Consider the following 103,914-nt stretch of genomic DNA (forward strand, 5'->3'; position numbering starts at 1 on the left):
CGCGGCGTGCAACGGAGAACCGGATATGACCGATATCGAACAGAATCTCGATGCGCCCATGCGAACGGGAAAGACGGCCGTGGCTGACAGCTGGCGCTTTGGCCTGATCGCGCTGATTGCCTTCCTGACCCTTGTCGATCTGTTCGCCGCGCAGGCGGTACTGCCGTCGCTGGTGCAAAAGTTCGGGGTCAGCCGCGCCACAATGGGCTTTGCCGTCAATGCCAGCACATTCGGCATGGCTGTCGCCGGCCTGCTCGTCGCCTTCTTCGGCAGCAATCTCGATCGGCGCAACGGCATCTGGATCAGCCTGGCTATCCTCTCCGTTCCGACCACGCTCCTCGCATTCACCGACAACATCGCCGTCTTCGCGATGCTGAGGGTGTTGCAGGGACTTTGCATGTCGACCGCCTTTACCCTGACGGCCGCCTACCTGTCCGAGACCTTTTCGGCCAAGCAAGCCACGGGCGCACTGGCCGCCTATGTCACCGGCAACGTCGCCAGCAATCTCTTCGGCCGCATCCTGTCGGCCGCCGTCGCCGGTTTCGGCGGCCTGTCGGTGAACTTCCTGATGTTTGCCGCACTCAATCTTCTCGGCGCCGCACTCGTCTGGTTCACGCTCAGGAGCGCTACGAAAATGATGCGGGTGAATGACCGCGGTAGCCTGACCATGAGCATCTGGCGCGTGCATCTCGCCGACCCCGACCTGCGCCGCGTCTTTGCCATCGGCTTCCTGATCCTGTTCGTGTTCATCGGAACCTACACCTATGTGAATTTTCGCCTGGTCACGCTCGGCGTAGCGCCGATGGCACTCGGCCTCGTCTATCTCGTCTTCCTGCCGTCCATCCTAACCACGCCCTTCGCCGGCAGGCTTGCAGCCCGCATCGGCTCGACAGCGGGGATCGTGCTGACGCTGGCGATGGCGGTGATCGGGCTGCTCGCACTCATCAGCACCAGCCTGCCGGTCATCCTCGGCGGATTGGCGCTGGTGGCAGTCGGCACCTTCCTGGCGCAGGCCATGGCGACCGGCATTGTCGGCCGGCGCGCGATGAGCGACAGGGCCGGCGCCAGTGGCATCTACCTCGCTTCTTATTATAGCGGAGGCCTCATCGGCAGCCTGGTCCTGGGACAGGTCTATGACCGCCTCGGCTGGAATGCCTGTGTCTTCGTCCTGGTCGCCGCACTCGGCACCGCGATGCTGCTCGGCCGCTCGCTGGGCGCTGCCAGCCGCTAACCGCCGATACGTCACGATGCAAGCTGCGACACATCTTCCATGCAGCCCCACCCCAACCAAGGAGACAATGACATGCAAGGACTGATCAAAATGTGCGTCACAGCCATGCTGCTGACGGGAACCATCGCCATGACGCCGATCGCACCGGCCCAGGCCGGCACCAGCGACGGCGTCGTCATCCTCGACAGCCACTATTCCGTCGATGAGACGGTGCGCAAGATCAAGGCCAACGTCACGGCAAAGGGCATCAGGCTGTTCGACGATATCGACCAGGCCGCACTCGGCAATGCCGCCGGCAACAAAGTGCTGCCGTCGCGGCTGATTCTGTTCGGCAATCCTGCCCTCGGCACGACATTCATCACCGCCAACCCGACCGCCGGCCTCGACTGGCCTGTCCGGGTTCTCGTCTATCAGGCCAAGGATGGCGCGGTTCACGTCGCCTATACCGATTTCAGCTGGATCGCCCGCCGCCACGGCATCACCAACCGCGTGAAGGAGTTCAACATGGCGACCGACGTGATCCAAGCGGTCACCGCTCCCGTGACCCGGTGACCGCCAAACGGCGCTTCGGCTCTACATCGATGGGCGCGCTAAACGTGCCCACGCCTACGGCATCGAGTAGACGCTGATCTCGCTGCTGATGCCGCGCAATGCGGCACTGCGCTGCATCGGCGGCGATCCTGCTCAAAGGCCTTGGTATTGAGGCTATTTGATAGGCGGCGACACCAGTCTTGTTGAACCCAATCAATTCAATGCCCGATGATCTATTTCGAAACCGGCTGCTCGATCCGAAGATTTGCAAAACTGCATAGTGTAAAAATGCTGGGGATAATCTTGCTGGCACTTGAGGACAAGAGTATGTTCGCATTGGGATAGTGCAGCAGTGCGAAGGCAGCAGGATGTGCCTGCGGAAATCCATTGGGGGCAAACATGGCCCTGCCCAGCTATGCAATGAATCAAGCAAGCTTCCCGGAGATGTACGAGCAGTGGCTCGTAGGTCCTCTTTTCCAGCCGTGGGCGAACCTGACCCTCGATGAACTTCATCTGTCTCCAGGCGATCGTATTCTCGACATCGCCTGCGGAACAGGAATCGTGGCACGCCTTGCCAGGAAGCGGCTCGGGAGAGCCAACCATATCGTCGGCATCGATTTAAGCTCTGATATGCTTGCAGTCGCACGTGCCGCTGCACCGGACATTGACTGGCGCGAGGGAAATGTCGGTGCCCTGCCCCTCCACGACGGCGAGCAGTTCGATGTCGTCACCTGCCAGCAGGGCTTGCAGTTCTTTCCCGACAAAGCTGCGGCGGCAACGCAGATGCGGCGGGCGCTGGCGGATGGCGGTAGATTGGCAGTAAGCACCTGGTGCTCTGACGATGATATCCCCTTTTTTCGCAAACTGCGCGAGGTCGCGGAGCGCCGCCTGGGTCCGGTCGCCGATCTGCGGCACAGCTTCGGCAACGCAGCGTCACTTGAGGAGCTACTCCGGTTCGCTGGCTTCCACGACGTCCGGTCACGGGTGATGTCACGTACCATGAATTTCGAGGACGGCGCGCCCCTGCTACGATTGAACACGATGGCGCTGGTCGGGATGAGCGCCCGTGGCAAGGCAATGGGCGATCAGGAGCGCAAGCGCATCGTCGAGGACATCGTGAGCGAAAGTGGACCCGCGCTGCAATCCTTTGCTGAGGGATCGGGAATAGCGTTCGAGCTCAGCACCAATTTTGCAACCGCCAGAGCCTGACATGCCCCAGCACGTCAACGATCGCAGCGGGTGGCGCCGCCGGTGCGGCTATCGGCCACGAATGATACGATAGACAGCAGCATTGCCTTCGACGCCCCTGAGCGGCGCCTCGAACTCGACGACGCCGGCTTGCTCGTCGGCAGAGAGAATGTCGTCGCCTGCGATGAACGAAATCCTGGTTCTCCGGCGGGGCTTGCTCAATCACGATCACAAGTTAATCATAGGCGGAGTATATCCATCGCCGCGGAACCGGAGGCACGACGATTATTCCTGTACGGATAGCTGGCACAGGCCATGCGCTGCCTGAGACCCTGGTGCTGTCGACGGAACTCGACCGCCGGCTTGGCCTCGAGCCGGGCTATCTGGAAAAAGCGACGGGCGTGCGGAGCCGCCATATCTGCGGGCAAGAAGGCCAGATCGGACTCGCAGTCGCCGCATCACGGCGCGCGATGGAAGAGGCTGAGCTCGGCGCCGGCGACATTGATCTGGTGCTCGGGGCTTGCGGCATTCCCTATCAAACTCTGCCGACGACCGCCCCGCTGGTCATGCGTGAGCTCGGCATTGCCGATGGTGCCGCGGCGGCCCATGATGTCAATTCCACCTGTCTCAGTTTCCTGACGGCGTTCGAGCTCGCCGCGACCAAGATCGCCACCGGCCTTTGTCGGGCGGCACTGGTGTTTTCCTCCGAGATCGCCTCGCGGGCGCTGCCATGGCAGGAGCAGCCGGATATTGCTGCACTGTTCGGCGATGGCGCGGCAGCAGCCGTGCTGGTCGCCTCGCCGGACGGCCGGTCCGGCATCCGCGCCAGCCGCCTTGAGAGCTATCCCACGGCCTATGACGCCTGCGAGATCGGCGCCGGCGGCACACGTTTCGATTTTCACCGCCAGCCGGAGGATTTTGCCCGCCACGCCGTGTTTCGCATGGATGGCAAGGAACTGTTTCGCATCGCGCACCGGCATTTCCCACCCTTCGTCGAGAAAGTCCTCGCCGCTGCCGGATGGTCGCGCAACGATGTCGATCTCGTCGTGCCCCATCAGGCAAGCCCGCTGGCGCTCGAACACATGGTGCAGCATACCGGCATGCAGGAGAGCCGCGTGGTCAGCATTGCAGCTCGACTCGGAAACCAGATCGCCGCCTCCATTCCCACGGCGCTCGATATCGCCCGGCGCGACGGCCGGATCAGACCCGGCATGCGCCTGCTGTTGCTGGGGACCTCGGCCGGTGTTTCCTTCGGCGGCATGGCGATCGAGGTCTGATCGTGGCGCGTGTGCTTGTCACCGGGGCGACGGGATATCTGGGTGGTGCGCTCATACATCATCTCATGCAGCGTGGCTTCGATACGGTGGCAGCGGGCCGTGACGGCGAACGCTGCCGCCGCTTATCGGAGGCCGGCTTCGCAACCGTCTGCCTCGACCTTTCCCGCCGCCCGGATCCTGCGCAGGTGCGGCAGATCGGCGGCGTGGATGCGGTGGTGCATTGCGCCGCACTCTCAGCGCCCTTCGGGCGGCTTGCCGCCTTCCGCACCGCCAATGTCGACGGCACGAAGAATGCGCTCGATCTGGCGGAAACGCTTCGCGCGCGCCGCTTCGTCAACATTTCCTCTCCAACGGTCTATTTCGAGCTGCGCGACAAGACCGGGGTCACCGAGACCGAGCCGCTGCCGCCGCCCGTCAATGCCTATGCCAGGACAAAAGCGGAAGCCGAACGGCTGGTTCTTGCCCGGCGCGAACTCGGGCCGGTCAGTCTGCGCCCGCGCGGCATCTATGGCGCCGGCGAGAAGACACTGTTGCCGCGTCTCGTCGCTGCGGCCAGCCGGAGACCACTCCCCCTCCTGCGTGGCGGCGTGGCCGCCATTGATCTCACCCATGTCAGCGATGTGGTGGCGGCAATAGAAGCCGCGCTCGTTCCCGAGCCGGCGCTGGAGGGCGAGACCTTCAATATTTCCGGCGGCGAGGTGATCGCTGTGAAGGAGATCGTCGAGCGTGTCTGCACCGCCCTCTCCATGCCGGTGCGCTGGCAGAAAGTGCCGTTCTGGCCAGCGCTCATGGTTACTCGGCTGATGGAAGTTGCCAGCCTTGCCCTCCCCTTCTCCCGGGAGCCGCTGGTGACGCCCTATACGCTCGGGCTTTTCGCCTTCCGCCAAAGCCTCGATATCACCAAAGCCCGGAAAATGCTGCACTGGCAACCGGCGATTTCATTCGCGAAAGGCCTGGAAAAGACACTCGGCGGGGGCGACGCGTGGTGAACCCGGTCTTTGCCAACAGCGCCATCGTCGACACACCGGAATGGCTGGTCCTGAAGGGCGGCCGCCGGCAGAAGATCCGGCTCAAAGTCCGCTACGGCATTTTCCGCCATCCCGATGCCGGGCTGATGCTGATCGACACGGGCTATGGCCCACGCGTCAAGCACGAACCGCGCAGCATGGCTCTCAGGATCTATAGCAGCCTGCTAGGCGCCGAATTGCTGGACCGGGGGCAGCCGAAAGCCGCGCTCGGCCGCCTTGGCGCTCGACCGGAAGACGTCCGCGCCGTCATCGTCACCCATTTCCATGCCGACCATGTCGCATGTCTCGATCTCTTTCCGCAGGCGAAAATTTTCGCCAGGCGGGGCATCTTCGACCGCATCCAGGCCGGCGGAGGATGGCGGAACCTCGGCCACGGCATATTTCCCGAACTGCTGCCAGCCGATCTTTTCACGCGGATCATCGATGTCGGCACGTTTCCCCGGCAAGAGGCACCACTGGGTCTCGGCGTGGGTTATGATCTCCTGGGCGATGGCAGCATGCTCGCCGTGGATCTCCCCGGTCATGCGGAGGGGCATTTCGGCATCTGCTTCGCCAATTTGCCGGTTCCGCTTCTTTACGCGGTGGATGTGCAATGGCTGCTGGACGCCCTTCCGGTATCTCGAACGCCTGGGTTTCCGTCGAGCCTGATCGCCGACAACCGACATGATCTGGCCGAGAGCACCCGCCGCGTTCAAGCGTTCCGGGACAGGGGTGGCGACGTGCTGTTGTGCCACGATCCGGCCGACAGTCCCCATGATCTCCTGGAGACGCCTGCATGACGGGTCGCATCGAGATCGCCGCAGCCTTTGTCGACACGCTTTGGAACGGACGCCCCGGGCGGAGCCGTGCCGATTTCGAGCGCTGGCAGAAACGCCGCCTGCAACAGTGGCTGGAGCACGACCTGCCCGCCGTCGATTTCTACCGCGATGCGCCGCGGAGGATCGAGGACTTGCCGGTGATCGACAAGGCCGTGGTGATGACGAATTTCCACGCTTTCAATCAGGGCCGGATCACGGCCGAACAAGGCTGGCGCGCTTTTGAGACCACCGGAAGGCTCGACACTGTCGATATCGGCGCAAGCACGGGAACCAGCGGCAACCGGGCGCTCTATGCGATCACCGCCGCCGAACGGCATCGCTGGCTGGGCACGATCCTTGCCAAGACCGTGCCGCGTTTTCTCGTCCAGCCGGAACGCGTGGCCGTCATCCTGCCGCAGAGTTCCGCCCTTTATGACACTACCGGCCAGACACGCCGGCTGCAGGTGCGCTTCTTCGACCTCCGCCAGGGGATCGAGGCCTGGAGCGACGCGCTGGCGGCGTTCACGCCCACCACGGTTGTAGCCCCGCCCAGAGTGTTGCGTCATCTGGCAGAGAGTGCCGTGCCTATCGCGCCGCGGCGGCTGTATGCCGGGGCGGAGACGCTGGACCCAGTCGATCGCCAAGTGATCGAAGCACATTTCCGCCTGATGCTCGGCCAGATCTATATGGCGACCGAGGGCCTGTTCGCCGTCTCCTGCGCGCATAGCCGCCTGCATCTGGCCGAGGACGCCAATGTCTTCGAATTCGAACCAGTGGGTGATGGGCTGGTGGCCCCGCTGGTGACCGGCTTCCGCCGGAAATTCCAGATCATGGCGCGTTATCGCATGAACGATCTCTTGCGGCTGGCGGAGGCACCTTGCTCCTGCGGCTCGCCGCTCAGGGTCGTGGACGAGGTTGTCGGGCGGATGGACGATGTCTTTGTCTTTGACCAGCCGAATGGCGCCCCGGTGCTCGTCACCCCCGATGTGATGCGCAATGCGGTGCTGGATGCGGCGCGCGACATCATGGATTTCCGCATCCTGCGGGAAAGCCCGACAAAAATTGCTCTGGTTCTCGAGCCGAACCTGCCGGTTGCAAGCGCCGAGGCCGCGCGGGCGGCGCTCGCCGCACTCTTCAAGCGACGCGGCCTCTCTCCCGCCATGGAGGTCCGCCGCGAGACGATGGGCTTCGAGCCGGGCCGCAAGCTGAGGCGGGTCGAATGCCGGCTGCGGGACGAGGCCCGGCCATGACGCAGCCCCTTCCGCCATTGGGCCAGATCGGTCAGGTGCTGAACGCACCGGAAACGGTTGCGCGCTTCGTCACGCTGTTCAACGACTTTCCCGTTCCTGACCTGGTCGCCAATCTCGTGACCGAGATCAGCTCGATCGAGGTCGGAGGACGGCATTTTCCGCTTTCGGTGAACAGCCGCACGGATGCGCCAAACTGCTATATCTGCCGCCCCAGCAGCGCCTATATTGACTATGCGATCGACGAAACTCGCAATTTCGCCGCCGCGCCGCTGTTGCGGCGGGCCGTTCGGGCACTGATCCGCGCCTGTGCGCCGCTGCTGTCGCTAAGCGGGCTCGACCATCAGGTCCAGGTCAACAACTGGCTGCTTTCCACCAATCCCGTGCCCGACTTGGACGCGTCGACGGCGCGCGCAATCATCGACAGACTCCGCCATCACTATCCCGATCGGGCAATCGTGTTGCGTTCGCTCAACAGCAGGGCCGACGGCCGGTCGATCGAGAGCCTCAAAGCAGCAGGGTTTCGCATGCTGGCGGCGCGCCGGATCTATATCTTCTCGGGCCTCGACGCCTGCATACGTAGGACCGGCGACATGAAGAGCGACCAGGCGCTGATCCGCCGGACGCACTATCGTTTCGCCCCGGGCGACAGTTTCACCGAAACAGATTATGAGCGTTCGGCCGCACTCTACAAAATGCTCTATCTCGACAAATATACCCCGCTCAACCCGCAATATTCCGCCGCCTATATCCGCGAAATGCATAAGCGGAACCTGATCGAGCTGATCGGCTACCGCGATGCGGACGACCGCCTCGCCGCGGTTTCGGGCTTCTTTGAAAACGGGTTGACATTGACCCAGCCGCTGGTCGGCTATGACACCAGCCTGCCCATGCGCGACGGTCTCTATCGGCTGGTCATGGCCGAGGGGCAGAGGATCGCCATCGAGCGCAGGCTGTTCTTCAACATGAGCGCCGGCGCCGGCCAGTTCAAGCGCCTGCGCGGCGCCGAACCGGTGATCGAACATAGCGCTGTCTACGTCGATCACCTGCCTCGGCGGCAACGTCTGGCGGTGCGGCTGATGGAGAGCCTGTTGACCCGCATCGGCATTCCACTTCTGGAGGCATTTGATCTATGACCGACCTGGCCGAAAGCTGGCATGCCGTCGCCTTTGCCTCGGATATAGCGCGCAAGCCGAAGCGGATTCTGTTCTTCGGTCAACCGATCGTGTTGTTTCGCGCCGGGTCGCAGGTGGCTGCGCTGCACGACCGTTGTCCGCACCGGCTCGTCGAATTGTCGAAGGGCAAGGTGGTCGACGGCGAGATCGAGTGTCCCTATCACGGCTGGCGCTTCAACGCAGCCGGAACCTGCACGGCCATTCCAGGCCTGACCGATGCTGTGCCGAGCTATCACGTGCCGAGGCTGAAAACGTTCGAGAAGGATGGCGTGTTGTTCGTCTCGAAGGGCGAGTCGGACCACCCGCCCTATCTGCATTGCGCCGAAGGGCAAAACATCTTGATCCGGCTGGTGCGCAGCAGCACCGAGACGAAACTGGTCGATGCCGCTGAGAACATTCTCGACGCCACCCATACGCATTTCACCCACAAAGGCTTGCTGCGCGGGCTCTCAAGCAAGCGCCAGCTCGTGCGCGTCGATATGACCGGCGGTCCCGGCTGGGTCGAGGCGTCCTATACCGGCGAGGAGCGGCAGCATGGCTTGATCAGCCGCCTGCTGGAAGGCGAACGCGTCAAGACCATTGGCCGCTTCCGCTATCCCGGCATTGCCGAGCTCGAATATTGGGGTTCGGGCGGCTTGGTTCTGGCCACGACCTTCCACCTGCGGCAGGCGACCGACAGTCATGTCGAGGGCATCGGCTGCCTGATCGGTCCACGCAATAGCGTTTTCGACCATCTCAAATCCTATGCCTTCCGGCCGCTGTTCTGGGTCGCGCTGCAACAGGACCGGCGCGTGCTGAAATCGGCGAGCGACAATGCGGCGCTGTCGCCATCGGCAAGGCCTGTCGTCGGCCCGCTCGATTTCCTGCGCCGGGATATCGAGGCAATCATGGCCGGCGCCCTTCCCTCCGCCGCCGAGACGCCGCGCACCGCCTATATCGAACTCTGATCCGGCCCATCCCATTCGATGTCGCGGGTGGACGCCTGTTGCAAGGTGATCCGGTGGCGAAGAGCGAGTGCCGTGATTTCGGCGAGCGCCCGCCATTGCGCATGCCTGGGCGCCGTATCGCCTGGCCAATCCAGCAATTCGTCCGCGGCCTTCAGATCTCCTCGGAAACGGCCGAGAGCGCCGGTACGAATGGCGGCCGGAAGGCCATAGGCCCACATGGCGAGCCGCACGGTCTGCGGCCGTGTTACATCCCGCTCGACTGCGTCCCCATCCGTCAACGCCGCCACAAAACGTGCGGGGTCGTGGAAGAAATGCAATCCGCTCGTCGCACGCGGATTGCATTCAAGCGGCAGGACCGATCCATCCGGCAGGCGCATCAGATCGAAGGAGATCTGCCCTGACCATCCCGTTCCGGAAACGAAGCCGCTGATAAAATCGATTGCTCGTGCATCAACGACCGGCTCGAAGCAGATGCCGGCACCCGCGCCCGCCCGCCAGAGCGAGCGATAAAGCGACGCCGCGACCAGCTTGCCGCCGCGGGCCGCGGCATAGGCGCTGATCTCCTCGCCGGCGAGAAAATCCTGCGCCACCCACAGCATCCGCCGGCTGGGCGAAATGGCTTTCAATTTTTCCGGCGTCGGCCTGATCAGCACATGGCTGGCGAAACGCGACCAGACCGGCTTGAACACCAGCCGCGACGCATCCGCCTCGACCGCGCGAAGATCGTACCGGCTTTCGAGCAAGATCGTGTGCGGCGCGTCGAGACCCAGCTTCAGGCACAGCCGGTTGAACGCATATTTGTTGTGGACCTCGGTCAGCAAATCCATACTCGGCGCAAAAAGCTGCGGCTGGAGCCCCCGATCCCGCCACACCGCCGCAAGATAGAAAATTTCCTCGCATGTGGGCACAACCAGTGCCGGATTTTCCCGCGCGACCAGCGTCTCGATCGCGTCGCCGTAACGCTCCGGCTCAACGCGCGGCGGCGGCAGGCGAACATAGGAGGTGCAGGCCCGGCTCGCCGCCGACAGCGGGAAAGCCGGCGTATCGGCGAGAATGACACGCCAGCCGGCGCCGTCGAAGAGGCGTGCGAGGTGCAGGGCGACCGGGGCTCTGGCGCCGGTGATGAGTACGGTTCGGGTGCGTGCTCTTTGCATCAATCGACCGGTTTGCGTTTCAGCCTGTTCAACGCTGCTGCCCGATCCGACCGAGATGCGTGACGTTGAAGCTTTCCGGCGACTTCAGGCCATAGCCGAGCAGGCGATCGAATCCGGAATGCGCCAGCCAGAGAGCGCCAAGCGCTGCAACAAGCGGGCTCGGCAGGACGAGGCCAATCGCCAGCAAGGCCGCGCCGAAAGCATAGATATGGACCGCATTGTAGCAAAAGGCGCCCGCTCTCGGTCCAAGTAGATAGCCGAAGAAGCTGAGATCCGGCGCCAGGAAAATGGGAAGCACAGCCCACCATGGCATGACCTCTCGCCAGTGCCAGAACAGCGCGACGCCGATCACAAAGATGATCAGCCCTTCGACACGCTGCCACAAGACGGCTTCAATCATGACCTGCTCCCGATCTGGTGCCTGGGCGAAGGGACTGCAGGGTCCCCGTCCCGTTTCACCGCATGGCGGGAGATTTGCTGAAGATTTCCGCGGTTGCAACAGGCAAGCGAGGCCGGAAATCAAGGAACCTGTGTATCGCAAATTTTTTTCTCTCCCCCGGATTGACCTCCGACGAAAATCATTGTTTGATTAAATCAAATTGATTGACTAAATCAAATCAAACGCAAAGGGGAATGAAAATGGCTTTCAAAACAGCAGCTTATGGAAGAATGTCGCGCCGCGCCCTGCTTCTGCTCTCCACCAGCCTGGCAATCGCCCCTCTGTCTCAGGGTGTGTTCGCCGGCACGGCGAAAGCGGAAGCCGTACTGGCGATGCATATCGAGGAACAGACGAGCTGGGTGCGGAATTTCAACCCGTTCGATCTCGCCGGCCGGCGCCAGAGCACCATGGATTTCATCTATGAGCCGCTGGTGATCTTCAACGCCGATGACGGCGGCAAGCCGATCTGGCGGCTGGCGACCGGTTTCAAGTTCGCCGACGACCTGAAGTCGATAACCTATACCCTGCGCGACGGCGTCAAATGGTCCGACGGCAAGCCCTTCTCGTCTGCGGACGTGAAATACACGATCGACCTGATGCTCAAGAATCCTGCCGTCGACATCATCGGCGCCTCCGACACGATCGCATCGGTCGAGGCACCCTCGCCGACCGAGGTCAAGATCAACCTGAAAGACGTCGATACCCAGTTCCCCGAGTCGATTGCCGATCTCCCGGTGGTGCCGGAACATATCTGGAAGGACATCAAGGACCCGGTGGCGTTCAAGAACGAAAACCCCGTCGGCTCCGGACCGATGACCGAAATCCGCCGCTTCACCCCGCAAGTCTACGAACAGTGCCGAAATCCCAATTACTGGGATGCCAACGACCTGCATATCGATTGCCTGAAGCTGCCGCAGATCTCCGGCAACGACCAGATGCTGGCACTCCTGCCGGAAGGCACGATGGACTGGATCGGTTCCTTCCTGCCGCAGATCGACAAGACCTATGTCGGGCTCGACCCGGCGCATAACGGCTATTGGCAGCCGCCGGCCGAAACCGTTGCTTTCCAGATGAACCTGAAGAGCAAGAATGATGCCGACGCCAAGGCCTTCAACGACATCAACTTCCGCCACGCCTTCAGCCTGGCCATGGACCGCACTGCGATGGTCGATGTTGCCGGTTTCGGCTATCCGGTCGTCAACCTTCATGCGAGCGGCCTGCCGCCGCGCTTCGAAGCCTGGCGCAACAAGGCAGCCGAAGGCGACAAGGACCAATGGATGGGCTATGACGTCGACAAGGCCAACAAGATCCTCGACGATGCCGGCTATAAGAAGGGCGCGGACGGTTTCCGCACCACGCCGGACGGCCAGGCGATCGCTTTCACCATCATCATTCCGAACGGCTGGACGGACTGGATCGATATGGCCCAGATCGCCACCGAGGGTCTTCGTGCGTCTGGCTTGAATGTTTCCGTCGGCACGCCGGAATATGAACAGTGGCAGAAGCAGCTGGTCGACGGCAGTTTCGATGTCGCCCTGCAATCGCGCCCCGATGGGTCGACGCCGTTCCGCGGTTATTACCAGACCATGTCGTCGACATTTGCCGGACGCGTGCCGACCGCGCCGTCGCGCTATTCCAATCCGAAACTCGACGCCGTGTTCAAGGCGTTCCGCCAGGCGAAGACGGACGAGGAGCGCAAGAAACTTTTCAATGAGATCCAGGTGATCGTCGCCGACGATTTTCCGATGGTGCCGGTCTTCAACGGCCCGACCTGGTATCAGTATTCGAGCAAACGCTTTACCGGCTGGGTCACCAAGGACGATCCGGTAATGAACCCGGAAAACCATGACAACAACCGCATGCGCCTGATACATCTGCTGCGTCTGAAGCCTGTCCAATAAACACGGCTGAAGGAAGCAGAGGATGCATATTTCCTCCCGGCGCCTCGGCGTCTACGCAGTTGCATTGATCTTTGCGATCGTGATGAATTTCACACTTCCCCGGCTGATGCCGGGGACGCCTGTGGATGCGATGATCGCCCAGCTCGGGCCGCGGGCGACACCCGCCGCGATCGAAGCGATCAAGGCCAGGTTCGGTGCCGTCAACGAGCCGATCTACCTGCAATTCATCGACTACCTCAAGGGTCTGGCGACGCTCGATCTCGGCGTCTCGGTGAAATATTACCCCGAGACCGTTGTCGAGGTTCTGGGCCGTTCGACCGTGTGGACGATGTTCCTGGTGGTCACGGCGATCCTGTTCTCGCTGTTGGTCGGGGTGACGCTCGGCGCTGTTTCCGCCTGGCGGCGCGGCGGACGGTTCGACAGTTTCGTCTCGCCGTTCTCGGTTGTGATGATCGCCATTCCGCCTGTCATCGTCGCGCTCAGCACACTCTTCCTCTTCGGCGTGTCGCTGCGCTGGTTCCCGGTCGGCTATGCCTATGATCCGAATCTCGATCCGGGTTTCAATTTCACCTTCTTCGGTAGTGTCTTCTACCACGGGATCATGCCGGTGCTGACGCTGTCGCCCTATCTCATCGGCGAGTTCCAGACGACGATGCGCTCGTCGATGATCTCGGTGCTCGGCGAGGACTATGTCACCATGGGCCGGGCCAAGGGCCTGAAACCTGCAACTGTCATGTTCGGCTATGGCGCGCGCAATGCCATGCTGCCGGTGCTGACCAATCTGGCGCTGATGCTCGGCGCCGTGTTCGGCGGCTCGATCGTCACCGAAATCGTCTTCAACTATCCCGGTCTCGGCCTGACGCTGTTCACTGCCAGCGTCGCGCGCGACTATCCGGTCATCCAGGGACAATTGCTGCTGATGACTTTGGCAACACTCGGCGCCAACCTTTTGGTCGACATCATCTATGGTATTGTCGATCCGCGATTGCGGGAGAGCGGCGCATGAAGGCCCTGTTCAAGCTTGTTATCCAGCAGAAGAAGGCGCTGGCCGGGCTGATCATCATCGCCATGCTCTGCCTGACGGCCATCGCAGCACCGGTCATTGCACCCGGCAATCCGAGCGCGCGCGTCGGCCGCTCGCATCAGCCACCGACGGTCGAACATCTGTTCGGCACCACGAAAATGGGCCGCGACGTCTATACCCAGTTCGTCTGGGGCGCCCGCAGCTCGATTTCGATTGGGTTTGCCACGGGCATTGCCATCACAGTGCTCGGCACGATCATCGGGCTGACTGCCGGCTATGTCGGCGGCCGCACCGATGCGCTTCTCGATCTCGCCACCAATGCCGTGCTGGTCATACCCAATATACCGCTGCTCATAATGCTCGCTTCCTTTGCCGGCACGGTCGGGCCCTATCTGATCATGACGATCATCACGCTGACCTCATGGCCCTGGGGCGCACGCATGACGCGCTCGCAGACACTTGCCTTGCGCCATCGGGATTTCGTCACCGCAGCCCGCATGATCGGCGAACCCAGTTGGCGGATCATCTTCGTCGAACTGCTGCCGAACCTGCTGCCGCTGATCGGCATCAACCTCGTCGGCAGCATCATCTATGCGATCGTGGCGCAGACAACGCTCGAATATCTCGGTTTCGGCGACCCATTGCAGGTGAGTTGGGGCACGATGCTCTACAATGCCCAGAACTCGTCGGCGATCATCCTCGGCGCCTGGTGGGACATCGGCGCGCCGGCGATGGGCATCGCGCTGATCGGGCTCGGGCTGGCGCTGGTCAATTTCACCTTCGACGAGATCGCCAATCCGCAACTGCGCTCCGGCCCGGCATTGAGCCGGTGGCTGCGCCTCAACCGCACGCGCCATCGCAGCCTGGAGGCCGGCCAATGAGTGACGACCTCCTGCAAATCCGCAACCTCGACGTCGACTACCTGCTCGACAAGGGCGAATTCCGCGCGGTCAAGAACGTGTCGTTCAATATCGGCCGCGGCGAGCTCTTCGGCCTCGCCGGCGAATCCGGCTGCGGCAAAAGCACGATCGCTTATGCAATCACCCGGCTCTCCAAGCCGCCGGCCTGGATTGCCGGCGGCGAGATCATCCTCGACGGCCAGAACCTGTTGAGACTCCCTGAACGCGAGATGCAGAAAATCCGCTGGAAGCGCGTCGGCATGGTGTTCCAAAGCGCCATGAATTCGCTCAATCCGCTAATGCGGGTGGAGGCGCAGTTCCACGACGTGCTCAGCCAGCATACCGGCTGCTCGAAGAGCCAGTCGCGCCAACAGGCGGAAGCCATGTTCAAGCTGGTCGGCATTCCGCAAAGCCGCCTCTCCGACTATCCGCACCAGTTCAGCGGCGGCATGCGGCAACGCATCGTCATGGCAATCTGCTTGGCGCTCCGGCCCGAACTGATCATCATGGACGAACCGACCACAGCTCTCGACGTAGTCGTGCAGCGCGAAATCCTCGAACAGGTTCTCGATCTGCAGCGCACTTACGGCTTTTCGGTGCTGTTCATCACCCATGACCTGCACCTCATGGCGCAGCTCTGCCACCGGATCGGAGTCATGCTGAAGGGCGAACTGGTCGAGGTCGGCGATGTCCGACAGGTCAGCCAGGCGCCTGTACATGACTATACCCGCAAGCTCTGGAACGCCATTCCGCAACTGCCGGGCCGCAGCCAGCGAACGGAGGAGACCGCATGAACGTCAATCCTCACATCTCCCTCGCTTCCGTCGAGCCCGTCATCCAGCTCGAAGGTATCGAGCGCCGCTTCGGCCCGATCCAGGCACTGCGCGGCATCACGCTATCGCTCAATCCCGGCCGAGGACTGGCCCTGGTCGGTGAATCCGGCTGCGGCAAGACCACCTGCGCAAGGATCATCGCCCGCATGGACCAGCCGAGCGCCGGCAAACTCAGCTTCCGTGGCCGGGATTTCACCGCGATCGGCGCGGCCGCCGACGAGCGAACCTATCGCCGTAATGTACAGATGGTGTTCCAGGACCCGTTCTCGTCGCTCAATCCGGTGTTCTCGGTCGAGCATCACCTGTCGCGGCCGATCGTGCTGCACCGGCATACGGTGGGAAAGACGGCGATATCGAAGGCAGTGACGGAACTGCTTGATCATGTCGGGCTCGATGCGGATATCACCCGGTCGAAATTTCCGCACGAACTCTCCGGCGGCCAGCGGCAGCGCGTCAACATTGCCCGGGCGCTCGCCGTGCAGCCGAGCGTGCTGGTTGCCGACGAGCCGACATCAATGCTCGATGTGTCGATCCGCATGGGCGTGCTGGAACTTCTCGCCCGCATCAAGCGCGAAAAGAACCTGGCGCTGCTCTATATCACCCACGACATTGCCACGGCCGCACATGTCTCCGAGGAGATCGTGGTGATGTTTTCCGGCCAGATGGTCGAATGGGGCGACACGAATGCGGTGATCGGCAATGCCCGCCATCCCTACACACAGCTGCTGCTCTCCGCCGTGCCCGACGGCAGCCAGCCCTTCGTGACCGGCGGCAGCGCCCGTTTCCTCGAACAGGCGGAGCGGATTCGCAAACTGAGCGGCCCGACTTCGTCCGTGGTCGAGCAAGTTGGTGCAAACCATTTCGTCCGCTCCGTCGCGGCACCCAATTGAAGGATCAGACAGTGGATTATCTTGTCAACCTGACGCCGCTCAGTCCCGACGAGGCGCTTGCCACCCGGATGAAAGATGCCGGTGTGACGATAAGGCGCGCGCTTGCCCCGGAAGCCAAACTCATCACCGATTGGGTCGCCGCCAATTTCGGCAATGGCTGGGCCAGCGAAACCGCCGTGGCGCTCAGCCGGCTGCCGCCGACCTGCATGATCGCGACCCGCGACCAGAGACTTGTGGGTTTTGCCTGTCACGAATCCATCGCCCGCGGCTTCTTCGGACCAACCGGCGTCGATGAAGGGGCGCGAGGGCTCGGCATCGGCCATGCCCTGTTGCTCGCCTCGCTGCTCGACCTGAAATCCATGGGCTATGCCTATGCCATCATCGGCGATGTCGGTCCCTCGGCCTTCTATGAGAAGACGGTGGGCGCCATGCCGATCCCCAATTCCGCCCCCGGCATCTATGCCGGAATGCTCAAAGTCTAAGCTCCCACTGACAAAGAGAACATCCATGTCGATCATGCCCCAACCTGCCCTGCAGCTGGAGACCTCGTGGCGCCCCGCCTCGGAGAAAGCCACACAGGCCTATATCCTCAGCCTCAAAAATCTCTCCGCCAAACCGATTGCCAATTTCAAACTCTGCGTCAGCGGGCCGGCGCGCGTCGATCCCTCCGTCGAGATCGAAGGTGGCGCGATCGGCCGGCGCCTTTCCAACTTTACCGAATTCCTGCCGCCGGACAATTTCGAACTGGCCCCGGGCGACACCTGGACGATTGCGGTGCATGCGCTGAGCTGGCCCTTCCGCCACTGGACGGACGGCGCCACAAGCGCCTATGTCGCCCTGAGCGACGGCAGCGCCATCCCGATTTTCATTGCACCGACAAAGCTCGTCGGCGGCAATGCTGCGCTGAAACGCGGTGCCGAAATTTATCCCGTGCCGCATGCTCCACCGGTGGCAGTGTCGATCGTTCCGTGGCCCAGCAAGGTCGCTATCTCCGGTCGGCGCTCGCCACCGGCTGGCCTCGCCCTCAGTGCGAATGGTCCGCAGGCTGAGGCTGCGACGGATGCTTTTGCCGCACTGGTCGAGCAGCTTTTCGCGGTCGAAGGCATTGTCCGTCCCGTGGCAGAGGGTGGGCTGCCGGTCACGTTATCCATTGCCGAAGGCTTTGCGGACGAGGCGTATCACATCACATTTTCCGCAGACGCAGCTTCTGTCACCGCTGGCACGCAAACCGGCCTGCTCTATGGCCTCATCACCCTGGGCCAGATGCTGCGCGGGGCGCGGCTGCATCCGCAAGCCTTCATCTTCCCGGCCGAGGGCGAAATCCATGATGAGCCGGCCCTGGGCTGGCGCGGCCTGCATCTCGATGTGGCGCGGCAATTCTACGCCGCATCCGAGATCAAGCGATTGATCGCCATCCTGGCATGGAACAAGCTCAACCGCTTCCACTGGCACCTGTCGGATGACGAGGCTTGGCGGGTGGAGATCGACGCCTATCCGGCGCTGACCGAGATCGGCGCCTGGCGCGGACACGGACTGCAGATCCCGTCGCTTCTGGGATCGGGCGCGGCCCGCAGCGGTGGTTACTATACCAAGGCGGTCATCCGCGAGATCGTTACCGAGGCGAAAACGCTGGGTGTCGAGATCGTGCCGGAGATCGATGTCCCCGGTCATTGCTTTGCCATGCTGGAAGCCATTCCCGAGCTGCGCGATCCGGCGGAGAAAGGCAGCTACTATTCGGTTCAGGGTTTTCCAGACAATTGCCTCAATCCGGCGCGGGAAAAGACCTTTGAAGTGCTGGAAACCATTTTCCGCGAGCTGATCGAACTCTTCCCGTTCAAGACCATCCATGTCGGTGCCGACGAAGTGCCCCTTGGCGCGTGGTCCGGATCCCCGGAAGCGCTGGCGCTGCTGCGCCAGATCAGCGGCGATGCCATGGCCGATGCCCATGCCAAGCGGCTCAATGTCGTCACCAATACCCACGGTGCCGACGACATCAACGGTTCCGGCACAGCCGTTCTGCAGGCGCTGTTCCTCAAACGCCTCCAGACCTTCCTTGCTGAACAGGGCTGCATCACCGGTGGCTGGGAAGAGGCAGCACACGGCGATGTCATCGACAAGGAAAAGAGCTATCTCTGCGGCTGGCGCAGCGTCGAAATTTCGGCCGCACTTGCCGGAGAGGGCTATGACATGGTCGTCTGCCCCGGCCAGGTCTACTATCTCGACATGGCCAACAGCCCGGACTGGGACGAGCCCGGCGCCAGCTGGGCGGGATGGTCCGACCCGGAAAAACTCTACACCTTCGATCCGGTCGCCGGCTGGAGCGAGGCGCAAAAGAAGAAGCTCCGCGGCATCCAGGCCTGTATCTGGTCCGAACCGATGACGGATCGCGCTGTTTTCGACCGGCTGGTTTTCCCACGCCTGTCGGCGCTGGCGGAAAGCGCCTGGACGAGGCCGGAGAGGAAATCCTGGGAGCGCTTCAAAGCCGTCGCCGGGCTGATGCCGATCCTCTACGGCTATTCGTGACGCATGTCTCCCGAAAGTGGCCACCGGTTTCGGGACAAAGACATGCGCAAGAACAAAAAGTCAGCCGACCTTCTTCTGCAAGACGTCGAATTGCGGATTGGTCTCTGAAAACACCGGCAGGGCCGCGGCACCAAGGATCGCCGTATCCCTGCCGGTCGACGCGATGACGACGCGCGGGATGCTACGCTTCATTTCGGGATCGACCGGTGCGTAGAGCGGCTCCAACCGCGCGGCCAACCGCTTGAGCAGCGATGGCGGCATGGAGCCGCCGAGCACCACGGTCTGCGGATCGAATGCCAGTTCGAGGAAATCCACGGTCTGGCGCATCGGTTCGATCGCCGCATCCAGCCAGGCTTCGGTCGTCTCTCTACCCCCCTCGATGAGAGCCTCAAGTTCTTCGGCGCTGTGCTGCTCGGGATCCTTGATCCCAAGATGTTCGTAGGCAGACCCGAGCGAGATATAGCGGTCAAGGCAGCCGCGCTTGCCGCAAATGCAAGGACGACCATTCGGCACCACGATCATGTGGCCGATCTCGCCCGCATTGTTGCGGCTTCCCCTGTAGAGATGGCCGTCGAGAAACATGCCGGCGCCAATACCGCCGCCAAGAAACAGATAGACGAAGCTTTCGAGCCCTCGCGCCAGGCCATAGAGCCGCTCGCCGATGGCTGCAGCGGTCGCATCGTTCTCGACAAGGACCGGCACGCCGATGCGGCGGCGCAATTCAGGCGCCACCTCGAAATGTTGCCAACCGGGAAGTGCGAGCGGCGTCAGCGATGTGACACCTTCGGATGCATAGCGGCCCGGCATGGCAATGCCCGCGCCGAGAAGCCGGCTGCGGGCGAACCGAACGCTTCCCAGCAGTTCCTCGGTGATCTCGGCGAGCAAAGGAATGGCTTCAGCCGGCGGCAAACGGTCGATCTGCCGCTTGATCCGCGCCCGGACGACGCCGGAAAGGTCGGTCAGCACGCCCATGGCATGTTCGCGCTCAAGCTCCAGCCCAATCGAATAGGCGCCGTTCGGATTGATAGAATAGGGCGTGATCGGTTGCCCGCGCGTGGCTTTCTCCGGCTTGCCGGCCTTCAAGAGTTCCGAACCTTCCAGTTCCTCGACGATATTCGACACCGTCTGGTTGGTCAGCGCCGTCAGGCGCGCGATCGCAGCGCGCGACAGCGGACCATTCGTCCGGATCGCTTCGATCACGACACGCCGATTATGGGACTTCGCCTGTTCGAGATTGGTGCCCGAAATTGTCTTCATGCGATCGATTTCACAATGGATGAACACGACAATTCGTGCGCTTTCCCCTTATTGCATAAGGGCTTAATCAGCGATAGACGGCGGGTGGATTTCCCTTGGGCGCTGCTGCGGTTCTCCCGCATGGATGCCATTGTAGCTGACCTTGAGACCCGTCGCGGATATCCTATGCCACGGTCCTTTTTCAGCTCGGCACTATTTAGTTCCGAGTTCATATCCGCCGATATCTTCGCTCAGCGAAGTCAACCGATCCAAGACTGACGCCCGCCTGGCGTCTCGGTGAGCCTTGAATACCGCAACATCCGTTGCTCTCAAACGCCGGTGGCTACCAACTTTTTCCGCCGGGATTTCACCTGTGTCGATCAATCGGACGAGATACTGCCTAGACATGTTGAGAATATCCGCCGCAGCCTGTGTCGACAACATCTCCTCATCAGGCAGCACCGTCACGGTGCACCCTTCCGCGAGAAGCGCAGCCGCCTGATACATGGCATCCACCAATGCGTGCGGCACGTCCATGCGCTCCCCATTCGCATCGATGATCTGGATCATCCCCTGCGGCTTTTTCGAATTTGCCAGCAACAGTGATGCAACACGGGCGGCAGCCGATCTCTCCGGTGCCGGAACGGCGTTCAAGGTTTTGGTGAAGTTTTCGTCTGACGATGTGCGATGTGATACGGCCATGCGGGCAATATGATGCATAAACGCTATAAACGCAACCGATCTGTTCTTTCCCAGTCGGAAAACTCACATGAGTACTCATGCTGGTCGCCGTTCTTGACGCTAACGTCCTGTTTCCGATGCTGCTGCGCGATACGCTGCTGCGTGTAGCAGCGGCCGGTTGTTTCAGAGTTCATTGGTCGGCTCGTATTCTTGACGAAATGACCCGCAATCTGGTCAGAGACTACGGCATGGAACCATCCAGGGCGGAAGCCTTGCGCAACGTCATGGAAGAGGCATTTCCTGACGCGAATGCGGAAGGATGGGAAGAGATAGAGCCGACAATGCGAAATGATCCGAAGGACCGACATGTCGTTGCGGCAGCAGTTGCCGTCGACGCTACGGTCATTGTGACATCGAACATCCGCGATTTCGGCAGCCTTCCTGAGGGCATTGTTGCTTTGACCCCTGACGAATTTCTCACAGGAATCTTCATGAGAGATCCGGCGGCAGTTTTGAAGGCACTTGCTGTGCAGGCGGCATCCTATCGTCGTCCAACGTTGACGACGACCGAACTGCTCGAAAGATTGGCGCTTACGTCACCTGGTTTCGCAGAGCGGGCACGCAACGCTCTTGGCGACTGATGCCCCGGCTGCTCTTCCGCGCTGGCGCTCGCCGACATTTCCCCCCGTAAAGGCTCCGCTACAGGCACTCCCATCGCTTGACAGCCCTTTGGTCACTGCTATGTTTTTTGAACCAAATGGTAAAAAATGGGGAGCAAGACAATGACCAAAGACATTCTGATCTCTCGCCGTACCGTTGTTGCCTCGGGCATCGCATTGGGTCTCAGCGGTCTGGCACCCCTGGCTCGCGCGGCAGCGCCGATGAAGGTTGCCGGCATTCATGCCTCGCCGGTGGAAAATGCCTGGAATTCCTGTCTGCACAAGGCCTTGCAGGATGCCGCCAAGGAAGGCGTGATCGAATATGTGTTCTCGGAAGGCGTTTCCGGCACCGATTATCCGCGCGCCATGCGCGAATATGCCGAGCAGGGCAACAAGCTGATCATTGGCGAAGCCTATGCGGTCGAGAAGGAAGCGCGCCAGGTGGCGGTCGATTATCCCGACACCGCCTTCGTGCTGGGGTCGAGCGGCGATCAGGCTGGCAGTAATTTCGGCGTCTTCGGTACCTGGAACCATGACGGCGCCTATCTCGCCGGCATGCTGGCGGGCAAGATGACCAAGTCGAATGTCGTCGGCTCCGTCGGCGCCATGCCGATCCCCGAAGTTAACATGCTGATCAATGCCTTTGCCGAGGGCGTCAAGGCCGTCAATCCCAATGCCAAGCATCTCGTCGCCTTCATCGGCACCTTCTTTGATCCGCCGAAGGCGCGCGAAGCCGGGCTGGCGCAGATCGATGCCGGCGCCGATATCCTGTTCGGCGAACGCATCGGCACAGCAGACGCCGCCAAGGAGCGCAAGATCAAGGCGGTCGGCTCGCTGATCGACTATACGCCGCGCTATCCCGACACCGTGTTTGCCAATGCGCTCTGGGGCTTCCGGCCGATCCTCAACGCGGCCATCGCCGACGTCGCCGCCGGCAAGCCGGTTGGCAAGAACTACACCGCCTTCGGCCTGATGAAGGAAGGCGGCAGCGATATCGTTTATGTCAAGGGCGTGGCGCCGGCCGATGCCGAAGCGGCGATGGAAAAGGTCCGCGCCGACATCAAGTCGGGCAAATTCGAAGTGCCGCGCAACGCGGAACAGCCGAAGTAATCCGGCACGATCATGGCCGCGGATGCAATTGCGCTCACTGAGGCGATCAGGCATGGCCGCCTGACCGCGACGGAGGCCATGCGCGCCTCGCTCGCCAGCGCCGAAAGCCTTGCGGCGCTGGGCGCGATTGCGCATCTCGACGCGGGCCTCGGCCTGGCTTCCGCTCAGGCGTCCGAAGACGAGCGCAAGGCGAACCCCGATCCTGTCTCGGCCCGTCCCTTCGCCGGCGTTCCTACGCTGGCTAAGGATCTCGGCGGGCCGTTCGAGGGATTGCCCGTCACCGCCGGTTCGGCGCTGTTCAAGCGCGAGGGCAGTGCGGCCGATTCCGATCTTGCCGCACGGTTCCGCGCCGCCGGCTTCTGCCTGTTCGGGCTGACCACAAGTCCGGAATTCGGGCTGTCGCTGGCGAGCGAGCCGGCGATCGGGCCGGTCTGCCGCAATCCCCTCGATCCGGCACGCACGGCCGGCGGGTCGTCCGGTGGGGCCGCCGCAGCCGTCGCAGCCGGCATCGTCGCCATCGCCCATGCCACAGATGCGGGGGGCTCGATCCGGGTGCCCGCCGCCTGCTGCGGCCTGGTGGGGCTGAAGCCGAGCCGCGGCGCGATGCCGGCCGGGCCGGATTTCGGCAATCATCTCGGCGGCATTGCCAGCGAACTTGCCGTCTGCCGCTCGGTCAGGGATACGGCGGCGATATTCGCTGCCTTGCGCGGCAAGGCCAGGGGGCCGTTTCCCGATCCGGCCTTTGCCGAGTCGGTCGACGGCAGGCTGCGCATCGGCCTGCTCACCGACACCGGCAGCGAATACCCGACCACGCCTGAACGGCTGGCCGCCGTCGAGGCTGCGGCGCGGGCGCTGGAGGCGGGCGGCGCGGAGATCGCGCCACTCGCCTGGGCGGATTTCGAGGCGACCGTCCGGGCAAGCAACCGTGCCTTCGGCGACATCGTCGCCGTCAACCTGGCCGGATTCCTCGATGGGCTCGGCCTCGACATTGCTGGTACCGAGCCGATGACCCAGGCTTTTGTCCGGCGCGGCCGCGCCATGTCGGCCACGGCACTCTGGGCTTCGCTCAATGGCGGCGTGCTGGTCAGCCGCGATCTCTGGGCGATGTTCGATGCGCTCGACTGCATCACCATGCCGATGCTCGCCTCGGCGCCGCTGCCGATCGGCTCGTTCCCCCCCGATCACGGCGATACCGACCTGCATCTCAGGCGCATGGCGGCGTTTGCGCCGCTGGCGAGCCTTGCCAATATTTCCGGATTTCCCGCCCTGACCTTGCCGTTCGGCGCCGATGCCGATGGCCTGCCCCTGCCGGTACAGCTGATGGCGCCGATCGGGCATGAGGCGCTGCTGCTCGCGCTCGCCGCTAGGCTGGAAGCCGAGCAGCGCTGGCAGCATCCTTTTGCTGTTGTGGGACTTTCGGTATGACAACACCGGTTCTCGCCATCGAAGGGGTCAGCAAGCGGTTCGGCCAGACGCTCGCCAATGACGGCGTGTCGATGACGCTCGCCAAAGGCGAGATCGTGGCGCTGCTGGGCGAAAACGGCGCCGGCAAGACGACGCTGATGAGCATTCTCTTCGGCCATTACGTGCCCGATGCCGGCCGCATCCTGATCGACGGCGCGGAACTGCCGCCGGGCAAGCCGCGCGCCGCCATCCGCGCCGGCATCGGCATGGTGCATCAACATTTCTCGCTCGCGCCCAATCTCACCGTGCTCGAAAATGTCATGACTGGCACGGAAAAGCTCTGGTCCTGGCGCTCCGAAACCGGCGCGGCGCGGCGCAGGCTGATGGAGATCGCTACTCGCTTCGGCCTGAAAGTCGATCCGGATGCACGGCTCGGCGACCTCTCGGTCGGCGAGCAGCAGCGCGTCGAGATTCTGAAAGCGCTCTACAACGACGCCCGCGTACTGATCCTCGACGAGCCGACCGCCGTGCTCACCAATATCGAGGCCGAGCGGCTGTTTTCTACGCTCAAGCAAATGGCCCGACAGGGCCTGTCGCTGATCTTCATTTCCCACAAGCTCGACGAGGTCATGGCTGCCGCCGACCGCATCATCGTGCTGCGCGGCGGCAAGATGGTGGCCGAGCGCCCGGTGGCCGAGACCAGCAGGGCGGAACTGGCGGAACTGATGGTCGGCCATCGCGTCACCCGCCCGGTGCGCGAGGCCGCCACACCGGGCGCCGTGGCGCTGCAGGCCACGGATGTCACAGTCAGGATTGGCGGCGTCGAGCGGCTGAAATCCGTAAGTTTTGGATTACACGAAGGCGAGATCCTCGGCATTATCGGCGTTTCCGGCAATGGCCAGACTGCCCTTGCCCATCTGCTCTCGGGCACGCTGGCGCGAACGTCCGGCGACCTTCTGCTGTTCGGAAAGCCAGTCGGCAATCTCGGCGTCGATGATGTCGTCGAGGCCGGCATCGGCCGGGTGCCGGAGGACAGGACCGAAGAGGGCGCGATTGGCGAAATGGCGATCTGGGAAAATGCGGTGCTGGAGCGGATCGCCTCGGGAGCCTTTTCGCGCAACGGCCTGGTCAACCGCAAGGCCGGCATGGCCTTTGCCCAGGCGATCATCGACGGTTTCGACGTGCGCGGCGGCACGCCGCAGAGCCGCACGCGACTCCTCTCCGGCGGCAACATGCAGAAGCTGATCCTCGGCCGCAATCTGCACCAGCGGCCGCGCATCCTGGTTGCCGCCCAGCCGTCGCGCGGACTTGACGAGGGCGCGGTGGCCGCCGTGCATCAACGGCTGCTCGAAGCCCGCAAGCAGGGAACCGCCGTGCTCTTGATATCCGAAGACCTCGACGAAGTGATCGCGCTCGCCGACCGCATCCAGGCGATCGTCGCTGGCCGGCTGTCGCCGCCAATCGAGGCGGATAGTGCCGATGCACGAAAACTCGGCCTGATGATGGCCGGCGAATGGCATGACAATGGTGAGGTCCGCCATGCGGTTTGAGCGTCGCGAACACCGCCCGCTGTCGCTATTGCTGCTGACGCCGATGATCGCGGTCGTGGCAGCGCTGGCGCTGTCGGGCATCTTGATCGCGGTGGCCGGCGCGCCGGTGTTCGAAGCCTATTGGCGCATCTTCACCGGCGCCTTCGGCTCGCGGCTGTCGGCGACCGAAACGCTCACAAGGGCGACGCCGCTGATGCTGACCGGGCTTGCCGCCGCTGTCGCCTTCCGCGCGCGGCTGTGGAATATCGGCGCCGAGGGCCAGTTCTATCTCGGCGCAATTGCCGTGGCTGCGGCGAGTTCGCAAGTTCTCGGCGGCCTGCCGGGTGCGGTGCAGATCCCGCTGCTGCTGGTCATCGGCGCCGTCGCCGGCATGGTCCTGATCCTCATTCCTTTGTGGCTCCGGCTGCGCTTTTCGGTCGACGAGGTCGTCACCAGCCTGCTGCTCAATTTCATCGCCCTGCTCTTCGTCTCGATGCTGATCGACGGCGTGCTCAAGGACCCGCTCGCCTTCGGCTGGCCGCAATCGCAATCGGTCAGCGATCACGCCGTGCTGCCCAAGCTGGTCGCGCGCTCGCGCCTGCATATCGGATTCGTCATCGCCATCGTGCTTGCCGTCGTCGTGCATCTCATCCAGTCGCGAACGGTGTTCGGCATGCAGTCGCGCGCCGCCGGCCTTAACCCGAAAGGGGCGGTGTTTGCCGGCGTGCCGCTCGGCAAAACCCTGGTGAAGGTCGCCTGCCTTTCGGGTGGGCTCGCCGGGCTTGCCGGCGCCATCGAGGTGATGGGCGTCAAGGGCTATGTCACCACCGACCTGTCGCCCGGCTTCGGCTATTCCGGCATCGTCGTCGCCATGCTGGCCGATCTGCATCCGCTCGGCGTCGTGCTTGCGGCGCTGTTCACCGCCACCATGTTCGTCGGCGCCGACGGCATGAGCCGCAGCCTGGGCATCCCCACCTATATTGCCGACGTGACCGTGGCCTTGTCGCTGCTGACCATGCTGATCGCGCTGTTCTTCACCCAGTACAGGATCCGCCGATGAGCCAGCTGTTCGACATCGTCGCTTCCGCCGGGCTCTGGGCCGCGATCCTGCGCATCGCCACGCCGCTGATCTTCGGCACGCTGGGCGCACTGCTCTGCGAACGGGCCGGCGTGCTCAATCTCGGCATCGAGGGGATCATGACCTTCGGCGCGATGATCGGCTGGCTCGCCGTCTATCACGGCGCCGATCTCTGGACCGGCTTGCTGATCGCCGCCATTGCCGGCGGCATATTCGGCCTCTTGTATTCGGCGCTGACGGTGACACTCGGGCTGTCGCAGCATGTGTCGGGGCTGGGCGTGACGCTGTTTGCGTCGAGCTTCAGCTATTATCTCTTTCGGCTGATCGTGCCGGTAGCCGGTACGCCGCCGACGATCGTGCCCTTCCAGCCGATCGCCATACCCGGTCTGTCGACCCTGCCCTTCATCGGGCCGGCCTTCTTCACCCAGACCATGCCGACCTATCTGGCGATCCTCGTCGCTTTGCTGATGGCTTATCTGATCTTCCGCACCCCGGTCGGGCTCGCCATTCGCATGACGGGCGAAAATCCGCATGCCGCCGAAGCGCAGGGCGTCAATCCGATGCGGGTGCGCTATGGCGCCGTCATTGCCGGCAGTGCGCTGATGGGCATGGGCGGCGCCTTTCTGACGCTCTCGGCCTTCAACAGCTTCTTCCCTACCATGGTGCAGGGGCGCGGTTGGATCTGCATCGCACTCGTGGTCTTCGCCTCCTGGCGGCCGGGACGGGCGCTGTTCGGGGCGCTGCTGTTTGCCTTTTTCGACGCGTTCCAACTGCGTTTACAGACTGTGCTGAGCGGCGTCGTGCCCTATCAGATCTTCCTGATGACGCCCTATATCCTTTCCATTGTCGCCCTTGCCGTCATGGCCCGCCGCGCCCGCGTGCCGCAGGCCCTGATGCAGCCCTACCGGCGCGGCGAACGATGATCGTTTTCACCTAAGCGAGGCCCCCATGTTCGACCTGATCATCCGCAACGCCAATCTCCCCGATGGCCGCAAGGGCATCGACATCGCCATCGACAAGGGCCGGATCGCCGCGGTGGAAGCCGGGATCGCCGCCGAGGCGGGGGAAGAGATCGACGCCACCGGGAGGCTGGCGACGCCGCCGTTCATCGATCCGCATTTCCACATGGATGCGACGCTGTCGCTCGGCCTGCCGCGCATGAATGTGTCGGGCACGCTTCTCGAAGGCATCGCGCTGTGGGGCGAATTGCGGCCGATCGTGACCAAGGCGGAACTGGTCGAGCGGGCACTGCGCTATTGCGACCTGGCGGTGACGCAGGGGCTGCTCTTCATCCGCAGCCATGTCGACACGTCCGATCCCAGGCTAGTGACAGCCGAGGCGCTGCTCGAAGTCCGCGACAGGGTAAAGCCGTATATCGACCTGCAGCTGGTGGCCTTCCCTCAGGACGGCTATTATCGCGCCAAGGACGGTATCGCCTCGCTCAACCGCGCGCTCGACATGGGTGTCGACATTGTCGGCGGCATCCCGCATTTCGAGCGGACGATGGACGAGGGCCGCGCCTCCGTCGAGGCGCTCTGCCGCATCGCCGCCGATCGCGGCCTGCCGGTCGACATGCATTGCGACGAAACCGACGATCCGCTGTCGCGCCATATCGAGACGCTCGCCGCGGAGACCGTACGCTTCGGCCTAGAGGGTCGCGTCGTCGGCTCGCATCTGACCTCGATGCATTCGATGGACAATTACTATGTCTCGAAGCTGATCCCGCTGATGGCGGAAGCCAGGATCAACGTCATCCCCAACCCGCTGATCAACATCATGCTGCAAGGCCGTCACGACACATACCCCAAACGCCGCGGCATGACCCGCGTGCGCGAACTGATGGAGGCCGGTCTCAACGTCTCCTTCGGCCATGACTGCGTCATGGACCCCTGGTATTCGATGGGCTCCGGCGACATGCTTGAAGTTGGCCATATGGCAATTCACGTGGCGCAGATGGCCGGCATCGACGACAAGAAGAAAATTTTTGATGCGCTGACGGTCAATTCCGCCAAGACCATGGGCATCGACAATTACGGCCTGGAAAAGGGCTGCAACGGCGATGTGGTGATCCTGCAGGCGAGCGATACGCTGGAGGCCTTGCGGCTGAAGCCGAACCGGCTTGCGGTGATCCGGCGCGGCAAGGTGATTGCGCGCTCGGCGCCGCGGATCGGGGAATTGTTTCTGGATGGGCGGCCGGAGAGGATTGATGGGGGGCTGGATTATGTGCCGCGGTATTGAGGCTCTGTCATCGAGAAACGCATAGGCTAAAGTTTGGATCGCAATATCCGACGAAGATTGACGGCGTGTCGTGGCGGACCGAGAGCGGTCACCGAGACTGCTCTCAGTGCCTGTCACCAAATTTCCGCCAGTTGTAGTGGCCGCGATGATCCAACGTGGGTTCGCCACAAGTTCCATCGCGTTCTGGTCGTGGACGGTATTTTTCGTGATTGAGCGTCCAGGCCGATATCTCATGCAGTGCGTCAGAGAGGGTTGCGATAGATCGATAACGCAGCTCCCTGGTCATGCTTACATCGCTATGCCGACCACGAGAACAGGCCGTATGTGCGGCCCTGCATTAATATTGCATGTCAGCCCAGACAGAGAACTTTCTCGAAAAACAACCTTACCTTTAGTATTTCCTTGGACTTTTCTTTAGATTGATATTACAGTACATTGAATAGGCGCCCATTCAATCGCATGAGTTGAACCACGAGCCCGCATCGGAGTGACGATGCGGGAATATGGTTCTGTGCCAACGCGTTCATATCTGAAATTTTGTCTCTGATTTTTGTCATGGGAGGACAGAATGACCGACAGATCCGACGAGCGGCGTGAGCGTGCAAGAATGTTTGATCGTCCCAGCGCCGCCGATACCGGTGGTGGAGATGACCAGGAATCGGACTCTCGACAGGGCGGTCTGTTTGAATCCCTTCGGAAGATCGGCATGATCGCTCTTGAAGCGACCGGCGACTTGCCGCCGAACAGCGGAGGCCACATTCATGAGGGATCGGCTGATGATTGCCCCGTCTGTAACGGGCCCAAAGGTTTGCCGCGGCGCCTTCTCAACCAAGCCGCCCAAACCGCTCGCAAAATAAATCCTGTCAACGCCCCGGCCTATTGGCGCAAATCGGCCCATGATCTCGGCTTTCAACCCCAGCCGGAATACATCTCCGCGCTGACGTCCAAATATTGGGGGCCGCAGCCCCGGCGATTAACCGTCAGTTTCATGGAAACGACTGCGCCGGACCTGAGAAGGCGCATCGTTTCTCACATGAACGCCTGGACCCGCACCGGCTGCATTTCCTTCGTGGAAACCGGCGGCAACGGACAGGTCCGAATCTCACGAGGGCAAGGCGGCTACTGGTCCTATCTCGGCACCGACATCCTGCATATCCGGCGGAACCAGCAGACAATGAACCTTGAAGGGTTCACGATGAACACGCCGGAGTCGGAATACAGGCGGGTCGTGCGCCATGAAACCGGCCATACGCTCGGCTTCCCGCACGAGCATATGCGCCGGGATATTATCGCGCGGATAGACCGCAACAAGATCTATGACTATGCGCAACGGGCTTTTGGCTGGGACAGGCAGACCGTCGATGAGCAAATACTCACGCCGATCGAAGAACGGACCTTGCTTCAGGGCAGCACAAAAGCCGATCAATATTCAATCATGTGTTATCAATTGCCGGCGTCTGTTACTGTGGATGGCAAACCGATCGTTGGCGGAAGCGATATCGACAAGTCGGATTATGATTTCTGCGGCTTGATTTATCCGCGTTCCAGCAGCACACCATTGACGCCGTTCTCCGCCGAACCCGAAGATTGGCCCGAGGAAGAGGACGTATTGGTGGATGTCTGATTGCCGAGCCGATGAAGCGTCCAAGGGCACTTTTTGAAATCGCTTCCAGCGAGCAGCTTCCCGAAGAGGCGGTGCTGCAAGTGGGCGACGTGCTCCTTGTCAATGCCACAGGCATCACTACTCATGGCGGATCGAGCGTGGTCGAAATTGTCGGACCGCTGACTAGCGGTGTTCTGACCGCTTCGGAAACGCTTCTGCCGGCCGGCGCACCCAACCTTGTCGTCGTTGTCGCCCGACACGCGGGACAGGAGCAGCTCGACTTTGTATTCGGCACGCCATGGGGACCACACCACAGGCGAACCATAGACATCCGTGTCGAACCATCGAGCTGACTGCAAATGCGGCCGCGAAGCGGCGCTCCGGTTATCGCGCTTTGGGCTATATGATTGAGCAACGGGAGTCCGAATAGTCGCCGTGTCTACATGATAAACTTGCTTTTCCCGTCACCGCCCGGCTGACACAGAAAGACCATCCCGATCGAACAGATGTAGAGCAGCCTTGTCCAGGCCGAGTCCAACCGTATCACCGATGGCGAAGCGGGCATTGCCGGGCCGGCGGATCGTCACCAGCGTGCCGTCGCCGACCAGCGCATAGAGATAGGTGTCGGAGCCGAGGCGTTCGACAACGTCGACCTTTGCATCGATGTGTCCCTGCCCGGCTGCGCAGATCTCGATGTTTTCCGGGCGGATACCGAGGTTGACGGCGGTCTTCGGCGTGCCCGGCAGATCGATGTGGCCGGAGCCGGAGAAGCGCATGCCGCGCTCCACCGCCTGGCCGTCAAAGACATTCATCTTCGGCGAACCGAGAAACTGGGCGACGAAAAGGTTGGCCGGCTTTTCATAGAGATCGATCGGCGCGCCGACCTGCTGGATGGCGCCGTCCTTCAGCACCACGATCTTGTCGGCCAGCGTCATCGCTTCGACCTGGTCGTGGGTGACATAGATCATCGTCGCGCCCAGTCGCTGGTGCAGCTTGGCGATCTCGATGCGCATCTCTGCCCTGAGCGCTGCGTCGAGGTTGGAAAGCGGTTCGTCGAACAGGAAGGCGACGGGATCTCGGACGATAGCGCGGCCGATGGCGACGCGCTGGCGCTGACCGCCGGAAAGCTCCTTTGGTTTGCGATCCAGGTAGTTTTCCAGCCTGAGCGACGTCGCGGCTTCCCTGACGCGGCGATCGATCTCAGCGCGAGGCGTACGGGCTACTTCGAGACCGAAGGCCATGTTGGCCCGCACCGTCTTGTGAGGATAAAGCGCGTAGGACTGGAAGACCATGGAAAGCGCCCGGTCCGCCGGGCCGAGCTCGGTGACATCCTCGCCGTCGATCAGGATCTGGCCAGAGGTTGCCTCTTCCAGACCGGCGACAAGCCGAAGAAGCGTCGACTTGCCGCTGCCGGAAGGGCCGACGAAGACGACGAATTCGCCATCGCCGATCTGCAGGTCGAGGTCACGTATGATGTCGACTGCGCCGAAGGATTTCTTGATGTTCTTGAGTTTGATAACGGCCATATCTCTTTCCTCAGGCCTTGACGCCGCCGGCGCCGAGACCGCCTTGCCAGAAGCGCTGCATGACGATGAATGCGATGATCACGGGCACGATGCTGATCAGCGCGCCGGCGAGCACCAGTGTGAACAAAGCCGCCCCGCCGCCCGATCCGACCGTGGCTGTCGCATACCACTGCGCCAGGCCTACCGTGACCGGGAAATATTCGGCCGAACTCAGCACCACCAGCGGCAGGAAGTAATTGTTCCAGGTGGCGACGAAGGAGAGGATCAGCACAGTGGCGAAGCCGGGCATCAGCAGCCGCAGCGCCAACGAGAAGAAGATGTGGAATTCGCCAGCGCCATCGACGCGACCGGCATCGATCAACTCATTGGGAATGGCGTCATCGGCATAGACGCGCATCAGGAAGACGCCCGGCGGATAGACGAGCGACGGCAGGATCACCGCCCAGGGGGTGTTGACCATGCCAACCTTGGACATCAGCAGGAAGAGCGGCACGACCAATGCGGTCTGCGGGATCATCACCGCCCCGAGGATGATGGCAAAGACTAGCCGCTTGCCATGAAAATCATATTTCGCCAGCGCATAGCCGGCCATGGTGGCGAACAGCGCCGCTCCCAGCCCTGAGACCGTGGCGTAAACAATGGTGTTGAGCAGCCAGCGGGTGAAAATGCCGTCCTGGAACGTAAAGACGCGGCGAATATTCTCGAACAGACGAAAGTCGTCGGAGAACCACAGACCGAAGGTGGTGAACAGGTCGTTGTTGGATTTTGTCGCCGAGACCAGCACATAGAATAGCGGCAGCGCCGTGTAGAACCAGATCAGCGCGAGGATCGCGGACAGCATCCAGCGATTCCGGCGGAAAGTGGGCGAGCGCTTCGACTTGCCGACGATAGCCATCAGCCCCTCCCCCGGTTGACGACCAGCATGAAGGCGTAGGAGATCACGGCCGTCACCGCACCCAGCACGAAGGAGACGGCGGCTGAATAGTTGTATTGCTGGTTGGCGAAGGCGAGCGTGTAGGCATAATAGTTTGGCGTATAGGTGTTGTTGATCGATAGCGGCGCCAGATTGTGCAGCAGATAGGGCTCCGAGAAGAGCTGCAGCGAGCCAATGATCGAGAAGATGACGGTGACGACAATCATCGGTGCGATCAGCGGCAGCTTGATCTTGATCGCGTAGATGAAGCTGCCGGCGCCATCCATGGAGGCCGCCTCTTCGAGGTCCTGCGGGATCGCCTGCAGCGCGGCATAGAAGATGATCATCTGATAGCCGGTATATTCCCAGTTGGCGATATTGGCGATCGCGGCGAGAATGGTGCTGTCAGCGAGGAAATTCGGTGCGGGCAGGCTGAGCGCATGGGCGAGTTGGGTGAATGGACCGAAGGACGGACCGTAGAGATAGCCCCAGATCAGCGCCGCGATCACCGTCGGCACGGCATAGGGCAGGAACAGGCTGACGCGGAAGAAGCTCTTTGCATAGACCGTACCGCTGTCGAGGATCAGCGCAATCAACAGCGCCACCGCGATCATGCCGGGAATCTGGATCACCGCGAATTTCAGGAGAACGACGACGCCGGCCCAGAATTTTGGATCGCCAAGCGCGCGGATAAAATTGGCCGCGCCGACGAATTTGGTGCCGGCGACCAGCGTCGTCTTGTAGATGGCGAGATCGAACGCATAGGCCATCGGCGCGATCAGGAAGGCGATGAAAAGCAGCGCGAACGGTGCAAGGAAGAGATAAGGCGCCAGCCCCTTGCTCACCCGGTATCGCCGCTTGCGGCTCTTCAAACCGGCCATATTGTACTCCACAATCGTCGGCACGCGGACACGTGCCAAAAGAAGGGATGCGAGGCCCCACACCCCGCATCCCCGGCAGGGTCAGCCCTGGGAGACGGTATAACCCTGATCGCTGCAATAGGCACTCACGGTCTGCTGCAGCCGGTCGAAACCGTCGGCGAGCGAGCCCTTGCCGCCGATCGAGGCTGACAGCTCCTGCTGCACCTGGCCGGCAAGATAATCCTGGAACGGCGCATACTGGAACGAGGAGTCGACATGCTTGGCGCTTTCGACGAAGACTTCGTTGACTGCCTGGCCGCCATAGAGATCGTATTTGTGGCCCATCAGTTCGGGGTCGGCGACCAGTGCCTTCTGCACCGGGAAGAGGAACTGCTTGGTGTTCCACAGCTTGCCCGCCTCGGCATTGCTGCCAAGGAACATGGCAAGCTGCGTGGCTTCCTTCGGATGCTTCGAGGTCTTGAAGACTGAGAAGGTCGATCCGCCGAGATTGGCCGAAACATATTTGCTTGCATCCCATTGCGGCAAGGGTGCTGCGCGCCAATGACCATTGCTCTTCTTGGCAAATTGCGGAATGAACACCGCACCCCAGGCGCCGGTCATCCAAGAAGCATAGGTGCCCTCGTCGAGCCCCGTGAACCAATCTGTGGTCCAGACCGGCGTCTTGATGCCGACGGCCTTGGCGTCGATCAGGTCCTGCCAGTAGGCGGCCCATTTCTTGGCGACGGCGTCGTTGAGGTTGAGCTTGAGATCTGTGCCGTTGAGCGCGAACGGCTTCCAGCCAGCTTGCGCCAACAGCGCGATCACCCAGCCGCCATCGGCTGTGCCGCCGAAATTGGTGAGATAGGTGTCGGGCGAGGCCTTGGAGAGCACCTTGGAGCTGTCGGCGAATTCCGCCCAGGTCTTCGGCACGGCGATCTTGTGGTTATCCAGCACGTCTGCGCGATAGAGAATGCCCATCGGGCCGGAATCCCACGGAATGCCGTAGACGGCATTGCCATCCGAAACCGATGCCCAGGTCCAGTCGATGAACTTGTCCTTGACGTCATTGGCGCCGTATTGGCCCATGTCGAGCAGCGCCTGGAGCTGGCGGAAGCCAGGGATGTTGGTGAATTCGACCTGACTGACATCCGGCAGGCCGGTGCCGGCCTGGATGGCGTTGCGCAGCTTGACATATTCGTCCGGGCCCTGGCCGGCATTCTCCAGCTTGACCGAAATGTTCGGAAAGGCTTTGGTAAACAGGTCGATCTCGGACTGGGTGTTTGGCGTCCAGGCCCACATGGTGAGTTCCACCTTGTCCTCGGCAAGCGCGGATGAAGCAAGGCCCGGCATGGCGGCGGCCACGGCGCCAGCACCAGCGGCCTGCAGCAATTGGCGGCGGCTCAGCATCGCCTGGATGAATTCTTTTCTCATGTCATTGCTCATGATGTTCCTCCCGATCTCCCATGCAATACGGCATGCCGCCACATGCGACGGATGCGTCCGCTCTCGCAGTGGCCGCAATTCAGCATGCGCAATTTGCGTTGTCAATTGCGCAATTTCCGTTTTTATGCAAATTTTGCTGCGAAGATAGTTCGTCTTGCGAGGCGAAGAGCGGTTGATATCGCGGTTCGAGGGATGGATTTGGCGTGAGAATCCCGGATGATACCGGGTCTGGAGGACTGGTTTTGAGCAAGCTACGAAAATCGGACGCAAATCAGATTGCCATTGCCAAGGCGGCTGGGGTGTCGGTCAGCACGGTGTCGCGGGCGCTGTCGGATTCGCCGGGGATCAGCGACGAACGCCGCTCGCAAATCCGCAAACTGGCGGAGGATGCCGGCTATCTCGGCCGCAGCCGGCAAATGGTGGCGGCGCCGGCAAAGCATTTGCGCGCTTATGTCACCGGCAGCCTGGCGACCGGCGGGCTCGTTGCCTTCTATGAGGCTGTGATCGCCGGTTTGCGCGACAGCGCCCGCGACAATGGTTTTACCCTGGCAATCCGCATGGTCGACGAGTCGGTACTGGGACGCGAGCGCATGCTGCGCGATCAGGAAAGCGAAGAAGCGTCGACGACGATCTTCGTCGGCATCGATCCCTCACCGGGGCTGGCCGCGCACTTTCTCGACGGCCGGCATCACGCCGTGCTCATCAATGGCTACGATCCGGAAATGCGCTTCGATTGCGTGGCACCATCGAATTTCTTCGGCGCGGAATTGGCAACCAGGACGCTGCTTGCCGCCGGTCACCGGAAATTGCTTTATATTCATGACCATACGCGCTGGACGACAATCCAGAGGCGGCGGGGATTTTACGCGGCTCTGGAACTTCATAAAGATGTCACCAGCACTGCGATCGGCGCCGCCAACGGCATGGATAGCGAAATCCTCGCCGAGGTCGAGCGACGAAGGAAGGGCGAATCGGACTGGACGGCCGTGTTCTGCGCCAACGACATGGTCGCGTTCCGGCTGATGAACGCGCTGGAAGCAGTTGGTATCAACGTGCCCGGCGAAGTTTCGCTGATCGGCTTCGACGACCTGCCCTATGCGGCGCTGATGCATCCGCGCCTGACCACGATGCGGGTCGATTGCGCCGAGATGGCGCGACAGGCGATCGCCCTTGCACAGCGCCGCATTGCCGAGCCGGATGCAACCCCGCTGCAGATAGAATGCGGTGTCAGCCTGCAGTCCGGCGAGACGATAGCGCAAATTGCGTAAAATTTGAAAATATGCGCAAATCACTTGCATGATTTGCGTCAACGTGCAATCTCAGGAGCAAGCGGCCTGGCCGCCTTCGCATAGCGCGGCGTCACATCTCCGCGCCCAGGAGATTGCATGCCTCAGGATCCCCGCACTGCCGCACAGGCCGGCGCCGCCCCGGCGCTCACCTTTGCCTTCGGCCCGTTCGGCGCTGACAGCCTGTTTTCAAACGAAGACATGCAGCGGCTTGGTGACAGCTGCCGGATCGCCTCTGGTGCCCCGTTGCAGGATTTCTCCGGCGATGCGGCGAGAACCGTGCTGTCGAAGACGGAAATTCTCGTTACCGGCTGGGGCTGCCCGCCGATCGACGACGCCGTGCTCAGCGCCGCGCCGAACCTGAAGCTGATCGCCCATGCTGCCGGATCGGTGAAGCATCTGGTTTCGTCCGCCGTTTTCGCACGTGGTGTGCTGGTCTCCAATGCCGCCGATGCCAACGCCGTTCCGGTCGCCGAATTCACGCTTGCCGCGATCCTGCTGGCTAACAAGCAGGTGTTCAGATTCCAGCGAGATTATCTCCGGGAACGTGCGCCGGTAGCCCTTCACGCTTCCTTCGACGGCAATGCCGGCAACTGGCGCAAGCGGGTCGGCATTATCGGCGCTTCGCGCATCGGCCGCCGCGTCATCGAACTGCTCAAACCTCATGATATCGATGTTGTACTTCACGATCCGATGATCAACCCGGTCGAAGCCTGGGGCATGGGCGTCGAGCTCGCCTCGCTGGAAGTGCTGATGGAGACATGCGACACCGTTTCGGTCCATGCACCCCTGCTGCCTTCGACCCACAACATGATCGATGCGGCGATGCTGGCGCGGATGGGGGATGGCGCGACGCTGATCAACACGGCACGCGGCGGGCTGATCGATCACGCAGCGCTGGAAGCCGAACTGGTGAGCGGCCGCCTCTGGGCAATCCTCGATGTCACGGAGCCCGAGACGCTGCCGGACGATTCGCCGCTTTACCGGCTCGACAACGTGCTGCTCACGCCGCATATCGCCGGCGCCATCGGCAATGAGCGTCTGAGACTTGGCCGACTGATCGCCGATGAAATCGGGCGCTATCTCAACCGCGAGCCGCTGCGCCACAGCGTCAACGCCGAGAGCCTGAAGCACCAGGCGTAAGGGGCGGCAGATGCGCAAAGCGGTCATCGTCTGGGGCGGCTGGCAGGGACACGAGCCGGAGCAATGTGCCGAGATTGTCGGCGAAATGCTGCGTCAGGACGGTTTCGCGGTCGAGATCACCGACGATCTCGGCATCTTCGGTTCCCCTGCCTTGTCCCAGGCCGACCTGCTGGTGCCGATCATCACCGGCGAGAGTATCGAACAGAAGCACGCCGAAGCCTTGGTCGAAGCGGTGCGCGGCGGGTTGGGCCTGGCGGGCCATCATGGTTCGATTGCCACGACCTTCAAGGAAAGCGGCCCGTTCCGCTATGTCTCCGGCGTCACCTGGGTTGCCCATCCCGGCGACATCATCGATTTCCGCGTCAATATCATCCAGCAGGATGACCCGCTGACGGCCGGCATTCCGGATTTCGACTGGCGCTCGGAACAATATTACCTGCATTGCGATCCCAGCATCGACGTGCTTGCCACCACGACCTTTTCCGGAGAATTCGATCCGGCTGTCAGCAATGTCACCATGCCCGTGATCTTCAAGCGCTATTTCGGCGCCGGCCGCATCTTCTATTCCGCCCTCGGCCATGTCGCGTCCGAGTTCGACCATCCCTATATGCCGCTCATCCTTCGCCGGGGCCTCGCCTGGGCCGCCCGCCAATAGATCCGAGAACCGATCATGACCACGCAATTCCGCTTCATCGCCCCTCGCCTCGACGACCCGCGCCTGCTGCAGGAGCGCCGCTATTCCATGCTGATCGGCGGCAAAAGCCTGCCTGCCCTTTCCGGCGAGGTCCTCACGCGCGAAAGCCCGGCTCATCCCGGCCATGTGGTCGGCATCATTCCCAAGGGCTCTCGCGCCGACGCCGAAGCGGCGATCGCCGCTGCCCGCGCCGCCTTCGATAGCGGCCCCTGGCCGCGCATGACCGGCGCCGACCGTGCAAGGATCATCTATCGCGTCGGCGAGGCGATCGAAGCCAATCTCGAGGAATTGGCAACCATCGAGGCATTGGAAGTCGGCAAAGCGATCAACCAGGCGCGCAATGAAATGCGCTTTTCCGCCTCGCTCTGGCGCTATGCCGCCGGCCATGCGCAGGGCCTGGAGGGCGACACACATAATGATCTCGGCGTGGGCGCGATCGGCCTCACGTTCCGTGAGCCGGCCGGCGTCGTCGGCGTGATCACGCCGTGGAATTTTCCGCTTCTGATCGGCTCCGAGCGCATTGCCTGGGCGATCGGCGCCGGCTGCACGGTGATCATAAAACCCTCGGAATTCACCTCCGGCTCGACCATCCGCATGGCGGAACTGGCACGCGAGGCAGGCCTGCCGGACGGCGTGTTCAACGTTATCACCGGCTATGGTGCCGATGCCGGCCAGGTGTTTGCCGAACATCCTGATGTCGATGTGGTCAATTTCACCGGTTCGCAGCGCGTCGGCCGGATCATCGGCAGCCTTGCCGGGCAGAACATCAAGCGCGTCGGGCTGGAGCTTGGCGGCAAGGGGCCGCAAGTGGTGTTTGCCGATGCCGATCTCGATGCGGCGGCCGCCAAGATCGTCGGTGGCGCCTTCCATTGCTCCGGCCAGGCGTGCATTGCCGGCAGCCGGCTGATCGTGCATGACAGCGTCGCCGACAGGCTCCTGGAAAAGATCGAGGCGCTGGCCGTCAAGGTCGTCCACGGCGACCCGCTCGATGACCGCACCGATGTCGGCGCACTGGTCCATCAGGCGCATCTCGACAAGGTCGCGGGCTATGTGGCGGCCGGCAAGGCGGACGGCGCGGAGATCTACACCGGCGGCGGCGTCTTGGGCGAATCCGGCGCCTTCTATGCCCCGACCATCTTTACTGCCGTGAAGCCTGGCATGTCGATCGCCCGCGATGAGATCTTCGGGCCGGTGCTGACCACCTTTCGTTTCACCGATGCCGAGGAAGCAATCCGGCTCGCCAACGACACGCCTTTCGGGCTTTCAGCCTGTGTCTGGTCGACCAACCTCGCCACCGCGATACAGGCGATCCGCCGCATCAAGGCCGGCCGCACCTGGATCAATTCTATGGGCGATGGCAGCGCACAAATGCCGATCGGTGGCTACAAGTCGAGCGGTGTCGGCCGCGAACTCGGCAAGCACGGTTTCGATGAATATTCAGAAATCAAGAGCGTGCATGTGACGCTGAGCGGTGGGTTGCTGTAGCGGCCGCGACCCCGCCGGCGCCCAGCGCGATGGCGCGAATTCCCAGCCGATAAACCGGGGATTCATCGTGTGTGCGCAACGAGCTTAATATGGTCCTGCTTCGGCAGGCTTGTTCCTGCCGCTGTCGTCCCCGGCCGAGAGAGCTCTCAGAACGGCTTCAGGCTCACGTTCCATGATCCGAAGCAATGTTCGCGCGGCACCCGAAGGTTGACGCTTGCCCTGTTCCCATTTCTTGTAGCCAGACGGGCTGGTGCCGAGAACAGCGGCCATTTCATCTTGTGTCAGATCAAGCTTCTGGCGAATCGCCTTCGCATCAACCGAACCGATATCAACGGAGTGGATGCCAAAACCAGGAGCGTTCTTTCCCTGCGCGTGCGCCAAGGCTTCCGACATTGCCTGGATCAGGTCAGCGCCAAATTTTGTCATCTCGCTCATGCCTTGCTCCTGTATGTCGCCTTAATCGCTTTGGCAAAAGCCGCAACGGCCTTTGCTTCGTCAGGGTTCAGGTTTGTCTTCTCGTTCTTGCCGTAGGCAAGCAGCGCATAGATAGGCGCCTCGTCACTGTACCAATAGTAAATCACGCGCGCCCCACCACGCTTTCCTTTGCCTTTCGCCGCAAACCGAATTTTCCGGACTCCACCAGTGCCGGGGATTTCGTCTCCGACCTGGGGATTCGTCGCAAGGAAATCGATCATTTCCTTATGCTCTTCCTCGGTGAACAGCTCAGCTGCCTGTCTCACGAACATTGGTGTCTCGGCGACGGTCTGCATCTCGATCCTATAACCCAATGGGCTATAAATATGACTTGACGATATCGTGTGTCAATGGTCCGATGTGCGGCGACAACCAATCAACGAGATCAACATCTCAGTTCGTCCCTCCTGGGAGATATGCGGCTGCTTTGGCCTGCCAAGCAGTCACATATTCGAACCATCAAAGGCCGGCAGATCGCCCTGGTAACGGTTGAGGCCGATATCCTGTAGCGTCGCACGGCGATGGATTTCAGCCATGATCGGTTCGAATATGCTGTTTGCCCGTTCGAGTTCGGCATGTTCGGCGAGGTGGGCAGGCACCAGTTCGGCAATCTCGGCGAACACCTCGTTCTCGTTGACAGTGGTCAACCGCCCGTTCTGCATGACGATCCTGCCCGCGACCATGACCGTCTCCACCGAAGAGCCGTTTTCGGCAAAGACCAGTTGCCGGGCGGCATCGTTGAACGGCATGAAGGCATAGGAGTTGAGGTTGAGGATCAGCAGGTCGGCGGCCTTGCCGACCTCTAGCGAGCCGGTCACCTGCTCCAGCATGGCGCTCCGGGCGCCGCCGATCGTCGCCATGCGCAGAATCTCCCCGGCCTTCACCCATCTGGAATAATCCGGCCCGGAGACGCTATGGATCAGGCCGGCGACGCGCATCACGTCGAAGATCCGCGACGTGTCGTTCGAGCAGACGCCGTCCGTGCCGAGGCCGATGGTGACGCCGGCATCGAGCAGGCGGCGGATCGGAGAAATGCCGGCGCCGAGTTTTTGGTTGGAGACGGCATTGTGGGCGATCGACATGCCAGCCGCGCCCATCAGCGCCATATCCTCGTCGCTCACCCAGACGGAATGGGCAAATGTGGTGTTACGCTTCAGCAGCCCGAGATCATGCATATAAGCGACCAGGGTCTTGCCATAGAGCTCGTGTCCAGTGACGGCCTGGGTCTTCGTCTCCAACACGTGGGTGTGGTAGGGCACGCCCTTGTCGACGGCCAGATCCATGCAGGCCAGCATGAGGTCTCGCGTGCAGCGCTGCGGCGCGGAGGGTGCGATCATGAAGTTCAGCCGCCCGGCACGGCCGTGCAGGCTCGAAAAGGCCGATTTGCAATAATCGATATAGGCTCCGGCCGAGATCGGCGGACCGAAATCGAGTTTATCCTGCAAGTCCTGCGGCATGATTTCGCGCGCGTAGGGCAGCGCATCGAGGGCATGGATATTCATCACTGCGCTCGAGACATTGGCGCGAATGCCGGCATCCTCGTAAGCCTGGAAGACGATGCCCAGCCGATCGAGGTCATGGGCCGGCGGATCGAAGAAATCGTCGCAGAACGTAGTGACGCCGCTCCGCAGTGACTCCATCGCCAGGAGCAGGCTGCGGAGATAGAGAAGCCGCTGGCCGATCGCGCCGTTCATCAGCAGCGGATAGGCATAGAGCAGCCAGATTTCCAGCGGCATGCCCTGGTAGCGCCCGCGGAAGAAGGTCTCGCTCGAATGGGTATGGGAATTGATCAGGCCGGGCATGACCAGCTTGCCGCGGCCGTCGATCACTTGAACGTCCGGCTCGGCTTGAAGACTAGGGCCAATCGCCTTGATCGCGCTGCCTTCGATCAGGATATCGCCGTCGAACGGGTCGGTGCCGTGCAACTCGTCGATGGCAAGGATTTTCGCGCCGCGGATCAGGGTCTGGCTCATGACAAGTTCCCCAGCGACCGGATCAGCAGATCATAATAAGCGATCGGATCGCCATCCCAGACATAGAAGACATTTCGCGGACGGTCGGTGATCTGCCACCAGTCGGCGACCGTCATGCCTGATGTCAGGGTACCATTGAGCTCGACCGAGACGTTGATCTGCCGTCCCTTGAAAATTTCCGGCGCCAGCATGAATGCCGGCACGCATGGGCCATGGAGTGGCGCGCCTTCCCAGCCGTATTTCTTGAGGTCGAAGGCTTCGGAAAATTCCAGCATTTCGGCCGTGGCGATGCCGGAACGGTTGCCGAGTGCCCGCATTGCCCCAAGACGTTCAGGCGTCGAGCGCATCTGATGCGTGACGTCGAGCGGCAGCAGTGTCGTCTTGATCCCGGATTTCAGCACGATGTCAGCAGCTTCCGGGTCGACATAGCAGTTGAATTCGGCCGAAGGCGTGATGTTGCCGACCTCGAAATAGGCGCCGAGCATGGCGACGATCTCGACAATCTTTTCGGCGATATCCGGCGCCTTCCTGAGCGCCATAGCCAGATTGGTGAGCGGCGAAAGCGAGCAGATGGTGATCTCGCCCGGATGGGTGCGGACAGTGTCGACGATGAAATCGACGCCGTGCGTATCCTGCATCCGGATCTTCGGTTCCGGCAGATCGGGACCGTCGAGGCCGGTCGGGCCATGGACGTGCTCGGCCATGACCAGCGGCCGGACGATCGGGTGTGGGCAGCCGGCAAAGACCGGGATATCCGGCCGGCCGGCCAGTTCCATCAGCTTCAGGCAGTTGGCGATCGTATAGTCGAGGCTGATATTGCCAGCGGTCGCCACCAGGCCAAGCACATCGAAAGCCTGGCGCTGGCCGAGGATCATCAGGATGGCCGCCGCCTGGTCCTGGCCGGGATCGGTGAGGATGATCAGTTTGCGGGTCATGCCGCCGCCTCGATCTTGCCGGGCGCGCCGCCTTGGAGCCAGGCATAGAGTTCCCAGGTCTCGCCGTCGGGGCCGTAGAAGTAGGCGCCATGCGCGTTCCAGGCGTAATCAGCCGGCGGCCGGATGAATTCGACGCCATCCGCCTTCAATTGCTCATAGGTCTTGTCGAGCTCGGCGATGCTGCCCAGCCTGACCGCGATCAGCACGGCCGATGCCGAGCCAGGCTTCACCCGGACGTCGGCGTGGTGCTGGATATGATCGCGCTCCCAGAGTGCCAGCGTCAGGCCGGCGCCGGTGAAATCGGCGAAACCCGGGGCGCGATGCTTCAGTTCAAAACCCAGCTTTTCCGTGTAGAAGCGGATCGATTTCTCGATGTCGGTGACGAGGATGCAGACGTCCTGGATCGGATGTGCCTGGGCGAATTTCATCGTGTTTCTTCCCTGTTCATTGGTCTCTGAGTTCGGCAAAACCGGCCGCCGCCTTGGCGCCGCCGCGCAGCTTGCCGGAAAGCCAGACGCCGAAAATGGTGGCGAGATAAGGTAGCGCCTGCAGAAGGTCATGCGGGACCTTGTCGCCGAAGCTCAGCTGGGCGCGGATGCCGATGGCGCCGACCACGGCGAAGAACAATGCCGCGAAGGTCGAGCCGATCGGATGCGCCGCGCCGAAGATGACGGCCGCAAAGGCCATGAAGCCGCGGCCCGAGGTCATGCCCTGGGCGAAGAATTGCAGGCTGCCGGCCGCCAGCTCCGCTCCGCCGATGGCACAGAGGACACCGCCGATGGAAAGCGCCACCAGCCGCATGCGCGACGGGTTGGCGCCGACCGAGCGCGCCGCGAAGGGATGTTCGCCGCAGGCGGCGAGCTGCAGGCCGAAGCGCGTGCGCCGAAGCAGCAGCCAGAGGCCGAAGACGACGAAAGGCATGGCGAGCACGAAAATCGACAGCACGCCATAATCGCCAAAAGCCGGGCCGAGCCTTGGAACGCCGAAGGGCGCAGAGACGGTTGCCTGGCTGCCGAAAATCGATTCCACCGCCAGCGCCGTGCCGCCGATGCCCAGTCCCGTCAGGCCGAGGCCCGCGATGATCGGATTGGCCTTCAGCCTGTCGATGACGAACCAGAGCAGCGCGGAGGCCAGAATGCACAGCACAATGGCGATCAGCATGGCCAGCCAGAAGGAATTGGTCAGCATGATCCCGAGGATGGTGGCACAGGAGCCGATGATCATGATGCCTTCGAGGCCGAGATTCCAGACACCGGCCCGCTGGGCGATCATGCCGGCGAGCGTGACATAGACGAGGGGCGTGCCGGAGCGGAGGATGGCGATGATGACATCGTTCATGACGGACGCCTTCCGATATTGAAGAGCTTGTCGAGGAAACCGGCGCGGGCGGTGATGAACAGCGCAATGGCCGCATTGATGATGTCGATCGCCGCCGCCGGCAAGCCGGCCATGATCGGCAGGTAAAGCGCGGCGGAGGCGAGCCCCCCGAAGAACAGCGATACCACCGCCGTGCCGACGATCGACAGGTTGGCGACCAGCGCGATCAGGATGGCGGTAAAGCCATGTGTCGGCAGGAAGCCGGAGGCGATGCGGCCGTTCGGCCCCATCAGTTCGACTGTGCCGGCCAACCCGGCGAGCGCGCCGGAGATCAGGAACGAGGCCAGCCCCAGCTGCCAGAGTTTCGCCCCCTGCCACTGCACCATGGTGCCGTTGCGGCCGGCCAGGCTCGCCAGCACGCCGAAGGCGGTGCGATTGACGAGCAGCCACATAACCACGCCGACGACCACGGCGATGGCGATGATGGTCGGCGAGACGCCGAGCGAATTGGAAATGCGGTAGGCCGCGTCGAGCGGCCGACTGGACGCCTGCTGGCCGGAGCCAGACGGATCCTTGAGCGGTCCCGAAGTGACGTAGATCAGCAGCAATCCGGCGAGGAAATTGCCCATCAGCGTGGTGATCACCTCGTCGGTGCCGGAGCGCAGCCGCAGCAGCCCGGGCCACAGCGCCCAGACTGCGCCGCCGGCCATGCCTGCAATGAAGCAGATCGGAATGACCAGCGCTGCCGGCCCGCCCTTCAGCCATTCGGCGGCGAAGGCGGCGCAGATGGCGCCGACATAGAACTGGCCTTGTGCACCGATATTGAAAAAACCGGCGCGGAACGAGATCGAGACACCGGCGGCGGTGATGAACAGCGGCAGCGCCCATCTGAGGCTCTGCTGCACGGCACCCGGATGCAGGAAGGCGCCATCGGCGACAGAGGTGAGCATCAGCCAGGCATTGTAGCCGGCGAACTGGAAGACCACGGCGCAGAGCACCAGGGCGAAGACGACGAAGACCAGGCTGCGCAGGACGGTGAGGATACGATCTCTCATCAATGGGCTCCCATGCCTGCCGGAACCGATGTCGTTGGGCCAGCGCCACTCGCATGCCCTGCGCCGGTCATGGCGGCGCCGACCGCCTGGATGTCGTAAGGCGCGGAGAATTCTCCGGCAGTCCTGCCGGACAGCATGACGACGACACGATCGGAAATGTCGAACAGCTCGTCGAGATCCGAGGAGATCAACAGGATCGCGGCACCCCGGTCACGCGCGGCGCGGAGCGATTGCCAGACGAAAGCTGTGGCGCCGATATCCAGTCCGCGCGTCGGCTGGGCGGCGATGATCACCTTGGCGTCAGGGTCGATCTCGCGCGCGAGGATGACTTTCTGGGCATTGCCGCCCGACAGCGACCCCGCTTTCTGCAGCGGCGAATGGTAACGCACGTCCCAGTTCTTCAGCGCCTTGTCGCAGAGCCTGTGGATGGCGGACGGGTTGACGAGGCGAAGCAGCGGTCCTTGCAGCAGCTCGCGGGCGCTCCAGTTCTCCCAGAGCGAACTGGTCAGGCTCAGCCCTTCGACATTGCGCTCGAACGGAATGATCCGGAGCCCCAGGCCGCGACGGACGGTCAGCGGTTCGCCGCCGATGTCCCTTCCGGCAAGTGCGATGCTGCCCGCCGAGAGGTCGGCGAGGTTGGCGATGGCGCGCACCAGCGTCTTCTGGCCATTGCCCTCGACCCCGGCAATGCCGAGGATTTCACCGGGCCGAAGCGTCAGGTCGATGCCGTCGAGGCTGGTGCCTTCGCTGTCGGGCCTGGTCGAAACGCCCGACAGGGCCAGCACCGGAGCCGAGGCCGTCGAGCTGTGTGCCTTGGGCGTCTCGTGCGTTACAGCCGCCGCGCCGGTCAGCGCCTGCCGATCTTCCGCCGCCAAGCTGCGTGCGGCATCGCCGACGATCAGATTTGCCAGGCGTTCGGCGGTGATGTCGGCGCAGGCGAGCGGACCGTCAACCAGCTTGCCACCGCGCAGCACCGTCACCGTATCGGCAATGCCGAGCACTTCACGAATCTTGTGCAGGATGAGGATGACGGTCACGCCGCGCTGCTTCAGCCGGCGGACACGGGCGAACAACATTTCGATGCCTGAGGGCGACAGGACCGCGGTGGGCTCATCGAGGATCAGCACCTTGGCATCGGTGACCAGTGCCCGGGCGATCTCGATGCCCTGCTGGGTTTCGATCGGCAGGTCGCGAATGCGCTTCGACAGGTCGACATGCACGTCAAGACTTTCGAGGTGAGGCCGCCAGCGCTTGATCAGTCCATTGCGCGTAAAAAGCCCGCCTTTGCCGGTGGCACCGAATTCCATCGCCTCGGCCACCGTGAACGACGGCGGCAGGGCAAAACTCTGATGGACGAGTTCGACGCCGGCGGAACGGCTTTCGCCAACGTCGCCGGTGCGGATCTCGCGGCCGCCGATCTCGACTGCACCCTCTGCCGGCCGCACCAGACCGGACGCGACGCGGGCAAAGGTGGTCTTGCCGGCACCGTTCTGGCCGACGACGGCATGGATAAGCCCCGGCTCGAAGGCGACGGACACATCTGAAAGCGCCACCACTTCGCCATAGCGGACAGTGACGTTCCGGCAGGTGAGCGCGGACGCAAGAGAATTGGACATGGTCTATCCCGATACGAGATCAAGAGGTTCGCGACCCCAACAGGGCTAGTGTGACGGGGTCGCGAACCAGCGGCAATCCCTTTCGAGGAGGGATTGTCAGCCCAAAAATGCAGGCATCAGAGCGTGGTGTTGAACGGCACCTTGATCGAACCGTCGAGAATGCCCTTCTTGGCCTTCTCGATATCCGCCCAGACTTCCTTTTCCTTGGCACTCAGATCTGCCGGCCCCTGTTCGGCAAAGACCGGCGAAGCGATGAAATCGATGACGCCGGTGCCGAGGCCGGTCGGCTGATGGCCGCCCTTCCAATCCGCCGCGAGCGCCTTGGTCACTTCGTTATAGAGTGACTGGCCGAAATCGAGCTGCACCAGCGCGATCACCGTCTTCGGGCCGAGTTTATATTGGGCGGGCGAGATGGCCGAGACCATCCGGCCTTCCTTCTCGTTGGCCGCGGCAATGATGCCGCCGTCGGTGGCCGCCGAGTCGGTCTGGATATAGTCGATGCCGTCATTGTACATCTGGGTGGCGATTTCCTGGCCCTTGGCCGGGTCCTGGAACGAGCCGGCAAAGGCGGAAGTCACCGTCGCCTTCGGATTGACCGACTGCGCGCCGGCCTTGAGCGCATTGAAGTCGGCATTCAGCGGCGGGATGGAGATGCCGCCGATATAGCCGATCTTGCCCGATTTGGAGACCTTGGCGGCAAACATGCCCGACAGGTAGCAGCCGAGATAGTAATCATAGGACACGGTGACGACATTCGGGATGGTCGGATTGAAGGGGTCGCCGAACAGCTGGATCCACTTGGTGTTCGGATAGGACGGCGCCAGCGCCTTGATCGGCTCGGCGACTTCGTTGAAGGTCGAGACGATGACCGCAGCGCCGGCATCGGCGAGCGTCCGGAACACGGTCTCATAGGTCGCTGGGTCCTGTGCATAGACTGCGCGGTACTGGAAACCCTTCTCGCCGGCGAGCTTCTTCAATTTCTCGATCATCGAGTCGACAGGGCCGTTGTCGCCGGCGGCCTGAGTGTGGACGAGCGCCACCAGTCCGCCATCGGCGCGGGCGAGTTCGGGCAGCAGGCTGCCGGCGAGGCCGAGCGCCGCTGCACCGGCGCTGACCTGCAGGAAGCTGCGGCGGTCTATCGATGTGGTCATGAAAGTCCCAGTCTTGTTGTCAGTCATGGTCATGTTCCCTTGTTGATATTGCCTGACTTGATTTCGGTTGTTCGGCCGGTGGTGCCGGCCAGTTTACTCTCCGGGTTGGGTCGTGACGGCGGGAGAGGAAGGCGCCGGATTCATGATCATCACCTCCTGTTTCTGGATCGCATCGAGCGACCAGACTTCGGCGATGAATTTCTGCCAGTCGGGATCGGCATACATGGCCTGCCGCCGCCGCTCGCGATCGGCAAGGCTGTCATAGGCCCACATCAGCACGGTCGTATGCAGCGTGCCGAGCTCGGAGACATAAAGGCCGACATAGGTGTTGAGGTGCCTTTTCTGCACCGGCAAACCCTCGGCTTCGTATTTCTTCATCCATTTGTCGACCGTGCCTGGCTTGAACGTATACATGCGGTGTTCGAGGATCATCGGTCCGCTCCTGTGCTCGCGAGAATGAATTCGGCGCATTTCTCACCGATCATGATCGAGGGGGCGTTGGTATTGCCGCTTGAAATGATCGGCATGATCGAGGCATCGGCGACGCGCAGGCCACCTATGCCGTGCACCCTGAGCCTGGTGTCAACCACGGCCAACGGATCATTGCCCATCTTGGCGGTGCCGACGGGATGGAAGGTGGTCATGGCGGTGGCACGCAGCCATTTGGTCAGGTCGGCATCGCTTTCAGCCTCCGGGCCGGGCGCGAGCTCGCGGCCGCGATATTTGTCGAATGCCTTTTGGTTGATGACGTTACGGGTCAGCCGGATGCCGTCGATCATGGTGCGGATATCGAAATCGGCCTGGAGATAATTGGCCTGGATTTTCGGCGTATCGGCTGGATTCGCCGACCTCAGCACTATCTCGCCACGGCTTTGCGGATTGACTGGGCCGACGCGCAGGGTAAACCCATGATCGGCTTCGACCGGCCGCTTGCTGAACGGATTGGGGAAATGCAGGTTGGCGGTCTTTTCCAGCGCCGGCATGAAATGCAGCTGGATATCAGGCGCGACCAACGCCTCGTTGGAACGGATGAAGGCGCCGGCCTCGTAAGGGAAAGTGGTGGTGATGCCCTCGCCGAACAGCATGCCCTGCGCCACGGCCGGGATCAGCCTGTCGGCGCGCAGATCGCCGAACAGCGTGATCGGCTCGCGACACTCCCAGCTCATGACGCAATCGACATGGTCCTGCAGGTTCTTGCCGACGCCGGCAAGATCGTGCAGCGGCGCAACACCGACCTTCCTGAGTTCATCCGCCGGGCCGATGCCGGAAAGCAGCAGCGCCTTGGGCGTATTGACGACGCCTGCAGAGAGGATGATCTCGCGGTCGGCATAGGCAGCAGCCCTGGCGCCGTCCTTGTGGTATTCGATACCGACCGCACGGCCTTTCTCGATAATCACGTGGCTGGTCTCAGCCTCGGTCAGCACCGTCAGGTTTGGCCGGCCTAATACCGGGCGTAGAAAGGCCCAGGAGGTCGACCAGCGTTTGCCCTTCCTGATCGTGAAATCATAACGACCAAAGCCTTCCTGGCTGGCGCCGTTGAAATCATCATTGAGTGGATAGCCGGCTTCTCGCCCCGCCTCGCAGAAGATGTCCATCAGCAGATTGGAGCCACGGGCGCGGCAGACCGTGAGTTCTCCATCCGGGCTATGAAATTCGCCGTTGCGCTGGACATGCGCCTCGGAGCGTCGGAAGGCCGGCAGCACTTCATCGTAGGACCAGCCGGGCAGGCCCATCTGCGACCAGCGGTCATAGTCGTGGCGGTTGCCGCGCACATAGATCATGCCGTTGATCGTCGATGTGCCGCCCAGCACTTTGCCGCGCGGCCAATAGAGCGAACGGCCGTTGAGATAGGGTTCCGGCTCGGTGTGGTAGTGCCAGTTGTAGATGCCGGAATGGAAAAGCTTGCCCATCAGCATCGGTAGGCGGAAGAGCGGATTGCGATCCTTGCCGCCGGCTTCCAGCAGCAGCACTCTGTTCGCCGGATCCTTTGACAGCCGATTGGCCAACACGCAACCGGCGGAGCCGGCGCCGACGATGATGAAATCGTAGTGGTTTGCCGCAGCCATGGCCGTCACCATGCGATGGGTTTTGCACCCATCGTCTCCAGATAGCTGTTGCAGAGAATGAACGGGTTCGGGCGGGTCAGAACCGCCTCGGCAAAAGCTGGATGCTCGCGCAGCAGACAGCCGATCTGTCCGGAAAGCCCTTCCGAGAGATCGAAGTGCCGGAGAATATCCTGTGCCGCCTTGCCGAAGCCGATGAAGACCACCGGTTCGCCGCGAGCCATCAGCGTCTGGACCACCCTGAACATCAATGGCCGCCAGAACGCCAGATGACCGCGTGACTGGTGCGGATCGATATCGACCTTGAAGCGCGACAGAGTGAGCGATGCGTTGAGCAGCAATGCGCCTTGGCGCACCCAGCGGTCGGCAATGGCGTCGGTCTCCTCGAAACCGGATGCCGGATCGGTGAGATAGGCGCGGGTCGCCGGCCAGTCGTCGAAGCTGCGGGCGTAATCGTCGACGCCCGTGCGGGCCGCGACGATCAGCTGCATAAAGGCGCGTACGCTCTTGGAAAACATCTTGTCGAGCTCATGCCAGCCGGCGAGATTGCCGGCCTCGAAGGCCCGGCCGGTGGCAAAGCCCGGTTCCGGATAGGGGTCCTGGCCAAGGATCACGCAGCGCACATCATCCGGCCTGATGCCATCGAAAGCCCGTAGTGCATGGGCTCCCGTCGGCTGGCCGGGAAAATGCCGGCCACGCCGCACCGGAAAGATCGGCTCCCAGGCCTCGAATTGAAGATCGGCGTCGATGCGGTCGAAGTGGTCGCCGATGGGACCGAGTGCCGTACGCCAGGCCGCCGGCAGATCGGCTTCCCAACCGCCCAGCGTCTCCGCCATCGCTTCCCTCAACCGCATCGGCATCATGCCGTCCCCACTTTGTCGTTGAAAGAAAACTAGACAAAAGCTGACCAAAGTGTCAACTTCCTAAAATCAAAAAAGTGACCATTTGGTCAAATTTTTTCGACCAGATCGTCAGGTTTACTGATGGGTCAGCAAGGCTTGCATTCCCGGCGAAAAGGCGACACATGGATTTCACCCGCGTGCGGCCTGCAAGAGACCGGGAGCAAAGGGAGGGACGGGGATAGGCATGGCAAAAACGGCGAGAGACCCGGAAGAGCGGATTCGCGAGCGAAACAGACGTATCATCCTCAAGGCCGGGATCGAGGTTTTCTCACGCAAGGGTTTCGATGGCACGCGCATTGCCGAGATCGCCGAGAAATCCGGCCTGCCGAAGGCCAATGTCTATTACTATTTCTCGTCCAAGGAAGAGATCTATACCGCCATCATCGCCCATCTGATCAAGAGCTGGGACGAGGCACTGAAGCCGATCACGGCAGACAGCGAGCCGGCCGAGGCGTTCCGGAACTATGTCTATGCCAAGCTCGAATACACGCGGAGGAACGCCGCCGAGTCGCGCCTGTTCGCCAGCGAAATCATCCACGGCGCGCGCTTCCTCAAGAAGAAGGACCGCGAGCACATGCGGCTGATCACCGACGAGCGCGTCGAGGTGGTCGATGGCTGGATCGCGGCCGGCAAGATGGTACCGGTCGATCCGCGCCACCTGTTCATCACGCTCTGGGCCGCGACACAGTTTTATGCCGATTTCGAGCCACTGGCGAGCGACGCATTGCATGGAAATCGGTTGCGGGCCGCAGACTACGAGAAGGCGGCCGAGACGATCACGTCGACCATCCTCAACGGCATCCTGGCGAGACCGGAGAAGAGTATCTCGTAAAGTCGCACCTATCTGCTCATTCCGCCATTGGCAGAAAAGACCGACGAATAGCCGCCTCAGCCCGGCTCCATTGCCCGGCATTCAGCCAATGCGTCGACGATCCGGATGGCGTCGTCGCCAAGCGGCCGATCCTCTTCCAGCCTCTCTGCAAGACGACGAACGAAACCATAGGTCTCCGACGTGATCCTGCCGCAGCGATGCCCGGGCCTGAGATCAACACCCTGCGCGGCAGCCAGCATTTCACAGGCGATCAACTGCCGCCAGAAGCCCAGCATGTCGGCACATTTCTCGACCACGAGCGCCGATTGCGTCGCATGATCCTCCACGCCTTCCGAAACCGAGAGAAAATCGAGCATGACCGGATTGGCCTTGTGTCGCACCCGGGCTAGCAGCGCGGTCACCGTCTTCTGCATCGGCACGAAGCCAGCGGACGGACCCCCGACCGGTGAGAGATAACGCGGCAGGCCATTGCGGCCTGAACCGGTCAGCTGGATGAAGCGGGCCGCACAGGCCGCTGCCGTCTGGGCAATCGCCAGGCTCAGGGCCTCGAAGGCCAGCGACAGCGACGGTGTGTGGAAATTCCCCGTCGACAGCACCCGCTCTTCCTCGATGATCACCAGCGGATTATCTGCGGCGGAATTGAGCTCAATCTCGATGGCGGCGCGGGCGTTTTGCAATGCTGCGGCCAGTGCCCCATGGATCGGCGCGACGCAACGCAGGCTGAGCGGGTCCTGGATGGCCACTTTGGCCTCGAACAATGAGGAGCCGTGGAGCTGCCGCAAGATCGCCGCAGCCTCATCTTCCTGTCCTGCGGCGGCGCGCGCCTGCTGGATCGCCGGCGTGAGGATCAAGGGGTTGCCGCCCAGTGCCTCGAAGGTCAACGCTGCGGCCTTTCGCTGGGCGTCGAGCAAGGCAAGCGCATCCTGAACGACGAGCGCGCCCTGCCCCGCCGAAATGGCCGAGGCGTTCAACAAGGAAATGCCGTCCTTCGGCTGTAGGACGACCGGCGTGAGCCCGGCGCGCCTCAGCGCCTCGCCGGCATCGAGGATTTCGCCCCGATAGTCCGCCCTGCCCTCGCCGATCAGGCAGCGAGCCATGGCTGACAGCATCACCAGATCACCCGCACCGATCGAGCCAATCGACGGCAGAAGCGGATGCACGCCGGCATTGAGCAGGGCGAGCAGGGCCGAAAACACCGGCGGCGAAATGCCGGAGCCGCCGACGGAAAGCATAGCCAGCCGCGCGGCCAGGACCGCACGTGTGGCATCACGCGGCAGTGGCTCGCCGACGGCGACACCCCGTCCGCGCACCAACTGCCGTTGAAAGGCCTGATGATCGCCCTCGACGGCCGTCTTGAGATTGGCACCCAGGCCGGTATTCATGCCGTAGATCTGCTGGCCGGACGTAGCGGCAGCCTCAAGAATTTTCCGGGCTTTGGACAACCGTTCGAAAACATTCGGATCGGCTTCGACCAACACGTCATCCCGGGCAATCGCCGCGATGTCGGCGATGGTGATGCCCTTCCCGGTGAGTGTTACCGACTTCATGCGAAACGCAGCCTCTGGCCAAGCCCCGACGCCTTTGCCTTTTCGAGCAAGGCATAGCCGAGTGCGATATCACTCAGCGACAGCCCGCGATGCCACAGCAGGATGGTTTCCTCGTCGCTCTGACGTCCGGGCTTCAGGCCTGCGACCACCTGCCCGAGTTCGGCATGCAATGTTTGTTCGGACAGCTTGCCGGCTTCGACATGGGCGCGCAGCGAACCGAACTTGCCGCCCTTGCACTGGCCCCAATCGTCAACCACCATCTTGCTCATGATGTCGGTCAGCGACAGTTCCACCGCGCTCATCGTGCCGTAAGGGACGACGAAGGCGCCGGGCTTGATCCATTCGGTCTTCATCATCGGCGTCGGCTCAGACAGGCGCGAGGCCTCGACGACGATATCGGTGCCTTCAATGCAATCGCGCCAGTTGTCCGTCACTGTGATTTTCTTGCCGAGATCGGCTGCGAGCTTGGCGCCGAAGGCATCGCGGCTTTCCGGCCGGCGTGAATGGACGCGGATCTCGTCGAAATCGAAGAGATGGTCGAGCAGCCGGACGTTCCAATAGGCCGTGCCGCGCGCGCCGATATGGCCCAGCACTTTGGAATCCTTGCGCGCTAGATATTTTGCACCGATGGCGGTTACGGCACCTGTCCGCATGTCGGTGATCACGGTGGCATCGAGAATGGCCCGAGGTACGCCGGTGCGCGGATCGAAGAGATTGAGCACGCCGAATTCCGAGGGGTAGTCGAGCTTGTAATTGTCGACGAAGTCGCCGACGATTTTCACGCCCGCAAGGTTGAGCGGCGCCACATAGCCGCGCAGCACGTTGAAATGGCCGTGGAATTCCGGATTGGGCTCCAGATGGACGCGCGGCTCGATGACCGTTTCGCCCTTGCCCTGCGCACCGAGCGACGTCTCGATCGCCGCAAGGATCTCGTCATTGGAGACATCGAGCGCTTCGATGTCGAAAGCATTGAGATAGTCGATATAGATCGGGTTCATGCCAGTCTCGCAATTTCTGTCTGTTTCTATCGCCGTTTCGGCGCGCCGGCGCCAAGATTTTCGCGCAATGTCTTGCCTTCGTAGTCTTCGCGGAACAGGCCACGGCGCTGCAATTCCGGGATGACCATGGTGACGAAGTCTTCGAGCCCAGACGGGAAGAGTGGCGCCATGACGTTGAAACCGTCCGCAGCACCAACCGAAAACCGTTCTTCCATGGCATCGGCAATCTGCGACGGCGTGCCGATCACCTGCCAATGGCCGCGGGCGCCGGCAAAACTGCGCGCCAGATCGCGGATCGACAGGTTTTCGCGCCGGCCGAGGTCAACAATGAGTTTCTGCCTGCTTTGCATCGCCTGCGTCTCGGGAATGTCGGGCAGCGGTCCGTCGATCGGATAGGACGAGAGGTCGCCGATGCTGAGATAGCTGGCAAGCAGGGCCACGCCGACAGCATCGGGGATGAGCTCCTGCAATGCCCGGTACTTGGCCCTGGCGTCCGCTTCCGTCTCCGCTACGATCGGCGAAATCCCCGGCATGATGCGGATTTCGTCGGGCGCGCGGCCATACTTGGCCATGCGCGCCTTCACGTCCGCATAATAAGCCTGCGCCTCGGCAATGGTCTGGGAGGCGGCGAAGACGACGTCTGCCGTGCGGGCCGCCAGTTCCTTGCCGACATCGGAGGCGCCGGCCTGCACCATGATCGGCCGGCCCTGGGGCGAACGCGGGCTTTCAAGAATACCGTCGACCTGGAAATGCTTGCCATGGTGATGGACGGGATGGATTTTTGCTTCATCGGCGAACGTCTCGCTGAGGAGATAGGCGTCATCATCAACACCATCCCAGAGCGCCAATGCCGCATCGGCAAATTCTTCGGCCCGTTCATAGCGCTCGGAATGCGGCCGGAGGCCGGAACTGGCGAAATTTTCCGCTTCGAGTTCGCTGGCCGAGGTCACGAGATTCCAGCCGGCGCGGCCGCCGCTCAACCGGTCGAGCGAGGCGAAGGCGCGGGCCAGACCATATGGCTCGTTATAGGTCGTCGATGCCGTGGCGACCAAGCCGATGTGCGATGTGTTGACGGCGAGCGCCGCTAGCAGGCTGAGCGGTTCGAACATGGTCGATCGTGCTGCCTGGCTTGCCATTTCGGGATTGCGCTCGCGGATCGCGGCGGCGTCCTCGATGAAGATCATGTCGAACTTGCCACGTTCGGCGATGCGGGTGAGCGCGATGAAATGGGCGATATCGCTGCCAGCCGGCGCATAGGCATCCGGATGACGCCAAGCGGAAATGTGATGCCCGCCCGCCATCAGGAAGGCGCCCAGCCTCATCTTGCGGTCGCTCACGATGCAGGCTCCGTCATGACTGCGGGATGGAGTGGATAGGGCAGACCGAGGCGCTCGCGCAAAGTCGCGCCAGCCGCTGTTTTCGCCATGAACCCTCGGCGACGCAGTTCCGGCACCACCGCCTCGACGAAACCGGCGAAGGCCGCTGACGTCTGAGGCATGAGCACGAAGCCATGAACCTTGTTCTGCTCAAAGTCCTGCTGGAGCCGGTCAGCGATCTCGGTCTGCGTACCGGTGAAATCCGAAACGGTGCGGAAAATTTGTGGTGTGTTCTGAAACGCAGGGATTTCCGCGCCGGCATCCACGAAAATGACTTCGGCCATGTCCGCAACCGCGGATCCGGCACTTGCTGCAAGAACCGGCTGGCCCTGCGGCGAGCGGTTGACATTCAGCGGACCGCGAACCGAGAAATGTATGCCTATGTGGTTCTGCACATGCATTTTCCGCGGCACGAAGAAGCGGCCATCGGCCTTGTCATAGATGAAGGCATCATCTTCCCAGCTGTCCCAGAGCGCACGCACCACGTCGACATATTCGCGGTTGCGCGCTTCATCGCTGCTGGCAACGACTGTCCACCCCGTTCGCCCCTTGCTGATCGCGTCGAGCGAGGCAAGGCGACGGGCGAGATTATAGGGCTCGTGCTGATATGTCGCGGCCGTGGCGAGAAAGCCGATCGTCTTTGCTCTCGTCGAGAGGGCCGACACCAGCGTCGTGGGCTCGAAGGGCGTCGCCAGCGGCGAGAGCGTGTCGGTCGGTCGCTGTGCGTTCCGATCGGCCAGCCAGACGAAATCGAAGCCTGCCCGCTCCGCTTCCAGCACCTGTGCCAGCAGGCCATCGAAACCGAGCGCTTCACGACCCGCCTGTGACCAGGCTGCTGGATCATGACCGAATGGCGTCAGCGAAAGTCCAAGATGCATCATCGCAAATCCTCGCTGCGCTATTTCAGGGAGATGGCAGCGGGTGTCAACCGGCGCACGAGATCGTGATCCGGTCGCAAAGGCGATGATCAGATTCGCCTGTCGAACACCGACGGCGGCGCCTTGAGGCGATAGAGCGTTGTCGGACGGCGGGCCAGCGTGGTCTGGCGTTTTTCGCCGACGACCTCCTCGAGGAGGTCGAGATCATTCATTTTGCGGCGGAACGCACTCTGGTCGAGCTTCTCGCCAAGCACCGTCTCGTAAGTGGCCTGCAGTTCTGACATCGTGAAGACGTCCGGCAGCAGCCGGGCGACCATGGTGGAATAGGCGCCCTTGCCCCGCAGCCTTTCGCATGCCGCAGCCACGATCATCCCATGATCGAACGGCAGGTCGCCGGGCGCCAAGGCCGGGCGCAATGCCAAAGTCTTGTCGGCACCTGACATCAGCAGATGATGCGGCACCAGCGCGAAATAGGCGATCGAAACGGACCAGCCGCGGGGATCGCGATCCACAGCTGCAAAGGTCCGGAGCTGCTCGAAATACAGGCCCTCGAGCCCGGTCTTGGCCTTGAGGATGCGCCTGACAGCGGCCTCGGCATCGATATCTACGTCAGTGTGGACATAGCCGCCAACGACCGCCAAGCGGCCGCGGAAAGGATCGGCCACACGCTCCAGCAGGGCGACATTCAACTGGCCCTCGAAGATTGTCATCAGCACGATATCGACGGTGACGATCGGTCGCTCGAATTCGACTTGCATGTCTCACCCCTGGATTTGCTTTTGCATAGCACGGAAAAAAATTCGAACAACTTGCAAGTAGCAACTTGCAAAATGCATTTTGCAAGTTTATATTGATCTCATCAGACGAGGACAGCGGTCCACCGCCGAAGTCCTCACAAACGCACCAGACATGAAGGAGAAAACCATGGGAATGGGACGTTTCAACACCAGTGATTGGACCAGTTACAACCGCGAGCATGTCGACGGCCGCAGCCGTGCCGAGGTTTTTGGCGCGACCGGCATGGATCCGCGCTACGATCCGGCCTTGTTTGCCATGCGCGAGAGCCGCGACAGCGACCTCAACCCGAAATCGACGCCGATCATCCTCGCCTCTGATGTCACGGGATCGATGGGCATGATCGCCCATGAACTGATGCGCAGCGGCCTGATCACGCTGACCTCGGAAATCTACGAGCGCAAGCCGGTGCCGGACCCGCACATCATGGTGGCCGCCGTCGGCGACGCCAATACCGACCGGGCGCCGCTCCAGGCCACCCAGTTCGAGGCAGACATCTCGCTCGCCAACCAGATTCGCGGTCTCTGGCTCGAAGGCGGCGGCGGCGGCAATCACGGCGAAAGCTACAGCGCGGCCCACCTGCTGGCGGCGCTGAAGACCTCGACCGATAGTTTCGAGCGGCGCGGGCGCAAGGGCTATCTGTTCACCATCGGCGACGAGCCGATCCATAACGGCCTGTCGCGGCAGCAGATTGCGCGGATATTTGGTATCGAGGCGCCGCGCGGGCTCAATGCCGAAAAATGCCTGCAGGCAGCGCAGCGGACCTACGAGGTGTTCCACATCGTCATCCGCGAAGGCTACGCGGCCACCGGCATGGATACGGTCCTGCGCAGCTGGAAGCCGCTGCTGCCGGAACGCACGCTGATCCTCGATGATTATACCCGCATCGCCGAACTCGTGGTCTCGACCCTCGAAATCAACGAGGGACGTGATCCGGATGACGTCGCCGCCAGCTGGGGCGGCCCCGCCGCTGCCGTCGTCGCCAAAGCCGTTGCCGGCATGCGCCCCAAGGGCATTGCCCGCTTCTTCCGCTGAACTGGACCATGTGCCGGAGCCCAATGCTCCGGCCTCTAGGGAGATCATCATGACTTCGATCCGTGCAAAAGCCGTCATCGGCGCCGGCTATGGTGATGAAGGCAAGGGCCTGATCACCGATTTGCTTGCAGCGACCACATCAGACAGCGTCGTCGTGCGCAGCAATGGCGGCGCACAGGCCGGCCACACCGTCGTCGCGCCCGATGGCAGGCGCCATGTCTTCCATCATGTCGGATCAGGGACGCTGGCCGGCGCGCCGACCCATCTCAGCGCTCATTTCGTCGCCCATCCAATGATGCTGGCGGCGGAATGGGAGGCTCTGCTAGTGCTCGGCGCCCAGCCTGCCGTCAGCAGCGATCCGCGCGTGCCGATCACCACGCCGTTCGACATGATGATCAACCAGGCGGTGGAACTGGCGCGCGGCGGCGGCAAGCATGGCAGTTGCGGACTGGGATTCGGCGAGACGATCGAGCGCAACCTCCGTCCGGATTTTTCGCTTACCACACAGGATCTGTTCCGGCCTGGCCTGGCGGCACGACTGCATCGCATCTGGTCGGACTGGGTGCCGCAGCGGCTCGCACGGCTCGGCATCGGCAGTTTGCCGGCGAGCATCGTCCACGCGCTTGAAATCGACGCGGTCATCGCTCGCTTCATCGGGGATTGCCAAGCCTATCTGGACCACGTGACGCTCTGGCCCGACAGGCGGATTGCGGAGAAAGGCCAGGTCATTTTCGAGGCGGCGCAAGGGCTGATGCTCGATCAGGATTTCGGCGCATTTCCGCATGTCACGCGATCCAATACCGGGCTCGCCAACATGCTTGCCATCGCCGGTGAAGCCGAGATCCACGCGATCGATGCGATCTATGCCACCCGCTGCTATGCTACACGGCACGGAGCCGGCCCGCTCGCCCATGAAACCGAGAGCCTCGATGGCATCGCCGTGGAAGACCTGACCAATGCGCCGAATGCCTGGCAGGGCACGCTACGGCTTGCACCGCTGGATACGGCAATTCTGCGCGGCGCTATCGCTTACGACCTCAGCCGGGCGGCTCGGGTTGCGACGGCAATCAACGCCGGTATCGCCGTCACCTGTCTCGATCAGGCCAAGTCGTCCTTCACCGTGCGCGAGGGTACAACCATGCTCAGCCTGACCCCTGAAGAAGCCGGTTCGCGCATCGCCCGGCAAACAGGCCTGCCGCTGTTCGGCGAGAGCTGGAGCGCCCATCGCACCGGCTTCAGGCTCTGCACGGCCCAAAGCCTGGCAGCTTAGGAGCTGATGCAGGAAGTCTGATCTGCTGGAAAATATGGCGGCGCGAATCTCGGCACGCCCTACATCACCCAGGCTGCGCTCCGGCGTCCGCCGGATCGTTTCCGGTCCTGCGTCCAATGAAAGGCCCCGTTGTCGCCCCTGGATCAAAATCCGCTCCTACCCCCCACTGCCTTAAACCGCTGTTCACCCTGCGCTTTCGATTTCACTACACGGGGCGGGAACCAAAGTTGGTCTCGTCCGTTTTAGGCTGCGGGTAGATGTGCGCTGTCGCCGTTTAGCCCGCCTTGTCGAGGGAACGACGGGGCCGCCGGGTGGAATCGAGGGGGAATTCAATGGATGCCAATACGCAACTGCCCGAGGAACAGATTCCGTCATCCCGCAAAAAAGCCACGCTGAAGGACAAGGACCTGGATCTCGCAGCGCTTCTCGGCGCCCTGCAGGCGATGCGGCGTGGCGATTTCACCGTTCGGCTGCCCGGCGACCAGACGGGAATAGCCGGCAAGATTGCCGACTGTTTCAACGACATCGTCGAAGAAAATGAGCGCATTGCCGACCAGCTCGACTATGTCGGACGGATGGCCGGCCGCGAAGGCAAGATCAATACCCGCGTCCGTTTCGGTCTCTCCGGCGGCTCCTGGGCGGAAATGGAGCAGTCCGTCAATACCCTGGTCGCCGACCTTAGCTGGCCGACCACGCAGGTCACCCGCACCATCGCCGCAGTCGCCAAGGGCGACCTGCTGCAGACCGTGCCACTCGATATCGACGGCCGGCCGCTGCAGGGCGAGTTCCTCCGCGCCGCCTCGATCATCAACACCATGATCAAGCAGTTGAGCGTCTTCACCTCGGAAGTCACCCGCGTCGCCCGCGAGGTCGGCACTGACGGCAAATTGGGCGGTCAGGCGCAGGTCAGCGAGGTCACCGGCGTCTGGCGCGACCTCACGGAGAGCGTCAACTCGATGGCGTCCAACCTGACGGCCCAGGTCCGCAACATTGCCGAAGTCACCATCGCGGTCGCCAACGGCGACCTGTCGAAGAAAATCACCGTCGACGTGCGCGGCGAAATCCTGCAGCTCAAGGAAGCCATCAATACCATGGTCGACCAGTTGCGCTCCTTCGCTTCGGAAGTGACGCGCGTGGCACGCGAAGTCGGCACCGAAGGCAAGCTCGGCGGCCAGGCGCTGGTGCCCGGCGTCGCCGGCACCTGGAAGGACCTGACGGACTCGGTCAACGCCATGTGCGGCAACCTGACCGCCCAGGTGCGCAACATCGCCCAGGTCACCACGGCCGTGGCGCGCGGCGACCTGTCGCGCAAGATCACCGTCGACGTGTCAGGCGAAATCCTGGAGCTCAAGGAAACCATCAACACCATGGTGGACCAGCTCAACGGCTTCGCCGGCGAAGTGACGCGTGTCGCCCGCGAAGTCGGTACCGAAGGCCGGCTCGGCGGCCAAGCGCAGGTGCCAGGCGTTGCCGGTACCTGGAAGGATTTGACCGACAACGTCAATTCCATGGCGTCCAACCTCACGGCGCAGGTGCGCAACATCGCCGAAGTCTCGACCGCCATCGCCAATGGCGACCTGTCCAAGAAGATCACGGTGACGGTGTCGGGCGAAATCCTGGAGCTGAAAGAGACCATCAACACCATGGTCGACCAGCTCAACGGCTTCGCCGGCGAAGTCACGCGCGTCGCCCGCGAAGTCGGTACCGAAGGCCGGCTGGGCGGACAGGCGCAAGTGCCGGGCGTGGCCGGCACCTGGAAGGACTTGACCGACAACGTCAATTCCATGGCGTCCAATCTGACCGCCCAGGTGCGCAACATCGCCGAGGTGTCGACCGCCATCGCCAGTGGCGACCTGTCCAAGAAGATCACCGTCGACGTCAAAGGCGAAATTCTGCAACTCAAGCAGACCATCAATACCATGGTCGACCAGCTCAACGCCTTCGCCTCGGAAGTGACGCGCGTTGCCCGCGAAGTCGGCACGGAAGGTCGGCTCGGTGGCCAGGCGAACGTGCGCGGCGTGGCCGGCACCTGGAAGGACCTGACCGACTCGGTCAATTCCATGGCGTCCAACTTGACCGGCCAGGTGCGCAATATCGCCGAAGTGGCGACTGCCGTGGCGCAGGGCGACCTTTCCAAGAAGATCACGGTGACGGTTTCGGGAGAAATACTGGAGCTGAAAGAGACCATCAACACCATGGTCGACCAGCTCAACGGCTTCGCCGGCGAAGTGACGCGCGTTGCCCGGGAAGTCGGCACCGAGGGACGGCTGGGTGGACAGGCAAACGTGCTCGGCGTCGCCGGCACCTGGAAGGACCTGACCGACTCGGTCAATTCCATGGCCGGCAATTTGACCGCTCAGGTGCGCAACATTGCCGAAGTGTCGACGGCCATCGCCAATGGCGACCTGTCGCGCAAGATCACCGTCGACGTGCGTGGCGAAATCCTGCAGCTCAAGGAAACGCTCAACACCATGGTCGACCAGCTGAACCGCTTCGCTTCGGAAGTGACGCGCGTCGCCCGTGAAGTCGGCACCGAAGGCAAGCTCGGCGGTCAGGCGCAGGTGCCAGGCGTGGCCGGCACCTGGAAGGACCTGACCGAAAACGTCAATTCCATGGCCTCCAACCTCACCGGCCAGGTGCGCAACATTGCCGAAGTCACCACCGCCGTGGCGCGCGGCGACCTGTCGCGAAAAATCACCGTCGACGTGAAGGGCGAAATCCTCGAACTGAAGAACACCATCAACACCATGGTGGACCAGCTCAACGCCTTTGCCGGCGAAGTCACGCGCGTGGCCCGCGAAGTCGGCACCGAAGGCAAACTCGGCGGCCAGGCACAGGTGTCCGGTGTCGCCGGGACCTGGAAGGATTTGACCGACTCGGTCAACTCGATGGCCGGCAATCTGACGGCCCAGGTGCGCAACATTGCCGAAGTGGCAACGGCAATCGCCAACGGCGACCTGTCGCGCAAGATTACCGTCGACGTACGCGGCGAAATCCTGCTGCTCAAGGATACGCTCAACACCATGGTCGACCAGTTGCGGTCATTCGCCGGTGAAGTCACGCGCGTCGCCCGCGAAGTCGGCACAGACGGCCGGTTGGGTGGTCAGGCCGTCGTGCCTGGTGTCGCCGGTACCTGGAAGGACCTGACCGACAACGTCAACTTGCTCGCCGCCAACCTGACCACGCAAGTGCGCAACATCGCCGAAGTCACCACCGCCGTGGCGCGCGGCGACCTGTCGCGAAAAATCACCGTCGACGTGAAGGGCGAAATCCTCGAGCTGAAAAACACCATCAACACCATGGTCGACCAGCTCAACGCCTTTGCCGGTGAAGTGACACGCGTCGCCCGCGAAGTCGGTACCGAAGGCAAACTCGGCGGCCAGGCGCAGGTGCCGGGCGTCGCCGGCACCTGGAAGGACCTGACTGACACCGTCAACGTCATGGCCGCCAACCTCACTGAACAGGTGCGCGGCATCGTCAAGGTCGTCACCGCTGTCGCCAACGGCGACCTCAAGCAGAACCTGACCGTCGCCTCCAAGGGCGAGGTCGCCGCACTGGCCGAAACCATCAACAACATGACCAACACGCTTGCCACCTTCGCCGATCAGGTGACCTCGGTGGCACGCGAAGTCGGCGTCGAAGGCCGCCTCGGCGGCCAGGCCAATGTGCCGGGCACTGCCGGCACCTGGAAAGACCTGACCGGCAACGTCAACCTGCTTGCCGCCAACCTGACCACCCAGGTGCGCGCCATCGCCGAAGTGGCGACCGCCGTCACCAAGGGCGACCTGACGCGGTCGATCCAGGTCGAGGCGCGCGGCGAAGTCGCCGAGCTCAAGGACAATATCAACACCATGATCGGCAATCTCCGTCTGACGACGGAGCGTAACACCGAGCAGGATTGGCTGAAGACCAACCTCGCCCGCTTCACCAACATGCTGCAGGGCCAGCGGCATCTCGCCACCGTTGGCCGCATGCTGCTCTCCGAACTCGCCCCGCTCGTCGGCGGCCAGCATGGCGTCATCTATCAGGTCGAGACCGAAGGCGATCAATCCAGTCTCAGATTGCTCTCCGCTTATGCAGCCGATGGCGCGCAGGGCCATCGGGAGCGGCTGCAGATGGGCCAGGGCCTGATCGGCCAATGTGCCCAGGACGGGCGTCGCATCCTGATCACCGAATTGCCCCGCGATGTCGCCTCCGTCAGCTCCGGCGTGTTCAAGGTCAAGCCGAGGAGCGCCATCGTACTGCCAGTGCTGTTCGAGGGCCAGGTCAAGGCCGTGATCGAACTCGCCTCGACCGGCTCCTTCACCGAATGGCAGCTGTCCTTCCTCGATCAGTTGACCGCCTCGATCGGCATCGTGCTCAACTCGATCGAGGCGACGATGCAGACGGAAGGCCTGCTCAAGCAGTCGCAGCAGCTGGCAACGGAACTGCAATCGCAACAGCGCGAACTGCAGCAGACCAATGACCAGCTCGAACAGAAGGCGCAGCAGCTCGCCGAACGCAATGTCGAAGTCGAAGCCAAGAACCAGGAGATCGAGCAGGCGCGCCGGGCGCTCGAAGAGAAGGCGACCGAACTGGCGCTGACCTCGAAATACAAGTCGGAATTCCTGGCGAACATGTCGCACGAGCTGCGCACGCCGCTGAACTCGATCCTCATCCTCGGCCAGCAGCTGGGTGAGAACCCGGACGGCAACCTGTCCGGAAAGCAGGTCGAATTCGCCCGAACCATCCATGGCGCCGGCACGGATCTTCTCAACCTGATCAGCGACATCCTCGACCTGTCGAAGATCGAATCCGGCACTGTCTCGGTCGAAGCCGAGGAGATCTTCTTCACCAATCTCGTCGACGTGTTGACGCGGCCGTTCCGCCACGAAGCTGAAAACCGCAGCCTGTCCTTCGAGGTCGAGCTATCATCCGATCTCGATCGCAGCCTCATCACCGACTCCAAGCGCCTGCAACAGGTGCTGAAGAACCTGCTGTCCAACGCCTTCAAGTTCACCCAGCAGGGCGGCGTCAGGTTGCAGGTGGCGCCGGTCAAGGGCGGCTGGAGTTCCGACAATTTCTCGCTCAACCACGCGCCGGCGGTGATCTCGTTTGAAGTCACCGATAGCGGCATCGGCATTCCGCCGGAAAAGCAGAGGATCATTTTCGAGGCTTTCCAGCAGGCGGACGCGTCGACCAGCCGCAAATATGGCGGCACCGGCCTCGGCCTGGCGATCAGCCGCGAGCTTGCCAATCTGCTGGGCGGCGAAATCCAGCTGCGTAGCACACCGGGCGTGGGCAGCACGTTCACCCTCTACGTTCCACAAACCTATGTCGGCAAGGTATCGACGCCGGGCCGCCCGGCCGTTGGTGAGGCCAAGCCGGTGCAGCTCGCGCGTCCGGCCATGCTGTTGAGCGACACCGCTCCGGAACAGATGCCGGATGACCGCAACGTCATCAAGGCCGGCGACGCGGTCCTGCTCGTCATCGAGGACGACCAGCATTATGCCTCGGTGCTTGCCGACCTAGCGCGCGACAACGGCTTCAAGGTGCTGATCGCAACGCGCGGCGCCGACGCGCTCGAGCTTGCCAATCAATATGCGCCGACGGCCGTGACGCTCGACATCTTCCTGCCGGACATGCTGGGCTGGACTGTGCTCAGCCAATTGAAGCAGAACCCGCTGACGCGACATATTCCGGTGCAGATCGTCAGTCTCGACGAAGACCGCCAACATGGCCTGGCGCGCGGCGCCTTCGGCTTCATGACCAAGCCCACGACCAGCGAGGGCCTAGACAAGGCGCTCGGCAAGCTCAAGGAATTCGCCAAGCCGCGGCGCAAGCGCCTGCTCGTCGTCGAAGACGATGAGCGCGAACGGCTGGGCGTCGGCGAATTGCTCGGCTTCGACGACATCGACATCATCAATGTCGGCACCGGTGCGGATGCCCTGCAATCCCTGCGCGAAGATTCGCCAGATTGCATAGTGCTCGACCTCAAGCTGCCGGATATGTCGGGCTTCGAAGTGCTGGAGCGCATCCGGGATGACGCCTCGATCAGCGAGGTGCCGGTTGTCGTGTTCACCGGCCGCGAGCTCTCGCCCGACGAGGACGCCCAGTTGCACAGCATGGCCCGCAGCGTCGTCGTCAAGGGCGTGGAATCGCCCGAGCGGCTTCTGGATGAGACGGCACTGTTCCTGCACCGCGTCGTCTCGGAAATGCCGCCGGCCAAGCAGAAGATGCTGGAGAAGCTACACAGTTCCGACGAGGATCTGGTCGGCCGTACTGTGCTTCTCGTCGACGACGATGCGCGCAATATCTTTGCGCTCAGCAGCGTGCTTGAACGACGCGGCATGAACGTGCTGACAGCCACCAACGGCAATGATGCGATCGCCATCATCAAGAGCGAACGCGATATCGCCATTGTTCTGATGGATATCATGATGCCGGGCATGGACGGTTATGAGACGATGCAGGCCATCCGCTCCGATCCCGCCTTCCGACGATTGCCGATCGTGGCGCTGACGGCCAAGGCGATGAAGGGCGACCGCGAGAAATGCCTTGAAGCCGGCGCATCGGACTATCTCGCCAAGCCGGTCAACACCGAACAATTGCTGACTGCTTTGCGCATGTGGCTGCATCGCTGAGGTCTGACAATGGAGCCAGTCAATATCCTACTCGTCGACGATCAGCCCTCGAAGCTCTTGAGCTACGAGGTCATCCTCCAGGAACTGGGAGAAAACCTGATCAAGGCGCGTTCGGGCCGCGAAGCGTTGGAAAAGCTGCTCAAGAACGAAGTGGCCGTCATCCTCGTCGATGTCTGCATGCCCGAGCAGGACGGTTTCGAACTCGTCGCCATGATCCGGGAACACCCCCGTTTCCAGAAGACCGCGATCATCTTCGTCTCCGCCGTGATGATGACCGAGCCGGACCGGCTGCGCGGCTACGAGGCCGGCGCGGTGGATTATGTCTCGGTGCCGATCGTGCCGGAAGTTCTCCGCGCCAAGGTCAAGGTCTTCGCCGAACTCTACCGCAAGACGCGCGAACTCGAGCGGCTGAACGCTGAACTCGAACAGCGCGTCCTCGAGCGCACCGCCGCTCTTGAAGCGTCTTCCGCCCAGCTCGTCGCGCTCAACGAACAACTCGAACAGCGCATCGAGGAGCGCACGCGCGAGCGGGAAGAGGCTTTGGCGCAGCTTTTCGAGGCACAAAAACTTGATACGATCGGCCAGCTCACCGGCGGCGTTGCACACGATTTCAACAATCTGCTGATGGCCGCTCTCGGCAGTCTCAATCTGCTGAAGAAACACCTCACCGGCGATGATCGCGCCCGAAGACTGCTCGACAATGCAATCCAGGCGGCCGAGCGCGGCTCGGCGCTGACCCAGCGCCTGCTTGCCTTTGCCCGCCGGCAGGAGTTGAAGCCGGAAGCCGTCAACGTCGAACGGCTCGTCGGCAATATCGAAGAATTGCTGCGCCGTGCGGTCGGTCCCGCCATCCGGCTGGAAAAGGTGCTCGGCTCGCCCCTGTCGCCCATTCTTGTGGATGCCAATCAGCTTGAACTTGCGCTGTTGAACCTGCTGGTCAATGCGCGTGATGCCATGTCGGACGGCGGCATGGTGACGATAAAGGCGACGGAGCAGGCTGTGGACGTCCGGGAAGGACCGACCGGGCTCGCACCGGGACGCTACGTCAAACTCATCGTTTCCGACACCGGGATCGGCATGGATGACGAGACGCGGGCACGGGCGACCGAGCCCTTCTTCACCACCAAGGGCATAGGCAAGGGAACGGGACTGGGGCTCTCGATGGTGCATGGCCTCGCGGCGCAGTCGGGCGGCATGCTGGAACTGGAAAGCGCGGTTGGCCAAGGCACGCATGTCTCGCTCTGGCTGCCGGTCGCCGGCACGATGCCGGTGCAGAAACCGCCGGCTTCGGCGCCGGAAATGACGCCGCAGCCGAACGGCCGCAGGCATCTGCGCGTGCTCGTCGTCGATGACGATTTCCTCGTCTCGATGGGCACCGTCGCCATGCTCGAAGATCTCGGCCATCAGGTCGACGAGGCCAATTCCGGCCAGCAGGCGCTCAATCTTCTTGCCTCCGACAAGCGCTTCGATGTTGTCCTCACCGACCACGCCATGCCGGGAATGACCGGCATCCAGCTCGCCGAGGCGATCGCCGCTCGCCATCGCGGCCTGCCGGTAATCCTGGCATCGGGCTATGCCGAACTGCCGAGCGGCGAGCCGGCGATCAAGCTTGCCCGGCTCACCAAGCCGTTCACGCAGCAGCAATTGGACAATGCGCTGGCGATGATCGTGCCGGCTGCCGAGGGCGTTGCATAGTGGTTATGCCGGCTCTCGCAATGCCGCCGCTTAGGGTTGAATTCATTTCACCTGGACGAGATAGGGCGGGCAGACGGCGTCCGGCAATGGGCCAAGCCTTTGCAGAATTTCGAGATTCGGCCCCACGGACCGCCGCAGGTGGACTTCTAGGATGGAGGCGGCCAAATCGACGTTTTCTGCCATCAAAGCCTCATAGATCATGGTGTGTTCCGTGACCATCCTGCCCAATTCATCGCGGTTCTGATGATTGGCAAAGGTCGAATGGGTCGCGATCAGGATACGCAGACTGCGCCTGACCGTATTGAGCAGGATGACGTTGGGGCAAAGCTCCAAGGTGTGGATGTGGAGGTCGGTTTCCAGCAGCTCCAGTTCCGGCGGCCGTATGGTTTGCTGTTGAGCCCCCCGGATCCGCGTCAGCCGTGCCTCGATGTCCTCGCGCCGCGTGCGTGGAAAAGCCTGTTTCAGGGCCTGTGGCTCCAGCAGCCAGCGAATTTCGTAATGCTGTTCGAACTCATGTTCCCGTAGCGGCCCGGCATACCATCGGTTATTGTTGTCCTGTTCGATGATGCCGGCGCGTTCGAGCTGGGTCAGAACCTCATGCGCGATGGTGCGGCTAACATCATAATGCGCAGCAAGCGCAGTCTCGTTCAGCATGAAACGGCCATAGGCGAGGCACACGGCCACGGTGTGCTCGACTTCAACATAGATCTGTTCGCGACGGTTGACCGCGGGGGACGTAATTTCCGGAGGCAGGCTCAGCCCCGCACCGACCAGATCGACGCGGAGCGGCTCCCCATGCGGGACAATGTAGCCGCGCCCCTCGAACGTATTGATCATGCCTTCGTCGTGCAGTCGCGCCAGCGCGATACCGGCAGGGACACGACTGACATTGAAGGCGCGTGCGACATTTGCCTGGCCGAGAACAAGGCCGGCCGGCAAGGCCTTTCGATCCAGATGATCACGCAGCACGCCGTAAATCGTCGCATAGGCCGGTTCAGGCCTATTGCCGATCGAGCTCATTGCATTCGAGGAAGTGTTCATATCGTTCTATTGGCGCCAAAGTTGGTTACACCATTCGGCGACACGACCGATCAATTGGCGCGCGGCCGGCGTGAACCGATCCATCATCATGAAGCCGTGCACGGTCCCCCGCCGCTCGGCATAGGTAACGTCATTGCCTGCGCCGATCAGCCTCTGCGCATAGGCACGCCCCTCGTCGCGCAACGGATCATGATCGGCCGTGACGAGCAGTGTCGGCGGCAGGTGCGCCAGATCCTGCATCAGCAGCGGAGAAAGTTCAGGGTCGGTCGCAGCCACGCCGCCCGACATATAGTGCCGGGCGAACCAGTCAAGTGTCTCCCGGCTAAGGGAATAACCGGCGGCGAATTTCTCGCGGCTTTCGGTGGCATGGGCAAGGTCGGTGGCGGGATAGATGAGCACTTGGCCAAACAACGGTCGGCACAGATTGCGGGCGCGGACCGAAAGCGTTGCCGCGATACTGGCGCCGGCGCTGTCGCCCATGACGATGAATTGGCTGCAATCCCATCCGTTTTCGGCAGCATGCTTATCCAACCAGTCGAGCGCCGCTTGCGCGTCCTCGAGCGAAGCGGGAAACGGAGCCTCCGGTGCCTTGCGATATTCGACCGAGAGAATATTGGCGCCGGTCGCAAGCGTCATCGCACGCAGCATGCCGTCATGCGTTTCCAGGCTGCCGACGACCCAACCTCCGCCGTGAAAATAAAGAATTGTGTTTTTCGCGCGCAATGTACGATAGAGCCGCAGGGAGATGCGAGCGCCACCGCTTGGAATATGGAAGGTCTCGATTGTATCGAGATCGTCTTTCCGGCCCCATTGGCTGCCGATGCGGATTTCCGACGAGGCGCGGGCCTCTTCCGGCGTCTGCTGCTCGACAGGCGTCGCGTTGAGCGCGTCGGCAGCCTCGAGCATGCGCCGCAACTCCGGCAAAAGTCGTGATCGGTCGACCTTCGATGATCGTGCCGGCTTGTCGTGCATGCGCTCCTCCCGAAGGGTCCTGATCTGCCGACTTCAGGACGCTTGTCCTGTTAGATGCGACAGTCGCCAAAATGTCAATAATTAAATATTGCACGCGATATTCGTTCGTGTTACCGATTGTTCCAGCGCGGATCGCGGGAGGAATGCGAGGGCGCTCGAAGGAGGAAAACCATGACATTCAACCTATCGCGCGGCCTCGCCGCAGCCCTGCTCGCTTGCTCGGTCGCATCCGCGCCACTCACCGCCGCTTTCGCATCCAGCAACAAGATCGCGCTCGTCCCCGGTGGCCCGCATCCCTATTTCGCGCCCTGGGAACAGGCCGCAAAGGATGCTCAGAAGGATTTCGGCATCGCCTCAGTGGAATATAAGGTGCCGGCCGAATGGAAGCTCGAGCGCCAGACCGAACTGCTCGAAAGCCTGGCAGCGCAGGGCGACAACGGCTTCGGCATCTTCCCGGGTGACGCCGTTGGCATCAACTCGACCGTCGCCGAATTCAAGAGCAACAATATCCCGTCCGTGGCGCTCGGCGGCTGCGCGACCGACCCGACTGATATGGGCTTCTGCATGGCGACAGACGTGTCCGCCTCTGCCTATATGGGCACCAAGGCGCTGATCCAGGCCATGGGCGGCAAAGGCGCTATCGTTCACATGGCCGGCCTGCTGATCGACCCCAACACGCAGCTCCGCGTCAAGGCGGTCGAGAAGGCGGTTGCCGAAACCAATGGCGCCGTGACGCTACTACAGACCATCGGCGATACCGACGAGCAGGAAAAGGGCGACCAGAAGGTCAATGCGCTGCTGGCATCCTCGAAGGACAAGATCGGCGGCATCATCGCTACCGGCTATGTTTCCTCGGTCGTGACCGCGACGGCGCTCAAGAATCTCGGCGACAAGCGCATCAAGATGATCGGCATCGACGACGACAAGATCGTGCTCGACGGCATCAAGGACGGCTTCGTTTCCGGCACCATGGCGCAGAATCCCTATGGTCAGGCCTATATCGGCGCTTTCGCGCTCGACCAACTGGCTTCGGGCTGCACCTTGAAAGCGGATGCCCCCTGGATCAAGACGCCGCAAACCGCTCATTTCATCGACTCCGGCACGCTGCTGATCTCGACGCAGAACCTGACCAGCTACAAGGATGACCTGAAGGCTTTGACGAAGAAGCTGGCTGGGTCGTTCAAGGATACTTATCTGGCCTGCAAGTGATGGCGTGACATTGGCGGAGGCCGGGTGGCGGCCTCCGCATTCCGATTGCCGCTGAGGCTTTCGGCATGGCGGTGTTCATGCCGCCTTACCCTATGCGTGCATGACGCAGGGCGCCAACGACAATGACTTGCCAAACACTCAAGATCGTCCTCCAATGACATCCATGGATCAAGCCTCATCGCCCAGACGGACGGTGCCAGCCACCGTCACCGAACTCTTCACGCGCGGTTCGAACCAGTTCGGCCTGTTCGTGATCCTGGTGATCCTATGGGTCGTTTTCTCATCTCTGGCGCCGGGTTTTCTGTCGCGCTTCAGCCTGAATTCGCTCGGTCGCTCTGTGGCAATCGACGTTGTCGTCGGCTTTGCCCAGATGGTGGTACTGGCGACTGGCGGGATGAATCTGTCGGTCGGCGCCATCGGCGTCTGCGCCGTGATGATATCAGGCTATCTCTTGCAGATCCTTGGCCTGCCGATCATCGTGACGCTGCCGCTGGTGCTGGTTTTCGGTGGCGTGCTCGGCTGGCTGAACGGCTTTGCCATCACCCGGACCGGTGTCAACAGCTTCGTCGTCACGCTGGCGACGGCAAGCCTGTTCATGGGCGGCATGCTGATCTTCTCGCAAGGCGTGCCGCTCAACGGCCTGCCGCCGGAACTCGGCGCCTTCGCCAAGTCCGGCATCGGACGCCTGCCTTCGCTGGCAGTCGTGGCGCTCGTCATCGGTGCTGCGCTTTACGTCTTCTTTCAGCATACGGTGCTCGGCCGGCAGGTTCTGGCCGTCGGCGCCAATGCCCGGACGGCCCAGATGTCCGGCGTGCCGGTCGACCGCATTATCGTCTTCACCCATACGCTGTCCGGCGTCTTGGCCGCCGCCGCCGCCATCATGCTGACCGCCAAGAATTCGGCCGCCCTTCCTGCCGCGGCCGGTGACGACTGGCTGCTGCCGTCCTTCCTCGCACCGGTTATAGGCGGCACGGCGCTGGCCGGCGGCATGGTCTCCGTGATCGGCACCATACTCGGTGCGCTGCTGGTCTCGACCATCCGCAGCGGGCTTCTGGTGCTGCAGATCGGCAATTTCTGGCTCCAGTTGTTCCTCGGCATCTTCCTCCTGGCAGCGATCCTGATCGAACGCTATCGCTCCATCCTCGCCGCACGCGAACAGACGAGGCGCGCATGACCGGATTTCTTTCCGCCGCTATCCGCCTGCAATGGTCCGGCATCCTCGTCGCTGTCATCCTCGGCGGCATTGCCCTCTCCTTCGCCAATCCGCAGTTCATGACCGAATTCAATTGGTTCGTCATGCTGCGTTCGATCTGCGTATCGCTGCTGGTCGCCTTCAGCCAGATGGTCATGCTCGGCGTCGGCCAGATGAACCTCTCGGTCGGTGCACTGGGCGGTCTCGTCGCCATCACCGTGGGCGGGCTGATGGATGCCTGGCATGTGCCGACCATTCCCGCCGTATTGATCGCACTCGCCGCCGGCGGCGTTGCCGGCCTGATCAACGGATGGCTGACGGTGCGCACCGGCATCAACGGGTTTATTGTGACGCTGGCGACCGGTTCGGCTTTCGCCGGCATCAATACCGGCATCACCAAGGCCGTCCCCTTCTATAACCTGCCAGCGGAATTCGTCGCCTTCGGCAATGGCCGTTTCGGGCTTTTCCCCTTTCTGTTGATCGTGCCGCTGATCGTCACGGTAATCCTCATCGTGTTCTTCGCCCGCACGCGCCAGGGCCGCTTCCTGCTCGCGGTTGGCGGCAATGCCCATGCCGCCCAGCTATCCGGCATTTCCGTCGAGCGTGCGATCATGACGGCGCACCTGATCTCCGGCCTGTCGGCGGCCGCGGCCGGTGTGCTTGCCGTCGCCCAGCTCGGTTCGGCACAACCGACCATCGGCTCCGACTGGCTGGTCATCTCCTTTGCCGCGCCGATCATCGGCGGCGCCAGCCTGGCCGGCGGCTCGATCTCGATCCTCGGCACGGTGATCGCCGTGCTGCTTGTCGGTCTCATCCAGAATGCGATGGTGCTGCTCGCGGTCGATCCCTACTGGGTGACCTTCCTGCTCGGCGCGTTGATCCTCGCCGCCGTCTGGATCAATCGCTACCGTGCCGTCCGCATTGGAGAAGACTGAGATGGTCCTGGTCCTGGAAAACATCAGCAAGTCCTTCCCCGGCGTGCGGGCGCTCAGCGACGCCGCGCTGACGCTCGACAAAGGCGAGATTCACGCGCTGATGGGTGAAAATGGCGCCGGCAAGTCGACGCTGATCAAGGTCATTACCGGCGTCCACAAGCAGGATTCCGGCACGATGCAGCTCGACGGTCAGGAGATTTCGCTGTCCAGCCCACGCGAGGCGATCCGTCTTGGCATCACCGCCGTGCATCAGGAACGCAATCTGATCCCGCGCTTCTCGGTCGCCGAGAATATCGTGCTGGAACAATTGCCGACGAAGAACGGCCTCGTCGATTTCCGCCGCGCCAACGAAGAGGCGCGCCAGCATCTCAGCAAGATCGGCCTCGACATCGATCCTTCGATCGAAGTGCGGCGTCTGTCCGTCGCCCAGATGCAGATGGTCGAGATTGCCAAGGCGCTGAGCCACGAGGCCAAGGTGCTGCTGCTCGACGAGCCGACCGCCTCGCTGACTTCTGGGGAGGCTCAGACGCTGTTCCGGCTGGTGCGCCAGCTCCGCGACCAGGGCACGGCCATCCTCTTCGTCAGCCACAAACTGGAAGAGGTTCTGTCGCTCTGCGACCGCGTCACAGTGTTGCGCGACGGCCAGACGACGCTCAAGGGCGCTGCGATCGCTGGCATGACCCGCCATACGCTGATCGAGGCGATGATCGGCCGCGGCGAGCGCATGGTCGATGCCCGTTCCGGTAAACCCGACATGGGTCAGCCCAAGCTTGAAGTCCGCAATCTTTCCACCGCCGCCGGCCACGCCAATATCGGCTTCAAGCTGCAGAAGGGCGAGATTCTCGGCCTCTATGGCCTGGTCGGAGCCGGACGCACAGAACTTGCCCGGGCGCTGATCGGCAAGGACAAGATCACCGGCGGTGAAATACTGATCGATGGCGGGCCCATCCGCATCCGCTCGGTCGAGGACGCGATCAAGCGCCACCGCATCGGCTATGCCAGCGAAGACCGCAAATATGAAGGCGTCATCCTCTCCCATCCGATCCGGCCGAATATCGCCATCACCGTCTGGAGCCGCATCGCCAAATCGCTCGGCCTGCTAACCGCGCGCGACGAGACCCGGATCGCCTCACCACTCGCCAAGCAGCTTGAAATCCGCACGCCGAGCCTCGAGCAGCTGGTCGGCAATCTCTCGGGCGGCAATCAGCAGAAAGTGTCACTGGCCAAATGGCTGGCCGCCAATGTCGATATCCTGATCATCGACGAGCCAACCGTCGGCATCGACATCAAGGCCAAGGCCTATATCCACGAGCTGATCAATGCGCTCGCCGACAAAGGCATGTCGATCCTGCTGATTTCCAGCGATATGCCGGAAATGGTGGCGCTCGCCGACCGCATCTTGGTGATGCACGAATTCGCCATCCGCAGCGAATATGTGAATGACCGGCGCTATGAAAATGCTAGCCGCGCGATCATGTCGGCGATCCATGCCGGTAGGGAGCCGGTGACAGCGGGTTAGAGAGCGTCACCCGCCGACATGTGAGTCAGCCGCCCCGCTCAGCCATCCTTGTAGTAATAGCTGTAGCCATTGAGCGCCGGGGCGCCGCCGAGATGAGCGTAGAGAACCTTTGAGCCTTCGGGGAAGAAGCCTTTGCGGGTGAGATCGATCATCCCCTGCATGGATTTGCCTTCATAGACCGGGTCGGTGATCATCGCCTCGGTGCGGGCGGCGAGCCGGATGGCCGCATTGGTTTCTTCCGACGGCACGCCATAGGCCGGATAGGCATAATCAGGGTTGATGACGATTTCGCTATCGCGGATCGTCCGGCCGAGGCCGACCAATTCTGCGGTGGAATCGACGATGTTGCGGACTTGGGCGCGCGTCTGCTCGAGCGTACCCGAGGCATCGATGCCGATCACCCGCTCCGCCCGGTCCTGGGCGGCAAAGCCGACGATCATGCCGCCCTGCGTCGAGCCGGTGACGACGCAGACGATGATATAGTCGAAGGTGAAGCCGAGCTCCTTCTCCTGCGCCGCCACCTCTTCGGCGAAGCCGATATAGCCGAGAGCGCCATATTTGTGCACCGAGGCGCCGGCCGGGATCGGATAGGGCTTGCCGCCGGCATCCTTGACCGATTGGATCGCATCTTCCCAGCTCTTGCGGATGCCGATGTCGAAACCGTCATCGACCAGGCGGCTATCGGCGCCCATCAGCCGCGTCATCAGGATATTGCCGACGCGATCATAGACGGCGTCATAGTGCGGCACCCATTTTTCCTGGATGACCACGCATTTCATGCCGATCTTGGCGGCGGTGGCAGCGACCATGCGGGTATGGTTGGATTGCACGCCGCCGATCGAGACCAGCGTATCGGCGCCCGAAGCGATCGCATCGGGCACGATATATTCGAGTTTTCTCAGCTTGTTGCCGCCCATGGCCAGGCCAGAATTGCAGTCGTCGCGCTTGGCATAGATCTGCACCTTGCCGCCAAGCGCTGCCGTCAGCCGCGGCAAATGCTCGATCGGCGTCGGGCCGAAGGTCAGTGGATAGCGTTCGAATTTTTCTAGCAGTGACATCGATATGGCCCCTCCGCGTTTGTTTCGTCGCAAACGATAGGAGAAAATGCATGAAAGGTGCTCTCTAACTTCGTTGCCGCTTTGCTCGAATTTCGATAAAATTCCGGTCGGTTAATGTCTTTCTTCAACTTATTGGCCTGCAAATGAAAGATTCTTCCACACCCGCTTTCGACAGGATCGATCTAAAAATCCTGCGCACCCTGCAATCCGAGGGGCGGCTCACCAATGCCGATCTGGCGGAACGGGTGAATGTCAGCGCAGCTACCTGCTACAGGCGGACGCAACGGCTGTTCGACGAGGGTTATATTACCGGCGTAAGGGCTGAAGTGGCACCTGCGGCAGTCGGTCTCGGCGCGCTGGTCATGGTCGGTGTGGTGCTTGATCGCTCGACGCCGGAGAGTTTTGCGGCCTTTGAAGGCGCTGTCATGGAGATGAAGGAAGTGCTCGACTGCAACCTCGTCGCCGGTGACTTCGACTACCTCCTGAAAATCCGCGTCCGCGACATGGCGGATTTCAACAAATTGCACGGTCAGAAGCTGATCGCGCTGCCGGGCGTCCGGCAGACGCGAACCTTCTTTGTGATGAAAGAGGTCAAGGAGAATGCGCGGCTGCCGTTCTGAATTCCCGCAACCGACGAGAACTTCGTCGGTCGCCCTAAATTTCCAGACCGGCCTTTCGTCCCTCGTAGAAAGCATAAGGCGCCTGTCGCGGTGCCGCGCAATCGCCGATCTGGCGAATGGGCGGGCCCAGTTCGGCCAGTCCCGGCATCAGCCAGTCAGCCGCCATGTTCGTCGTCGCCGTCACCAGGGCGTCGGCTTCGACGAAGGAATGTTCCCCGGTATTGTGATCGACCAGCGTCGCGCCGTTGCCATGCCATTCGGTCACGCTCGCCTCAGTGATCCAGCGAACGCCGAGCTTGCGGATCGCCTGCCGCATCGGCACATCGGCCGCCGTGCGGGTCAGTTCCTTGCCAACGAACGGGTCGGGCGTGACGATGGTGACGTCATGCCCCTCCTCGGCCAGCTTCCACGCGGTGCCGCATCCTCGCCAGCCGCCGCCCTCGTCAAGCAAAAGCACGCGCTTTCCCGGCCTTGCCTGCCGCGACATCACGGCCTCGACAGTGAACACACCACCCTTGTCGATACCGGGCATTGTTTCGACAGCAGGAAGAGCCTTCTGGAACCCTGTTTCCGGGCCATAGGACCCGGTCGCAGCGACAATAGTGTCATACTCGGATGCATCGATTTCATCCGCCTCGATATAGCTATTCAGCCGGACCTCGACGCCGAGCTTCTCCAGTTGGCGTTCGTACCATCCGATGAGATCGAGAATCTGCGCCCGGCGCGGCTGCATGCCGGCCAGAAGGAAGTTGCCGCCCAGACGGCTCGATGCCTCCGCCAGCACCACTTTGTGCCCGCGTTCGGCCGCAGTCCTTGCTGCTTCCAGCCCCGCCGGGCCGCCGCCAATGACCAACACCCGTTTAGGCGCTTCCGCTTTTACGAAGCGGTCGCCGTTCCATTCAAATTCCCGCCCTACTGACGGGTTGATCAGACAGCTGATCCAGTAATCGCGACCACGCCGCCCCCAGCACATCTGATTGCAGGAAATGCAGCCTCGAACATCTTCCGGCCGATCTTCGCCGGCCTTGCGGGCTAGATGCGGGTCGGCGATCTGGCCACGCACGATCGAGACGAGGTCCGACACGCCTTCGCCGAGCAGCGTCTCGGCATTGTCCGGCGTCCTGATATGGCTCTCCGCCATGACGACGGCGTTCTTGACGACTTTCTTCAAGGCGGAAGCGAGGTCCGCGCCGAGCTTTTCAGGAAACACGAAAGTTGGCATCAACGAATAGAAGTCGAGATAGCCGCCGGAGCCGCAGGTCACATAGTCGAACAGGCCCAACTCATCGTGGTAGCCAATGATCTCGGCCTGCTCGTCGCGCGTCAACGCAACCGGCTGGCTTGACTGGTCGCTGACCGCCAGCCCGATGATGAAGTCTGCGCCGCAGACATCGCGGATGCGGGACAGAATTTCCCTCGACATCCGCGTGCGGTTCTCCAGCGATCCGCCCCATTGGTCTTCGCGCCGGTTGCTCCACGGCGTCCAGAACTGGTCGACCATGCCGAGATAGGCCGCCCAGACTTCCACCCCGTCAAAACCCGCTTCCTTGCAGCGGCGGGCGGCTTGCACGAAGCCGTCGATGGTGTCCCAGATTTCGGCTTCGGTCATCATGTGCGAGCCATCGCTGTCATGATAGCTCGGCAGGCCGGACGGCGACCAGTGCGGATGGAAGGAAAGATCGGAATCGCCATGGGCGCCGATATGATAGAGCTGCTGGATCGCCACCGCGCCATTCGACTTGATCGCCTCGGTCACCTTGCGGAAATGCGGGATGACAGCATCGTCGGAATGGCGGAAATTGCCGCGCGTCAGCACGGCGGCGGCATGCACCGGCATCGGCTCGACCACGATCATAGCAGCGCCGCCGATCGCGCGTTCCCGATAATAAGCGGCATGCCGCTCGGTCGGCAGACCTTCCACCGCCATATTGGCGGTATGCGCACCGAAGACGATGCGGTTCCTCAGCGTGTGGGAACGGATCGTCAGGGGTGAAAACAGGCGGGGGAATTTCTTGGACACGCGGACTCTCCATGCGAGCGTCTGAATTCAGTCATCTGCGGACAGGCCTTTCGGCTGAGCGACGATCCCCGGCGCGGTCTTGAGGGAATGCCGTGCCCAGCCAGCCTGTCGCGCCAAGAGTCCCGATGTTGGCTGTCCGCCCATCGCGATTGCCTCTAATCCGGCACATATCCGTGCCGGGCAAAGAAGCGATCAAGTTCCCTCTGCTCGGGTGCGGTGCCGGTGTAGATTTCGACATAGTCGGCGATCCGCTTCATGCGCGTCGCAAGTTCTTCCTTGGCCTGCATCGAGATATAGCCGATCTGGACGAGATAGATTGTCCGGGCGCGCACGTCCGCAGACGTCGACTTATATCCGAACCTCAGGAGCATCCGGTCCAGAGCCGCGATCCGCGCCTGGTCGGCCTGCTGGACCTCGGCCAGGATGTCCGGCGACTGCAGAGCCCAGCTCCGGATCGCGAATTCGAACTGTGCGTCGAACAAGGTCTTGTCCAGCCAGCAGTCCAGCACGTTGAGCATCGCCTCGGCGACCGTTTCCGCATAGGCTTCCGACTGCTTGATCAGCGCGCCGGTGTTCTTCTCGCGCCACCTGGCCACCAGCGCCGCCAGCAATTCCTCCCGATCCCGGAAGAACCAGTAGAACGACGTCCTTGAAAGCTTCAGCTTCTTGGCGAGCGGCTGAATTTTGACGGAGTCGACGCCGGACTCGATCAGCAATTCATAGGCCGCCTCAAGCCATCCTTCAGGCGATCCTCTCCAGCCGCTATCGTTCGAAACCTGCTCCATACTTGGTTTCGTAGCAAACAATGACCCGCCGTTCAATCGAAATGTACAACAGCGTCAGAAAACACGACATCTGTGTTTTCATCATTGACACTCATGTACATTTTGCTAACTTCAGCCCACCTTTCTTAAATCGGAGCGTCAGATGTCCAACGATCCCCTCCTCCAGCCCTATCAATTGAAGCATTTGACCCTCAAAAACCGCATTATCGTCACCTCGCACGAACCTGCCTATCCGGAAGACGGCATGCCGAAGGGCCGCTACCGCGCCTATACCGTCGAGCGCGCCAAGGGCGGTGTCGCGATGACCATGACGGCCGGATCGGCGGCAGTCTCCAAGGACAGCCCGCCGGTGTTCAACAACCTGCTCGCCTATAAGGACGAGATCGTCCCATGGGTTAGGGAAATGACCGACGCCGTGCATGAGCAGGGTGCCGCGATCATGATCCAGCTCACCCATCTCGGACGCCGCACACGCTGGGACAAGGGCGACTGGCTTCCCGTCGTCGCCCCATCTCACCACCGCGAAGCCGCGCACCGCGCCTTCCCGAAGAAGATGGAAGACTGGGATATCGAGCGCATCATCAAGGATTTTGCCGATGCGGCCGAGCGCATGAAGGCGGGCGGCATGGATGGCGTCGAGCTTGAAGCCTATGGCCATCTGATCGACCAGTTCAACTCTCCGCTCACCAACGAGCTCGATGCCCCCTATGGCGGCCCGCTGGAGAACCGCCTGCGCTTCTGCTTCGATGTCTTCAGGGCGATGCGCAAACGGGTCGGCGACGATTTCATCCTCGGTGTCCGCTATACGGCTGACGAGCGCCTGGAAGGCGGCACCGGCAAGACGGAAGGTCTCGAGATTTCCCGCCGCCTCAAGGAAAGCGGCCTCATCGATTACCTTAACGTGATCCGCGGCCACATCGACACCGATCCGGGCCTGACCGACGTCATCCCGATCCAGGGCATGGCGAGCGCACCGCATCTGGACTTTGCCGGCGAAATCCGCGCAGCGACTGCCTTCCCGACCTTCCACGCCGCCAAGATCCAGGACGTCGCTACGGCCCGGCATGCCATCGCATCGGGCAAGGTCGACATGATCGGCATGACCCGCGCCCACATGACTGATCCGCATATCCTGCGGAAAATCATCGAAAAACGCGAGGACGACATCCGCCCCTGCGTCGGCGCGAATTACTGTCTTGATAGAATTTATCAGGGAGGCCTGGCCTTCTGTATCCATAACGCGGCGACCGGCCGCGAAGAGACGATGCCTCAGGTCATCGAAAAGGCGCCTGAGCGCAAGAAGGTGGTCATCGTCGGCACCGGCCCGGCGGGTCTGGAAGCGGCACGGGTCGCGGGTGAACGCGGCCACGACGTCACCGTCTTCGAAGCAGCCGCCAATCCGGGGGGCCAAATCCGCCTCACGGCGCAGAGCCCGCGCCGCAAGGAGATGATCGGCATCATCGACTGGCGCATGGCCCAGTGCGAAAAGGCCGGCGTCAAATTCCACTTCAACACTTGGGCTGAAGCCGCCACGATCGAGGCCGAGAAGCCCGACGTCGTCATCATCGCCACAGGTGGCCTGCCGCACACCGAGGTCCTGACAAAGGGCAACGAACTCGTCATATCTTCCTGGGATATCATTTCCGGTGACGTGAAGCCTGGCACCAATGTACTGATCTTCGACGATGCCGGCGATCATGCCGGCCTCCAGGCCGCCGAAATCCTGGCGAATGCGGGTGCCAAGGTGGAAGTCATGACACCGGACCGGTCCTTCGCACCGGAGGTCATGGCCATGAACCTCGTGCCTTATATGCGCTCGCTACAGAAACTCGATGTGACCTTCACGGTCACGTACCGGCTGGACTCGGTTGAAAAGAACGGCAACCAGCTCGTCGCCCATGTCGGCAGCGATTATGGCGGCATCTCCAAGCAGCAGATCGTCGATCAGGTGGTCATCAACCATGGCACCATTCCGCTCGACGACCTCTATTTTGAACTCAAGCCGCGTTCATCCAATCTCGGCGCCGTCGATTACGATGGGTTGATCAATGGTCAGAAGCAGTCGGTCATTCGCAATTCGGAGGGACAATTCCAGCTCTACAGGATTGGTGACGCCGTTGCCGCCCGCAACACCCACGCAGCCATCTACGACGCGCTGCGGCTGGTGAAAGACATCTGATCCTCGCTCGGACCTCAAGCGAGAAGCCCCGCCAGGGATAGGCGGCGGTCGCTTCTACTGCGATAAACCCCTTGTCCGCCTGAGTTTATCGACGGGCGGACACTTCCATCAAGGCGACCGGCATCATCCGGTCCTCTTGCCATGGGAGTGGAATTCGGCCCGCAACGCTGCCGAATGCTGTCCAAGTGCCGGCACTGCGCTTGCAGTGACGCTATCGCCGGGAATGTTGATGCCACGGCCCATCATCTCGACCGGTCCGGTCGGTGTCTCCGTCGTCACGTGACGGGCTTGCGGGTGTTCTAGCAGATCATCAATCGTCGAGAGCCGGCCGCAGGCGATGCCGGCTGCGTTCAGCCGCTCGACCGCTACCTCCCGACCCAGACGCGAGAGGACCGCAGCGATCAGCGTCTCGACCTCCCTCATATTCGCCACCCGGTCGACATTGGTTGCGAAACGCGGATCATGGGCGAGAGAGGGATCATCGAGGATTTTTTCGCAGAGCGCTGCCCATTCCCGGTCATTCTGCACCGAAAGCAGCAAATCCCGCCCGTCGGCACAGGTGAAGGCGCCATAGGGTGCGATCGACGGATGCCTGAGGCCGACCCGCTTCGGTGCGGCACCACCGTAACGGGTCTGCAGATAGGGCACGTTCATCCAGTCCGCGATCGTGTGGAACAGCGACACTTCGACCGTGCGGCCACGGCCGGTGGCATGCCGGCCGATCAGCGCCTGCAGCACGGCGGAGAAGGCTGTTTCGCCCGCCGCGATGTCGCAAACGGAAATGCCGACGCGGGCGCTGCCCTCCGGCGTGCCATTGACCGCCAGCAGGCCGCTTTCGCCCTGGATGAGCATGTCATAGGCCTTCTGGTCGCGATAGGGCCCGCTTTCGCCATAGCCGGAAATGGAGACATAAATCAGCTGCGGATGCTCGGCCGTCATCGCCTCGGCGCCGACGCCGAGACGGGCAGCGGCACCCGGTGCAAGGTTCTGTACGAAAATGTCGGCCGCCGCGATCATGCGCTTGAGCAGTGCCAGGTCCTCGGGCTTGCGAAGATCGAGACAGATCGACTCCTTGCCGCGGTTGATCCAGACGAAATAGGCGCTTTCGCCATGCACCAGCCGGTCATAGCCGCGGGCGAAGTCGCCTTCCGGCCGCTCGATCTTGATGACGCGGGCGCCGGCCTCGGCCAGCCGCGCGGTCGCGAGCGGTGCCGCCACAGCCTGCTCCAGCGACACAACCAACAGGCCGTCAAGATCACGCATAGGCCGACTCCTCCATTCACGAGCAGACGTTAGCGTTTGGTCGCTAGAGGCGGAAATATCGGTTTCCTTGACAGGCTAGATCAAAGCCGACTAACTCCTTGTCAGGGAGACAGAAATGGATATCCGGCACCTCAGATATTTCATCGCGATCTCGGAGGAACGATCGCTGTCGGCCGCGTCGCATCGCCTCGGCGTCGCGCAGCCCTCCCTTTCCCAGCATGTCATCAAGCTCGAGGAAGAGCTGGGCGTACAGCTGATGGTGCGCTCGCCGCGCGGCATCCAGCTGACCGGCGAAGGGCACCTGCTGGCAAGCCATGCCCGCGAAATCTGCCTCAGCCTTGATCAGTGTGTCGCCGCGATGAAGGAGGCCGGAGGTGCGGTGCGCGGCACGGTGGCCTTCGGTCTGCCGCCTTCCGTCTCCATGGTCATGTCGGTGCCGCTCGCCGAAACGGTACGGGTCGAACTGCCCGATGTGCGGCTGCAGGCCATCGAATCCATGAGTGGCTATATCAAGACCTGGCTCGAAGAGCAGAAGATAGACATCGCCTTCCTCTACAGCCTCGACAAACACGAGAATTTTCGTGTGACGCATATCCTTGACGAGGAACTCTGCTTTTTCTCCGCGCCGGACAATTGGCCGCTCGACACACCGCCGGGCATGCCGGTGCCATTGCGAGCACTGGCCGATCTCGAACTCATCTTGCCCGCCCCGGCGCATGGGCTGACCAAGACGATCACCAAGCACACATCCGCGCTCGGCATCGACCTCAATGTCGTCATCGAAATGGATGCGATGACGCAGATCAAGGAACTGGTCGCCCGCGGCTCCGGCTACACGATCTTCGCACCCGCAGCCGCCCATGACTTTGTCGCGCGCGGAGAACTGGTGAAGTCGCCGATCATCGAGCCGACGATATCGCGCCCGGTCTATCTGGTCACCAACAGCGCCCGCCCGTTGAGCCGGGCCTGCAGGGCAATCGAGCGCATCACGCTGACGGTGGCCCGCGATCTCGTCCGCCGCGGCATCTGGGAGGGCCGGCTTGTCGCCGAAATAGAGGACATGCTCGATCAGCCGGGTTAGGCGCTTTTGCGCATGTACCTGAAGCTGGCGACCGCCTTGGAGTGAGACGCCTATTCAGAAATACTATGGCTGCCAGAGCCTTTTGCGATTTGACCATCCGCCAGCCTCTTCCCAGACTGCGCTCGCAATGTTGCCGGCAGGAGGTGCACAATGGGCGCGGATATCTGGTTCGACACCGACAAGATTCTCGTTGGAGGACAGTGGCAGGATCCTTCCTCCGGGGAACGGCTGGAGCTTCTCAACCCTTCGACCGGTCTGCCCCTGTGCAACATCGCACGCGGGCGCGAGGCTGACATCGATGCCGCCGTGGATGCCGCCAAGGCAGCCCGATCCGGCGCCTGGGGCCGGCTGACGGCGGCCGAACGTGGGCGGCTGATGCTGAAACTGTCGCAAGCGATCCTCGACCGGGTCGATCAGCTTGCCCGTATCGAGGCGCTGGATGTCGGCAAGCCGTTGAAGCAGGCGCGCGCCGATGCCGTGACCATGGCGCGCTATTTCGAATTCTATGGCGGAGCCGCCGACAAGGTGATGGGCGACACCATTCCCTATCTCGATGGCTACACGGTCTGGACGATCCGCGAGCCACACGGCGTGACCGGGCATATCGTTCCCTGGAACTATCCGATGCAGATCCTGGCGCGCTCGGTGGCGGCGGCCTTGGCGATGGGCAATGCCTGCGTCATCAAGCCGGCGGAAGAAGCCTGCCTGACCTCGCTGGCCATGGCGCGGCTGGCCGAGGATGTCGGCTTTCCCGCCGGCGCCATCAATATCGTGCCCGGCCTTGGGGCAGAGGCTGGGGCGGCACTTGCCGCTCATCCGGGCATCAACCATCTCTCCTTCACCGGCTCGGTCGGGGTCGGCACACTGGTGCAGCAGGCGGCGGCGAAGAACCTGGTGCCGGTGACGCTGGAGCTCGGCGGCAAATCGCCCCAGGTGGTCTTCGCCGACGCCGATCTCGAACGGGCCCTGCCCTTTCTTGTCAATGGCGGCATACAGAATGCCGGCCAGACCTGTTCCTGCGCCGCCCGTATCCTGGTCGAACGCAAACGGCATCAGGAAGTGGTAGAGCGCATGGCAGCACGCTATGCCGCATTGCGCGTCGGCCCGGCCATCGACGACCTCGATCTGGGGCCGGTGATTTCGGCCCGGCAGAAGGGGCTGATCGAAGGTCTCCTCGCGCAGGGTTCGGAGCTTGAAGTGGCAGCGCGCGGAACCATTGCGGACGGCGCGCCGGATGGCGGCTTCTATCTGCAGCCGACGCTGTTTGCCGATGTGCCTGCAGATCATCTGCTTGCGCAGAGGGAGATTTTCGGACCGGCCCAGGTGATCATCCCCTTCGATGACGAGGCGGAAGCGCTCGCCATCGCCAATGGCACGGATTATGGGCTGGTGGCGGGTGTCTGGACGGAGAACGGCTCTCGGGCGCTCAGGATGGCGCGGGCCATCCATGCCGGCCAGGTTTTTCTCAACAATTATGGTGCCGGTGGTGGGGTCGAACTACCGTTCGGCGGTGTCGGCAAATCCGGACATGGGCGCGAAAAAGGTTTTGAGGCACTCTACGGCTTCTCCACGGTCAAGACTGTCGCCGCCCATCATGGCTGAGGCGGCGCATGGCCTTGCTCACGCTGCTGCTCGGCTGGTCATCGTCACGATCCCGTCGTCGGTTCGCACCCGGAGCTCGATTTCATCGTCGCCTTTTCGAGCCTCGATCACAGCCGGAATGCCTGCGATCAGAGGCGAGACCCCGCGGTAACTGAAGCGCGTGGGCGCATGTCCCAGAAGCTCGGCGGCGAGGTTGAGCATCAGCAATGCCTGCATCGGCCCGTGGACGACAAGGCCAGCATAGCCTTCGACATTGCGCGCGTAGGGCTCGTCATAATGAATACGGTGGCCGTTGAAGGTCAGCGCCGAATAGCGGAACAGCAGGGTGGAATCGGTCACCAGCGGGCGTTGCGCGACGACATCCCAGCTTTCGGCCGCTACAGCGGCCGGACGGGCGCCCGGTTTGGGGTCTTCGCGATAGACGACATCTTGCCGCTCGCGCAGGCGGACCGTACCGTCGGCGCTGTAGGCATGGTTGACGGTGACGAAGCCCAGCCGTCCGGAACTGCCTTCCTTGAAGGCAATGTCGGCGATCGTCGTTTCGCGGGTGACGGCGTCGGAGGAGGAGAATGGGCTGACGAATTCCAGTTCGCCGCCGGCCCACATGCGTCGCGGCAGCGGCAGCGCCGGCAAGACCAAGCCTGTGCGCGGATGGCCGTCGCGGCCAAGATCCGCAGCCGGAAAAAGATCGGGAACAAATGTCCAGTGAAAGCCGAGCGGCACCTCCGAGGGCGCAAGCAGCCCGTCGAACGTCGTGCGGAACATCTGCAATTGTCTCTCGGAGATGGTTTCGGCGCGCGCGCTCGTGCGGCCGATCCAGTGTTCGTATTCGCTCATGGTTGCCTCAACAATTGGCCAAGCTCGGCGGCCGGCAGGCCATCGAGATCGGTCACGGCTTTCCATATTCCCTGCGCCTCCGATCCGATAAGCTCGACGGCCTTGGTGCGCAGCCCCCGCTCGATCTCGGCGGCAGGCAATCGCGCCGACAGATCATGCGAGAACGGCACGACCCTTCCATTGGTGAGGACCACCTCGCCGACGGCCAGCATATCGCCGACAGCGGCATCGCCGGTGACATGCACCCTGGTGGCGAAATCGGCGAGCCCAGGATCATCCGCAAGCGCGTCCGTATAGGTACGGTCATTCGATGTCGGAATTTGCCGAAACACCATGCCAGCCAGCCAGGCATAGCTGAACTTGACTTCCAGACCGGTTCTCGGCCGCTTGATATCGCAGACAGAGAGCCAGCGCGGGTTGGTGAGTAGGCGTATCCCGGCAATCTCATCCATTTCCATTCCGGCCCGAACGGCGGCCAGGGCTTCGATCATTGCATGCGTGCCGTGGCAGCAGGCATGCAGCTTGTATTTGATATCCTCGAAGAGGAAAGTCCCCGGCGGCGGATTGTCCCATACGCCCCGCGCTTCGTCGGGCGCGTCGGAATGGGTTGGAACGAAGGCCTGGGCACCCATGAGGCCATCGTCGGCCGAGGTAAAGCCGGCCTTGGCAAGAAGAGCGCATTCCACCCCGTTGGAGGCGGCGATGCCGGCATTATAGGGTTTGCCCATGGTGCCGAATTGCGATTTGAGTCCGGAGGCGCGCGTGGCGGAGAGCCCAAGGGCAACCTGCATTTCCGCGCGGCTCAGCCCGAGAATGCGGCCGGCGGCAATCGTGGCGCCAAAAGCGCCGGCCGTGGCCGTCTGGTGAAAGCCCCTGTTGTAGTGGACCGTGCCAAGCACCATGCCGATCCGCACCGAGGCCTCGGCGCCAAGCAGGAAGGCATCGGCGACCGCAGCACCCGATGCGCCGATCATTTCCGCCGCTGCCAAAGCGGCCGGATAGATTGCCACGGAGGGATGGCCGATATGGCCGAAATGGGTGTCGTCATAATCCAGCGCATGGCTGGTGGCGCCGTTGACCAGCGCCGCAGCCCGCGCCGGCAACTGGCCGCCGCCGATGACGGAGGAGATTGGTTTTCCACCCTCCGCCGCTGCGAAATCCCTGAGAATTTTCGCCAATGGCTCGTTGCGGCCCGCGCGACCGCAGACCATCCAATCGAACAGCGAAAACCGCGCCACCACTCGGGCCGATGGCGGTATCGCCTGGGCCGGCAATGCCGCAAGGTCAAGCACGTGGGAGAGTGTCGTCATGCCCTGCCCTCCCCGTAGGATTTCGGCAGACCCAGGACCTGTTCGGCGATGTAACAGAGAATGAGGTTGGTCGAGATCGGCGCCACCTGATAAAGCCGCGCCTCGCGGAATTTCCGCTCGACGTCATATTCCTCGGCGAAGCCGAAGCCGCCATGTGTCTGCAGGCATGCCTCCGCCGCTTCCCAGCTTGCATCGGCGGCCAGCATCTTGGCGGTATTGGCTTCGACACCCGGATTGTGGCCGGCATCATACATGGCCGCGGCGCGATAAACGATCGCTTCGGCGGCCAGCATATGTGCATAGGCGCGCGCCAGCGGAAACTGCACGCCCTGGTTCTTGCCGATCGGCGCGCCGAAAATGATGCGCTCTTTCGCATAGGCCGAACCCTTGTCTATGAACCACTTGGCATCGCCGATACATTCCGAGGCGATCAGGATTCGCTCAGAATTCATTCCGGAAAGGATGTATCGGAAGCCCTTGCCCTCTTCGCCGACAAGGCTCGAGGCGGGAATGCGGACATTGTCGAAAAAGACTTCGGTGGTGGCGTGATTGATCATCGCCCGGATCGGACGGATGGTGATGCCATTGCCCACCAATTGCCTGAGATCGAGCAGGAAGACGGACAGGCCATCCGTCTTGGATTTCGCCTGGTCGCGCGGCGTCGTGCGGGCAAGTAGCACCATAAGATCGGAATGTTCGGCGCGCGACGTCCAGATTTTCTGGCCGTTGATGATGTAGCTATCACCATCACGTCGCGCCGTCGTCTTCAGCGCCAGCGTGTCCGTGCCGCTGGTCGGCTCGGTCACGCCGAAGGCCTGTAGCCTCAGCGAGCCATTGGCAATGCCTGGCAGCCATTGGCGCTTCTGCTCCTCGCTGCCGTGGCGCAGCACCGTGCCCATCGTGTACATCTGCGCATGACAGGCGGCGGCATTGCAGCCGTTGCGATGGATTTCCTCGAGGATGACGGCGGAGGCCGTGAGGTTGAGACCCGATCCGCCATATTCCTCCGGAATCATCGCAGCGAGATAGCCTTCCTTGATCAGCGCATTGACGAAATTTTTGGGGTAGGCGCGCCGGGCATCGAGATCACGCCAATAGCTGCCGGGAAATTCGGCGCAGACCCTGGCCACGCCCTCTCGTATGTCGGCATAGTCAGCGGTCGGGTTGAATGTCGTCATGCGATGCTCCTGTTCTTTGCCGATCGCCAGATTCGTCGGAAAGGCAGAGGATGTGAAATATCAAAACCTGATCGAAGCTAGCCGAGACACCTATGACCAACCCGTCTCAGTAAACCGCTTCCATCGTCTGCTTGATCTGGCGCGCTCTCGCCAGGATGCTGTCGGCAAGCCCGTCGGGAATCCCGTCGCCGGTGAGTTCTGGCTGTAGAAGTGCTATGGTGCGCACCATGCCCGGCTCATCGATGATCCTGGTTTCATAGAGCCCTTCGGCCGCATCGCCAGCGACGGAGTGATAGGGAAGGATCGTCGCATATTCCCCAGTGCCGTCACCAACCAGTGCCTTGACAGCGGTCAGGCTGTCGAGTTCGAGCGCCGGCACCAGCGGATGGTGTCGCTCGCTGCAGACGGTATCGATGATGCGGCGCAGCTGATGGATCCGGCTCGGCAGGATCAGCTTCATCGTGTCGATGTCTTCGAGGCTGAGCGTCGGCTTGTCCGGCACGTCCTGGCTTGCCAGTACCAGGCGTTCGGAGAGAAGATTGGTGATCCGCAGATTGCCCGGCTCCGGCGGGCTATAGGTCAGCGCCAGATCGAGGCGGCCGGCTTGCATCAGATTGCGCAAGTCTCCAGAATAGGCCTCGATGACGTTAAGCGCCGCCGCACCCTGCCCCTGGCGCAGGGCCTCGCCGATGTGATCGAGAAAAAGCGGCACGATTGTCGGGCATATGCCCAGCGTCACCCGGGCCGGACTACCGGAGAAATGCTCGCGCAGGTGGTCCACAAGGCTGTCGAGGCTGTCGAGATGCCGGCGTGCCTCACTCACCAGGTAGGTTCCTGCTTCCGTCGGAACCGCGCCGCGGCCGCTGCGGGTGAAGAGTGTCACGCCAAGCTCGCCTTCAAGCAGCTTGATCTGGCGGGTCAGCGCCGGCTGGGCAATGCCGATCGCACTTGCTGCCCGTGAGACGCTGCCATTGTCGCAGACGGCGACGAAGTAGCGCAAACGCCGGATATCCATGCCATTCCGCTCGGCCTTCATGGAATTCATCGCTCCATCACGCGCGCAAGGCCGGCAGCGATCCATGCCGGAGTCGGACGGCGTTCAGGTTTTTGTGCAGGCAGCTGTCTCAAACCCTCCTCACTGGTGAATCCAAGCCGCGATCGATAAGCGAGCCACCAGACGAGCGGCACACCGATCAGCCAGAACAACAGTTGCCAGACCCACAAGGAGGGGATGCCGAGCGCCGCCGTGCGGGTGGTGAAGATCGGCTGGCTGAAGAATGTGTTGCCGAGGATGGCGCCGGGGCCGATGGCGAGGAAGGCCCAGATCAGCGTCAGCGACCACAGTGCCCCGCGTGCGTTGCGGCCGCCGAAGTCGACATGCCAGCGAGCCGCGAATTCACCATGCAGGCGGTCGCGCTGGTCCCGCTCCGCGCCACGCCTGGTGAAAATCGACACCAGCAGGACTGCGGCGAAATTGAATGACAGTCCCCAGACCACCGAATGGATGGTCAGCGGCCAGCGGCCCCATGGCAGGCGCACGAACAGGCCTTCGATCAACACCAGCCCCGCTGGCTCGGTGAAAAAGACCATGAGCATGCCGAAAATCAGGCCGGTGATCACCGCACTGCGGCTGATCCAGGGCGCGAAAGCCAATCCCAGCAGCGCCGGCAGCAATTGTGCCGCCGTCGGCAAAGCGAGGCTGGCAAAAATGGTTGATGTCAATGGCGCGTAAGCTGCGAGCATTGCGACCAGCAGATAGGCGATCGCAATCCCGATGCGGGCGGCTAGCCGTTGTCCGGCACGGCTGAGATCAGGCAGGACATAGGCGGTGATCAATTCCCGCGTCAGCAGGATTGCGCCTGTCGCGGTGAAAAACGAGATGGCGAGCTGGGCGGCCACGAGAAAAACCAGAGCAAGGCCCGCACCGATGAAGATGTCGACGGCACCAAGCTCAGTCGCAAGCGACGCAATCCCATGCCCTATCCGCGCTGCGAGAAAGGGCATGACGACAATGAGGATGCCCGCAGTCAGGCCGGAGATAATCCACACGCTGCCGCGCGCCAAGGCCGAACCGCTTTTCGAGCTTATGCCGAGATAGAGGAAGGCCGGCGACACGACGGCGCCGATGAAGGCCAGCGCCGTCGACGCGATGCTCACGCAGGTGAAGAGGCCGCCGGCAACCTGGCCCTTGCCGATGCCGGCCGAATATTGGATCACACCCGGGATCTGGTCGGCCAGAATCCCTTTTGCCACCGGAATGCCGGCATGCAGGAAACCTGGGGAGGCAAGAACGATCTCGGCAAAACCGCTCACGGTCAGGGTCAGCACCGCGACCAGGACCGATTGCAACGCGACAATGAAGATCGTCGCGCGCCATCCGCCGATGACGGCAGGCAGGAAAAGGAAGAAGGCTTCTCCCCAGATGGCCGTCACACGCGGGATCGCTCCGCCGCTGATCTCGGCAATCAGGCTCCCGGTGCCGGACAGCAGGCTGGCAGACAGTGGCAACCCGAACAGAGCCGCAAGCGCCATCATCACGATGCGCAAAGTGATGCTCTGGTAATAAGCACCGATCGCCTCGCCTGGGCTCGTCCAACCGGAAATCCTGGCGGCAAGCCATATCCGTTTCTGAATGAGCAGCATGGCCAGCGCCGCAAACAGCAGGCCGATCGCGACGTGGCTGGCCTGCAGGCCAAACGTGCTGGTCAGGACAATGTGGTCCGTCAGGCGGTAGCTGGCGACGCAAATGCCGCCGAACGAAAACATCACCGCCCATCCAGGGAGGGTCGGCTGGCCGCCTTCGAACCAATCGGATGCAGGCGCCGAACGCGCCATGCGGGCGGCGATGTAGACGCCGTAGGCGGCAAGGACCGTGAGGAGAATGACAAGCAAAGACGTCATTTGCGGCCTCTCCGATCCCGCAATTGCGAGGACCGCTTGGGGTTGTTGTCACGAATGATGTCGAAGAACTCGAAGGCACCGCGCGCACCTGCCCGGGTGACCATGTAGAAGATTACGGTCGCCACCAGCACCGCCATCCCGCCAACCACAATGAGGAAGTTTCGTTCCGCGAAGCCTGGGGCAAACAACGTCGCCATCACGAAAGCCAGGACGCCTGCGAGAAACAGCACCAGTGCCAGCGCCACCTCGGGGGCGGTGAATCCCGTGTGCAGCACCGCATTGACAACGACATGCGCAGCAAAGCCAGCGAGGATCGCACCGAAGCCGGCAGCAATCCAAAGCGGTCCGCCTCCGCCGAAGCCATAGTGGAACAGCGCCAGGGCTACGAATCCCGCCGGGATCCACACCGCCATGACGAGACCATGCCGGTCAAGCCGTGCTGCGCTGTCGTCTTCGGGTGTCATCGGTCAAATTCCTCCTATGCCTGCGCGGCAATTGCATGTGACCTGCTGCATAAGTCGCTTGCTCCCTCTTCTCCCCAGCGGGGAGAAGTGCCGAACGAATGTGAGGCGATGAGGGGGCGCCCCACCCGCGGCAGCCCCCTCATCCGGCCCTACGGGCCACCTTCTCCCCGCCGGGGAGAAGAGGGAGTCCGGCGTCAATGCCCCGGCCAAACGCAGCGTTTCGCTCATATCCGACGATTCTCCCCCCTCCGATCACCCATCAATCATCATCCTTGCCGGACTTGCCGCCCGGCACTGGCGGGAAATTGCGGAACGACATGCCGCCGGCCGAACCGAGATTCTTGAGCGGCAGGCCGATCTCCTCCATCAGCCCGTCGACGAAGGCCACCTGGGTGCGGTATTTCATCGCCGAATTGACGACCTGGTCGGGAATATTGCCTCCCGACGGCGAACCACCACCGCCGGCGCTGCCGGTTTCGGATGGGCTGTTGAGGCCAGGCAGGCCATCGACCTGCAGGATCTTGATCGATTCGATGTTCTCCATCGGCTTGACGCTTTCGCGGATGATCTGCGGCAAGGTCTTGACCAGATGCTCGTAAATGGCGCTGCGGCGGGCCTCGTCGCTGCGCATGTTCTCCGCCTCGTTGAGCTTGCGATTGCCTTCGGCATCCGTCTCATAGCGCACCTCGGCGGCCTTGGATTCGGCAATCTCGCCCTGGGCGCGGTGTTCGACTGCGAGCTTTTCGGCTTCAGCATGTTTGACAACCCGAAGAGCTTCACGCTCCGCCGCCGCCTCGGCGGTGATGACCTCCACCTTCTTGTTACGCAAAGCGCTTTCCTCGGCGCGCACTGTCGCCACCTGCTCTTCGACAGCAGCGAGTTGCTTGCGGGCTTCCGCCTCGCTGGTACGGGCAACAGCTTCCTCGATTGCCTTGTTGACCACGGTGATCAGGCGCCGTTTCTCGGCGAGATCGATCTCCATGTCCTGCTCGATGACGAAGCGGTCGATATATTTCGAGGCGGCGATGCGCATCTCCTCGATTTCACGATTGGCGACGATCGCCGCATCCTCGACCTTGCGCAGGCTGACGGTCTCGGCGAGCTTGATACTTTGCTGCTTGGCGATCTCCTGCTGCGCGACATCCTCATCCTTCTTGATGCGCTCGACCTCGATGGCGTGCTTCTTGGCGATCACGGCCCGCTCTTGTTCCGCCGCAGCCTGCTCGTTGGCGACGCGGACGAGTTTTTCCTTATCGACCGAGAGGAGCTCGATTTCCCTTTGGGTGTCGAGGCGGCGTGCCTCCACATCACGTTCCCGATCGAGCCGCGCGTGTTCGATCTCGGTGGCGGTGCGGCTATCGAACACTTCGATCTCCAGCCGCGACTTGATCTCGGCTTCCCGCACCTGCCGCTCGCGCTCGATGCGCTCGGCTTCGATCTGCTGCCGGGTGAGGATGCGTTCCGTCTCCAGCCTGGTACGCGAAGCGATCTCGATGAGCTCGGTTTCCTTCTGCCGTTCGATCTCCAGTGCCCTGAATTCGTTCTGGGTCCGGATCCGCTCGGAATCGATGGCGTGATCCTTGGCGATCTGGATGCGTTCGGATTCTTCTTCGGCCTTGAGCTTGGACTGGGTAATGGCTATCGCCGAGGTCGACCGTTCCGCCTCGATTTCGGCAAGCTGGGCAACGCGTCGGATCTCGATGGCGCGCGCCTGGTCGATGCGGGCATATTCGAGGTCTCGATCGATCTCGAGCGACCGCTGTTCGGCTTCATAATCCCTGAACTTGATGTCGATGCGAGCTTCGTTCTCGATCTTGTTGCGCTGTTTGCGGCGCGACTCGATCTCTTCGGTCAACTGCGTCAGACCTTCTGCATCGAAGGCATTTGCCGGATTGAAGACCGAAATATCGGACTGGTTGAGGGATGTGAGAGAGGCGTTTTCGAGTTCGAGGCCGTTGGTGCCGAGCGTCTTGCCGGCGATCTCGGCGACGCGGCCGATGTAGCCGGCGCGGTCCTGATGGATCTCTTCCATGGTCATCGAGGCGGCGACCGACGACATCGCGTCGACGAACCGGCCTTGGATGATCTCCTTGAGCGCCATCGGGTCTTCGGTGCGTGACCCGAGCGTGCGTGCCGCGGTCGAGACGCCTTCCGGGGTGGCGACGACCCGGACGAAGAACTCGGCGACCAGATCGACGCGCATCTTGTTGCGCGTGATCAGCGACTGCTCGCCAATCCGGCGGATTTCAACCGGGATGGCGTTCATGTTGACCACGGTTATGTCGTGGATGATCGGGATCACCAAGGCCCCGCCGCCCATCACCACCCTCTCGCCACCGGAGCCGGTGCGCACAAAGCTCTGGTCCTTGGACGAATGACGGTAGAGCCAGTGGAGGAGATAGACCCCCACCGCGATGAGGATTGTCAGCAGGATAATGATTGCGATTGCATCAGCACCGGTCATTGTCGTGTCCTTTCGTCAGGCAGCCGCCTTTGGAAGTTCGGTCGCGCTCAGTAGCGTTCCTGGCCGGCAACGGCCAAAACGATGAGCGACGGAGTGATGAGATTGATGAGATCGAAGAGCGTGTAGAGAGCGACGACGCCGGAGGCCTGCCCGGCTCCAATGACAACGTCGACGAAGTGCAGGATGGGATAGATGGCCCAGCCGATCGTCAGGATCAGGCGGATCCAGAAATATCCGAGCCGCACCGGGCGGCTACTTTTGCGCACGATGTCGGCCATGGCGCCGAAATACATTTCGCCGAGGATATAGAGCCAGAAGCCGATCGAGAGCAGTACGCCAAGCGTGCCGTTGAAGAAGCCGGCATCGCCGAGATAACGCGAGAACACCATCAGAAGGGCCGCTGCGGTCATCCGCCAGAAGACGCCGACCGGCACCTTGCCGAGGGCTGAGACGAAGAAATAGATGGCCGCGACCTGCAGCGGATGCACTGTGAACCAGGCGGAAAAGCGGATGCCGCCGCTCGTCTTATGGGCCGTCAGCCACAGCGAGGTCGCACCGACATAATCGAGCGACGATGCCAGGGCGGCGACGCCGACCATGGCGAGCGGCACCCGCCATTTCTCATTGCTCCAGCTCAGTCCGAGGAAACACAGGATCGCCGTCGAGAAGGTGGCCAGCAGGGCGCCGGCATAGGCGCTGCTGACCACATCCTGTGTTGTGTAGAGTGCTCCGAACATGTCTTTCCCCTTAGACTTGCCTTAGACTTGGGCTCTGATGTGCGGTGACCGGCCGTAAAGGGCCACCATCGGCAGGATCAGAAGACCGAAGATGAATTGTTGCCACTCGTATTTCAGACCGATGCCGATCAGGAACGAGCTCAGGACCTGCAGAACCAGGACGCCGATGACCGTGAAGCCATAGCCGCCATAGCCGCCCATCAGCGAGGTTCCGCCGATGACGACCGCAGCCAGCGTGGTGAAGAGATAGGGGTCGCCGACACCGATATAGCCGCCACCGGACCAGCCGAGCAGCAGCGAGCCGGTCAGTGCAGAGAAGACGCCTGATATCGTGTAGGCGAGCGTCCAGTATTTGAGCTCGGAGACGCCGATCAGTCTGGCCGAGCGGCGGTTTCCCCCGAGCGCATAGACATAGCGGCCATAGGCGGAATAACGCAGCGCCACGATGACGATAATGGCGAGCGCGATCCAGATGAGGATGGTCGGCGGAAAAGCCAGCCCGAAGGTCTTGCCGTTCATCGCTGCAAGATTCTGCAGCCAGGGCGGCACGGTGCCGAAGACATTGCCGGAAAAGGCCGAGCCGATCGAGGTGAGGATCTGCGTCAGGCCGGCCACGGCAAAGCCGACGCCGAGGGTCAGGATCAGTGCCTGTCCCTGCAGCCTGTAGCTCAATATCCCGTTCAGCAAGCCGATGGCTCCGCCGATCACCAGGACGAAGCCGACCGCCACATAGGAGGGGACGCCAAGGCTGATGAGGAACAACAGGCCGATATTCGAAGCACCGATCAGGAACGGGATCGACAGGTCCAGACCACCCATCAGCGCCACCAGCGTCTGTCCGACGCAGGCAATGCCGAGAAACGAGGCGAACAGCAGGATCGCCTTGACATTGGCGGCCGACAGAAAGCCTTTGATCGTGAACGACGACACGACGATCAGCGCCACGAGCACGATCAGGCCGATGAAGGCGCTGCGGCCATGGGCGAAATAGCCCGAGACCTTGAAGGCGAACAGCAGGATCGCTTCCAGCACCAGGAAAGCAATCAGGTTGGTGATGGAGCGAAAGCCCGGCACCGATGCAGTGACGATCAGATAGGCGATCAACAGGATCGCCATGGAGATGATCATCACGCGATTGGCCTGCCAGAAGCTGCGATTGCCTGAAGCGGTCTCCACTGCGGCCGGCAGCTGCCGCTCGGCCCGCCTGCTCTCGAAGATGACGACGACATAATTCAGCAGCCAGAGCAGCACTGCGACAGAGACGACCGTTGAAAGAATAACCTCCTGCGCCTTCATGCCCTGGCCAAAACCGACGCCGAAGCCGATGGCGGCGATGATGACGGTGAGTGCGAGATTGATCCAGATCATCACCGCCGATCGCGGGATCGGCAGCAGTTGCAGTCTGGGCTCGCGGCCAGGACTGGGATTGATGTCGGTCACGGCTGGGCTCCCTTGATGAGAGGCAGATGGCTTTGCCATGAGATCACGGCAAACAGCAGCACAAGCAGGACTGCGATGAACAGATAGAGGAACAGGCCGAGGTGACGCGTCCGCGCTTCGGCATTGATGACGCGTGCAATGAAGACGAATATTGCAAGCGCGCCAACAACCAGGAGTGCGGCGGCCTGGATCGGCGACAGGGCAATGCCTAGACCGCTATCCTGCGCCGGAACCGTGATCAGATAGCGGGTCAGCAGCGGCCCGGCCGGAACTGCGGCTGTCTCCGCCGGCAGATAGCTCGCCGATGTCGCCACCTGCAGCATGATGCCGATCACCACTGAGGCTAGAACGACGAACGCACCCCAGGGCGAAATGAACGAGATATGCCGGCCGATGATCGGCACAAGCAGCGTCAGCAAGAGCGACAGGACGAGGATGACGCCATAGCTCATCTGCGTGACGAAGGCCTGGATCGCGCCGAAATTGAAGGTCGCGAGCACGAAGCCGATCAGGTAGAGATTGACGGCGCCCAGCAGTGCGCCGGTGACCCCACCGCGCCCACCCGCCAGACTGACGCCACCCAGAACGAGCGCGGTGACCGCCGTCAGCGTCATCGTCGTGCCCTGGGTCGGATCGCCGGACGAGATGAGCGCCGTGTAGCAGATCGCACCGAGACCGACGAACAGTCCGGCGATCACATGGGCGCCGATGCGCACGATATTGATCCGCACCCCACTCGTCCAGGCGGCCCGCTCGTCGTAACCCATCATGCGAAGGTTGGTGTAGAATGGCGTCAGGGTGAAGAGCAGCCAGCCGGCAGTGGCAATCAGGACGATCAGCAGCACAGGCGAGAAAATCGTCTGGCCAAGACCCCAGCTTCCCATCCAGTCCGGCGCCGTGCCGCCGGGACGCTTCAGGATCACCAGATTGATGCCGGAAAGCGCCAGGAAGCCGGACAACGCCACGATGATCGGCTGCACCCTGACCCAGATGACGATAAGGGCGAAGATAAGCTGGTAGATGACGCCGAGCCCCAGCGCGACGAAGAACACGCCGAACGGACCGGTAACCACGCCGAGCATGTTGAGCTTGACGATCGACACGTTGATGAAGGCAAGCAGCGGCCCGACCGCCAGATCGACGGTACCGCGGCCGGCGACCGCCAGCGACATCAGCGAATAGGTGGCAAGCACCAGGGGGGCAGCGACGATGATGGCGCTGCCGAAACCGGACAAGGATACGAGGCTTGGATTGCGGATGGCAGCCGTGCTCAAGAGCACCGCGATCAGAAAGATCGGCACCAGAAGATAAGTGCTGGTCGTTGAGGATCGTTCCGACATGATGGCGGTACTTTTGTCCATGGGCGAAGGGGTCAGGCGCCGCCCCGGTCGGCGCCTGAACGTTTCTTAGAGATCGATGACGCGACGGCCGCTCGGCCGAGCATTCGACGCGGACGCCTGCGTCGCGGTTGAAGGCGCCATGCCGCGCCCGGAGCCGCGGCGTTCCGGATCGTTCTGCAGGATCTTCTTGAGCACTGGCGTGATCACATCCTTGAACTTCGCCGGATCTTCCGATGTCGGGAAATGTCCGCCGGAGAAGATTGTAACCTCGCTGTTCTTGACCTTTTCCGCGGTGCGTTCGGTCATTTCCGGCGTGCAGGCGAAATCATATTCGCCGGTGAGGAAATAGATCGGCGTCCGGCCGGAAATCTTGCTCGTCTGGTCGCGGAAATCGCTGTCGACGGAGTAGAAATACAGGTCGCCCTTGAAAATGCCGGGGCCGCCCTGGGCGTAGTACCACCAGGTCTCCCAGCGGTAATCATCCGGGCTCTCCGGCGACATCAGGCCGAACACGGATGTCGCCACCGCCTCGCCGCCATGGATATGCGGATGGTGCAGCGGATAGATCCACCATCCGGGCGAATAGTCACAAGCTTCCAGCGCAATCAGCGCCGAGAATTCACTCTCGTATTTCAGCGCCAGGTGCAGGCAGATATTGCCGCCCATGGACTGGCCCATGACCACCGGTCTTTTGAGATCGAGTGCCCGGCAGAAGGCGACGATGAACTCGCCATAAAAACTGGTCGTCAGCTTGTATTCGTCCTCCATCAGATGGAAGTCGGCTGGCGGGATCGACTTGCCGTGCCACGGCATGTCGAAAGCGATCACCCGGAAATTGCCTGATATATCGGGGTCGCAGAGCTGATGGCGATATTGCCTGCCATCGGTGCCGGCGGTGTGCAGGCAGACCATGGGAATGCCCTCGCCGGTTTCTTCATAATAGGTCCGGTACGTCTTGCCCTGGCAGGTCACGTAGACATAGCGCCCGATGATCGGATCGTGCTGGTTCATCTTCCCCTCCCGGATCACACTTGCCGCATCAGCGACAGCATCCGCGTCAAGGCGCGAATGTTCTGCCAGAACGGAAGCTGGTTGCCGTCAATCACCAATTGTTTGTGCAACGGATGCGCCATTGCCCAGATGTCGTTGAACATCGGCGGCGGGATCGGCTGGCTGAATTTCGACCAGGCGGTGGACGGTGCCCTGAGCGCGAATTCGAAGCCGAAATCGTTGGGGACGAGGCCTTCGGCAATCCTGACGATCTTGCCGCTGCGCACCTCGATCAGGAACTCCGTCTCGTCCACACCGAGCACGAAGCGATTGGTGAAGAACTTGCCGATCACCGGCAGAATCCTGTCTTCATTGACGCAGCGCGCCCAGCGTTCGATCCATTCGAGATCGAAGCTCTTTCTGCTGCCGTATCTACTCATGCAGTCCTCCTGTCAGTTCGGCAGATGTTTCCAATATTGGCAATGGTTTGCGGGCCGGCCCGTAGACGGCGGTGAACGAGGCCTGGTCTATGGCGACCGGCAAGACTGCGGCGGCGAAGGCGGCGAGATCCGCGTCCGGAGAGATCGACAGTCTCTGTGTCTTGAGGGCGTAGAGGGTGAAGACGTAACGGTGCCGCCGGTCCGGCGGCCAGGGTCCGCCCCAGCCTCTGCCAAAGCCCGGTATCTTGAAAGTGACGAAGTCGGAGTTGAGCTCTACAGCCCCTCTCGGCATGGCGAGGCTGCCGCTGGCCCCCTCGGGCAGGTCACGGATATGGCCGGGAATGTCGCAGACCAGCCAATGGGCGAAACTGCGGGGGAAGTTGAAGGCTTCCGGCAGGTCGGGATCGGTCACCGACAATGCAAAGCTTTGCGTCCCCTCGGGAACGCCGGACCAGCGCAGTCTCGGCGACAGACGGCTGTCCTCCGAAAAACGCTCAGGAATGACCGCACCCTGAGGAATATCCGGTGCGATGAGCAGGAAGCCGGACTGGTTCATCTGATCCTCATTGGTTGTTTTGCTGGTGATGCGGACCGGCCGCGCCGCCGGCCGGCCATCCTCCGCCCAGATGGACCGGAACAGCGGACCGGCGGCGACCACGTGATCACCGTCATCGCTCGCGTGATGGTGCGGATCAGCTTCCTCCTCAGCCACGGCCTCGCCCGGCAGCGCAGCCGTCGCCCGCCGGCCGAACATGGCGTTGAGGATCACATGCGTGTCGAAAGGCGGTTCGAAATCCGAGGAAATGGTGCCGTTGCGGAACACATGCACCCGTGAGCAAAGATTGAGGAATTCCTCGATCTCAGAAGACAGGAACACGACCGCATTGCCGCGGCCGGCGAATTCGCGCAGGTTGCGGTAGAGATCGAGCTTTGCGCCGATGTCGATGCCGCGCGCCGGATCGTTCAGCACCAGCACGACCGGCTTCTCGGCAAAAGCCCTGGCGATCAGCACTTTCTGCTGATTGCCGCCCGAAAGTGAGGTGATCAGATTGTCCCGGTCACCCATCTTGATGGCAAGCTTGCTCGATTCCCATTCGAACACCGGCACGAGCTTGGTGCGGTTGATGAAGTTGAACCAGCCACCGGCCCGATAAGCCCTGTAGACGGGCAGCATCATATTCTCGAAAATGCCGAGATTGGCGAAGATGCCCTCCTTCTTGCGGTCGCCCGACACATAGCTGATGCCGTTTTCGCGGGCCGAGTGGAGATCGGCAACGGTTTCCGCCACTTTCTCCCGGATCATGGCGATACGGCCGCCCATCAATGGCTGAACGCCGGCGATCGCGCGGACGAAATCCGCCTGGCCCTGGCCATCGAGCCCGGTAATACCCACCACTTCCCCTGGATAGAGCGTGAAGTCGAAGGGCGCCGCCTCGGGCCACACCCGGACCTCGCTCATGCGCAGGACGGCGGAATCGGACAGCCGGCTCGCCGAGACCTGACTGCCCTGTGCCTTTTCCCGCTCCGGGCCGGCTATGAGGGCGAGGATGCGCGCCTCGGTGATTTCATCCTTTTCGAGCGTCCCAACGGTCCGGCCATCGCGCAATACCGTGGCTCGGTCGGCGATGCGCACGAGTTCGGCAATGCGGTGCGTGACGATCATGATCGCACAGCCGTGCTTCTTCATCTCCCGCATCTTGCGGAACAGGCGCTCGGTGGATTCAAAGTCGAGCGCGGCAGAGGATTCGTCGAGGATCAGCACCTTGGGTTCGGTGAGCAGCGCTCGCATGATGGTGATCCACTGCTTGATCGACAGCGGCAGCTCTCCTGCGGGCATGTCCAGATCGATCGGGAAGCCAAGCAATTCCGCCATCAGGGCGCCGGCTCTGCGATACCGCTCTTCGCGTGGCAGAGATGAGCCCAACAGGCCATCGGCACCCAGATAGAGATTGTCGAGCACGGAGCATTCGTCGGCGACGAGCACTTCCTGGAAGACGTTGGAGATTCCGAGTTCACGCGCCTCATGCGGGGTGGTTGCAGCCTTGCCGAGGATGGAAACCTGGCCGCTGTCGGGGATCAGAACGCCGGAAATCACCTTGGCCAGTGTGCTCTTTCCGGACCCGTTGCCGCCGATAATGGCGTGGACTTCGCCCTCGAAGGCCCGCAGCGACACGCTGGCCAACGCGACGGTCGGACCAAAGGTCTTGCGCACCTCGGATATTTCGACGGAGACGGTGGCCATCGCAGCGTCCGGCAGGAGTTCAGGTCAGAAGCACCGCCATGGACCTCAGCCCATGGCGGTTGCTCGCGGCATCGTCACTTCTTGGGAGTGTATTTTTCCGGATCGGCCGGGTGCAGGAAGAACTGGTCGAGATAGGAAGCGCTCGCCCATTTGTCGATGCCCGGATGGTACCAGCCGTCGGAGTCCTCGCTGCAATCTGCCGGGATCGCCTTCATCATCTCGTCCTTGGACATGGTGATCGGCTTGGCGAGGATCGACTGCACCTTCGGGCCCTGGCCCTCGAGCGTCCGCATCATGATATTCCAGATCATCTCGAAATCGTCGCCGGGCGGCCAGGCATGGATTGCCGACGAGATGAAATCCGGATTGTGGCGCCAGTAACAGAGCGCACCAAGTTCAGAGCCGATGGTGATCGGGATCATGTCCCGGCCGGACTGTTTCATGGCCCGCAAGGCACCGAGTTCGGAGGCCGATTGGATGATGATGCCGTTGAGATCTCCGGGATTGGTCGCCATCCATTTCTGGATTTCCGCCTGCGCCACCTGGTCGGTCCACATGCCGGCGATCTGGCCTGCGATGGTGATATCGGGATATTTGGCAAGTGCCGCCTGGATGCCGGTGTTCTGGCTGTCGGATGCGGAGGTGCCGGGAATACCCTCGACGACCAGCACATTGCCCTTGCCGCCAATCTCCTTGGCCATCCATTCTCCGAGCATACTGCCGCCGACAACGAAGTTCGCCGAGGAGTTGATCGAATAGGGGCTGGTCAGGTAGCCGATGCCGGAAAACACCGGTACGCCCTTGGAATGCGCATATTCGACCGTCTGATTGAGAGCCGTCGGATTGGAGCAGCAGACGATGATGGCGTCGACACCCTGGTCGACCAGCTGGCGCATCTGCTGGATCTGGACGGAGTCATTCAGGTTGGACTGGGTGATGATCACGTCGGACACCAGGCCCAGCTTCTTCCATTTGGGAATGATCGTGTTCTGCAGGCGATCCATGACCGCGGCGCGCCAGGTATTGCCGGCGTAGCTGGATGCATAGCCGATCTTCCACGGCGGCGGCCGCTTGGCGACGAAATCGCGATAGGCGCTGTCACCGATCGGCTGACTTGGGTCGAGCATCGCCTTGGAATAGAGCTCTTTCTGAATAGTGTCGGGAAGCTCGTTCACGCCCGCGATGGCGTGGCCGGCAAAGGCAAGGGATGAGGCAAGCGCCATCGTTCGCAGCGACGCTGCGGCAAAGCTTTTCATGAAATCCTCCCTGGATGCTAGATGATCTAGCGCGTGGCCCTCCTCCAGGGCCGGCTCGATAGTCCAGGAAAGCCGCACAAACGCAAAATAGGTTTTTCGTATACCCGCTATACTGTGGAGGTATAGGCTTCACGCACCTTGCGCATCGAGTTTGCGGTCCTGGGACGTGCAACTGCCACTGTTGCTAGTACCTCTGCACAGAGGATTTGACGGTTTGGTTTGGCTGCAATGTTGGCAGGCAGTTGTGGTGGATGAGTAGTTCGACACTGCGTGCGATGCGTGGCTGCCTGCGGATCAGGCCGTTGCTTTCGAGCGTGAGCAGCATCTGGTGG

Annotated in this window: 88 protein-coding genes; 42 read left to right on the top strand and 46 right to left on the bottom strand. The window is 62.2% G+C overall.

From position 1 onward, the window contains the following. The first annotated feature begins 25 nt into the window (after positions 1–25). From AC1DYF_RS21800 to AC1DYF_RS21810, 3 genes are all read left to right on the top strand, one after another. Positions 26–1,231, top strand: coding sequence for an MFS transporter (locus AC1DYF_RS21800; RefSeq protein ID WP_477878862.1), 1,206 nt, complete (start codon positions 26–28; stop codon positions 1,229–1,231). 72 nt (positions 1,232–1,303) lie between these two features. Then, positions 1,304–1,783, top strand: a complete 480-nt coding sequence (locus AC1DYF_RS21805; protein WP_477878863.1) for a DUF302 domain-containing protein — start codon at positions 1,304–1,306, stop codon at positions 1,781–1,783. Positions 1,784–2,161: 378 nt separating this feature from the next. After that, entirely contained in the window at positions 2,162–2,971 is an 810-nt protein-coding gene (locus AC1DYF_RS21810; RefSeq protein ID WP_477878864.1) for a class I SAM-dependent methyltransferase, read from the top strand. Between the two features lie 48 nt (positions 2,972–3,019). Here the strand turns inward: AC1DYF_RS21810 and AC1DYF_RS21815 are convergent, their stop codons facing one another. Then, entirely contained in the window at positions 3,020–3,172 is a 153-nt protein-coding gene (locus tag AC1DYF_RS21815; protein WP_477878865.1) for a hypothetical protein, read from the bottom strand. 113 nt (positions 3,173–3,285) lie between these two features. On the opposite strand from AC1DYF_RS21815, the gene AC1DYF_RS21820 reads away from it, so the two are divergent. The 6 genes from AC1DYF_RS21820 to AC1DYF_RS21845 are packed head-to-tail and all read left to right on the top strand — an operon-like array spanning position 3,286 to position 9,421. After that, complete coding sequence (locus tag AC1DYF_RS21820) at positions 3,286–4,227, top strand: 3-oxoacyl-ACP synthase III family protein (protein WP_477878866.1); 942 nt, start codon at positions 3,286–3,288, stop codon at positions 4,225–4,227. Positions 4,228–4,229: 2 nt separating this feature from the next. Continuing rightward, the gene (locus AC1DYF_RS21825; RefSeq protein ID WP_477878867.1) at positions 4,230–5,216 is read left to right on the top strand and encodes an NAD-dependent epimerase/dehydratase family protein; all 987 of its coding nucleotides are present in this window, start codon (positions 4,230–4,232) and stop codon (positions 5,214–5,216) included. Then, positions 5,210–6,034 carry an MBL fold metallo-hydrolase gene (locus AC1DYF_RS21830; RefSeq protein WP_477878868.1) on the top strand — a complete coding sequence of 275 codons (825 nt, stop codon included), beginning with the start codon at positions 5,210–5,212 and terminating at the stop codon, positions 6,032–6,034. The genes AC1DYF_RS21825 and AC1DYF_RS21830 overlap by 7 nt, the downstream gene beginning before the upstream one ends. Beyond that, positions 6,031–7,302, top strand: a complete 1,272-nt coding sequence (locus tag AC1DYF_RS21835) for a CoF synthetase (RefSeq protein ID WP_477878869.1) — start codon at positions 6,031–6,033, stop codon at positions 7,300–7,302. Before AC1DYF_RS21830 ends, AC1DYF_RS21835 begins: the two co-directional genes overlap by 4 nt. After that, positions 7,299–8,435 carry a GNAT family N-acetyltransferase gene (locus AC1DYF_RS21840; protein WP_477878870.1) on the top strand — a complete coding sequence of 379 codons (1,137 nt, stop codon included), beginning with the start codon at positions 7,299–7,301 and terminating at the stop codon, positions 8,433–8,435. Before AC1DYF_RS21835 ends, AC1DYF_RS21840 begins: the two co-directional genes overlap by 4 nt. After that, positions 8,432–9,421, top strand: a complete 990-nt coding sequence (locus tag AC1DYF_RS21845; protein WP_477878871.1) for a Rieske 2Fe-2S domain-containing protein — start codon at positions 8,432–8,434, stop codon at positions 9,419–9,421. Before AC1DYF_RS21840 ends, AC1DYF_RS21845 begins: the two co-directional genes overlap by 4 nt. Here the strand turns inward: AC1DYF_RS21845 and AC1DYF_RS21850 are convergent. Both AC1DYF_RS21850 and AC1DYF_RS21855 read right to left on the bottom strand, forming a co-directional pair. Further along, entirely contained in the window at positions 9,406–10,575 is a 1,170-nt protein-coding gene (locus AC1DYF_RS21850) for an ATP-grasp domain-containing protein (RefSeq protein WP_477878872.1), read from the bottom strand. The genes AC1DYF_RS21845 and AC1DYF_RS21850 overlap by 16 nt on opposite strands. Before the next feature lie 28 nt (positions 10,576–10,603). After that, positions 10,604–10,975: a DUF4260 domain-containing protein gene (locus tag AC1DYF_RS21855; RefSeq protein ID WP_477878873.1), complete on the bottom strand. Its 372-nt coding sequence runs from the start codon at positions 10,973–10,975 to the stop codon at positions 10,604–10,606. 371 nt (positions 10,976–11,346) lie between these two features. On the opposite strand from AC1DYF_RS21855, the gene AC1DYF_RS21860 reads away from it, so the two are divergent. The 7 genes from AC1DYF_RS21860 to AC1DYF_RS21890 are packed head-to-tail and all read left to right on the top strand — an operon-like array spanning position 11,347 to position 19,084. After that, positions 11,347–12,915 (top strand): ABC transporter substrate-binding protein, encoded by a 1,569-nt coding sequence (locus AC1DYF_RS21860; RefSeq protein WP_477878945.1) that lies wholly within the window; start codon positions 11,347–11,349, stop codon positions 12,913–12,915. Positions 12,916–12,937: 22 nt separating this feature from the next. After that, the gene (locus AC1DYF_RS21865) at positions 12,938–13,921 is read left to right on the top strand and encodes an ABC transporter permease (protein ID WP_477878874.1); all 984 of its coding nucleotides are present in this window, start codon (positions 12,938–12,940) and stop codon (positions 13,919–13,921) included. After that, entirely contained in the window at positions 13,918–14,820 is a 903-nt protein-coding gene (locus tag AC1DYF_RS21870; RefSeq protein WP_477878875.1) for an ABC transporter permease, read from the top strand. Before AC1DYF_RS21865 ends, AC1DYF_RS21870 begins: the two co-directional genes overlap by 4 nt. Beyond that, positions 14,817–15,632: an ABC transporter ATP-binding protein gene (locus AC1DYF_RS21875; RefSeq protein ID WP_477878876.1), complete on the top strand. Its 816-nt coding sequence runs from the start codon at positions 14,817–14,819 to the stop codon at positions 15,630–15,632. Before AC1DYF_RS21870 ends, AC1DYF_RS21875 begins: the two co-directional genes overlap by 4 nt. Continuing rightward, positions 15,629–16,561 (top strand): ABC transporter ATP-binding protein, encoded by a 933-nt coding sequence (locus AC1DYF_RS21880; protein ID WP_477878877.1) that lies wholly within the window; start codon positions 15,629–15,631, stop codon positions 16,559–16,561. Before AC1DYF_RS21875 ends, AC1DYF_RS21880 begins: the two co-directional genes overlap by 4 nt. 11 nt (positions 16,562–16,572) lie before the next feature. Further along, positions 16,573–17,043 (top strand): GNAT family N-acetyltransferase, encoded by a 471-nt coding sequence (locus tag AC1DYF_RS21885; RefSeq protein WP_477878878.1) that lies wholly within the window; start codon positions 16,573–16,575, stop codon positions 17,041–17,043. Positions 17,044–17,068: 25 nt separating this feature from the next. Beyond that, positions 17,069–19,084, top strand: a complete 2,016-nt coding sequence (locus AC1DYF_RS21890) for a beta-N-acetylhexosaminidase (protein ID WP_477878879.1) — start codon at positions 17,069–17,071, stop codon at positions 19,082–19,084. 60 nt (positions 19,085–19,144) lie between these two features. Here the strand turns inward: AC1DYF_RS21890 and AC1DYF_RS21895 are convergent, their stop codons facing one another. After that, complete coding sequence (locus AC1DYF_RS21895) at positions 19,145–20,341, bottom strand: ROK family transcriptional regulator (RefSeq protein ID WP_477878880.1); 1,197 nt, start codon at positions 20,339–20,341, stop codon at positions 19,145–19,147. Between the two features lie 192 nt (positions 20,342–20,533). Continuing rightward, complete coding sequence (locus AC1DYF_RS21900; RefSeq protein ID WP_477878881.1) at positions 20,534–21,022, bottom strand: excisionase family DNA-binding protein; 489 nt, start codon at positions 21,020–21,022, stop codon at positions 20,534–20,536. Between the two features lie 77 nt (positions 21,023–21,099). Here AC1DYF_RS21900 and AC1DYF_RS21905 point away from each other — a divergent pair, with 77 nt between their 5' ends. The 9 genes from AC1DYF_RS21905 (at position 21,100) to AC1DYF_RS21945 (ending at position 30,975) form a co-directional block, all read left to right on the top strand. Beyond that, positions 21,100–21,642: a VapC50 family PIN domain-containing toxin gene (locus tag AC1DYF_RS21905; protein WP_477878882.1), complete on the top strand. Its 543-nt coding sequence runs from the start codon at positions 21,100–21,102 to the stop codon at positions 21,640–21,642. A gap of 141 nt (positions 21,643–21,783) precedes the next feature. Beyond that, entirely contained in the window at positions 21,784–22,770 is a 987-nt protein-coding gene (locus AC1DYF_RS21910) for a BMP family protein (protein ID WP_477878883.1), read from the top strand. 12 nt (positions 22,771–22,782) lie between these two features. Further along, complete coding sequence (locus tag AC1DYF_RS21915; protein WP_477878884.1) at positions 22,783–24,195, top strand: amidase; 1,413 nt, start codon at positions 22,783–22,785, stop codon at positions 24,193–24,195. Next, positions 24,192–25,724 carry an ABC transporter ATP-binding protein gene (locus AC1DYF_RS21920; protein ID WP_477878885.1) on the top strand — a complete coding sequence of 511 codons (1,533 nt, stop codon included), beginning with the start codon at positions 24,192–24,194 and terminating at the stop codon, positions 25,722–25,724. Before AC1DYF_RS21915 ends, AC1DYF_RS21920 begins: the two co-directional genes overlap by 4 nt. Beyond that, complete coding sequence (locus tag AC1DYF_RS21925) at positions 25,714–26,763, top strand: ABC transporter permease (RefSeq protein WP_477878946.1); 1,050 nt, start codon at positions 25,714–25,716, stop codon at positions 26,761–26,763. Before AC1DYF_RS21920 ends, AC1DYF_RS21925 begins: the two co-directional genes overlap by 11 nt. Beyond that, positions 26,760–27,704: an ABC transporter permease gene (locus AC1DYF_RS21930; protein ID WP_477878886.1), complete on the top strand. Its 945-nt coding sequence runs from the start codon at positions 26,760–26,762 to the stop codon at positions 27,702–27,704. Before AC1DYF_RS21925 ends, AC1DYF_RS21930 begins: the two co-directional genes overlap by 4 nt. Before the next feature lie 25 nt (positions 27,705–27,729). Beyond that, complete coding sequence (locus AC1DYF_RS21935; RefSeq protein ID WP_477878887.1) at positions 27,730–29,019, top strand: amidohydrolase family protein; 1,290 nt, start codon at positions 27,730–27,732, stop codon at positions 29,017–29,019. A 568-nt stretch (positions 29,020–29,587) separates the two neighbouring features. Then, positions 29,588–30,643, top strand: a complete 1,056-nt coding sequence (locus AC1DYF_RS21940; protein ID WP_477878888.1) for a M12 family metallopeptidase — start codon at positions 29,588–29,590, stop codon at positions 30,641–30,643. An 11-nt stretch (positions 30,644–30,654) separates the two neighbouring features. Next, positions 30,655–30,975, top strand: coding sequence for a hypothetical protein (locus tag AC1DYF_RS21945; protein ID WP_477878889.1), 321 nt, complete (start codon positions 30,655–30,657; stop codon positions 30,973–30,975). A gap of 111 nt (positions 30,976–31,086) precedes the next feature. Here AC1DYF_RS21945 and AC1DYF_RS21950 read toward each other — a convergent pair whose 3' ends face one another. From AC1DYF_RS21950 to AC1DYF_RS21965, 4 genes are all read right to left on the bottom strand, one after another. After that, positions 31,087–32,148, bottom strand: a complete 1,062-nt coding sequence (locus AC1DYF_RS21950) for an ABC transporter ATP-binding protein (protein WP_477878890.1) — start codon at positions 32,146–32,148, stop codon at positions 31,087–31,089. Positions 32,149–32,158: 10 nt separating this feature from the next. Then, positions 32,159–33,043, bottom strand: a complete 885-nt coding sequence (locus AC1DYF_RS21955; protein WP_477878891.1) for a carbohydrate ABC transporter permease — start codon at positions 33,041–33,043, stop codon at positions 32,159–32,161. Continuing rightward, the gene (locus AC1DYF_RS21960) at positions 33,043–33,942 is read right to left on the bottom strand and encodes a carbohydrate ABC transporter permease (RefSeq protein WP_477878892.1); all 900 of its coding nucleotides are present in this window, start codon (positions 33,940–33,942) and stop codon (positions 33,043–33,045) included. Before AC1DYF_RS21960 ends, AC1DYF_RS21955 begins: the two co-directional genes overlap by 1 nt. 81 nt (positions 33,943–34,023) lie before the next feature. After that, positions 34,024–35,364, bottom strand: coding sequence for an ABC transporter substrate-binding protein (locus tag AC1DYF_RS21965; RefSeq protein WP_477878893.1), 1,341 nt, complete (start codon positions 35,362–35,364; stop codon positions 34,024–34,026). A gap of 242 nt (positions 35,365–35,606) precedes the next feature. Here AC1DYF_RS21965 and AC1DYF_RS21970 point away from each other — a divergent pair, with 242 nt between their 5' ends. From AC1DYF_RS21970 to AC1DYF_RS21985, 4 genes are all read left to right on the top strand, one after another. Next, positions 35,607–36,632, top strand: coding sequence for a LacI family DNA-binding transcriptional regulator (locus tag AC1DYF_RS21970; protein ID WP_477878894.1), 1,026 nt, complete (start codon positions 35,607–35,609; stop codon positions 36,630–36,632). 117 nt (positions 36,633–36,749) lie between these two features. Next, positions 36,750–37,793, top strand: coding sequence for a hydroxyacid dehydrogenase (locus tag AC1DYF_RS21975; RefSeq protein WP_477878895.1), 1,044 nt, complete (start codon positions 36,750–36,752; stop codon positions 37,791–37,793). A gap of 10 nt (positions 37,794–37,803) precedes the next feature. Then, positions 37,804–38,448 (top strand): ThuA domain-containing protein, encoded by a 645-nt coding sequence (locus AC1DYF_RS21980; RefSeq protein WP_477878896.1) that lies wholly within the window; start codon positions 37,804–37,806, stop codon positions 38,446–38,448. 15 nt (positions 38,449–38,463) lie between these two features. Continuing rightward, on the top strand, positions 38,464–39,972 hold the full coding sequence (locus AC1DYF_RS21985; protein WP_477878897.1) for an aldehyde dehydrogenase family protein: 1,509 nt from the start codon (positions 38,464–38,466) through the stop codon (positions 39,970–39,972). Between the two features lie 84 nt (positions 39,973–40,056). Here AC1DYF_RS21985 and AC1DYF_RS21990 read toward each other — a convergent pair whose 3' ends face one another. From AC1DYF_RS21990 to AC1DYF_RS22045, 12 genes are all read right to left on the bottom strand, one after another. Then, on the bottom strand, positions 40,057–40,407 hold the full coding sequence (locus AC1DYF_RS21990; RefSeq protein ID WP_477878898.1) for a helix-turn-helix domain-containing protein: 351 nt from the start codon (positions 40,405–40,407) through the stop codon (positions 40,057–40,059). Beyond that, positions 40,404–40,742 carry a type II toxin-antitoxin system RelE/ParE family toxin gene (locus AC1DYF_RS21995; RefSeq protein WP_477878899.1) on the bottom strand — a complete coding sequence of 113 codons (339 nt, stop codon included), beginning with the start codon at positions 40,740–40,742 and terminating at the stop codon, positions 40,404–40,406. The genes AC1DYF_RS21990 and AC1DYF_RS21995 overlap by 4 nt, the downstream gene beginning before the upstream one ends. Before the next feature lie 147 nt (positions 40,743–40,889). After that, the gene (locus AC1DYF_RS22000; protein WP_477878900.1) at positions 40,890–42,419 is read right to left on the bottom strand and encodes an amidohydrolase; all 1,530 of its coding nucleotides are present in this window, start codon (positions 42,417–42,419) and stop codon (positions 40,890–40,892) included. Continuing rightward, complete coding sequence (locus AC1DYF_RS22005) at positions 42,416–43,354, bottom strand: nucleoside hydrolase (protein ID WP_477878901.1); 939 nt, start codon at positions 43,352–43,354, stop codon at positions 42,416–42,418. The genes AC1DYF_RS22000 and AC1DYF_RS22005 overlap by 4 nt, the downstream gene beginning before the upstream one ends. Next, positions 43,351–43,782 carry a VOC family protein gene (locus AC1DYF_RS22010; protein WP_477878902.1) on the bottom strand — a complete coding sequence of 144 codons (432 nt, stop codon included), beginning with the start codon at positions 43,780–43,782 and terminating at the stop codon, positions 43,351–43,353. Before AC1DYF_RS22010 ends, AC1DYF_RS22005 begins: the two co-directional genes overlap by 4 nt. Before the next feature lie 16 nt (positions 43,783–43,798). Further along, positions 43,799–44,692, bottom strand: coding sequence for an ABC transporter permease (locus tag AC1DYF_RS22015; RefSeq protein WP_477878903.1), 894 nt, complete (start codon positions 44,690–44,692; stop codon positions 43,799–43,801). Then, entirely contained in the window at positions 44,689–45,726 is a 1,038-nt protein-coding gene (locus AC1DYF_RS22020; RefSeq protein WP_477878904.1) for an ABC transporter permease, read from the bottom strand. The genes AC1DYF_RS22015 and AC1DYF_RS22020 overlap by 4 nt, the downstream gene beginning before the upstream one ends. Further along, positions 45,726–47,342, bottom strand: coding sequence for an ABC transporter ATP-binding protein (locus AC1DYF_RS22025; protein ID WP_477878905.1), 1,617 nt, complete (start codon positions 47,340–47,342; stop codon positions 45,726–45,728). Before AC1DYF_RS22025 ends, AC1DYF_RS22020 begins: the two co-directional genes overlap by 1 nt. Before the next feature lie 116 nt (positions 47,343–47,458). Further along, positions 47,459–48,481 carry a BMP family ABC transporter substrate-binding protein gene (locus AC1DYF_RS22030; RefSeq protein ID WP_477878947.1) on the bottom strand — a complete coding sequence of 341 codons (1,023 nt, stop codon included), beginning with the start codon at positions 48,479–48,481 and terminating at the stop codon, positions 47,459–47,461. A 105-nt stretch (positions 48,482–48,586) separates the two neighbouring features. Continuing rightward, the gene (locus AC1DYF_RS22035; protein ID WP_477878906.1) at positions 48,587–48,925 is read right to left on the bottom strand and encodes an NIPSNAP family protein; all 339 of its coding nucleotides are present in this window, start codon (positions 48,923–48,925) and stop codon (positions 48,587–48,589) included. Then, the gene (locus tag AC1DYF_RS22040) at positions 48,922–50,559 is read right to left on the bottom strand and encodes a GMC family oxidoreductase (protein ID WP_477878907.1); all 1,638 of its coding nucleotides are present in this window, start codon (positions 50,557–50,559) and stop codon (positions 48,922–48,924) included. The genes AC1DYF_RS22035 and AC1DYF_RS22040 overlap by 4 nt, the downstream gene beginning before the upstream one ends. A 5-nt stretch (positions 50,560–50,564) precedes the next feature. Further along, positions 50,565–51,416: a uracil-DNA glycosylase family protein gene (locus AC1DYF_RS22045; protein WP_477878908.1), complete on the bottom strand. Its 852-nt coding sequence runs from the start codon at positions 51,414–51,416 to the stop codon at positions 50,565–50,567. 226 nt (positions 51,417–51,642) lie between these two features. On the opposite strand from AC1DYF_RS22045, the gene AC1DYF_RS22050 reads away from it, so the two are divergent. Further along, positions 51,643–52,290 carry a TetR family transcriptional regulator C-terminal domain-containing protein gene (locus AC1DYF_RS22050; RefSeq protein ID WP_477878909.1) on the top strand — a complete coding sequence of 216 codons (648 nt, stop codon included), beginning with the start codon at positions 51,643–51,645 and terminating at the stop codon, positions 52,288–52,290. A gap of 56 nt (positions 52,291–52,346) precedes the next feature. Here the strand turns inward: AC1DYF_RS22050 and AC1DYF_RS22055 are convergent, their stop codons facing one another. The 5 genes from AC1DYF_RS22055 to AC1DYF_RS22075 all read right to left on the bottom strand — a co-directional run bounded on the left by AC1DYF_RS22055 (position 52,347) and on the right by AC1DYF_RS22075 (position 57,847). Further along, positions 52,347–53,837, bottom strand: a complete 1,491-nt coding sequence (locus tag AC1DYF_RS22055) for an HAL/PAL/TAL family ammonia-lyase (RefSeq protein ID WP_477878910.1) — start codon at positions 53,835–53,837, stop codon at positions 52,347–52,349. Continuing rightward, positions 53,834–54,835 carry an ornithine cyclodeaminase family protein gene (locus AC1DYF_RS22060; RefSeq protein ID WP_477878911.1) on the bottom strand — a complete coding sequence of 334 codons (1,002 nt, stop codon included), beginning with the start codon at positions 54,833–54,835 and terminating at the stop codon, positions 53,834–53,836. The genes AC1DYF_RS22055 and AC1DYF_RS22060 overlap by 4 nt, the downstream gene beginning before the upstream one ends. A 26-nt stretch (positions 54,836–54,861) precedes the next feature. Next, entirely contained in the window at positions 54,862–56,175 is a 1,314-nt protein-coding gene (locus AC1DYF_RS22065) for an LLM class flavin-dependent oxidoreductase (protein WP_477878948.1), read from the bottom strand. Continuing rightward, the gene (locus AC1DYF_RS22070; protein ID WP_477878912.1) at positions 56,169–57,092 is read right to left on the bottom strand and encodes an LLM class flavin-dependent oxidoreductase; all 924 of its coding nucleotides are present in this window, start codon (positions 57,090–57,092) and stop codon (positions 56,169–56,171) included. Before AC1DYF_RS22070 ends, AC1DYF_RS22065 begins: the two co-directional genes overlap by 7 nt. 86 nt (positions 57,093–57,178) lie before the next feature. Next, positions 57,179–57,847 (bottom strand): NUDIX hydrolase, encoded by a 669-nt coding sequence (locus AC1DYF_RS22075; protein ID WP_477878913.1) that lies wholly within the window; start codon positions 57,845–57,847, stop codon positions 57,179–57,181. A 166-nt stretch (positions 57,848–58,013) separates the two neighbouring features. Here AC1DYF_RS22075 and AC1DYF_RS22080 point away from each other — a divergent pair, with 166 nt between their 5' ends. From AC1DYF_RS22080 to AC1DYF_RS22095, 4 genes are all read left to right on the top strand, one after another. Continuing rightward, the gene (locus AC1DYF_RS22080; RefSeq protein WP_477878914.1) at positions 58,014–58,919 is read left to right on the top strand and encodes a hypothetical protein; all 906 of its coding nucleotides are present in this window, start codon (positions 58,014–58,016) and stop codon (positions 58,917–58,919) included. 49 nt (positions 58,920–58,968) lie between these two features. Beyond that, positions 58,969–60,189, top strand: a complete 1,221-nt coding sequence (locus tag AC1DYF_RS22085; protein WP_477878915.1) for an adenylosuccinate synthetase — start codon at positions 58,969–58,971, stop codon at positions 60,187–60,189. Between the two features lie 443 nt (positions 60,190–60,632). Continuing rightward, positions 60,633–66,812 (top strand): HAMP domain-containing protein, encoded by a 6,180-nt coding sequence (locus AC1DYF_RS22090; protein ID WP_477878949.1) that lies wholly within the window; start codon positions 60,633–60,635, stop codon positions 66,810–66,812. Between the two features lie 9 nt (positions 66,813–66,821). Beyond that, the gene (locus tag AC1DYF_RS22095; RefSeq protein WP_477878916.1) at positions 66,822–68,507 is read left to right on the top strand and encodes a response regulator; all 1,686 of its coding nucleotides are present in this window, start codon (positions 66,822–66,824) and stop codon (positions 68,505–68,507) included. A gap of 42 nt (positions 68,508–68,549) precedes the next feature. Here AC1DYF_RS22095 and AC1DYF_RS22100 read toward each other — a convergent pair whose 3' ends face one another. Both AC1DYF_RS22100 and AC1DYF_RS22105 read right to left on the bottom strand, forming a co-directional pair. Next, positions 68,550–69,548: a GntR family transcriptional regulator gene (locus AC1DYF_RS22100; RefSeq protein ID WP_477878917.1), complete on the bottom strand. Its 999-nt coding sequence runs from the start codon at positions 69,546–69,548 to the stop codon at positions 68,550–68,552. A gap of 6 nt (positions 69,549–69,554) precedes the next feature. Next, positions 69,555–70,520, bottom strand: coding sequence for an alpha/beta hydrolase (locus AC1DYF_RS22105; RefSeq protein ID WP_477878918.1), 966 nt, complete (start codon positions 70,518–70,520; stop codon positions 69,555–69,557). Positions 70,521–70,691: 171 nt separating this feature from the next. Here AC1DYF_RS22105 and AC1DYF_RS22110 point away from each other — a divergent pair, with 171 nt between their 5' ends. The 4 genes from AC1DYF_RS22110 to AC1DYF_RS22125 all read left to right on the top strand — a co-directional run bounded on the left by AC1DYF_RS22110 (position 70,692) and on the right by AC1DYF_RS22125 (position 75,375). Continuing rightward, the gene (locus AC1DYF_RS22110) at positions 70,692–71,729 is read left to right on the top strand and encodes a sugar ABC transporter substrate-binding protein (protein ID WP_477878919.1); all 1,038 of its coding nucleotides are present in this window, start codon (positions 70,692–70,694) and stop codon (positions 71,727–71,729) included. Between the two features lie 154 nt (positions 71,730–71,883). Beyond that, positions 71,884–72,903 carry an ABC transporter permease gene (locus AC1DYF_RS22115; protein WP_477878920.1) on the top strand — a complete coding sequence of 340 codons (1,020 nt, stop codon included), beginning with the start codon at positions 71,884–71,886 and terminating at the stop codon, positions 72,901–72,903. Continuing rightward, positions 72,900–73,856 carry an ABC transporter permease gene (locus tag AC1DYF_RS22120; RefSeq protein WP_477878921.1) on the top strand — a complete coding sequence of 319 codons (957 nt, stop codon included), beginning with the start codon at positions 72,900–72,902 and terminating at the stop codon, positions 73,854–73,856. Before AC1DYF_RS22115 ends, AC1DYF_RS22120 begins: the two co-directional genes overlap by 4 nt. A 1-nt stretch (position 73,857) precedes the next feature. Further along, positions 73,858–75,375: a sugar ABC transporter ATP-binding protein gene (locus tag AC1DYF_RS22125; protein WP_477878922.1), complete on the top strand. Its 1,518-nt coding sequence runs from the start codon at positions 73,858–73,860 to the stop codon at positions 75,373–75,375. A gap of 38 nt (positions 75,376–75,413) precedes the next feature. Here the strand turns inward: AC1DYF_RS22125 and AC1DYF_RS22130 are convergent, their stop codons facing one another. Next, on the bottom strand, positions 75,414–76,433 hold the full coding sequence (locus AC1DYF_RS22130; RefSeq protein ID WP_477878923.1) for a 1-aminocyclopropane-1-carboxylate deaminase: 1,020 nt from the start codon (positions 76,431–76,433) through the stop codon (positions 75,414–75,416). A 143-nt stretch (positions 76,434–76,576) separates the two neighbouring features. Here AC1DYF_RS22130 and AC1DYF_RS22135 point away from each other — a divergent pair, with 143 nt between their 5' ends. Next, positions 76,577–77,053, top strand: coding sequence for an Lrp/AsnC family transcriptional regulator (locus AC1DYF_RS22135; protein WP_477878924.1), 477 nt, complete (start codon positions 76,577–76,579; stop codon positions 77,051–77,053). A 34-nt stretch (positions 77,054–77,087) separates the two neighbouring features. On the opposite strand, the gene AC1DYF_RS22140 is transcribed toward AC1DYF_RS22135, so the two are convergent. Next, the gene (locus tag AC1DYF_RS22140) at positions 77,088–79,073 is read right to left on the bottom strand and encodes an oxidoreductase (protein ID WP_477878925.1); all 1,986 of its coding nucleotides are present in this window, start codon (positions 79,071–79,073) and stop codon (positions 77,088–77,090) included. Positions 79,074–79,228: 155 nt separating this feature from the next. Further along, positions 79,229–79,858, bottom strand: coding sequence for a TetR/AcrR family transcriptional regulator (locus tag AC1DYF_RS22145; RefSeq protein ID WP_477878926.1), 630 nt, complete (start codon positions 79,856–79,858; stop codon positions 79,229–79,231). A gap of 142 nt (positions 79,859–80,000) precedes the next feature. Between AC1DYF_RS22145 and AC1DYF_RS22150 the strand changes: the two genes are divergently transcribed. After that, complete coding sequence (locus tag AC1DYF_RS22150; protein ID WP_477878927.1) at positions 80,001–82,037, top strand: oxidoreductase; 2,037 nt, start codon at positions 80,001–80,003, stop codon at positions 82,035–82,037. A 123-nt stretch (positions 82,038–82,160) separates the two neighbouring features. Here AC1DYF_RS22150 and AC1DYF_RS22155 read toward each other — a convergent pair whose 3' ends face one another. Further along, entirely contained in the window at positions 82,161–83,300 is a 1,140-nt protein-coding gene (locus AC1DYF_RS22155) for a CaiB/BaiF CoA transferase family protein (protein ID WP_477878928.1), read from the bottom strand. Between the two features lie 115 nt (positions 83,301–83,415). Here AC1DYF_RS22155 and AC1DYF_RS22160 point away from each other — a divergent pair, with 115 nt between their 5' ends. Beyond that, positions 83,416–84,381 carry a LysR family transcriptional regulator gene (locus tag AC1DYF_RS22160; protein WP_477878929.1) on the top strand — a complete coding sequence of 322 codons (966 nt, stop codon included), beginning with the start codon at positions 83,416–83,418 and terminating at the stop codon, positions 84,379–84,381. A 150-nt stretch (positions 84,382–84,531) separates the two neighbouring features. Continuing rightward, entirely contained in the window at positions 84,532–85,983 is a 1,452-nt protein-coding gene (locus AC1DYF_RS22165; RefSeq protein WP_477878930.1) for an aldehyde dehydrogenase family protein, read from the top strand. An 18-nt stretch (positions 85,984–86,001) separates the two neighbouring features. On the opposite strand, the gene AC1DYF_RS22170 is transcribed toward AC1DYF_RS22165, so the two are convergent. The 14 genes from AC1DYF_RS22170 to AC1DYF_RS22235 form a co-directional block, all read right to left on the bottom strand. Further along, a complete protein-coding gene (locus tag AC1DYF_RS22170) occupies positions 86,002–86,820 on the bottom strand; it encodes an HTD2 family dehydratase (RefSeq protein ID WP_477878931.1) in 819 nt (272 codons plus the stop codon). Beyond that, positions 86,817–88,130, bottom strand: coding sequence for an MmgE/PrpD family protein (locus AC1DYF_RS22175; RefSeq protein WP_477878932.1), 1,314 nt, complete (start codon positions 88,128–88,130; stop codon positions 86,817–86,819). Before AC1DYF_RS22175 ends, AC1DYF_RS22170 begins: the two co-directional genes overlap by 4 nt. After that, positions 88,127–89,308: an acyl-CoA dehydrogenase family protein gene (locus AC1DYF_RS22180; protein ID WP_477878933.1), complete on the bottom strand. Its 1,182-nt coding sequence runs from the start codon at positions 89,306–89,308 to the stop codon at positions 88,127–88,129. Before AC1DYF_RS22180 ends, AC1DYF_RS22175 begins: the two co-directional genes overlap by 4 nt. A 106-nt stretch (positions 89,309–89,414) precedes the next feature. Beyond that, positions 89,415–90,353: a LysR family transcriptional regulator gene (locus AC1DYF_RS22185; protein WP_477878934.1), complete on the bottom strand. Its 939-nt coding sequence runs from the start codon at positions 90,351–90,353 to the stop codon at positions 89,415–89,417. After that, positions 90,350–92,209 carry an SLC5/6 family protein gene (locus AC1DYF_RS22190; protein ID WP_477878935.1) on the bottom strand — a complete coding sequence of 620 codons (1,860 nt, stop codon included), beginning with the start codon at positions 92,207–92,209 and terminating at the stop codon, positions 90,350–90,352. The genes AC1DYF_RS22185 and AC1DYF_RS22190 overlap by 4 nt, the downstream gene beginning before the upstream one ends. After that, positions 92,206–92,673, bottom strand: a complete 468-nt coding sequence (locus AC1DYF_RS22195; RefSeq protein ID WP_477878936.1) for a hypothetical protein — start codon at positions 92,671–92,673, stop codon at positions 92,206–92,208. The genes AC1DYF_RS22190 and AC1DYF_RS22195 overlap by 4 nt, the downstream gene beginning before the upstream one ends. 259 nt (positions 92,674–92,932) lie before the next feature. After that, positions 92,933–95,137, bottom strand: a complete 2,205-nt coding sequence (locus AC1DYF_RS22200; protein ID WP_477878937.1) for a flotillin family protein — start codon at positions 95,135–95,137, stop codon at positions 92,933–92,935. Between the two features lie 47 nt (positions 95,138–95,184). Then, positions 95,185–95,874, bottom strand: coding sequence for a bacteriorhodopsin (locus AC1DYF_RS22205; protein ID WP_477878938.1), 690 nt, complete (start codon positions 95,872–95,874; stop codon positions 95,185–95,187). A 21-nt stretch (positions 95,875–95,895) separates the two neighbouring features. Continuing rightward, a complete protein-coding gene (locus AC1DYF_RS22210) occupies positions 95,896–97,314 on the bottom strand; it encodes an ABC transporter permease (protein ID WP_477878939.1) in 1,419 nt (472 codons plus the stop codon). Beyond that, positions 97,311–98,654, bottom strand: coding sequence for an ABC transporter permease (locus tag AC1DYF_RS22215; RefSeq protein ID WP_477878940.1), 1,344 nt, complete (start codon positions 98,652–98,654; stop codon positions 97,311–97,313). The genes AC1DYF_RS22210 and AC1DYF_RS22215 overlap by 4 nt, the downstream gene beginning before the upstream one ends. A gap of 66 nt (positions 98,655–98,720) precedes the next feature. Continuing rightward, entirely contained in the window at positions 98,721–99,665 is a 945-nt protein-coding gene (locus AC1DYF_RS22220; protein ID WP_477878941.1) for an alpha/beta fold hydrolase, read from the bottom strand. 14 nt (positions 99,666–99,679) lie between these two features. Beyond that, entirely contained in the window at positions 99,680–100,084 is a 405-nt protein-coding gene (locus tag AC1DYF_RS22225) for a hypothetical protein (protein WP_477878942.1), read from the bottom strand. Then, positions 100,077–102,326, bottom strand: a complete 2,250-nt coding sequence (locus AC1DYF_RS22230; RefSeq protein ID WP_477878943.1) for a YbhB/YbcL family Raf kinase inhibitor-like protein — start codon at positions 102,324–102,326, stop codon at positions 100,077–100,079. The genes AC1DYF_RS22225 and AC1DYF_RS22230 overlap by 8 nt, the downstream gene beginning before the upstream one ends. Positions 102,327–102,400: 74 nt before the next feature. Beyond that, positions 102,401–103,582, bottom strand: a complete 1,182-nt coding sequence (locus tag AC1DYF_RS22235) for an ABC transporter substrate-binding protein (protein WP_477878944.1) — start codon at positions 103,580–103,582, stop codon at positions 102,401–102,403. Positions 103,583–103,914 lie beyond the last annotated feature (332 nt).

Source organism: Rhizobium sp. P2_G9 (genome assembly GCF_056403475.1).

Excerpts from the sequence above, each read along its gene's own strand:
- AC1DYF_RS21995 (WP_477878899.1), bottom strand. The coding sequence starts at position 40,742 with ATGCAGACCGTCGCCGAGACACCAATGTTCGTGAGACAGGCAGCTGAG.
- AC1DYF_RS21930 (WP_477878886.1), top strand. The coding sequence starts at position 26,760 with ATGAGCCAGCTGTTCGACATCGTCGCTTCCGCCGGGCTCTGGGCCGCG.
- AC1DYF_RS21925 (WP_477878946.1), top strand. The coding sequence starts at position 25,714 with ATGCGGTTTGAGCGTCGCGAACACCGCCCGCTGTCGCTATTGCTGCTG.
- AC1DYF_RS21910 (WP_477878883.1), top strand. The coding sequence starts at position 21,784 with ATGACCAAAGACATTCTGATCTCTCGCCGTACCGTTGTTGCCTCGGGC.
- AC1DYF_RS21865 (WP_477878874.1), top strand. The coding sequence starts at position 12,938 with ATGCATATTTCCTCCCGGCGCCTCGGCGTCTACGCAGTTGCATTGATC.
- AC1DYF_RS21880 (WP_477878877.1), top strand. The coding sequence starts at position 15,629 with ATGAACGTCAATCCTCACATCTCCCTCGCTTCCGTCGAGCCCGTCATC.
- AC1DYF_RS22090 (WP_477878949.1), top strand. The coding sequence starts at position 60,633 with ATGCGGCGTGGCGATTTCACCGTTCGGCTGCCCGGCGACCAGACGGGA.
- AC1DYF_RS22170 (WP_477878931.1), bottom strand. The coding sequence starts at position 86,820 with ATGAGCGAATACGAACACTGGATCGGCCGCACGAGCGCGCGCGCCGAA.
- AC1DYF_RS22135 (WP_477878924.1), top strand. The coding sequence starts at position 76,577 with ATGAAAGATTCTTCCACACCCGCTTTCGACAGGATCGATCTAAAAATC.
- AC1DYF_RS21960 (WP_477878892.1), bottom strand. The coding sequence starts at position 33,942 with ATGGCCGGTTTGAAGAGCCGCAAGCGGCGATACCGGGTGAGCAAGGGG.
- AC1DYF_RS22195 (WP_477878936.1), bottom strand. The coding sequence starts at position 92,673 with ATGACACCCGAAGACGACAGCGCAGCACGGCTTGACCGGCATGGTCTC.
- AC1DYF_RS21955 (WP_477878891.1), bottom strand. The coding sequence starts at position 33,043 with ATGGCTATCGTCGGCAAGTCGAAGCGCTCGCCCACTTTCCGCCGGAAT.
- AC1DYF_RS22235 (WP_477878944.1), bottom strand. The coding sequence starts at position 103,582 with ATGAAAAGCTTTGCCGCAGCGTCGCTGCGAACGATGGCGCTTGCCTCA.
- AC1DYF_RS22070 (WP_477878912.1), bottom strand. The coding sequence starts at position 57,092 with ATGATGCATCTTGGACTTTCGCTGACGCCATTCGGTCATGATCCAGCA.
- AC1DYF_RS21805 (WP_477878863.1), top strand. The coding sequence starts at position 1,304 with ATGCAAGGACTGATCAAAATGTGCGTCACAGCCATGCTGCTGACGGGA.
- AC1DYF_RS22225 (WP_477878942.1), bottom strand. The coding sequence starts at position 100,084 with ATGAGTAGATACGGCAGCAGAAAGAGCTTCGATCTCGAATGGATCGAA.
- AC1DYF_RS22055 (WP_477878910.1), bottom strand. The coding sequence starts at position 53,837 with ATGAAGTCGGTAACACTCACCGGGAAGGGCATCACCATCGCCGACATC.
- AC1DYF_RS22175 (WP_477878932.1), bottom strand. The coding sequence starts at position 88,130 with ATGACGACACTCTCCCACGTGCTTGACCTTGCGGCATTGCCGGCCCAG.
- AC1DYF_RS22150 (WP_477878927.1), top strand. The coding sequence starts at position 80,001 with ATGTCCAACGATCCCCTCCTCCAGCCCTATCAATTGAAGCATTTGACC.
- AC1DYF_RS22000 (WP_477878900.1), bottom strand. The coding sequence starts at position 42,419 with ATGAGCCAGACCCTGATCCGCGGCGCGAAAATCCTTGCCATCGACGAG.
- AC1DYF_RS22220 (WP_477878941.1), bottom strand. The coding sequence starts at position 99,665 with ATGAACCAGCACGATCCGATCATCGGGCGCTATGTCTACGTGACCTGC.
- AC1DYF_RS22085 (WP_477878915.1), top strand. The coding sequence starts at position 58,969 with ATGACTTCGATCCGTGCAAAAGCCGTCATCGGCGCCGGCTATGGTGAT.
- AC1DYF_RS22145 (WP_477878926.1), bottom strand. The coding sequence starts at position 79,858 with ATGGAGCAGGTTTCGAACGATAGCGGCTGGAGAGGATCGCCTGAAGGA.
- AC1DYF_RS21985 (WP_477878897.1), top strand. The coding sequence starts at position 38,464 with ATGACCACGCAATTCCGCTTCATCGCCCCTCGCCTCGACGACCCGCGC.
- AC1DYF_RS21810 (WP_477878864.1), top strand. The coding sequence starts at position 2,162 with ATGGCCCTGCCCAGCTATGCAATGAATCAAGCAAGCTTCCCGGAGATG.
- AC1DYF_RS22160 (WP_477878929.1), top strand. The coding sequence starts at position 83,416 with ATGGATATCCGGCACCTCAGATATTTCATCGCGATCTCGGAGGAACGA.
- AC1DYF_RS22230 (WP_477878943.1), bottom strand. The coding sequence starts at position 102,326 with ATGGCCACCGTCTCCGTCGAAATATCCGAGGTGCGCAAGACCTTTGGT.
- AC1DYF_RS21875 (WP_477878876.1), top strand. The coding sequence starts at position 14,817 with ATGAGTGACGACCTCCTGCAAATCCGCAACCTCGACGTCGACTACCTG.
- AC1DYF_RS22020 (WP_477878904.1), bottom strand. The coding sequence starts at position 45,726 with ATGAGAGATCGTATCCTCACCGTCCTGCGCAGCCTGGTCTTCGTCGTC.
- AC1DYF_RS22215 (WP_477878940.1), bottom strand. The coding sequence starts at position 98,654 with ATGTCGGAACGATCCTCAACGACCAGCACTTATCTTCTGGTGCCGATC.
- AC1DYF_RS21835 (WP_477878869.1), top strand. The coding sequence starts at position 6,031 with ATGACGGGTCGCATCGAGATCGCCGCAGCCTTTGTCGACACGCTTTGG.
- AC1DYF_RS22060 (WP_477878911.1), bottom strand. The coding sequence starts at position 54,835 with ATGAACCCGATCTATATCGACTATCTCAATGCTTTCGACATCGAAGCG.
- AC1DYF_RS22095 (WP_477878916.1), top strand. The coding sequence starts at position 66,822 with ATGGAGCCAGTCAATATCCTACTCGTCGACGATCAGCCCTCGAAGCTC.
- AC1DYF_RS21905 (WP_477878882.1), top strand. The coding sequence starts at position 21,100 with ATGCTGGTCGCCGTTCTTGACGCTAACGTCCTGTTTCCGATGCTGCTG.
- AC1DYF_RS21895 (WP_477878880.1), bottom strand. The coding sequence starts at position 20,341 with ATGAAGACAATTTCGGGCACCAATCTCGAACAGGCGAAGTCCCATAAT.
- AC1DYF_RS22130 (WP_477878923.1), bottom strand. The coding sequence starts at position 76,433 with ATGTCACTGCTAGAAAAATTCGAACGCTATCCACTGACCTTCGGCCCG.
- AC1DYF_RS22125 (WP_477878922.1), top strand. The coding sequence starts at position 73,858 with ATGGTCCTGGTCCTGGAAAACATCAGCAAGTCCTTCCCCGGCGTGCGG.
- AC1DYF_RS22075 (WP_477878913.1), bottom strand. The coding sequence starts at position 57,847 with ATGCAAGTCGAATTCGAGCGACCGATCGTCACCGTCGATATCGTGCTG.
- AC1DYF_RS21845 (WP_477878871.1), top strand. The coding sequence starts at position 8,432 with ATGACCGACCTGGCCGAAAGCTGGCATGCCGTCGCCTTTGCCTCGGAT.
- AC1DYF_RS21870 (WP_477878875.1), top strand. The coding sequence starts at position 13,918 with ATGAAGGCCCTGTTCAAGCTTGTTATCCAGCAGAAGAAGGCGCTGGCC.
- AC1DYF_RS22165 (WP_477878930.1), top strand. The coding sequence starts at position 84,532 with ATGGGCGCGGATATCTGGTTCGACACCGACAAGATTCTCGTTGGAGGA.
- AC1DYF_RS21850 (WP_477878872.1), bottom strand. The coding sequence starts at position 10,575 with ATGCAAAGAGCACGCACCCGAACCGTACTCATCACCGGCGCCAGAGCC.
- AC1DYF_RS22010 (WP_477878902.1), bottom strand. The coding sequence starts at position 43,782 with ATGAAATTCGCCCAGGCACATCCGATCCAGGACGTCTGCATCCTCGTC.
- AC1DYF_RS21860 (WP_477878945.1), top strand. The coding sequence starts at position 11,347 with ATGCATATCGAGGAACAGACGAGCTGGGTGCGGAATTTCAACCCGTTC.
- AC1DYF_RS21965 (WP_477878893.1), bottom strand. The coding sequence starts at position 35,364 with ATGAGCAATGACATGAGAAAAGAATTCATCCAGGCGATGCTGAGCCGC.
- AC1DYF_RS21990 (WP_477878898.1), bottom strand. The coding sequence starts at position 40,407 with ATGAGCGAGATGACAAAATTTGGCGCTGACCTGATCCAGGCAATGTCG.
- AC1DYF_RS21920 (WP_477878885.1), top strand. The coding sequence starts at position 24,192 with ATGACAACACCGGTTCTCGCCATCGAAGGGGTCAGCAAGCGGTTCGGC.
- AC1DYF_RS21950 (WP_477878890.1), bottom strand. The coding sequence starts at position 32,148 with ATGGCCGTTATCAAACTCAAGAACATCAAGAAATCCTTCGGCGCAGTC.
- AC1DYF_RS21935 (WP_477878887.1), top strand. The coding sequence starts at position 27,730 with ATGTTCGACCTGATCATCCGCAACGCCAATCTCCCCGATGGCCGCAAG.
- AC1DYF_RS22155 (WP_477878928.1), bottom strand. The coding sequence starts at position 83,300 with ATGCGTGATCTTGACGGCCTGTTGGTTGTGTCGCTGGAGCAGGCTGTG.
- AC1DYF_RS21900 (WP_477878881.1), bottom strand. The coding sequence starts at position 21,022 with ATGGCCGTATCACATCGCACATCGTCAGACGAAAACTTCACCAAAACC.
- AC1DYF_RS22080 (WP_477878914.1), top strand. The coding sequence starts at position 58,014 with ATGGGAATGGGACGTTTCAACACCAGTGATTGGACCAGTTACAACCGC.
- AC1DYF_RS22115 (WP_477878920.1), top strand. The coding sequence starts at position 71,884 with ATGACATCCATGGATCAAGCCTCATCGCCCAGACGGACGGTGCCAGCC.
- AC1DYF_RS22025 (WP_477878905.1), bottom strand. The coding sequence starts at position 47,342 with ATGTCCAATTCTCTTGCGTCCGCGCTCACCTGCCGGAACGTCACTGTC.
- AC1DYF_RS21840 (WP_477878870.1), top strand. The coding sequence starts at position 7,299 with ATGACGCAGCCCCTTCCGCCATTGGGCCAGATCGGTCAGGTGCTGAAC.
- AC1DYF_RS22205 (WP_477878938.1), bottom strand. The coding sequence starts at position 95,874 with ATGTTCGGAGCACTCTACACAACACAGGATGTGGTCAGCAGCGCCTAT.
- AC1DYF_RS22015 (WP_477878903.1), bottom strand. The coding sequence starts at position 44,692 with ATGAACGATGTCATCATCGCCATCCTCCGCTCCGGCACGCCCCTCGTC.
- AC1DYF_RS22190 (WP_477878935.1), bottom strand. The coding sequence starts at position 92,209 with ATGACGTCTTTGCTTGTCATTCTCCTCACGGTCCTTGCCGCCTACGGC.
- AC1DYF_RS21800 (WP_477878862.1), top strand. The coding sequence starts at position 26 with ATGACCGATATCGAACAGAATCTCGATGCGCCCATGCGAACGGGAAAG.
- AC1DYF_RS21855 (WP_477878873.1), bottom strand. The coding sequence starts at position 10,975 with ATGATTGAAGCCGTCTTGTGGCAGCGTGTCGAAGGGCTGATCATCTTT.
- AC1DYF_RS21980 (WP_477878896.1), top strand. The coding sequence starts at position 37,804 with ATGCGCAAAGCGGTCATCGTCTGGGGCGGCTGGCAGGGACACGAGCCG.
- AC1DYF_RS22040 (WP_477878907.1), bottom strand. The coding sequence starts at position 50,559 with ATGGCTGCGGCAAACCACTACGATTTCATCATCGTCGGCGCCGGCTCC.
- AC1DYF_RS22050 (WP_477878909.1), top strand. The coding sequence starts at position 51,643 with ATGGCAAAAACGGCGAGAGACCCGGAAGAGCGGATTCGCGAGCGAAAC.
- AC1DYF_RS22200 (WP_477878937.1), bottom strand. The coding sequence starts at position 95,137 with ATGACCGGTGCTGATGCAATCGCAATCATTATCCTGCTGACAATCCTC.
- AC1DYF_RS22035 (WP_477878906.1), bottom strand. The coding sequence starts at position 48,925 with ATGATCCTCGAACACCGCATGTATACGTTCAAGCCAGGCACGGTCGAC.
- AC1DYF_RS21940 (WP_477878888.1), top strand. The coding sequence starts at position 29,588 with ATGACCGACAGATCCGACGAGCGGCGTGAGCGTGCAAGAATGTTTGAT.
- AC1DYF_RS22185 (WP_477878934.1), bottom strand. The coding sequence starts at position 90,353 with ATGAATTCCATGAAGGCCGAGCGGAATGGCATGGATATCCGGCGTTTG.
- AC1DYF_RS21915 (WP_477878884.1), top strand. The coding sequence starts at position 22,783 with ATGGCCGCGGATGCAATTGCGCTCACTGAGGCGATCAGGCATGGCCGC.
- AC1DYF_RS21945 (WP_477878889.1), top strand. The coding sequence starts at position 30,655 with ATGAAGCGTCCAAGGGCACTTTTTGAAATCGCTTCCAGCGAGCAGCTT.
- AC1DYF_RS22005 (WP_477878901.1), bottom strand. The coding sequence starts at position 43,354 with ATGACCCGCAAACTGATCATCCTCACCGATCCCGGCCAGGACCAGGCG.
- AC1DYF_RS22110 (WP_477878919.1), top strand. The coding sequence starts at position 70,692 with ATGACATTCAACCTATCGCGCGGCCTCGCCGCAGCCCTGCTCGCTTGC.
- AC1DYF_RS21890 (WP_477878879.1), top strand. The coding sequence starts at position 17,069 with ATGTCGATCATGCCCCAACCTGCCCTGCAGCTGGAGACCTCGTGGCGC.
- AC1DYF_RS21975 (WP_477878895.1), top strand. The coding sequence starts at position 36,750 with ATGCCTCAGGATCCCCGCACTGCCGCACAGGCCGGCGCCGCCCCGGCG.
- AC1DYF_RS22045 (WP_477878908.1), bottom strand. The coding sequence starts at position 51,416 with ATGCCGATGCGGTTGAGGGAAGCGATGGCGGAGACGCTGGGCGGTTGG.
- AC1DYF_RS22105 (WP_477878918.1), bottom strand. The coding sequence starts at position 70,520 with ATGCACGACAAGCCGGCACGATCATCGAAGGTCGACCGATCACGACTT.
- AC1DYF_RS22180 (WP_477878933.1), bottom strand. The coding sequence starts at position 89,308 with ATGACGACATTCAACCCGACCGCTGACTATGCCGACATACGAGAGGGC.
- AC1DYF_RS22100 (WP_477878917.1), bottom strand. The coding sequence starts at position 69,548 with ATGAACACTTCCTCGAATGCAATGAGCTCGATCGGCAATAGGCCTGAA.
- AC1DYF_RS22120 (WP_477878921.1), top strand. The coding sequence starts at position 72,900 with ATGACCGGATTTCTTTCCGCCGCTATCCGCCTGCAATGGTCCGGCATC.